Source organism: Streptomyces sp. CB02959 (genome assembly GCF_002803155.1).
In the GTDB taxonomy this organism is placed as follows: Bacteria; Actinomycetota; Actinomycetes; order Streptomycetales; family Streptomycetaceae; genus Streptomyces.
Window position 1 is genome coordinate 57,033 of sequence record NZ_NNBP01000011.1, and the last position, 114,514, is coordinate 171,546.

Consider the following 114,514-nt stretch of genomic DNA (forward strand, 5'->3'; position numbering starts at 1 on the left):
ACCCCCGGCCTCTTCCAGCTCTACACCCCCACCGACCGGGACCTCGCGGAGAGCTTCGTGCGCCGCGCCGAGGCGGCCGGATTCCAGGGCATCGTGGTGACCCTGGACACCTGGACCGTCGGCTGGCGCCCGCGCGACCTGGCCACCGCCAACTTCCCCCAGCTGCGCGGCCACTGCCTGGCCAACTACACCTCCGACCCGGTCTTCCGCTCCCGGCTCCGCAAGCCGCCGGAGGAGGACCCGGCCGCCGCCGTCGCTCTCTACGCCGGCGTCTTCGGCAACCCGCGACCTGGGACGACCTGCCCTGGCTGCGATCCCTGACCGACCTGCCGCTGCTCCTCAAGGGCCTCTGCCACCCGGAGGACGTCCGCCGGGCCAGGGACGGCGGCGTCGACGGCATCTACTGCTCCAACCACGGCGGCCGCCAGGCCAACGGCGGCCTCCCCGCCCTCGACGCGCTGCCCGGCGTGGTGTCCGCCGCCGACGGCCTGCCGGTGCTCTTCGACTCCGGCGTGCGCACCGGCACCGACGTGGTCAAGGCACTGGCCCTCGGCGCCACCGCCGTCGCGGTCGGCCGCCCGTACGCCTACGGACTGGCGCTGGGCGGCACCGACGGCGTGGTGCACGTCCTGCGCTCGCTGCTCGCCGAGGCCGACCTGCTGATGGCGGTGGACGGCTACCCGACCCTGGACTCCCTCGGACCGGAGGCACTGGTGCGCCTGTGAGCGCCCCGCCGGTCCGGGCCCGGGGGCCCGCGGCCGCCCGGCGGGCCCGCATCGGGACAAGTCCGGGCGGGCCGCGGCGGGCGGGCGTAAAGGCCGTCGGGAGCGGGAAGTGGTTAACGGCGAACCGTGCGGGTCGAGTTCGCGCCCACTTCGAAGGGGGTCTCTTGGCGGCAGCTGTGCCTTCGTCTCCGGAGCCGCTGTCTCTGGAACCGCGCCTGGAAACGCGACCGGCGTCGCTGCTGGGCGCGGGGCACCTCCTCCCCTCGCTCGTCGACGCACTGGGCTCGCCGCTGAACGTGGTCCTGCCCGACCAGATCGCCGAGAACGCCGCACGGTTCCGCGCCGCTTACGGCACCCACCGGCTCCGCGGCCAGGTCTTCTACGCGCACAAGGCGAACCGCTCCAGCGCGCTGCTGCGGCGGCTGGCGGCGACCGACGCGGCGGTGGACGTCGCCTCGCTGGGCGAGCTGCAACACGCCCTCGGCGCCGGCTTCGCCCCGGACCGGATCATGGCGACCGGGCCGAAGGACCGCGAGTTCCTGTGGCTCGCCGCCCGGGTCGGCGCCACCGTCAACGCCGACTCGGCCGCGGAACTGGACGAACTCGCGGCACTGGCGCGCACCCACCGACTCGCCCGTATACGCGTGCTGATGCGGCTGTCCGCTTTCGACGGGCCCGGCGTCCGGGTGCTGACCCGGCCCAGCCGCTTCGGCACTCCCGCCGGTGAGCTGGACGCCCTGCTGAAGACCGTCGAGCGGCACGCCGACGTCCTGGAGCTGACCGGCGTCGGCTACCACCTCGACACCACCAGCCCGGAGGAGAAGGCGCGCGCCCTGGAGGGCTGCGTCCGGGCCATGGACGCCTGCCGGAGCCGGGGCCTGCGGCCGCGGGCGGTGGACATCGGCGGCGGCTTCGGCGTCAACTACCTTGCGCACGCCGCGCAGTGGGAGCGCTACACCTCCGAACTGACCGCCGCCGTGCTCGGCCGCCGCCCCCCGCTCACCTGGCGCGGCCACAGCTACGGGCTCCGCAACGACGCGGGCACCCTGCGCGGGGCGCTCGGCCTCTACCCGGCCCACCGCCCGGTCGCCGGCGCCCGCTACCTCGACGAACTGCTGGCCCTGCCTGCCCCCTCGTTCGGCGGCCGCACGCTGGCCACCCTCCTGTTGGAGAACCTCTACGACCTGTACACCGAGCCGGGGCGGGCCCTGGTGGACCAGTGCGGGCTGGTGCTCGCCCGGGTGGTGGAGGTGCGCCGCACGGACAGCGGGGAGCCGCTGGTGCGCCTGGCGATGAAGGCCGACGACGCCGCGCTGGAGGAGCACGGGGTGCTGATGGACCCCGTCCTGCTCGGGCGGGACGGCACCCGTGCGGTCGCGGGCGACGGCCCGGCGGCCGGCGTCTATCTGGCGGGCAGCCTCTGCCTGGAGGCCGACCTGATCACCCGCCGGATGGTGTTCCTGCCCCGGCTGCCCCGCCCCGGCGAGCTGCTGGTCTTCGCCAACACCGCCGCCTACTGCATGGACTTCCGGACCAGCCGCGCACAGCACCAGCCCGTCGCACGCACGGTCGCCGCCTGGCAGGAGGAAGGTTCCTGGCGCTGGTGCCTCGACGAGCAGTACTGGCCGATCACACGTCCAGGGGGAGAGCCATGAGGTACGAGAGCATCACCGAGGCCATCGGGAACACCCCGCTGGTACGGATCGATCCGGCCGTGCACGGTCTGCACCACATCGACCTGTACGCCAAGCTGGAACTGCTCAACCCCTTCGGGTCGGTGAAGGACCGGGCCGCCTGGAACATGGCCCGGCCGGGACTTGCGGCCGCCGCGGAGCACGGCAGCCAGGTCGTGGAGCTCTCCAGCGGCAACACCGCCAAGGCGCTGGCGGTGATCGCGGGGATGCACGGCCTCCCGTTCAAGAGCGTGACCAACCGGATGCGCATACCCGAGATCAAGGACCTGCTCCTGCTGCTGGGCGCCGACATCGAGGAGCTGCCCGGGCAGAGCGAATGCCTGGACCCGACCAACACCGAGGACCCGCTCACCCTCTTCCACCGGGAGCTGTCCGAACCCGGCACCAGCTACCTCCACACCGACCAGTACTTCAACCCCCGCAACACCGAGGCGCACGCCACCGGCACCGGCCCGGAGATCCTCAAGGACCTGGACGGGCGGGCCCCCGACTTCTTCGTCGCCTGCGTCGGCACCGCCGGTTCGTCGACCGGGGTGGCCCGGGTGCTGCGCGAGCACGACCCCCGGGTCCAGGTCGTCGGCCTGGTCGCCGCCAAGTCCGACTTCATCCCCGGCATCCGCACCCTGGACGAGGTCCACGAGGTCGGCCTCTTCGACCCGGCGACCTACGACACGGTGGAGGCGGTCAGCTCCGACGAGGCCATCGAGGGCATGCTGACGCTGGCCCGCCGCTGCGGCATCCTGGCCGGCCCCACCGGCGGCGCCGCGTACTACGGCACGGTCCGCCATCTCCGTTCCCTGGACGAGCAGGTGACGGTTGATCAGGAAAGTGGGTCGCCGCGCCGCAGGTCGGCGGTGTTCATCGTCTGCGACCGGATCGAGAGCTATCTCGGCTACACCAGGCGCCGCCGCCCGGACCTGTTCCGCCAGCCGCCCCGCAGGAACGACCCGGCCGACCTGACGGACGCCGAGATCGCCGCGGCCCCGGCCGTGGAGACCCCGGACGCACAGAAGTGGATCGAGCGGGACCGCCCGCTCGTCGTCGACCTGCGCAGTCCGTTCGCGTACGCCGCACTGCACATCGAGGGGGCGATCAACATCGTGGACGAGCTCTTCGACGAACTGGTGCGGGGCGGGCTGCCGTTCAGCACCCGGCAGCCCGTGCTGCTGGTCTGTCCGGTCGGCGAGCAGTCCGCCCGCTACGCGGCACTGCTGACCCGGATGGGGCATCCCGACGTCCGCAGTCTCACCGGGGGCGTCATCGCCTGGCGGGACGCCGGCGCGCCGCTGGTCCGGGACTGACCGGGATGGCCCCGATCGCCGCGCACGGCCAGGGCGCCGCGCTCTTCACGGAGCTGGAGCCGTGGCAGCGCGCCCTGCGCGCCCAGTTCCCGATCATCACCGCCCACCCGGAGCTGGCCTATCTGGACAGCGGGGCCACCGGGCAGAAACCGCAGGCCGTACTGGACGCCGTACAGGACCAGTTGACGTCCGCGCACGCCAACGCCGGCCGCGGCTCCTACCCGTGGGCCAACGCCTCCACCGCGCTGGTCGCCGCCGTCCGCGACCGGGTCAGGGCCTTCCTCGGCGACCCGGAGCCGGAGCGTTCGGGGGTCCACTTCACCGGCGGGACCACCGAGGGGCTGCGCCTGATCGCCCGGGACTGGCTGCCCGAACACCTCGCGGACGGGGACGAGATCGTCGTCCCGTTCGCCGACCACGAGGCCAATCTGGCGCCGTGGCAGGAGGCGCAGCGCCTGCTGGACCGGCAGGGCGTGCGGATCCGGGTGCGGGAAATGCCGTACCAGTCCTCCTCCGGCGACTACGACCCCGCGGCGCTGGCCCGGCTCGTCGGCCCCCGCACCCGCTTCGTGGCCGCCACCCACGTGCACCACGTCTACGGCGGCAACATGAACGTCCATCTCCTCCGCCGGGCGGTCGGACCGGAGGTGCCGATCTGCCTGGACGCCGCGCAGAGCGTCGGCCACCTGCCGGTCTCGGTCGCCGAACTCGACGTGGACTTCGTGGTGTTCTCCGGCCACAAGGCGTTGGCGCTGCCCGGCTCCGGGGCGGTCTGGGCCCGGCAGGCCCGCGGCCCGCAGCTGCGGCCCGGAGGCTGGCAGGGCAGCCCCAACACCACCGGGATCGCGAGTCTGGCGGCGGCGCTGGACTGGCTGGACGCCGCGGGCACCGACCGGATCGCGCGCTGGACGGTCGCGCTCGCCGCCCGCCTCTCCGACGGCCTGCGTCACCTCGACGCCTACGAAGTCCTGGGCTGCCAGCGGAGTCTGGCCGCCGACTCGCCGGTCCAGCAGCGCTGCGGGATCGTCACCTTCCGGCACCGCGGCATCGGCGCCCGCGACCTCGGCTTCATCCTCTTCAGCCACGGCTTCATGGTGCGCACGGACGGCCACTGCCAGGCAGGTGCGGGGGAGCGGACCAGTTCCGTGCGGGTCAGTCTGCACGTCTACAACACCCCAGAGGAGATCGACCGGTTGCTCGCCGTGCTCGCTTCCCTGACATGACTGCCGCTACCTGCCCGTTCCGTACCGCCGGGTGCCCGTTCGTCGCCGAGCGGTGCGCCTCCGGTTGGATGCGAGGGGAGGGGTGCCGCCCCGCAGCAGTCGGAGGGGCGGGGCGCTCATGAACAACTCGACGCCAACGCGTTCCTGGTTGATCGGATTGATCGGCGTGCCCAGGTTGGCAGTCGCGCGTTCACACGGGTCGACGCATATCCACCCGATGGCTCTCAGATGTTGCGGCGCCCCACGTTCGTTCAACGCGGGTGTGCGACGCCGGAAGACACCGCGTGGTGCGCGGGGCCTTCCGGCGGATCCATGCGGATCAGGCACGGAGCAGGAGCCAACCCCCGAGGCCGTTGCACAGGTTCGCGTTGAAGGTGGTGATGCGGTAGCCGGCCGGCACAGGCGTGTTGGGGCAGATGGACAGGCCGACGCGGGGCAGTTGCTGGAACCACGAGCCGATGTTGCCGCAGCCGGCGTTGTTGTGGCCGGTGAGCACGTAGCCGGGCGGGATGGGCGAGCCCGCACAGGTCCACTGGCCGTCGCGGGCCAGTTGCAGGTACCAGGCGTCGATGCCGCTGCAGCCGACGGCGTTGTGGAGGGTGATCACGTAGCCAGGGGGGATCGGCGAGGTGGCGCAGGTCCAGATCCCGTCCTGCACGGGCTGCAGGTACCAGGCACCGGCACCGTTGCACCCGCTCGGCGCACGGCCGGTGATCACGTAACCCTCCGGTATGGGCGTGCCGGGGCAGACCCACCCGGGGGCCTGGGGCGCGGCGGTGACCGATCTCAGGGGTGCCGCACTGGCCATGCCGGCGGACGTGCCGGTGAGGGCGGCCACCAGCAGCGCGACCACCCCCACTGCCGCGGCGAGCCGGCTCCGGGCCGCCGACACCAATGAACGACCGAGCAGATGACGGTACTTGATGTTCACTTCACACCGGTCCAATCGCGGGTCCACGAGGCGCTGCACGATGGCCGTGCGGCGCTTGGGTTGCGGAGTTGAAGTGACCTTAGTGGGAAGCGATGCGGTGGGTTGTCACAGAAAGGGATTTGTCACCAGCCTGGCCGAAATCGGTATGAGGGAACGCCAGTTGCCGGTGGGGGCGTCCAGCTCTGCGCGGCCACCTGCTCCATCGCGGCGGACAGGGGGGCGCCGCCCTCGATCCGAGCGTGACCTGTGTCCGCAGTCGGCCCCGACTCCGCGCCCGGGCGCATCCTGCGCCTCGCTTTCGGGGAAGCCTGGAGAGTCTTTGTATCCTCTTTAATTATGTTTGGACGTGCTGTGCCCCTTCTGCGCTGCCTGCCTGTCGCCGGTTTCCTGCGGATCATGTCGTTGGTCCTCGCGGCGGCAGTCGTGTCGGTGTTGCTCGGCGGGTGTGCGGCGGACGGGGAACCCCGCAGCGCCGGACATGCCTCTGTCGCGTCCGCTCCGGTACGCCTGTGGCCCAGTAGTCCGCCGGCGCCGTGGCTGAGGCCGGACGAGTACGGCCGGGGGGATCTGTCACGTTCGCCGAGGCTGCCTCGGGTGCCGTCCGGGGACATTCGCAAACTGGGCGTGCTCCCCGTCGTCGAAGCGCAGATCGCCGAAGACAACCGCGTCAAACAGCCGTCCTACGACGAAGACGGGGTGAAGAAGATCAGCCGTTGCGCCGCTGAGCCGGGCCGGTGCCCGGTGCGGGCCCCCGAATACCAGGACCTGACGGGCGACGGGAAAGACGAGCTGATCATCGGCATCGACAACGCCTACGACCACTCCCTGACCGTGTGGGTTTACCGGCTCCAGGGCGGGGTGCCCACGCGAATCCTGGACACTGCCGGAAGGGTGCTGTCCTTGGAGGTGGCCAACGGCCATTTGATCATGCGCGAGCCCAGCTCTCCGGGATACGAGATGCGCACGGTATTCGCGTGGAACAGCCACCGGAAGACCATGGAGATCCAGGCGGTGGAATACGATCAGAAATCCTCCGCAGCCGCCCGGGAGCCAGCACGGTGAGGACCGCTTTCCCGCGAGCCCGTCTTCGGCCGCCCGCCTGGTCGGGGACGCTTCACTGGAAGTTCGCGGTCTTCATCGCCGCGATCTGCTGTCTGCTGGCCGTATCCCTCGGTGTCCTGGTGCACGTCCAGGTCAGCGCGGACAACGAGAGCAGGGCCCGTAGCGCTGCCCTGGCCTCGCTGGACGGCGTCGTGTCCGCGTACACGGCCGGCGAACCGTTGGGCCCCGGCGCTGCGGTGAATCCGCCGGACCTCCCCGCCGGCCTGCGCGAGATGGTGCTGACACGCCAGGAACGCGGCACTCAGCTCGCCGATGACCACGGTCACCCGACGATGTGGGCGGCTACCCCCGCCTCCGCGGGCAAGGTGCTGGCAGTGCGCCGGGACTACACCGGTCGAGCCGCCGCCCTCCGCACACTGGACCGGGCCATCGTCCTCTCCTCGGTCGCCGCGACCAGCATCACCTTGGTCGCCGGACTCATCGCCGTGTCCCGCCTCACCCGGCGACTGCGCCGCACTGCCCAGGTGGCTCGCCGGATCAGCACCGGCGATCTCGATGCGCGCGTGAACGATCCGCGCATCCTGCACGCCGACCGGACCGGGGACGAAGCGGTCGCCGTGGCTGCCGCGCTCGACGCGATGGCGGCCGCCGTGCAGGAAAGACTGCACAGCGAGCAACGCTTCACCGCCGACGTGGCCCACGAACTGCGGACCCCGATCGCCGGGCTGCTCATGGCATCCGAGCTGCTGGAGCCGGGACGCCCGACCGACATGGTGCGAGAACGCATCCAGAAGCTGCGCCAGTTGACCGAGGACCTGTTGGAGATATCCCGGCTCGATGCCCGGGTGGAGCGGGTCGAGCTCGGCACCCACAGGCTGGGGGAGTTGGCCGAGCGAGCGGCACGGGCCACGGGACAGGCGGTCGACATCCGTATCGTCCGGGACACGAGGGCGCGGACCGACCAGCGCAGGCTTGAGCGGGTACTGGGCAACCTCGTCGCCAACGCCCACAAACACGGCCGTCAGCCGGTGGCGCTGAGCGTCGACGGCCTGGTCGTCACCGTACGGGACCACGGTGACGGCTACCCCGATCACCTGCTCGACCACGGTCCTCAGCGTTTTCGGAGCCAGTCGAAGAACGGCGGGCGAGCCGGGCACGGCCTCGGTCTGACGATTGCGCTCGGCCAGGCACGTGTGCTTGGTGCCGCGTTGGAGTTCTCGAACGCGCCCGACGGCGGAGCCGTCGCCACGCTCCGTCTCCCTGCCGCGTCCCCCGCGGAGGAGGAGCTGTCGTGACACCGGGCCGGACCCGCGTCGGCGTCACCGGCGTCCGTACCATGAAGGGACGGCCCGGCGTCAGAAAAAGTCTGATTGACTCGATCAGCCAGCTCTTGATCTCGGTTCTGATGGTTTCACCGTGCACTGTGGGGTTCCTGTGACGCATCTGCTTCTTGTCGAGGACGACGAGGTGATCCGTGACTCGGCGCAGGCGGTCCTGGTGCGGTACGGCTACCACGTGTCCACGGCTCCGGACGGCCTCACCGGCCTGGAGATGTTCCGCGAGGAACACCCTGACCTGCTGCTGCTCGATGTGATGCTGCCCGATCTGGACGGCATCGGACTGTGCCGCCGCGTCCGGGAGACCAGCCTGGTCCCGATCCTGATGATGTCCGCCCGCGGTGACGGCCTGGACGTGGTGTCGGGACTGGAGGCGGGGGCCGATGACTACATCGTCAAGCCCGTCGAAAGCGCCGTGCTCGTCGCCCGTATCCGCGCCCTCCTGCGCCGGGCGAGCTTCCCGCCTCAGACGCCGCACACCGGGGAAGCCGGGCGACCGGGGAGTGCGGACGCCGGCGGCGTCCTCACCTTCGGTGACGTGGAGCTCGATCCCGGCGCCCTGGAAGTGCGCCGTGCCGGACAGACGGTCGACCTGACCCCGACCGAGCTGCGGCTGTTGCTGGAGTTCGCGGCAAATCCCGGGCTCGTGCTGGAGCGACGGGTGCTGTTGCGCAATGTCTGGGAGCACGCCTGGGACGGTGACAGCAGAGTGGTCGACCTGCATGTGCAGCGGCTGCGCGCGAAGATCGGCGCCGAACACATCGAAACGGTCCGCGGCTTCGGGTACAAGCTCCGCCGCTGACCTGCCGCATGCGGGGCGGCTGCCCAGGGGGAGCTCACTGCCTGCGGCCCAAGTCCGGTCGTGGGCAACGGCATCCGCGTCCGCCCAGGGCCCGGTACGGTCCGCTGCGGCCGTTGCCGCGCCGCCGGATGCGATATCGCCCACCACCTGGATACCGGCGGAGCCTGGCGCCCGCGCGGAAGGGGCCTTGTGCCCAGGAGACCGGAGCACCGAGCCTCGGCGCCGCCGAAGCGGGCGCTGCGGGCCCAGGCACCGGGCCCGATACACGATCTGAACAGAGTTGATACCGAGCCGAGTGGAAGGAGATACGCGGCCGCGGCGGAGAGGAGATGGTCCGTTGGGAGCCTGGCGGAGCCACCGATTCCCCTGCCGCCGATTCCCGAAGGCCCCTGATGAAGTTCGTGTCCAGACGAGCCGGAAGCCGAACGAAGCGCCGCAGCCGCAGCGTCCGCACCACAGCTTGGACAACCACTGCCGGGTTCGCTGCGATCGCGGTGGGAGGCTGTTTGCTCTACGCGAGGCTCGCCGGCGCTGACGAGTCACCCAACGTGGATGCCGCCCTCGGCGACGACCGCCCGGCCCGAACCGTCGCGGGCGCTCTCAACATCCTGTTGCTCGGCTCCGATTCACGCGCGGGAAAGAATGGGGATTACGGCCAGGACCTGGGCGGTGCGCGCTCCGACACCGCCATGCTGGTGCACCTCGCCAGGGGGCGCTCGAAGGCAGTGGTCGTCAGTGTCCCACGCGACACCATGGTGGACCGCCCCAACTGCCCGTTGCCAGGCGGTGGTTCCTCGCGGGCCGAAGGGCCCGTGATGTTCAACACCGCCTACACGGTGGGTGGTCTGATCTGTGCGGCCAAGACGGTCGAGCATCTCGCCGGTGTCCGCGTCGATCACGTCCTGGACGTCGACTTCACCGGCTTCAAGAAGGTGGTTGACGCCGTCGACGGCGTGCGCATCACCCTCGACAAGCCCCTCCACGACCCGTACAGCCACCTGGATCTGGACAGCGGCACCCAGCGCCTCAACGGGGAGCAGGCACTTGGCCTGGTGCGCACACGGCACGGTGTCGGTGACGGCAGCGACCTGGGACGGATTCGCCTTCAGCAGCAGTTCATGACCGCGCTGGTCACCGAGTTGAAGGACGCGTCCCTGCTCACCGACCCACTCAAGCTCTACAAGCTGGTCAATGCCGTGGCGGGCGCGATCACCGCCGACGAGCAACTGAACTCGCCCGGTGCGCTGTTGGCGCTCGCCCTCAGCCTGGGCAGGCTGAATCCCGGCGACATCGACTTCCGCACACTTCCCGTCGTCCCCTACCCGCGCGACCACGATCGAGTCGTCGCCAAGCAACCGGAAGCCGCCCTCCTGTGGCAGGCAGTACGCGACGACACCGCCCCACCCGCGCGGCAGGAGCAGGCACAGCATGGCTGACTCCCTTCAGGCACCGGCCCGCCACCCCCTCTCACACCGCCGCCCGCACACACCGTCCAGGGCCCGCCCGTACGTCCCCGGACTCGACGGACTGCGTGCCCTCGCGGTGACGGCCGTTGTGGTCTATCACGTCAACCCCGGATGGCTGCCGGGCGGCTTCCTCGGCGTTGACGTCTTCTTCGGCCTCAGCGGCTTCCTGATCACCGACCTGCTGCTTGCCGAACGGGAACAGTCCGGGCGCATCGATCTGCGCGGCTTCTGGCTGCGCCGGGCCCGGCGGCTGCTGCCCGCGCTGGCCGTCGTGCTGCTGGTGGCGACGGCCACGGCGGCCGTCGTCCGCCCCCGCCGGCTGTCATCGGCCCTCGACAGCCTGCTCTCTGTCGCGACCTTCACCAACAACTGGTGGCAGACAGCCACTGACGCCTCCTACTTCGCGAGCTTCGGGCCGCCCCCGCTGTTCCAGCATCTGTGGACCCTCAGCGTGGAGGAGCAGTTCTATCTGCTCTGGCCGCTGATGCTGCTCATCCTGATGTGGTGCGTCCGATGGCGCGGCGTCCATGTGGCCGCCGTGCTGGTCTGCGCCGCCGTCTCGATGGTCGCCATGGCCTGGCTGTACGAGCCGGGTGTGGACCCCTCCCGTGTCTACTTCGGCACCGACACCCATGTCTTCCCGCTGCTGATCGGCGCCGCTCTGGCCCTCCTGCGGCCCACCGCAACACTCGTTCCCGAACACCCGCGCTGGGCCGTGCGGCCGGTGGACATTGCCGGGGTTGCGGGCCTGGCCGTCCTGGCGACGATGGCGTGCACGCTCTCCGAGAGCGACGACGTCATGTACCCCGGCGGCTTCGCCGTTGCCGCCCTCGCGACCACGGCCGTGCTGCTCGCCTCCGTGCAACCGCTGGGACGGCTGGCTTCCGTGCTCGGTGTGCGGCCGTTGAGGTGGATCGGGGTGCGCAGCTACGGCATCTACCTGTGGCACCTGCCCCTCATCGCGCTAGCTACTCCCGACCGGATGACGCCCGCCGATGCCCCGGTGCACGCGATCGCCGCGGCCGTCGCGTCCGTCGGCCTGGCGGCACTCTCGTACCGCTGGGTGGAACAACCGATCCGCCGCTGGGGACAGCGCAATGCCGCACGCCCTGCGTCTGCCTGCGCCACCTCGGCGGCCGGGTCCCGAAGGACGGGCGCGTTCCTGGCCGGCGTCACCGTGGGCTGCGCCGCGACGCTCGCACTGGTAGCGGTCCACGCTTTCGCCACGACGTCCAACGAACCGGCTACCGGGGAGTTGCAGACACCGCCCAGTGCCCACGCGACGGCCCGACCCATGGCCCCGTCCGGACAGACACCTACCGCACCCGCACCGCCCCAGCATCCGGCGCCGTCCGGGAAGATCTCCGCGATCGGTGACTCGGTGATGGTCGCCGCGGCTCCCGCCCTCAAGCAGAAACTCCCGGGCATCACCGTCGACGCCGAGGTCAGCCGACAGTTGTCCGTCGCTCCCGAGCTGGTGAAAACCCTTCGCCGGCACGGCACTCTGGGGGACACGGTGATCATCGGTCTGGGCACCAACGGTACGGGAGGGAAGACCGCCCTTGAAGGCGCCATCAACGCGGCCGGACCGGGCAAACGGTTCGTCCTGGTCACTTCTCACGTTTCCCGCCCGTGGCAGAACTCGGTGAACCAGGCCATGGACGAGGTTGCGTCACACCACCGCAACGTCGTCGTCGCCGACTGGAACAAGGCCATCACCGGTCATGACAACCTGCTCACCGACGACGGCGTCCACCCCGATCCCGCCGGCGCTCGGGTCTACGCCGACACCGTCGCCCAGGCCCTGACCGCCTTCCCGGGCTGAGGTGCCACGGAGCTTCCGGACAGCGGCAGCGCCGCCTGACTGGTGTCGACGAGACGGTGCTCTCGCTGTCCGCGAAGGGACCCACGCACGGGGAGATGTCCGCGCACCCCCGAGGTCCACGGCGCCGGAATCCCCGACGTCCTACTCGTTGGGGGCGAGCGATCGCGTCGCCTCGGGGGCGTACCCGAACAGACCTGACGCCCCACCGGTGTGCACAAAGACGATCGGCACGTCGGGCTCGAACTCCGTGGCCGTGAGCAGGTGATGCGCCGCCTTCCCGGTGTAGACCGGATCGAGGACGACACCTTCCCTTCCCGCAATCGTGCGAAGTGCCTGCCAGACCCCTTCGGTCGGCTGACCGTAGCCCGCACCGAGCGTCCTGTCGGTGACCCGGACCTTCTCCATGGAAGGAGCCTCGATGCCGAGCACGTCCGCCGTCTGCGAAATCATCTGCGACAGATCCGCGCGGGAGGGCTCGGCCGCCGCCCGCACACACGGAAAGTCGAAGCTCCACGGCAGCTGAGAGCCGCCGACTGGCCGCTTCCCCGACCGGGAGGACTGGCCATCGCCCGCAACATCGCCCACACCCATGGCGGTTCGCTGACCGCCCACACCAGCCCCCAGGGCGGCGCCCGCCTGCTCCTCCGCCTGCCCACTCCCCAGTACAGGAACGATTCGATGCACACCTCCGCCCACCGATCGGTCCGCACCTGAAGGCAGGCTGGTTCGGTGGGGCGTCAGTCCCAGAAGCGTTGGTGGACCTCGTGGGCTTCGGCGAGGTCGACCGGGCCGATGACGATCACGACGCGGCGGTGTAGCGGGTGGATTGCCGACCGGTCCCAGCGGTCGGACAGCGATTCGACCGATGCTGGCGGTTTGCTGACGCCGGCACCCCTGCTGAGGCTGTGACCAGCAAGAACGACGTTCCTCTGGTGCCTCTTCGGAGTGAACGGGAAACCTTATGGCTAATGGAAACCGTTTCCACCTGTAGCCTCGTGGTCGACGATGTGGCGCGGGTGGGAACGGATGGAGTGGTGCGACCAGATGGGGCTGAGCATGGCCGTCGCGGAGTGGTGGGTGGAGCGTTGGGAGCGCCAGCAGCGGCGCTACGCCATCGACCGCGAGGAGCGGTTCACGGTGATCGCCGATGTCGTCGAGTACGTGACGGCCGGTCGGCGCAGGCCGCTGGTGGTCGATCTCGGCTGCGGGCCGGGCTCGCTCGCCGCCCGGCTCGCGGAGCGGCTGCCGCGGGCCGAGGTCGTCGGGGTGGACATGGACCCGCTGCTGCTGGAACTGGCCCGCACCCACCACTTCTCGGCCGCCCGCTACGTGGACGCCGTGATCGGCGCGGACGGTTGGGCCGAGGCGCTGGCGCTGGGCCGCCCGCTGGACGCCGCGGTCTCCACCACCGCGCTGCACTACCTCCCCGAGCCCGTACTGCGCCGCACCTACGCCCAACTCGCCGCCCTGCTGCGGCCCGGCGGCGCCCTGGTCAACGGCGACCACCTCCCGCAGTCCGGGGCCGTCGCCGGGGCGCTCGCCGCCCACGTCGGGCGCCGGCGCGCCGCGCGGCTGCAGGACGGCGCCCACGAGGACTGGGAGTCCTGGTGGGCGGCGGTGGTGGCGGAACCGGAGCTGGCCGAACCGCTCGCCGAGCGCCGCCGCCGGCTGAGCGTGCCCGCCGCCGGCGGTGGCGGCTGCGCGGACAACGGGCTGTCGGTGTCCGATCACAGCGCCCTGCTGCGCGAGGCCGGTTTCGGGCACGTCGTCCCGGTGTGGCAGTTCGGGGACAGCTGCGTACTGGTCGCGATCCGGTAGGCGGCGTCCGCGGCCGGCGGGTGCCCGCCGCGGACCGCCGACCGACGCCGCTCAGCCGGCGGCGACCGGTACCGCTTCCGCGGGGGCGCCGTCGGCCGCGTCCCTGGGGGTGTCCTTGCCGGTCACCGCGAGATAGCCGATGAGCAGGGCGATCGGCACGGTGAGGGCGAGGGTGACCGGTCCGGTGCCCCAGCCGAGGCCGCCGCGGGTGGCCGGGACGCCCATCCAGTCGGCGAAGGAGGCGCCGAGCGGGCGGGTCAGGATGTAGGCGCCCCAGAACGCGGCGACCGCGTTGAGGCCGAGGAACCGTCCGGAGAGCGCGGGCACCAGGATGAGCGCGCCGAAGACCAGGCCCGAGGTCAGGTAGCCCAGGCTCAGGGTGCCCGCGGTGAGGTCGCCGACGGCGGTGCCCAGGGCGAAGGTGGTGAGCACGGTCGCCCAGTAGAAGGTCTCCCGGCGCCGGGTGCGGACGCTGTGGATGGAGAGCGTGCCCTCGGAGGCGTACCAGGCGACGAGGATGACGGCCAGTGCCACGGAGAAGGCGAGGGTGGACACCAGGTACGGGACGCCGGCGATGACGTGGACGACGTCGGCGGCCATCGTCCCGAAGACGCTCACCATGACGATCGCCGACCAGTAGATCCCGGCCCGGTAGCGGGTCGAGCGGAACTGCGCCACCAGCGCGACGGCGAAGCACGTGAAGCCCAGGGCGCCGGCGGGTATCGGTCCGAGCGTCCGGCCCAGGTAGTCCGAGGCGGTCTCGCCCATGCCGGTGGTGAGGATCTTCACCACCCAGAACAGCGCCGTGACCTCGGGGACCTTGCTCAGGCCCGGAGTGGGGCCGCGGTATCGTCCTGGGGCCTCGTGGGCCGCCGCCGCGCCGCCCGGCTGTCCGATCGTCATGTTCCGCCCTTCCGGCGCACGGTTGCGCACGTTCCCTGACCAGCGAATGTCTACAGGACTGTAGACGGTCATGGCGAGTCGGAGGTTCACCCCCGCACCCCGTGGATTTTCCGGAACCGGCCGGACCCGTGCCCGGCGACCGCTTGCCGCGCCCCACGCGACGGTGAAACCAGGGGAAACTCTTGGTGTCCGGGACGTCGGAAGGATGTTCGGCGGCGCCGCGTCTGCCTAGCATGTGCGGCGGAGCGACCCCGGGTCCCTCCCGCCCGTCCGACACCGCTCCCCGTACGCCCCCAGGAGGACCCGTGCCACGATCCGGCCTGCGGCGACTGCGGTCGCCGCGCGTCTGGGGTCCCGGCGGCGCCGTGGTCGTGGCCGGAGCGATCACCGCGGGAACGCTGATCGCGGGCGCCGGACCGGACGCCGGGACCACCGCGGACGGCCTCCCGCACACCACCGTCGAGATCTCCTCGGGCGACTGCGGCCGCGGCTGGCAGCACCCCCGCCCCGGCACCCAGGTCTTCGACCTCCACAACAGCTCCAGCCGCGCGGCCGAGGTCTACCTGCGCGGCGCCGGCGGCGGTCCGGTCTACGGCGAGGTCGAGGGCATCGGCCCCGGCACCACCCGGCAGCTGCGGGTCCGCCTCGGCCCCGGCGCGTACGCCTTCACCTGCCTGCCCGACGACGCCAACGCGGTCACCGGGCCCACCGTCCGCATCGCCGGCACCGGCCCCGGCGGCCCGGCCGCCGCGCCGGTCACCCAGCACGACCTGATCGGCCCGGCGATCGACTACCAGAAGTGGGTCGCCGGCGGCCTCGACGACCTCGTCCGCCGGACCGACGCGCTGCGCACCGCCGTCACCGACGGCGACCTGGCCGCGGCCCGCACCGCCTGGCTGCCCGCCCACCTGACCTACGAGCGACTGGGCGCCGCCTACGGCGAGTTCGGCGACGCGGACAAGAAGATCAACGGGACCACGGCCGGGCTCGCGGACGGCGTCCATGATCCCGGCTTCATCGGCTTCCACCGCGTCGAGTACGGCCTGTGGCACGGCGAACCGGCCGCCGGGCTGCGCGTCCCGGCCACCGCGCTCGCCGCGGCGGTCCGGGCGCTGCGCGACGACTGGGCGCAGGCCCGGATGGACCCGGCGGCGCTCGGCCTGCGGGCCCACGAAATCCTGGAGAACACCGCGCAGTTCGAGCTGACCGGTCGCACCGACTACGGCAGCGGCAGCAATCTCGCCACCGCCCGCGCCAACCTCGACGGCACCCGTGCGGTGCTCGCCCGGCTGCGGCCCCTGCTCACCACCCGCGATCCGGAACTCCCCGCCCTGGACAGCGCGTTGGACCGCACCGGCCGGCTGCTCGACGGCTTCCGGCGGGACGGGCGCTGGACCCCTTTGGACGGCCTGAGCCGACCCGAACGGCAGCGGACCAACGCGGCGGTGGGCGACCTGGTGGAACGGCTGGCCTCGGTGGCCACCCTGTGCGATCCGCGGAGGACGGTGTGAACGACGCCCAGCACGGCGCCCGGCAGGGTGCCCAGTACGGCGGCAGCGGCGACGACGGGACGAACGGCGTCCGGCGGACCGGCGTCGCCCGGCGCGGGTTCCTGCGCGGCGCGGCACTGGCCGGTGCCGGACTCGCGGCCGGCGGCGCCGCGCCCGCCCGCACCCCCTCTGCCGACGGCCCCGGCCCGCAGCTCCCGCTGCCCGGCACCGGACCGCTCGGCGGCACCGCACCCGCCGTGCCCTTCCACGGACCGCACCAGGCGGCCGTCCTCACCCCGCCCCGCCGGGTCACCGCGTTCGTCGCCTTCGACGTCACCGCCGAGGGCCGCCGGGACCTGGCCGACCTGCTGCGCACCCTCACCGAACGGGCCCGCTTCCTCACCGGCGGAGGCGTCCCGGACCCGCTCGGCATCACCGGCCCGCCCGCCGACTCCGGCATCCTCGGGCCCCAACTCCCGCCCGGCGCCCTGGCGGTCACCGTCGGCGTCGGCGCGGCGCTCTTCGACGACCGGTTCGGGCTGCGCGCCCGCGCGCCCCGCCGCCTCACCGCCATGCCCGCCTTCCCCGACGACGACCTGCAACCGGACTGGTGCCACGGCGACCTGAGCCTCCAACTCTGCGCCGACGACACCGACACCGTGCTGCACGCACTGCGCGACCTCACCCGCCACACCCGCGGCGCCCTCCAGGTCCGCTGGCGGCTCGACGGCTTCGCCAGCCCGCCCCGCCCCACCGGCACGCCCCGCAACCTCTTCGGCTTCAAGGACGGCACCGCCAACCCCGACCCGGGATCGGCCCGCGAGATGAACGGCCTGGTGTGGGCCGGGCCGGGCACGGGAGAGCCGGACTGGGCGGTCGGCGGCAGCTACCAGGTCGTCCGCCTGATCCGGATGCTGGTGGAGTTCTGGGACCGGGTCTCGCTGACCGAGCAGGAGCGGATGTTCGGCCGCGCCCGGGAGACCGGCGCCCCGCTCGACGGCAACGACGAGCACGACACCCCCGACTACCCCGGCGACCCCAAGGGCGACGTCATCCCCCTGGACAGCCACATCCGCAAGGCCAACCCGCGCACCGCGGACACCGCCGACCAGCGGCTGCTGCGCCGCGCCTACAACTACGACCGCGGTATGGACGCCAACGGCAACCTCGACATGGGCCTGCTCTTCTGCTGCTACCAGCAGGACCTGGCCCGCCAGTTCGAGACCGTCCAGCGCCGGCTGGCGGGCGAGCCGCTGACCGACTACGTCAAGCCCTTCGGCGGCGGCTACTTCTTCGCGCTGCCGGGCGTACGGGACCGGGCCGACTGGTACGGCCGGGCCCTCCTGGCGCAGTAGTCCCGGCCCCTGCCGTCTGGCAGCCCGCCCACCGCTCGCGTAGAACGGAAGCACGAGCCACCCGCGAGCCCCAACGGTCAACAGACAGTCAAGCTTTGCCCTGGGATACCTGACCCGGTGTTCACCCACCCGCCATCATGGCTCTGCCCCGCCGCCGTACGCCCGGCAGAGCATCCGGCCGTACGGAGCAACCGCGAACCGCCCGGAGGATTGAGAACCAGATGGCCATCAGGGGAAAGACCCAAGCGATACGGATCGTAGGGGCCCTCACCGGCGCCGTGGCGCTCGCCGCACTGGGCGGGGGAGCCCCGGCCCTGGCGGCCGGCGGCCCGCACCCCGGACCCTCCGGAACCGCCACCCCCATCAAGCACGTGGTCGTCCTCTTCGACGAGAACATCTCGTTCGACCACTACTTCGCCACCTACCCCAAGGCCGCGAACACCGACGGGACGAAGTTCACCCCGTCCCCGAAGACCCCTCGGGACATCGACAACCTGCGCACCGCCGGGCTGCTCAAGCACAACCCGAACCAGTACCTCCCCAAGCGGCTCACCCCGCAGCAGGCCATGACCTGCGACCAGAACCACGAGTACGGCCCCGAGCAGTACGCCTACAACGGCGGCAAGGCCGACCAGTTCGTCCAGAACACCGACTCCGGCAAGTGCTCCGGCGGCCTCTTCGGCGAGCCCGGCCTGGTGATGGACTACTACGACGGCAACACCGTCACCGGCCTGTGGAACTACGCCCAGAACTACGCCCTCAACGACCGCTCCTTCGGCTCGGTCTACGGCCCCTCCACCCCGGGCGCCATCAACCTGGTCTCCGGCCAGACGCACGGCGTGATCTCCACCGACCCGGCCTCGGGCACCGAGAACCCCAAGCAGACCGCCAAGCCGGACGGTTACGCGGTCCAGTCGCCCGACGCCAAGGGCGTCGGCACGATGATCAACGACCCGGACCCGGCGTACGACGACTGCGCGAACAAGGACCACACCGGCAAGAGCGCGCTCGCCGCGATGCAGGGCCGCAACATCGGCGACCTGCTCAACGCCCGCAACGTCAGCTGGGGCTGGTTCCAGGGCGGCTTCCGGCCCAGCGCGGCGTGGGACGGCCAGCAGGGCCACTACGCCAAGTGCACCGGCACCACCCACGCCAACGTCGGGGGAGCGGCCGTCGTCGACTACAGCCCGCACCACGCCCCGTTCCAGTACTACAAGTCCACGGCCAACCCGCACCACCTGCCGCCCAAGAGCGTCGACGAGATCGGCCACGCCGGCCAGGCGAACCACAACTACGACCTGACCGACTTCGACGCGGCCCTGCGCGCGGGCAAGCTCCCGGCCGTCAGCTTCCTCAAGGCCCCCGCCTACCAGGACGGCCACGCCGGCAACTCCGACCCGATCGACGAGCAGCACTTCCTCGTCGACCAGATCAACCGCATCCAGCAGTCGCCCCAGTGGAAGGACACCGCCGTCGTCGTCGCCTACGACGACTCCGACGGCTGGTACGACCACGCCTTCGCCAAGCCGCGCAACGGCTCCAAGGACACCGGCGCCGGTTCCAACGGCAAGTCCACCGACGGCCCGGCCTGCCAGTCCGGCCCGGCGGCCGCCGGCGGCTACCAGGACCGCTGCGGCCCGGGCACCCGTCAGCCGCTGCTGGTCATCTCCCCGTACAGCAAGACCAACCACATCGACCACACCGCCACCGAGCAGACCTCGGTCATCAAGTTCATCGAGGACAACTGGCACATCGGCCGGATCGGCGACGCCTCCTTCGACGCCCGTGCCGGCGCGCTGACCACGATGTTCGACTTCCGGCACCCGAACGACAAGCAGGTACTGCTCAACGCCGACGGCTCGGTCAAGTCCGTCGGCCCGATCCGCCCGGTCAAGCCGGTCCGTACCAGCATCACCCCGGGCCCCGCGATGCAGAACACCGCGGCCGTCGACGACCGGTCCGGCTTCCCCGTCCTGCCCGTGGGCATCGCCGCGGCCGCGCTCGCGGCCGGCGCCACCGGCACCTTCTTCGCCCTCCGGCGCCGCAAGGAGCAGCACACGGCCTGAACCGGCCGACCCCCGGGCCCACCCCTTCGCGCCCGGCCGGACCACCGCCCCCATAGGGCGGCCCGGCCGGGCGCGGCAGTTGGGGACCGGGGCCTAGCCCCGTTCCGCGACCAGCAGGTTTGCGGCGAATCCCAGGAAGGCGAGGCCGCTGATCTGCTCCATGCGGCGCCGGAAGGCAGGGCGCCGGATCCGCTCGCCCAGGGCGGCGGCGGCCGCGGTGACGGCCCAGTACCACAGCGCCAGTTCGAGGACGTCGATCGCGGTGAGCAGCAGGGTCGGGCCGAACGCCGGGGTGTCGTGCGGGATGAACTGCGGGATCAGGCTCATATAGAAGATGCCGGCCTTGGGGTTGAGCAGATTGGTGCCGATCCCGGCCCGGAAGGCGGCCCGCCGCCCGTGCGCGGCCGTCCCCGCCGACGCTGCGGACGCCGGTACGGGGGTGGTGTCCGCGGCCGCGGCGTCCCCGGCCGCCCCGCTTCCCGCGCGCCGCCGGGCCTGCCACAGTGCCGAACCGCCCAGCCACACCAGGTAGAGGGCGCCGCCGATCCGCAGCACGTCGAAGGCGAGCCGGGACGCGGTCAGCACCGCCGTCAGGCCGACGGCGGTGGCCAGGCCCCACGCCAGACAGCCGGTCAGGATGCCGAGCGCGGCGGCCCGTCCGCCGGTCCGGCCGTGCGCCACGGAGGTGCGCAGCACGAGCATGGTGTCCAGTCCCGGTGTGACGTTGAGGAGCGCGGCGACACCGGCGAACCACAGGAGTGCGGTGAACATGTCATGCGTGAACATCCCGCGAGCCTAGGAGGTCGTCGTCGATCCGTCCCCGTGGTTGCCCCGCCACCCGTCGCCCCGGGTAGGGTCGCGCGACCGGAGGAGAACCGGACGGAGGGTGGATGTTGTGATCTGGGTGGGTCTGGTCGGCCTGGTGGTGGCGGCGTGCTGTGCGTTCCTGGCGCGTCTGGCGAACACCCGGGCCCGCGTGATGGAGCGCACCGAAACCGTCCCGGTCCAGGAACTCCGCGCCCTGCACGAGGCGGCCGCGACGGCGGCCGGCCCGGGGCACTTCCGCTACCGCTGCGAGGTGGTCGGCCAGGCCCGCCCGCACAAGGACGGCGTGCTCCGCTCCGAACTGGAGGGTCTGGAGTGCGTCTGGCACAGGCACAGGATCACCCGCAAGTACGAGGAGTCCTACCGGGACGGCAGCGGCAACCGCCGGCGCCGGACCCGCACCGAGGTGGTCTCCGAACACCGCAGCCCCACCGCGTTCTTCGTCGAGGACGCCACCGGCCGGATGGTGATCCGGCCCGGCGACGAGGACTTCATCGGCGCGGAGAAGGTCCTCGACCGGTTCGACCCGCACGCCCGTGACGGCAACCGCCTCACGATCGGCCCGCTCAGCCTCCACCTCGGCGGCGGCAGCGGCACCCTGGGCTACCGGCGGGAGGAGTGGATCGTCCGCCCCGGCAGCCGCTGCTACGTCCACGGCGAGGCCGGTGACGCCGGCGGTGGACTGGCCCTGGGCGCCCCCGCGGAAGGCGGCGTCTTCGTCCTCTCGGTCAAGTCCGAGGAGGAACTGCTGCGGGCCGAGAACAACCGGGTCCTCGGCTACGGCATCGGTTCCGGCCTCGCCGCTCTGGCCGGGCTGGTCCTCGTCGTCCTCGGCATCATCCGCTGAGACGGCCGCTCGCCGCGCCGCTCACAGTTCCCGGGCGGGCCAGTCCAGCAGCCGGGCGCCGATCACGGCGGTGTGCAGGGTGTACCGGTGTACCGGTGTACCGGATCGGCCGGATCCGCGCCGGTGAGCTGGTGCACCCGCGCCAGCCGATAGGTCAGCGCCCGCACGCTCAGCGACAGCCGCCGGGCCGCCTCCGCCGCTATGCACCCCGCGTCGAAATACACCGCCAGGGTCTCCAGCAGCGGCCCGGCCCCGCCCCGGGCCTCCCGCAGCGGCCCCAGCGTGCTGAGCACCAGGTCGGCCATGGCCTGCCGGTCCCGGGTGAGAACCGGGTAGACCAGCAGGTCGGCGGCGTACAGCACGGCGTCGCCGAGCCCCATCCGCTCGGCCGGCTCCAGCGCGTTGAGCGCCTCCTCGTAGGACTGGACGATGCCGCCGGCGCCGCCGTGCGTGCGGCCGACCGCCACCCGGCCCCCGCCGGTGGCGGTGTGCGCCTCCCGCGCGAAGCACGCCGGCACCTCCGCCGGATCGCCCGGCGCGATGCAGATCAGCCGGCCTTCCTTCGTGGTCAGCAGCGGCTGCCGGTCCCCGAACCGCCCCACCAGTGCCTGCTGCACCCGGCGGGCCACCGGGTCGGCCTCCGCGCAGGCCTCCGAGCCCTCGGCCACCGCGACCGCGTGGGCGTGCGAGAGCCGCAGCCCGAAACGTTCCGCCCGCTCCGCCAGCCGCCCCAGGTCGCTGCCCCCGTAGAGCAGGTCGTCGATGAACTCCCGCCGGGCGGCCTCCTCCTGGCGCACCGCGAGGTGCTGGGCGCGCTCGTAGCCGCCGGCCAGTGCGTCCACCGCCTGGGCCAGCGCGGCCAGTGCGCTGTCGGCCGTCGCCGACGCGGACCGTGGCCAGGCCGCCCGGGCGACCGCGAGGTGCGCATCGACCAGGGCCCGCAGGCTGTGCCCCTCCTCGGCGGCCCGTTCCCCGGCGGCGCGGCGCGCCTGGAGTTCGTCGCGATTCAGCCGCCGCCCGGTCCGTGCCACATCGGCGAGGACCCCCGCATACCCGGCCAGGAATTCCTCTGGCCGGAGGCGTATGCGCCGGGGGTGCGCACGTCGACGACGGTGAGCTCGGCCAGGCGCGTGCGGGCCTGGTCCGGGGTGAGTTCGGTGGCTGCGCTCATGGAGATCGTTCCGTTCTCGTGGGTGGTGCCCCCCCACAGGTAGAATACCCATAGGGGTATATCGAGGGGAGTTGCTGTGGAACTGGCGATGGCGGCCGAGGAACTGAAGAAGGTGGTCAACCGGCTGCGCCGGGCCCAGGGGCAGATCGCCGGGGTGATCAGGATGATCGAGGAGGGGCGGGACTGCGAGGAGGTGGTCACGCAGCTCGCGGCGGCCTCCCGCGCGCTGGACCGGGCGGGCTTCGCGATCATCGCCACCGGTCTGCAGCACTGTCTGACGGACGTGGACCCGGCCGCCCCCGAGGACCGCGAGCGGATGCGGGCCCGTCTGGAGAAACTGTTCCTCTCGCTGGCCTGAACGGAGGGTCTGGCCTGAACGGACGGTTCCGTACCCGGGCCCGGGGCGGGCGGGCTCCGGGGTGCCACCCGGCGCGCGGACCCGGTCGGGCACCATCAATGGGGTGGCCGCGGTGGCCACCGGGCGGCGCCGCGTGCCCGATCGGACGCCAACTGGAGGAAGCAGTGGCCGAGTCCCTGCGGAACACCGCGCGGCCCGGGCCGCTGCCCAACGGCCGGCACCACCTCAGCCGCGCGGAGGTGGTGGCGTCGCAGCGGAAGCGGATGCTGGCCGCGCTCGCCGAGGCGATGAAGGACAAGGGGTACGCGGGGACCTCGGTCGCCGAGGTCATCCGGCGCGCCGGCGTGTCGCGGGAGACGTTCTACCAGCAGTTCCGGTCCAAGGAGGACTGCTTCGTCCAGGCCCTCGACGCCGCCACCGACCAGCTGGCGGGCCTGCTGGAGACGGCCTGGCAGTCGGCGGACGGCTCCCCGGAGGCGACCCGGCCGGTCGCGCCGGAGGAGACCTTCCGCCGACTGCTGCGCCTCTATCTGCACACCCTGGCCGAACGGTCCGCCTTCGCGCGGCTGTTCCTCGTCGAGGTGTACGCCGCCGGGCCCGAGGCGATGGCCCGGCGCACGGCGTGGCAGGGACGGTTCGCGGACGCCATCGCCGAGATCTTCGGCGGGGGCGCGGCGGGCGGTGCGGACGAGCGGCGCTTCGACTGCGAGGCCCTGGTCGCGGCCGCGGCGCACCTGGTGACGATGCGTCTGGTCGCGGACGACGTGCAGGGCATCCGCGGGTTGGAGGAGCCGCTCGTCCGGCTCGCCGTACGGCTGCTCGGCTGAGCGGTCAGCCGGCCGCGGGGAGCCAGGCGGCGTTCCCCAGCTGGTTCCGCAGGGCGGCGGGGAGCAGGGGCGTGAGCAGTGTGCGGTAGCCGGCGACCTGCTGCCGGCTCTCGGCGAGGTTGTTCTTGAACAGCTCGCGGGGCGTCTTGCTCGGGATCGGCAGCCCCGGGCCGCAGATCGGGATCTTCGGTGCCTGGCGGTTGAGTTGGTCGCCCCCGCCGGAGACGGCGTGCGGGTCGATGGCGTAGCCGTGGTCGCCGGTCAGGTAGCCGACCACGCCGTTGGCGAAGCACGCCAGGTTCGTGATCACGTTCTCGGAGTAGCAGATGCCGTCGTTGGTGTTGCAGATCTCCTTGACCGTGAGGTCGCCGAAGCCGCGCGGTCCCTTCATGGTCATGCCCGGCAGGATCGTCGGCAGGTTGGTCTCGATACCGCCCGGGCCGCCGCCCGCGCCGGGCCGCCGGGGATCGCCGTAGAGCACCCCGTTGATCTGGTTGTGCGGCACGGCGTTGCTGCCGGAGAGGGCGGCCAGCTCGTCACCGGCGACGATGGCGCCCTGCGAGTAGCCGGCGATGGTGAGGTGACTGGCCCCGCAGGCGCCGTGGAACTCCTTTACCGCGCGGTCGAGTTTGGCGATGCCCTCGGCCACGGAGTCGTCCAGCGACACGGTGTCGCCCGGATACGGGGCGATCGACGCCGAGTAGTGGATCTTCGTGAAGCCCACGCCCTGCGGGAGCTTGGCGTTGCTGGCGTCGTAGACCACCGCATCGCGATCGAGGTGCCCGCCGACCTCGAAGAGCATGGTGTTCGGGCAGTCGGCCCGCGGCTGTGCCTGTGGGGCGGCCACGGCTTGCGGCATGCCCAGCCCCAGGACGGGCAGTGCGGCAAGTGCCGCGAGGAACGATTGTGCCTTTCGCATGTGCACCTCGGCTCCAATTGGCTTGGCTGGAACGGGAGTTCCGGCTCAGTGCGACGCCAAAGGTAGCGCTGGGCGAGGTTCTGCGAACAGCGACGTTCGTGAAAGTACGGTGTGCGCGCGGGGCGTGTTGTGGCGGTGCGGAGCGCGCCGGGGAGGTCTGCCGGGGGAGCCGAATGTGCGGAACCGCTGCTGGTGCCTGGTGGCCGGGAGTCGACGGACGGACTCTGGTTGTGAACGTCGTGCGATGCGGGGCGGGGCGGGAATTTCCGGAGCCGGAAGTTCCGGGCGGCGTGGAAGGCGACGGCGCGGGCCGGAGGTCCCGATCCGCGCCAATAGGCCCTCGGGTCGAGGTCGTTGGGGAGTCCCGGTGAGCGCCACGAGGCGCCGGGAGGGCGCGCGAGGGCGGCGACCAGCCCCGCCTCGGGCCGCCCGGCGCGCTGCCCGGTGGGGCTGTTGCCGCCGCACGCCCTCTGGGAGGATGCCGGCATACGGGAGTGCGGGGCGCGCCGGGGCCCGACCGAGCCCGGGGACCCTCGCCCGCGTGGCACGGTCCGGGGCGGCGGCCGATGCGTGATGCCTGATGCGCGACGCCGTGCTCCGCTTCGCTCCCGGCCGCTACCGCACCAACAGCGAACTCCTCGAACTCACCCCGTGGCTCATCCCGTTGGCCTGATCCCGCCGCCGTCCGCACCGGCTCGTCCGGATCGCCCGGTTGGTGGGCGCGGTGCGTCGTCCGGCGTGCGGGACCGCGGAGAGCGGCCCGTCACCCGCCGTCGCCGGGCGGTCCGGGCACCGGCCCGGGTACGCGGGTGAGGTGGAAGAAGAAGTCCGCGGGCTCGCCCTTCTTGTCCATCACGCACAGCAGCACGTCGTCGGTGAGCCGACGGAAGTGGTCGACGATGGGCAGCTGGTCGTAGACCATCGCCGTGGACTGCTTGCCGCGGAAGACCACCTCGCGCAATGTCGCGAGGCCCATCTCCTCGAACGAGAAGACCGCCCCCTGCTCGTCCCGGCACAGCAGGGGTTCCACGTGATCGGCGTCGGCGAACCGCTTGCCGTACCAGCGCATCTGCGCCAGCAGCGCGGCGTTCTCGCTGGTCCGCTCGAACCCGCCGCCCTGCCAGGTGCCGAGGAGGAGCGCGGTGTCGACCGGTTCGAGCCGGTCGAAGAGCGCGGCCAGCCGCGTGCCGTCGTACTCCCCTCCGGACGCGATGACGTCCAGGACTTCCTGTTCGATGCCCATGGGCGGGGCCTCCTTCGGCCGGCGGACGAACGGGGTGTGCCGGGTGCGCGCGGTGCCGCCCGGTCCGCCCGGCAGGGGACCGGAGACCGCCCGACCGGGCCGTACGGGGTCGAAGCGGTGGTACATCCGCGCATGCCAGAGCACCACCCGCTCCAACGCCACCGCGGAACCATACCCGGCCGCGGTGAGCGGAGCCAGGGCCCGCCGGCAGGCGTCGAGCGCCGCCTCGGCCCGCTCGTGCGCCTCCTGTTCGCTCAGGCCGAGGGCGAGGGCGTCGACCTTCCCCTCCTGCTGTTCCCGGTGGTGGCCGCGCAGATCGTTGAGCAGCCGGATGGTGATCGCGGCCTGGCGCAGCGCGCCGAGCAGTACGGGGAGGCGCCGGGGCAGACCCGGTTCGTCCATGAGGGCCCACAGGGCGGTGACCTGCTGTTCCACGCCGATGGTCCAGGCGCCGTGCGTCAGGTAGTCCGTCAGCCGGGGTGCCCCGCCACCGGCGGCCGTCCTTCGCGCCGCCGCGCGTTCGCGGTCCATGCCCCGCAGGGTCTGGTGCATGCTCTCCCGCCAGTGGGCGAGGAGTTCGGGCCTGCCGTGGTGGTGCAGGTCCGCGGCGATCTCCGCCAGTGCGCGGGTCATCGGATCGACGCTGTCGCTGCCGTTCTCGTGTCCGGCGAGGACCCGGTGCCAGGTCCGGACGCGGGCGTCCGTCGCGTCCGGACCGACGGAGTCCGATGCATTCCGGTCATCCGGTGCGTCCAGGACGTTGTCGATCGCCATCAGCCAGACCGTGAGCCGGGAGATCTGATAGCAGGTCTCCGAGGGCAGCCACGGGGTGAAGAAAGCGGTTTGAAGGCACATCACGGGGACGAGCGCGGTGCTCACGGGCAGCCCGAGCCCTTTGAGCCAGATCTCCAGCCGCGGCATGTTCTGCAAGGCGGCGGAGCATGTGTCCGCTATGGAAACGATCTCCCGGGGAGGATGGCAGGCAGGTCGCGAAGTGTCCACGCCGACAGGCTACGTCCGGCACCTCGCACCCCGCCCGGCATGTCCGTGACGCATGGACCCATGCGTACGCGGCGGAGGCGACGGCGGGACCGGCGGGGCCGGGACAGGCGAAACGGAACCCGGAGAAGCCGAAGCGAAACCAGGAGAAGCGGAGGCTCGATGCCGAACGGACACGCTCAACCCGCCTTATCGGACGCGCACTTGTCGTCGGCACTCCTGACGCGCATGCACCGCGCCGCCGACCTCGCCACCCGGCACATCCTCACCACCCAGCGGGACAACGGCTCCTGGCTCGCCGTCCCCGACCCCCGCATCACCGAGACCGCACTGTGCACCCTGGCCCTGGCGCGCTCACCGATCCCCGGTGCCGCCCGCGCCGCCGAGCGGGGCAGGGCGTGGCTCGCCACCGCCGCCCCGCAGCGCCACCATCCGGTGGCCCAGGCCGTGGAGACCGCACTGCTCTCCCTGGCCCTGGACACCGGTGAGGCCGTCGACGTCGGCCACCCCGCCTTCGCGGACCGGGCCTTCTCGGCCCGCGCCAGGCTCCTCCAGGTGGTCGCCCTGCACACCGCCCGACCGACCCGTGGCGGCGCCGGACCCGCCGCACTGCGCGCCAGGCTGGCCGCCGCCGTCGCCGCTCCGGAGCGGCTCAAACGCTGGACCCAGGTGGAACTCTGGTCCGCGCACGCCCTGGTGGAGATCCACTTCGGCGACCGGATGTCCGCCCGGCGCGCCGCCCGCATGATCGCCGACCAGCAGTCGCCGTCGGGTGACTTCTTCGCCAACCCGGTCACCACCGCACTGGCGGCGCTCGTGCTCCAGGCAGCCGCCCCCGGCACGGCCGCCACCCGGCGCTGCGCGGAGCACCTGCTCGCCGGTCAACTGCCCGACGGGACCTGGCGCTTCGTCACCAGTGATGTCTGGGACACCGCGCTGACCCTGCGGGTCTTCCAGGGTGCCGCGGCCTTCGACCACCACGGGTTACCGGCCGCCGTGGCGTTCCTGGCCGCGGCACAGAACCCGGACGGTGGATGGCCGTACCGCTCGGGCGTCGAGTCCGACAACGACACCACCGCGGCCGCCCTGATCGCCCTGGCCGGAGCAAGCGGCGCGCCCGGTACGGTGATCCGGGCCGGGCTGCGGCACCTGGCCGGGCAGCAGACGCCCGACGGGCTCTGGCGGACCTGGCAGTCCGCGGGCGACCCCCCGGTGGACGATGTGATCGCCCATGTCGTCACCGCGTTGGACCGCCACTCCGGCCGCCATCGGATACCGCTGGCCGCGGCGCGTGACTGGCTCACCGGGCGCCGCGCCGAACAGGGGCGTTGGCATGCCGGGTGGTACCAGGGCCCCGCGTACGCCACCGCCGAGGTGCTGCCGGCGCTCGACGCGGCAGCCCACGAGGGCGGCCACCCCGCGGCCCGGGCGCTGGCCGAAACCCGTAACCCCGACGGTGGTTGGCCCGTCGAGACGGGCGGCCCGAGCACCCCTGCCACCACCGGGCTGGCGCTCGCCGCCCTGGAACGCGGCGGTGTCCTCGACGACGCACACTGGCTTCCGGGGCTCGGATACCTCGTGGACACCCAGTGCGCGGACGGCACGTGGCCGGGGGTGCCGCTCATGTACGGCCCACGCCCGCTCCTGGCGCACTTCCCCACCCAGAACCATGCGCTCGCCGCCGAGGGGCTCTTCGCGGGTCTGCGCCGCCTCCACGCCGCTGCGGGCGCCGCCGCTCCCGCGCACGAGGCGGACTGACGTGCGCCCGGCCGCCAGGCGAAGCGGCATGGACAGGAGCGGTATGAGGAGGGCCCCCTTTGCTCCGGGGCGGGTGCCGCTGATGGGGCACGCCCTCGCCCTGCACCGTGACGGGCTGCGCTTCCTCTGCGAGCTGCGGAACCACGGCCCGGTGACGAGGATCTCCATCGGACCGCGACCGGTGCACGTCGTCAACACCCCGGAGATCATCCGGGAGTTGCTGACGGTGCAGGCCCGTGCCTTCGACAAGGGCGCGATGTTCGACGCCCTGCGCGTGCCGCTCGGCGACGGGCTGATCACCGCCGCCGGCGACCGCCACCTCAGCCACCGCAGGCTGGTGCAACCCGCCTTCCACCGCGACCGGATCGCCCGCTACGCGCACATCATGGCCGAACGGTCCCGGGCCCGGGCCGACGGCTGGGAGCCCGGCACCACGCGCGATCTGGTGCCGGAGATCCACCGTCTGACCCTCGACATCCTGCTGCGCACGCTCTTCGCCGACCCGCGGGACCCGGCCCTGAACGCCGCCGTCGAGGACTGGCTGTCCGTCAAATACCACTCGATGCGGCTGGCCCTCTCCCCGCTGCACGCCTGGGCCGAACGCCTTCCGCTGCTGCCGGGGTGGCGGCCGCCGGACGCCGGTCCGCTGCAACGCCTGGTCGACGTCCAGCGGCGGATCATCGGGACCTACCGTGCCGACGGGCGCGACCGCGGCGATCTGCTGTCGATGCTGCTGCTCGCGGGCGGACCGGAGGGCGGGCTGACCGACGCCGAGGTGACCGACGAACTGATCACCCTCTTCCTGGCCGGGACCGGCACCGTCAGCGCGTCCCTGGCCTGGGCGCTGCACGAGATCTCCCGCCGTCCCGCCGTCCAACGGCGGATCCACGACGAACTCGACACCGTCCTCGGCGGGCGGCCGCCCCGTTTCGAGGACCTGCCTTCGCTGGTCTACACGCGGCAGGTGCTGACCGAGGTGCTGCGGCTGTACCCGCCGTCGTGGCTGCTGATGCGCCGCGCGGTGCGGCCGGTCACGCTCGGCGGCGTCCGGCTCGCCCCGGGCGACGAGGTGTTCTTCAGCCCGTATGCCCTGCACCGCGATCCGCAGCTGTACGAGGACCCCGGGCGTTTCGCCCCCGACCGCTGGCCGGCCGACGCCGCCGCGAAGGCGCCGCGCCACACCTTCCTGCCGTTCGGAGCGGGCAGCCGGCTGTGCGTCGGCGAGGACTACGCCTGGACCGAACTGACCCTGGCGCTGGCCGCGTTCACCGCCCACCGCCGCCTGGAACCGGCCGGTTCCACGCCCGTACGGCCCCTGGTCGGCACCGTCCTGCGCCCGGACCGACTGCCCCTGACCGCACGGGCCCGCACCGCCTGACCTCCCCACCGCCACCCGCCCGCCCCTCTTCCCCGGCAGGAGCCGCAGATGCCCGCACCCGCCCCGCCGTCCGACGGCACCGCGCAGCCCCGCCTGGAGTCCGGGGAGCCCGGTCGGCTACGGGACCGGGTCGCCCTGGTGACCGGCGGCGCCTCCGGGATCGGCGCGGCGTGTGCCGCGCGCCTGGCCGCGGAGGGCGCGGTGGTGGTCGTCGCGGACCTCGACGAGGACGGTGCGCACCGGGTGGCCGGGCAGATCGCCGCGGCCGGCGGTACGGCCCTGCCCCGCCGGATGGACGTCACCGACCCGGACGGCGTCGCCCGGGTCGTCACGGACGCCGCCGCCCTGCGCGACGGCCTGCGGATCGCGGTCAACAGCGCCGGAGTCAACGGCCCGCTCGACCCACTGGCCGACCTCTCGCCCGCCGACTTCGACAGCGTGCTGAAGGTGAACCTGTACGGCGTCTTCCACGCGATGCGCGCCCAACTGCCCGCCATGGCCCCTGCCGGCGGCGTCATCGTCAACCTCGCCTCCGTGGCGGCGCATGCGGGCTTTCGCCGGCACGCCGCCTACGCCGCCGCCAAGCAGGGGGTCCTCGCCCTGACCCGGACCGCGGCCCGGGAGTACGCCGAGCACGGCATCCGGGTGCTGTCCGTGTCGCCGGGCATCGTCGACACCCCCATGGTCACCTCGCTGCCGCCCGGCGCCACCGACGGTCTGCTCTCCGCGATCCCTCTGGGGCGCACCGCCCGGCCCGCCGAAGTCGCCGCGTTCATCGCGTACCTGGTGTCCGACGACGCCTCGTACCTCACGGGCAGCGACCATGTGGTGGACGGCGGCTACCTGGCCAAGTAGCGCACCGGGAGGCCGGATCGCCGCTGCCCGCTAGACGGACGTCCGGAAGCGGTTCCGGTATGCGGTCGGTGTCGTGTCGAGCTTCCGGCGGAACGCGCGGACGAGGGTGTCGGTGGTGTTGAATCCGCAGGCGGACGCGATGCGTTCGAGGGTGTCGTCCGTGGATTCCAGTCGGTTGCGGGCGGCCTCCACCCGGGCCGCTTCGACGTAGGCGGCGGGCGTCATGCCGAGTTCGGTCTTGAAGATGCGGGTCAGCTGCCGTTCGCCGACCCGGGCGTGGGCGGCGAGAGCGGAGACGGTGAGGCTCTCGGCGATGTTGCGGGTGATGTGGTGGCGGAGCTCGTCCATCCGCCGGGTGGTCGAGACGGGTTCCATCGGGACGCTGAACTGGCTCTGTCCGCTGGGACGTTTGAGGTACATCACGAGCTGCCTGGCGACGCGCAGGGCGGCGGCCTCGCCGAAGTCCTCGGCCACCAGGGCGAGCGACAGGTCCAGGCAGGCGCTGATACCCGCGCCGGTCCACACGTCGCGGTCGCGGATGAAGATCGGATCGGCGTCGACCTCGATCGAGGGGTGTTCGGCGGCGAGTTGCTGCGCGGTCGACCAGTGGGTCGTGGCGCGTCGGCCGTCGAGGAGTCCGGCGGCGGCGAGGATGTGCGCTCCGACGCAGACGGAGGCGACGCGCCGGGTCCGCCCCGCGAGCGTCCTGACCCAGTCGACCACGGCGGGGTCGGTGCGGGCGCGGATGCGGCGTTCGCCGTCGACCTCGACCGAACCGGGAACCATCAGGGTGTCGATGCTCCTCTTGGACACCTCGTGGAAGGTGGTGTCGGGGAGGACGCGGACCCCGGCGAAGGTCGTGACGGGGTCCATGGTTTCGGCGGCCAGGGCGACGCGGTACCCCGCCGCGTCGTCCAACTCGCGTCGCAGCAGGGCGAACACCTCCGGCGGGCCGGTGACGTCCAGCAGGTCGACGCCGTCGAAGAGGACGACGACGATGAACCGTTCGGTGCTGCTCAAGGGGGCTCCGTCCGGCCGGCGACGGCAAGGGCGACGGCGATGCGAGGGGCGTGAGCGGAAGTGCGCGAGGGGAAGGGTGACGCCTCGCGGATGTCCGTATCTGCAGGTTACATGTCATTGCCGACATGTGCGGTGGCTCCTAGCGTGGGAGACGGCCACCGCGTGCTGGCCCTGACGAATCGACATGCAGCCCGAGGGGACACTTCCATGCCTACGACCACCCTGCGCGAACTCAACGGTCTCGACCAGACTCCGGCCTCGCTGGCCGACGCGACCCTGATCCTGGTCGACTACCAGAACACCTACACCCGCGGCGTGATGGAGCTGACGGGGTGGCGGCCCGCCCTGGACGCCGCCGCCGCGCTGCTGGCCGACGCCCGGGAGGCCGGCGCGAAGGTCATCCACGTGATCCACGACAGCGGGGAGGGGTCCGCGTACGACATCCGGGCCGAGATCGGCCAGATCCACCCCAGTGTGGCGCCCGTTGACGGTGAGCATGTCGTCGTGAAGGGCGCTCCCGACTCGTTCGTCGGCACCGATCTGGGGGAGCGCGTCGACGCCGCCGGCAACCAGGACGTCATCGTCGTCGGATTCATGACCCACATGTGCGTGACCTTCACCGCGCAGGGCGCCTTCCTGCGCGGCAACCGGCCCACCGTGGTCGCCGACGCCTGCGCGACCCGGCCCCTGCGGACGGCGGTCGCCGAACAGCCCGCCGACCAGATCCACCACGGTGCCCTCGCCACGATCGCCGACCTCTACGGGGTGGTCGTCCCCACGGCCGCGTCGTTGCGCTGAGCGCCGGCCCGGCGGGCGAGGCGGGAACGGGGCCCGCCGCACCCTCGTGCCGGTGCGGTGGGTCCCGCGCCGGCACGCCGGGCCGACGCGGTCTACCGCGGGCCGTCCGCCCGCCAGCGCAGGGTCATGTCGGGCAGCGACTCCATGTTGCGGCTGCCGTCGTTGGTGTCGACCACCGTGAAGCCGTGCCGTTCGTAGAACGCCCGCGCACCGGTGTTCTGTTGGAAGACGAACAGCGACACCTCGCCGGGGCTGTCCCGCTTGACCTCGTCGAGGAGCAGCGTCCCGATGCCCTGGCGCAGGACGTCCGGGCGGAGGTAGAGGTCGTGGAGCTCGCTGCCCTCGGCGGCGGCGTAGCCGACGATCTCGGTGCCGCGCACCGCGACCCACGTCCGGTACCGGGTCAGCACCAGGTCCCGGATCCACTGGGTCACCTCGTCGTGGTCGTGCTGCTGCGGAGGCAGGTACGGCATGGTCGCCGCCCGGGAGGCGAGGTGGATATGGGCGACCGGGGCCGCGTCCGCCGCCTCCGCGCGCCGGATCACGATCGTTCCGTCGAGAGTCATCGCAGGAACGTACCGCGGAGGGGGCGCGCCCGCCCGGCCGGGGCTCCTTCGCATGCCGGGGCGGGAGGTGTAAGTTAGGTTAGGCAAACCTAAGTAGCCCTCCCCGGTCGCCCCTGGAGAACCCGGATGCGTCTTTCCCGTGCCCGTGCTGGTACCCCGACCGCCGCCGAGCGTGTCTGCTCGATCCTGGCCGCCGCGCACTCCATGACGGTGGTGAGCGACGGGCACCACACCGAACTGCGGCGGCTCGACGGCACCGGCGCGATGGGCCACTTCCACCTGCACGCCCCGTGCCGGCGCGACGGCGGCCAGGCGGCCGGGCGCGTCCCGGTCCGGCTGGAACTCACCGACATCGCGCCCACGTCCGTGCGCGACCGCCTGCGGGCCCGCGTCACGGTGGCCGGGCTGCTGGCCGCCCCGTACCGCCCGGATTCCGGGAAGGGCACCTGCATGGAGTTCGGCCAAGCGGTCCTCGAAGACGCCGAGGGGCGCACCTACGTCACCTTCGAAGCCCTGGAGGCCGCGGAACCCCACCCCGTGGCGACGAGCGAGGCGGGCATGCTGACCCACCTCGTCGACCACCACGCCGAACTCGTGCCGCTGCTGCTGCGCCTCGTCCGCCCGCTGCCGGCAGCCGGCGTGCGGCGCGTGCTCCCGGTGCGGCTGGACCGCTACGGCCTGACCCTGCGACTCGAATACGCGCACGGCCACCGCGACGTCCGGCTGCCGTTCACCACACCGCTCACCCGCGTCGACCAGGCCGGCCCCCGGATCCACGCCCTCGCGGCCGCGGCGCGCCGCCTCTCGCACAGCGGCCACCTGCTGACCTGAGCCGCCCGAAGGCCCGGCTCAGAGGCGGTCGTCGGGGAGGTCCAGATAGCGCTGCCGCAGTGCGTCGAGCATCGGGTGCGCGGTGTCCAGCGGCACGTCGTCGACGGCGGCGAGGGGCCGCACGCCGATCGCCGTATTGGTGGCGAACGCGGCGCGAAATTCCGGGAGTTCCGTGCGCGGAACGGGGCGCCGCCGCCATGTGTGCACGGCTTGGAGCAGGCGCATGGTCACCCCCGGCAGCACCCGCGCCGCCGGCCAGACGACGCGATCCCGGGCGTCGATGAAGGCGACGTTCCACGTCGCGCCTTCGGCCAGCAGGCCGGTGTCCGGCTCGGTGAACAGCGCGTCGTCGAAGCCGGCCCGCTGCGCGGCCCGCCGGGCGGCCAACTGCCCGAAGAGTCCGACGTGTTTCACCTCGGGCAGCTCCCGCTGGTACGCGACGGTGGTGACCCGCAACGGTGACGACGCGTCCCCCACGGGACGGCAGGTGACCAGGAGGCGCGGCTCGGCGTCGGCCCCGGGCCGCGCCACCCCCAGTCCGGGGTCGAACGCCGTCACCCGCACGGCCAGCGAACCCGTCCGCCCGTCCACCGCCTGCGTGATCAGGTCGCGGATCCGCACGCGGTCCAGCGCCGCGTCGAACACGGTCCGGCAGTCGGCCTCCAGGCGGTCCAGGTGCAGTGACAGCCCCTTGACGCGCCCGTCGTCGACGCGCAGCGTGGTGAAGTGCCCGAAATTGGTGAGCGCCAGTGCCTTGAGCTCATCGACACCGACCGGTTCGCCGTTGAGGTAGTCCATCGGGTCAGTCTGGCATCGGCGCCGGGGGCGCGCGGCGACTGGGAGGCCAGGGCGATGTGCCGGGCGGCCTGACGTCTGGTCGGCCGCCGGAGGTCGTGGGCGTCGGCCGGCACCGTTCCGGAGTCCGGTCGGTGCAGGCGGGCGACGGCCCGCAGCAGAGTGGACTTCCCGCAGCCGGGGCCCACGATCGCGCGATGAGGCCGCCGACGCCGACCGCGATGCCGGCCAGGGCCACGGCGAGCGCGACGGCCCGTACGCGGCGCAGGTCCCCCCCGAGGCGGGCGGCCAGGTCGTCGGCGGAGCGCAGGAGTTGCAGCCGGTGGCCGGCAGCCAGGCGGAGCGACACCGTCACCACCGGCGCGAACCCCAACCACGTCACCGTGGCCCACGGCACGGCGTTCGTCCTCGCCGAGTCCGGCTCCGGCCCCGCCGGCCAGGACGAGCTGCACCGCTTCCGCGTCACCCGCTGAACCGCCGCGAAGCGGCGCGCCCGTTGCCGCCCCGCCACCAGGACGACGGGCGCGCCGCACCCCGCCAACGGCCGTTCCCCTTCACTAAAAACATGCATTCCGCACGTCCTCTCCATGACAGGCATGACTGTTTCACCCTTCGCCGGCGTGACAGCGTGGCTGCTGCCACCGCCCGAGGGGAGTGCGATGAACAAGGGGTACGCGGTCTTCTGCGATGCAGACCGGCAGTTCTACGACGCTCCGCACCGCGTCGCCGGCGATCCCGCCGGGCGCACCGCGCCGTACCCGGTGCTGAGCCGGGAACTGCCGGACGGCTGGCAGCGCCACCGCTCGGGCGACTGGCTGGCGTTCCGGCCGCTGGACCGCGAACTGCCCGCCCAGGGCTGGAAGATCCACGTCTCGGCCTGCCCGGACAACGCCGAACGGGTGCTGGCCGCGGTCTGGGACCACTGCGTCCCGCGCTCGGTGGCCTTCAAGTGCATACCGAGCCGCTACCTGCTGCACCAGCGCAACGCCAAGTACGCGGACCGCGGCGCCAGCGGCAAGTTCCTGACCGTGTACCCCGCCGACACGGAGGAGTGCCGGGTACTCGCCGAGGAGCTGTCCGCACTCCTCGCCGGGGAGCCGGGCCCGTACATCCTCAGCGACCTGCGCTGGGGCGCCGGCCCGGTCCACGTCCGCTACGGCGCCTTCACCGAGCGGTACTGCTACGACGAACACGGCGACCGGCGGCCGGCGATCGAGGACGCCCGGGGAAAGCTGGTCCCCGATCTCCGGGAGCCGGCCTTCCGGGTCCCGGACTGGGTTCCGCTCCCGGACTTCCTCGCACCGCACCTGGCCGCCCGCAACGCCACCACCGTCACCGACCTGCCCTACACCATCGAACGGGCCCTGCACTTCTCCAACGGCGGCGGCGTCTACGTCGCCCTCGACCGGCGCACCCAGCGGCGCGTGGTGCTCAAGGAAGCGCGGCCGCACGCCGGTCTGGCCGCGGACGAGGCGGACGCGGTCGCCCGGCTGGCGCGGGAGCGCGACGCCCTGCAACGGCTGTCCGGCCTGGCCTGCGCACCCGAAGTCCTCGACTGGTTCACCCTCGGCGAGCACACCTTCCTGGCGCTGGAGTACATCGAGGGCCGCCCCCTCAACACCTTCTTCGCCCGCCGCCACCCCCTGATCGAGAACGACCCCGGCCCCGCACGACTGGCCGACTACACCGCATGGGCGCTGCGGGTGCACCGCATGGTGTCGGACGCGGTCGAGGAGATCCACGCCCGCGGAGTCGTCTTCAACGACCTCCACCTGTTCAACATCATGCTCGCCGAGGACGAGTCGTCCGTGGTGCTGCTGGACTTCGAGGCGGCCTCGGTCGACGATCCGGACAGCCGCCAGACCGTCGCCAACCCCGGCTTCGTGGCGCCCGCCGACCGCCGGGGCCCGGACGTCGACCGCTACGCCCTCGCCTGTCTGCGACTGGCTCTCTTCCTGCCGCTGACCAGCCTGTGCGCCCTCGACCGGGGAAAGTCCGCGCATCTGGCCCGGATCGCCGCCGAACAGTTCCCGGTGCCGCGGGAGTTCCTGGCGGCGGCGGTCGCGGAGATCACCCGCGGCCGGCCGGCACCGGTGACGGCGGACCGGGACGCGTCCCGCACCGCAGCACCGAGCGCACCCGACGCCTACCTCCCGGTCCGCCTCGACGACTGGCCGCGCAGCCGGGACTCCATGGTCCGCGCCCTGCTGGCCTCGGCCACCCCCGAGCGCGAGGACCGGATCTTCCCCGGCGACATCGCGCAGTTCTCCGTCGCGGGCGGGGGGACGTGCGTCGCCTACGGAGCGGCGGGCGTGCTGTACGCCCTGCACGCGACCGGGGCCGAGCCCTTCCCGGCGGGCGAGGAATGGCTGCTGCGGCGCATGAAGAGCCCGGTGTCGGGCAGCCCGCTCGGCTTCTACGACGGCCTGTCCGGCGTGGCGTGGGTGCTCGACCGACTCGGCCACCGCGAACCGGCCCTGGACCTGGTCGACCTCCTCGCCGAACAGCCGTGGCAGGCGCTCGGCCCGGACCTGCACGGCGGACTGGCCGGCCTCGGCCTGGCGCTCGACGGACTGGCCGCGTCCACCGGCGAACGCGCCCTGCACGAACGGGCGTTGCGCTGCACGGAACTCGCCGTCCACCGGCTCCGGGCCGCCCACCCCACCGCCGGCCAGACGGCCCCGGCGCCCCGCGCCGGACTGCTGCACGGCGCCAGTGGCGTCGCGCTGCTCTGCCTGCGGATGTACGAACGCACCGGCGACACGGGCCTGCTGGACCTGGCCGCCGACGCCCTGCGCGGCGACCTCGACCACTGCGTGCGCAGCGCCGGCGGCACCCTCCAGGTCGACGAGGGCTGGCGCACCATGCCGTACCTCGGCGCCGGCAGCGTGGGCATCGGCATGGTCCTCGACGACTACCTCGCGCACCGCCCGGACGAGGAGTTCACCCGGGCGCGCAACGAGATCGTCCGGGCCGCGCAGGCCAAGTTCTACGCCCAACCGGGCCTGTTCCGGGGCGCGGCGGGAATGGTGCTGTACCTCAGCCGCACCACCGTCACCGGCCCCGGCACCGAACCGGCCGACCTCGGGCGGCAGATCGACTCGCTCTCCTGGGGCGCCGTCCCCTACCAGGGCCATCTGGCCTTCGCCGGGGAGCAGATGATGCGCCTCTCCATGGACCTGAGCACCGGCACCGCCGGATGCCTGCTCGCCCTGGGCAGTGCCCTGCACGACGCGCCCGTGCAGCTGCCCTTCCTCCCGCCGCTGCGGCGGCCCTGAAGCCGGCCCCGGTCACCCGGGACCGTTACCGAAGAGCACACCCGTCCCGTGACGAAAGGAAAACCGATGTCCCTTCTCGACCTCCAGACCCTCCAGACCCCCGAGCCCGAGACCACCGACGAGCTGCACACCGGCAGCCGCGCGAGCCTGCTGCTCTGCGGCGACAGCAGCCTGAGCGTGACCACCTGTAACTGACCTCCGGTCACCCCGGGGCGCACCGAACGCCCCGGGGTGACCGCCCGCACGACGGAGGTGACGTTCCCGCCATGCCCGCAGCCCCTCGTCGTTCCGCCGGGACCGCACCGGCCGCGCGACCCCGCGGCCACGGTGACGCCACCGCAGCCGTACTCCTCGGCGCACTCCGGCACAGCGCGACCGGAACCGTGGCGCTCTGCCTCTGCGCCCTGGCCGTCGCCGCCACCGCCCTCGCCCTGCCCGCCCAACTCGGCCACACCCTCGACCTGGTGCTGGTGGGCGCCCCGGCCGCGCCCGGCGCCCTCGCGCTGAGCGCCGCCCTGCTGGCCGCGGAGGTCCTCCTCGAAGCGCTGATCACCCACACCGGCGGCACCACCACCGCCCGCAGCACCGCCTGGCTGCGCCGCCGCGGCCTGGACCACCTGCTGTCCCTCGCGCCGCACCGGGCCGCCGACCGCTTCGCCCCCGGCGACCTGGTGACCCGCCTCACCGGCAACGCCGCGGAGGCCGGGACCGCGCCCGGCGCCGCGGCCGGGGGAGTGGCGGCCGTGCTCACCCCCCTCGGCGCCCTGCTCGCGCTGGCCCTCACCGACCCCTGGCTGGCCGCCGTGTTCGTCGCCGGACTCCCGCTGCTGGCCTGGCTGTTGCGGTCCTTCACCCGGGACTCCTCTGCCGCCGTGCGCCGCTACCAGCACGCGCAGGCCGAGCTCGCCGCCCGCCTCGTCGAGGCGCTCGGCGGGGCCCGGACCATCGCCGCCGCGGGAACCCTGCGGACCGAACACCGCCGGATCCTCGCCCCCCTGCCGCAACTCGGCGTACACGGACGGCAGATGTGGCGGGTCTACGGGAACGCCGTGGCCGGCAGCGCCTTCCTGGTCCCCCTGCTGACCACCGCGGTACTGGCCGTCGGCGGCATCCGGCTGGCCCACGGCGCCCTCACCGTCGGCGCACTCCTCGCCGCCACCCGCTACGCCACCCTCGCCGCCGGACTCGGCGGCGTGACCGGACAGCTCAACACCCTGGTGCGCGGCCGGTCCGCGGCCCGGCGCCTGGGCGAACTCCTCGCCCTGCCCGCACTCGCCACCGGCTCCCGCCCCCTGCCCGCCGACGGTCCCGGACGGCTCGAACTGCGTGCCGTCACCGTGATCCGCGACGGCGCACCCGCGTTGCGCGACGTGGACCTGGTGGTACCGGGCGGTACGACGATGGCGGTGGTCGGTGCCTCGGGCGCCGGCAAGTCCCTGCTGGCGGCCGTCGCGGGACGACTCGTCGAACCCGACGCCGGGTGCGTCCTGCTGGACGGCGTCCCCCTCGAAACGGTCGACCCGCGCCGGCTGCGCCGAGAGGTCGGCTACGCCTTCGAACGGCCCGCGCTGTTCGGCGACACCCTCGGCGAGGCCATCGGCTTCGGCCCCGACGGACCGGCCGACGAACGCGACGTGGCGGCCGCGGCCCGCGCTGCCGATGCGGACGCCTTCATCCGGCTGCTGCCCCACGGATACCGCACCCCGCCGGACCGGGCGCCGCTCTCCGGCGGCGAGCACCAACGCATCGGACTGGCCCGGGCGTTCGCCCGCGCCGGACGGCTGCTGGTCCTCGACGACGCCACCTCCGGCCTGGACACCGTCACCGAACACCGGGTCGGCCGGGCCCTGCTGCACGGCGTACGGCCGGGCACCCGGCTGCTGATCACCCACCGGGTCGCCACCGCGGCCCGCGCCGACCTGGTCGCCTGGATCGCGGACGGGCGGGTCCGGGCGGTCGCACCGCACGCCCGGCTCTGGCAGGACGCCGCATACCGGGCGGTCTTCGTCCCCGGCGCACCAGACGCCCCGGCCCCCGCGGCACCACGGGCCGCCCCGTGACGGCCCCCGTCCGCCGGCTGCTGCCCCGCGCCGTGCGCTTCCTACGGGCCCGGCCGCGGGCGCTCCTGGTGATGGCGGGCTGGTCCGTCCTGGAGTCCGGCCACACCTTCCTCAGCGGCTACGCCGTCGCGCACGCCCTCGACGCGGGCTTCCTGGCCGGCCGGACCGGTACCGGCCTGGCCTGGCTGGCCGTCGCCGCGGTGGCCGTCGTCCTCGGCGGGACCGCGGGCCGCGGCGTCTTCCGGGGGCTGGCCGAGCTGGTCGAGCCGCTGCGCGACCGGCTGGTGCACGGCGTGGTCACCGCCGCGCTGGGCCGGGCGGTGGCGGACCCGTCCCGCCCGGCCGACAGCGCCGTGGTCTCCCGCCTGACCAACCAGACCGAACTGGCCCGGGACAGCTTCGCCGGCCTGGTGCTGGTGGCCCGCTCCTTCGTCTTCACGCTCGCCGGCGCCCTGTTCGGGCTGCTCTCACTCGCCCCGGAACTCCTGCTCGTCGTCGTACCGCCGCTCCTGGCCGGACTGGCCCTCTTCCTGGCCACCCTCGTCCCGATGGCCCGCCACCAACGGGCCTTCCTGCACGCCGACGAGGCCCTGGCCGCGCAGCTCGGCGCGGTGGCCACCGGACTGCGCGACGTGGTCGCCTGCGGGGCCCAGGACCGGACGGCGGCCCGCACGTACGCCCTGATCGAGGCCGAGGCCCGGACGGCACGCCGCCTGGCGCGCTGGACGGCCGCCCGCAGCCTCGCGCTCGGCATCGCCGGCCAGTTGCCCGTACTCCTGCTGCTGGCCGCCGCCCCCTGGCTGCTGCGGCGGCACCTCACCACCGGGGACGTCGTGGGCGCCCTCACCTACCTGACCCAGGCGCTGCAACCCGCCCTCCAGACCGTGATGCAGGCCCTCGGCTCCGCCGGCACCAGACTCCTGGTGGTCCTCGAACGGCTCACCGGCGGGGCGCCGCCCGCCACGCCCCCAGCGCCACCGACCGTACGGGCGGCCCCGCCCGCCACCGGCCCCCGCGTGGAATTCCGCGCCACCACGTTCTCCTACGGCACCGGCGCCCAACCGGTCCTCCGCGACCTGGACCTCACCGTCGAACCGGGCGAACACCTCGTGGTCGTCGGACCGAGCGGAACCGGCAAGTCCACCCTCACCGGACTCGCCGCCGGCCTGCTCACCCCCACGTCCGGCGAGGTGCGCATCGCCGGCCGGGCGCCGTCCGCGCCCGCCGCCACCGGCCCCGACCCGCACCGCGTCCTCATCCCGCAACAGGCGTACGTGTTCACCGGCACGGTCCGCGAGAACCTGCTGTACCTCTGCCCCGACGGCGCGCCGCCCCAGGCGGTCCAGGCATCCCTGGACGCCGTCGGCCTGGGCCCGCTCGTGGACCGGCTGGGCGGCCCGGACGCCCCACTCGACCCGGCCGCGCTGTCCCAGGGAGAGCGCCAACTGCTCGCGCTGGGCCGGGCCCACCTCTCCCCGGCCCCGCTGGTCCTCCTCGACGAGGCCACCTGCCACCTCGACCCGGCCGCCGAGGAACGCGCCGAACGCGCCTTCCGCGACCGCCCCGGCACCCTCGTGGTCGTCGCGCACCGGATCAGCTCCGCCCGGCGGGCCGATCGCATCCTGGTCCTGGACGGCCCGCACACCGCCCTCGGCACGCACACCGAGCTCCTCCGGCGCTCACCGCTCTACCGCGACCTGGCCGGCGGATGGGATCCGCAGTGCCCGGAGCGGCCCCGGAGCGAGGCCGGCAGCCGTTGACGCGCGGACCGGGCGACCGGCGCCCTACACCCAGCCCGCCGCCTGGGAGATGCGGAGGGCGTCGACCCGGTTCCGGGCACCGGTCTTGCGGTTGATGGCCGCCATGTAATTGCGCACCGTCCCCTTGCTCAGATACAGCTCGCCCGCTATCTCCGGCACACCGGCCCCCTTCGCGAGCAGCCGCAGCACCGTCAACTCACGGGCGGTCAGCGGGATGTCGGCGGCGTGCAGCAGGTCGCGGGACAGTGAGTGGTCGAGGTAGCGCTCGCCCGCCGCGACCAGGCTCACCGCGTGCCGCAGGCGATCCGGTGACGCGTTCTTGTCCACGAACCCGCGGGCCTTCGCGGCCAGCGCCCGCTGCAGCACGCCCGGCCGGCAGGCGCTGGCGAGAACGAGCAGGGCGCAGTCCGGCCCGCCGGGCGGGGCGGCCGTCGGGATCGGGTCGACGCAGTCGCCGTCCACCACGCACACCTGCGGACGGAAGGACCGGGCCGCGCCGGACGCAGTGCTCCAGCAGGCGGCGACCGCCTCGATGTTCTCCTCGTCACGCAGCAGCGCGGCCAGCGCCGAGCGCAGCAGCCGTGTCTCATGAACCACCAGAACCCGGATCACCTGTATCCCTTCGGGCCGGCCGACTCTGGATGCACGGCTGCGATTCTCACCGGCCGGGCCCGACGCCGGGCAGATTCCGGCCTGTCTGACCTGAACAGGCGCTTCACCACCGTATTGACGCACTGCCCAATACATGCCGGACATGGCGGGATCGCACAATGTCCCCCAGGCCGCCCGCCGTGATCCATCCGCCCCGCAGCCCGGCCACCCGTCGTGGCCACCGCGCACGGCCGACCGACCGCCGCCGGGCCGCGGCGCCTCCGCGGCCGCCCGGCGACATTTCCGTAGGAACCGCACAGTGCCCCCGGCGGCCCACGCCACCGCCCGGCGACGCATTCCTGCCACCCTCACCCCATCGGGCGGCCATGGCGTCCAAGTGGCCGAACTTCGTCACCGCGTCGGAGCAACGCGGCGTGATCTTCCGGGCGCTGCTTCGTTGGCGCGGTGATCCCGGCACTCGACCGGGACCAGGACAGGAAGGAAGTTCCGTGATGGGTAAGGCAATGCGCGTGGCCGCTGGAACCGTCGGTGCCGGTGCGCTGCTGTTGTCGGTGGCAGGCACGGCCAACGCGGGCGGCGGCGACCGGTTCGACGAGCGCGTTCGCTGCGCACCCTCGTTCAGCTTCAGCCTGCTGCTCCCGCCGAGGGACGGTTGCCGCACGAACATCGGCATCGACGCCCGCAAGCGGATCGTCAAGGTCGTCCAGAGCGCCGGGGGCAGCATCTACGGCATCGACATTGACGGCCGAGGCGGTCGTCGCTGACACCAGCCCCGCACCCCGGAGCATGCCGCTCCGGGGTGCGGTCGTATCGGCCCCCGCCCTCACCGGGCCGGTCGCGGTGGCGGAAGCCGCACCCCGAAGCCGGTCAGCGCACGTGGGACCACAGGGCCGCCGTCAGCACCGCCGTCCACACCACGCCGATCGCGAGCGCGCCCACGACGGCCTTGGCGTCCGGAACGCGCAGCCCCCGCAGGACGCCCACCGAGCCGAAGGCGACGGTGCCCCCGCAGACCGTGCCGATCAGGAGCACCTCCCCGAAGCCGGGGTGCTCGCGGGCCAGGGTGTAGGCCAACGCGGCGACGAGAACGGTGGCGGCCGTTCCCAACAGGACGAAGAAGAGCCCGCCGAACAGCGGAGCAACGTCGATGGGCCGTTTGCCCTCCGTGCGCTCCACCGCCCGCTCCACCGGCGCGACGCCCCCGCCGTCGCCCCGAGGCCGCCACTGCCGAGCACCTCCTCCAGCCGGTAGCGTCCCGCGATCACACGCCCCGGCTCGGCTCGCCCCACCACTGAAGCCCCCCATCCGCCCGTCGAGTGCAGCCGCACAGTACGCCACACCCGCCGCGCGCATGGGGTTTCCTTCCCCCCTTGCCTCCGGACCGGTCGGCCGCCGCCGGCCGGGCGCACGGCACGGGGTGCGCCGGTCGGAGCCCAGGGCTCGGCGGCCGGGGCGTGCACCATCGTCCCGGCCCCTGGACGCGGACCCGCGTGCCGCGCCCCACCGGGCCGTATATAGGCTCACGGCCGTAACACGCCTGACGGGGGAGAAACACCAGAGTGGAGCAGTTGCGGCAGGACGATCCACCGCGGATCGGGGACTTCGTGACGTTGGCGCGCCTCGACGCGGGCGGCGGCCGGGGCGCACCCGAACGCCGCTACCTGGCTCGCAGCGCCGACGGCGGGCACACCGTCGTGGCGTGCCTGCCCGCACCCGGCAGCGACCGGGCGCGGTGGGCGGCCGAGGCACAGCAGGCGGCCCGCCTGACCCAGCCCGGGTTCTGGCCGGTCGCGCAGCTCGGGGGGACACCGGCCTTCCCCTGGTACACCAGCCCCTATCGGCCCGCGCTGCCGCTGCCGGCCGTGCTGGCCGCGTACGGCGGACCGCTGCCGGAACCGCTGGTCCGCACGCTCGGCGGCGCGCTGGCCGAAGCCCTGGCCTCGGCCCACGTCCTGGGCATCGTGCACGGCGGCGTGTGCCCGGCGGGCGTGCTGCTGACCGCCTGCGGGCCGCTCCTGGGCTGCTTCGGCGCGACCCGCGCCCAGCTCCTCGCCGAGACCTCGCCCGCACCGGACACCGGTCTGGAGACCGGCTGCCTCGCTCCCGAACGGGCCGCGGGCGGCCCCGCGGACCGCGCCGGCGACGTCTACGCCCTGGGCGCCGTGCTGGCGTACGCGGCGACGGGGCACACCGTGCCGGAGCGGGACGAGATCCCCGCCGGCCTGCGCGACCTCATCTCCGCGTGCCGCTCGCGCGACCCGCAGGGCCGACCCGAACCGGCAAGGGTGCTGGGGGAGTTGCTGCCGGGCGCGGCGTACGGCGGACTGGCCGGCGCCACCGAGCCGATGTCGCTGCCCGGCCGCGTCGTCGAGGCGCTGTCCCGTCAGTCGGCGGAGGTCCTCGCCGCCGCACTCCCCACCCACGAGCGCTGAGGCCATGATCTCCCCACTTCTGCACGACGATCCGCACACCGTCGGCCCGTTCCGGATCCTCGCCCGCCTCGGCGGGGGCGGCATGGGCACCGTCTACCTGGCCCGTTCGGCGGGTGGCCGCACGGTCGCGGTGAAGACGCTGCACACCCGCCTCGCCTCGGACACCACGCTGCGCACCCGGTTCCGGCTGGAGGCGGACGCGGCACGCGTCATCGGCTCCGAGCACGGCGCGGTGGTCGTCGACGCCGATCCCCAGGCGCCTACCCCGTGGCTGGCGACGGAGTACGTCCTCGGCCCGCCGCTCGATGCCGCCGTCGAGGCGGGCGGGCCGCTGCCGGAGCCGGCCGTCCGCGCCCTGGGCGCCGCGCTCGCCGCCGGGTTGGAGCAGCTCCACCGCTCGGAGGTGGTGCACCGCGACCTGAAGCCGTCCAACGTGCTGGTGACGGCGCAGGGCCCGCGGATCATCGACTTCGGCATCGCCCGGGCCTTCGGCGACGAGCACCTCACCAGCGTCGGCAGTGCCGTGGGAACACCGGCGTTCATGTCGCCCGAGCAGGCGGCGGGCCTGGAACACGCGGCGGCGGGCGATGTGTTCGCGCTGGCGGGGGTGCTGGTCTTCGCCGCCACCGGCGTCGGCCCGTTCGGCGGCGGGGCCCCCACCGACCTGCTGTACCGCGTCCGGTTCGGCGAACCGGAGCTCGGCCGGGTCCCCGAGGCGCTGCGCCCCCTGCTCGCCCGCTGCCTGGCCAAGGATCCCGCGCTCCGCCCGTCCACCGCCGAGCTGCGGACCGCACTGATCGGTGCCGGTCACGCCCCGGCCGCACCCGGCGACTTCGCGGAGCTGCTGCCCGACGGGGTGCTGCGGGAGATCGCCCGGCGCAGCGACGAGGTGTGGCGCGAGCCCCCGCACCGCCTGCCGCCGCCGGCGCCCACGGAGGCGCCGCGGGCCGAGCCGGCCGCCGCGCCGGGGGTCTCCCGGCGGCGGCTGCTGACCGTGGCCGGCGGCGCCCTCCTGGGGGGCGGGCTCCTCGGTGGCGGGGGCTGGGCCCTGTTCGGAGACTCCGGCGGCGGTGGGGACGACACCCCGAAGAAGGACGCCGTCGAGCGGCCGAAGCCGCCTGCCGTGGTGTGGAGCGCCGCCCTGTGGTGCCCGGAGTCCGGCGGCGAGGTGATGCCGGTGGGCCGCAACCTGGCCATGCGCGCTGGCATCGTGCTGTGCGGCGTCAACGCCGAATCGGGCAGCGCGATGTGGCAGGCGAACATCGAGGAGACCTACCGGTCGGCGACCGACGGGACCCGGATCTACGCCCTGCGCGGGGCCGAGGACGGGGCGTCGCTGGCGGTGTGCGAGGTCGCGCAGACCGACGGGCAACTGGGCAAGCCCCTGGTGGAACTGTCCGCGTTCGCCGGCAAGGAGAAGTTCAACCAACTGCTGTGCGTGGCCGACGGCGTCGCCTACCTGGTGGCCAAGGCCGCCTCCGGCGGGCGCTGGTACCTGGTCGCGGCCGACCTGGGCACGGCCAAGGAACGCTGGCGCAGCCCGGTGGACGGGCCGCAGGCCGAGGGCACCCCGCCCGCGCTGTGCGGCACCGTGGCGGGGTCCCGGGTGGTGCTGTGCGGCGGCCCGGCGCAGGGCTCGAAGTTCCTCCGGCTGTCCGTGCACGACAAGGCCGACGGCCGCCAACTGTGGCACCTGTCCGAGACGTTCGCGGGCGCACCCCCGACCCGGCTGGTCGTCGACGACCGCAACATCTACACGGGCGCGGAGAGCCTCACCGCCCGCCGCCTGTCCGACGGCGGGCTGGCGTGGCTCTTCGGCATGGGGCGGGACACCGGCGGCAGCGCGGGGGAGGAGCGCCGCTACGGCGCGCCCGTCGTCCAGGACGGCGTCGTCTACTGCACCGAGGCGGACCGCGGACTGCTCGCCGTCGACGCCCTCTCCGGCACGCTCAACTGGCAGGAGAAGGGGCTGTCCGGCAGGAAGACCCTGCGGGATGTGGCCGTGGCGGTCGGCAAGCGGTACGCCTACTGCGCCGACGACAAGGGCGTACGCGCCGTCGACCTCAAGGCCCACCAGGCCGTCTGGACCTACGAGGCCACCCCCGTCGTCCTGACCGCCGACGCCGAGACCAGCCACCTGTACGTCCGCCAGGAGAAGCGGACCGTCGCCCTCCCGCTCGCCTGACCCACCGCCCCTCACCATCCAGGAGACGACCACCCGTGAAACCCCTCGGCCAGGGAGACCCGCTGCGCCTGGGCCCCTACCGCCTCCACGGCGTCCTCGGCGAGGGCGGCATGGGCAAGGTGTACTTCGGCGTGGACGCCTCCGGACGCCCCGCCGCGGTGAAGGTCCTGCTGCCGGAACTCGCCCACGACGGGCACCTGGCCGAGCGTTTCCTCCGCGAGGCGCGGACCGCGCAGGCCGTGACCAGCGAGGGCGTCGCACGCGTCCTGGCAGCCGAGTTGGAGGGCGGCCGGCCGTGGATCGCCACCGAGTTCCTGGCCGGACCCACGCTGGACGACGCCGTCACCCGCTTCGGCCCGCTCGACGACGCCGCCGTGCGGGAGTTGGCGCGGTCACTGGCCCGCACGCTCCAGGACGTGCACGCCACGGGACTCGTCCACCGGGACGTGAAGCCTCCCAACGTCGTCCTCACCTCGGGCGGCCCCCGCCTGATCGACTTCGGCATCGCCCGCCCCGAACACGGCCTGACCCTCACCCGCACCGGACAGATCCCGGTCACCCCCGGCTACGGCGCGCCGGAACAGGTCCTCGGACAGCGCGTCGGACCGGCGGCCGACGTCTTCTCCCTCGGCGCCGTCCTCGCCTTCGCCGCGGCCGGCCGGCCGGCGTACACCGGCGCCGAGATCACGGCCGTCCTGTACGAGGTCGTACACGGCGAACCCGACCTGGCGGCCGTGCCCGAGGCCCTGCGGTACCTCCTCACGCCCTGCTTCGCCAAGGACCCGGCGGCCCGCCCGCAGCCCGGCCAGGTCGCCGACGCCGCGGCGCCCCCGAGGCAGCCCGGGAAGCTGTGGAAGTCGGGTCGGCTGGGGGACGAGATCCGGCAACGGGAGGCGGTGGCACGGCGCCTGACGTCCCAGTCGGCCGGTCCTCCGCCCGCCGCCGGGTCCGCCGCGCCCGGCGGCGGACCCGGCCTCACCCGGCGGCGGCTGCTGGTCGCCGCCGCGGGCGGCGGGGCGCTGCTGGCCGGGGCGGGCGGCACCGCCTGGTGGCTCAACCGCGCCGACCCCCCGCCCGACCCCTTCGACATCCCGCCCGCCGCCCAGGTGCAGGCCGCGTCGCTGGGCTCCGCCGCCGGCACCCCCACGCCGCTGTGGGGCCCCCTCCAGGACGTCGCCGACGCCGGGTCGCCGGCTCCGCTGCCGGTGCGCGACGTGGTGGTGTTCGGCGCCGCCGGCGGCGGCATCGCGGCACGCCGGGTCACCGACGGCCGGGAACGGTGGCGGGTCCGCGACGCCAAGGCCGCCGCCGGCTACCTCTCGATCGGGGACCGCCTGGTGGCCACCGCCGACGGCGGGGGAACACTGCGCACCTGGGTCGCCGCCACCGGATCGCCCCGGTGGACGGTGGACGCGCAGGCGGCCGCCCTGCTGGCCGCGGACGCCCACGCCGTCTACCTGCTCACCACCGACGGGCGGCTGCGCTGCGTCGGCACCGACGGGAAGGTGCGCTGGACCCGGCAGCCCCCGTTGGCGCTGTCCGGCGGTCACCCCGTCGCCGCGCTCGGCTCCGGCCACCTGGTGCTGTGCACGCAGACCGGCGACGTGGCCGCGGTCCGCGCCGACAACGGCGCCCGAGCCTGGGTCCGCAGGGGTCAGGCCGACGGAGCGCTGCGCCCCGCCGTCGACGGCGGCACCGTCTACCTCGGCGGCCGCACCCTGGTCGGGGTGGAAGTCGCCGGCGGCCGCCAACTGTGGTCCCTGGACCCGATACGCCCGCCCAGGCGCGGCGCCGGCGGCTGGGGACCGCCCACCGTGGCGGGCGGCGTGGTCTACGCGCTGGACTGCGACGCGATGCGCTCGGTGCACTCCGACGGCAGCCAGGCCACCGCCCCGGTGATGGTCGCCGGCGTCGTCCCGCCGTGGCTGCCCCCGGTCGTCCAGGGCAACGGCGCCTGGATCGTGGAGAGCGAGGAGACCGGAGTGACCGGTATGCCCCGCTCGGGAGAGGGCCACCCCCAGACGTACCCCCTCTCCGGCGGCCAACCCCGGTCCATCGCCGCCGGCGGCAACCGCCTCTTCGTCCTCAACCACGCGACACTGCTGGCGCTGCCGGTGTACTAGATGATCCGTTCCACGGGGCCGGTGAGCGTACGGGGTGAGCGGGCGGAGGGCGTCCAGCCCCTCTGGACCGGATCCGGTTGCCTCGGGGCGGTCGTCACCACCGCCGGTTCACGGTTGCCTTGCCGCCGGTCACCAGGCTTGCCGGTGGCACGTCGTCGGCCACGACCGCGCCGGCGGCGACCACGGCATCACGGCCGATGGTGACGCCGGGCAGGATGGTGGCACCGGCACCGATCCACACGTTCTCCGCGACGTCGATGGGCGCGCCGGTGAGGTACAGCCGCCGCTCCTCGGGATCGACCGGGTGGCCGCTGGTGATGAACGTGACCTTCGGGCCGATCATCACGCGTTCGCCGAGCCGGATGCCGGCGTAGTCCAGGAACGTGCAGTTCTGGTTGATGAACACGCGCTCGGCGAGGTCGAGATGGAGGCCGTGGTCCGTGTAGAAGGGCGGATAGATCGTGACCCGCGGCGGCAGCGGCTTGCCGAGGATCTGCTCGAACAGTTCCGCCTTGCCCGCCTTGTCCTCGAAGGGCAGGACGTTCAGGCGGGAGGTGAGCTCGGTGACCTCCCGGACCCTCTCGGCCATGGACTGGAACTCGGCGCTGTGGATGCGCATGAGACGGTCGCTGGACATGCCGCGATCCTTTCTGGTGTACCGGTGACCGGTAGGACTCGCTGGATGATCGATTGCAGCGGGCCCGCGGAGACGAGAAAGAGGGCGCCCAAGGTCGTTCTCTGACGAACAACCGGGACACCCTCGCGACGGCACTCTATGCGACGACCGACGACCTGCCGGCGGAACGTCCGGATCCGGCGCCGTGACGGCCGGCTGGGGGGATCGCCGCGGGTGCGGAACCGGCGCGATGTGAAGCCGGGGACGTACGAGGTCGGTTTCGTGGACGGCTCCTGGGCCACGGTGTTCATCGGGGCCCAGGGGTGGACGCGGTTCGAGCGGGCGTTCAGCCATCGACTGGGGCCCGCCGATCCCATCCCCTGATATTGCCCGCTTCCCGCCCCGCGGCTCCGGGCGGCCCGCGCCGTACGGCGGGCCGCCCGGAGCCGCGGCCTACGCTGCGGCGGGCTGGGGCTGCGGGGCGGTGAGGTGTCCGGTTCGGGCGAGGGCGGCGACCGCCGCGGCACAGGCCGTCCCGGTGGCCGTCAGGGCCGCCCAGGTCAGCCATGTGGCGTGCTGGCGCCCGGCGAAGTCCCAGAGCGCGCCCGTGCCGAGGTTGCCCAGGGTGATGCCCAGTCCGGAGACGGTGTTGTAGAGGCCGTAGTGGGTGGCGACCAGGCGGTTGCCGGACAGGGCGACGACCGTGTCCATCTCGAAGGGGTAGACGATCGCGGATCCGGCAGCGAGCAGGACCACGGCCAGCACCAGGGAGATGAGCACGGCGGTTGCGGAGCCGCGTGGGCTGAGGGCGAGCGGCACGAACGCGAGCCCCATCGCGGTCAGGCCGCGGACGAGGGCGTCACTGGGCTGCCAGCGGTCCTTGGCCCAACGGGTGAGCCGCAGTTGGCCCACCACGGCGACCGCGGCCGAGACGACGAACAGCCCACTGGTGACCGTGGTGCCCTTGGTTCCGAGGGCGTCGGTCGCGGCGAGCGGCAGGGCGAGGTAGACCTGGAAGGTCAGCACGTAGGAGCCGATCATCGCGGCGGAGAAGAGCAGGAACGGCCGGTTGGCCACGACGCTGCGCCACTGGGTGAGCACACTGTCCCGCCTGCTGTCCCGCCCGTGTGGGCGATGCGCCGGGAGCGCACGCCACTGCAGCAGGGTGAGGAGGGCGAAGATGCCGGCCGCGACCGTGCACACGAGCTGGAAGTCGGTGGCCAGCAGGGCGAGTCCGACGAGCGGGCCGAGCAGCATGCCGGCCTGGTAGTAGACGTTGAAGGTGGCGAAGGCGTCCACCCGGCGTTCGCCGGCTTCGGCGGCGAGGTAGGCGCGGACCGCCGGGTTGAACAGGGCGCCGGCGAACCCCGTCGCGGCGGAGGCCACGAGCAGGGTGGGCAGGTCGTCGACCCAGCCGAGCAGGCCGAAGCCCAGGGTGCGCAGCAGGCATCCGGCCATGATGGGGATCTTGTGGCCGAGGCGGTCGGCGAGGGTGCCGCCGATGAGGAACATGCCCTGCTGGGAGAAGTTGCGGACGCCGAGGACGAGGCCGACGGCCCAGGCGGCGAGGCCGAGGCCGTGGGACAGATGGGCGGCGAGGTACGGCATGAGCATGTAGAAGGCGAGGTTGATGGCGAACTGGTTGGCCATCAGCAGTCGCGCGGCGGGCGGGAAGGACCGGGTCTGCTGCCACAGGTGCTTCATCGGGCGGCTCCCACGAGGTCGTGGCCTTCGGGGCGGGCGAGGGGGGCGGTGACGCGCGTACAGCGGGTCCAGCGGGTGACGGTGCGCTCCCGGGGGTCGTCGATCTCGTCGGGGGCGTCGGCCGGCGGGCGCCCGAGCAGGTTGTTGCTGCGGCAGTAGGCGTTGTCGAAGACCGTGCCGACGTAGCGTTGCGGCCCGTCGGGGAAGACGGCGACGATCCGGTTCTCCGGGGGCAGCGTGCTGGCCAGCCAGCGGGCGACCAGCGCGACGGCTCCGACGCTCCAGCCGCCGGTGGCGTAGTGCTCGCGGGCCAGGCGGCGGGCCGCCCACACCGCTTCCGGGGCGGCCACCCAGTGGACCTCGTCGAAGAGGCCGTAGGCGACGTTGCGCGGGTGGATGCTGGAGCCGAGGCCGCGCATGAGGCGGGGGGCCGCGGGCTGACCGAAGATCGTCGAGCCGGTGGTGTCGACCCCGACGACGCGCAGGTGCGGGGAGTGCCCGCGCAGCACCGAGCCGATGCCGGCGGAGTGGCCGCCGGTGCCGACGGAGACGACGAGGGTGTCGATGCGGCCGAGCTGCGCGACGAGTTCGTGGGCCAGTGGGGCGTAGGCCGCGACGTTGTCGGGGTTGTTGTACTGGTCCGGGGACCAGGCGTCCGGGTGGGCGGCGAGGAGTTCCTCGACGCGCTGTCGGCGGGCCGCCTGCCAACCGCCGTCCCGGTGGGGCGCGGCAACCACGTCGACCTCGGTGCCGTGTGCGGCGAGCAGCCCGGTCATCAGCGGTTCCATGCCGGGGTCGGTCACCACGGTGACCGGATGGCCGTAGGCCGCGCCGGCCAGGGCCAGGCCGAGTCCCAGGGTGCCGGAGGTCGACTCGATGATGCGGGCGCCGGGTCGGAGCTGCGCTCGCTCCAGGGCGGCGCGGACCATGTGCAGGGCGGTGCGGTCCTTGATGCCGCCGGGGTTGTGGCCTTCGAGCTTGGCCCAGAAGCCGCGGCCCGCGGCGGTGAAGGGTTCCCCGATCCACAGGACGGGGGTGTCGCCGACCAGGCCGGCGGGGGTGTGCAGGGGGTGTCTGGCCTCGGCCGGGGACTGGGCCGGAGGAACGGGCGAAGTGGTGCGGAGCGGGTGGTTCATGGCGTGCTTCTCCTGCGGACGGCGCGGTGAGGGCAGCCGGCCGGTGGGTGAGGAAGGGAGCGGAGGCGATCGTTCGTCGTGCGGTCCGCCGGGAGTGGGGACCGCGCGGGGGCGATCAGTTCCGCCACACGCCGAGCAGGGCCCGCGTCGCTCCGCCCGGCACCGTTGTGGACCGCGCGCGGGCGGGGTGAGGCGCGGATGGTGGGATGCCCGGGTGGAGGCCGGCGGAGCCGGACGGCACGGCTGCGACGAGGGCCGACGCGGCCAGGTCGTCTTCACGCGATGCCTGGACGGTCGGCTGGTCCAGGGCGCAGCAATGGGTTTCCCGGTCGGGGGCGGGTGCACCGCGCCCGGGTGCGGTCCCCCGGTGCCCGTCCGCAACGAGTCGGTCGCCGGTGGCGGATGACGCGTACGACGGGAGGTCGGCGCGGAGGGCGGGGGCCGCGGTCGGGCCGTGTGCGCACCCCAGGATGTGCAGGAGCGTGGTCAGCAACACGACGGCCACCGCTCCGGCCCACGGACCGGAGCGGCTGCTTCGCGTCGGCGACTCAACCCGCATAGTCACGAAGCGTAATTCCGACGGTGCGTAAAGTGCTCGCCGGGAATGCCGCGCGGTGCGCCTGGGGTCGCCGGACGGGATGCCGGGGTTCCGCTGCTGCGAGGCCCTCCGGGGCGGTGTGGCCGGTCTCCGCGACGTCGGTATTCCGCATCGGTGATCACCGCATCGAGTGAACCCGGACATCCGTCGGGCCGGGCAACGGCCCGGCCGGACGCGGAGGGCCGCCCCCGTCCCTGTTCGTCGGCGCCCTCGCCGGCGGCCACGCGCTGCGGGAGTGGCCGTAGCCGCAGGGCCGCAGGGCCGCCCCGCGAGCGCGGGCGGCCCGTTGCGCGGTACCGGTTCAGTGCCTCGATGAGCCCCGGGTCAGTGCTGCAGGGCGTGCAGGGTGGCGTCGAGGTCGGTGGTGCGGGGCTGGTTGTGGGGGAGTTTGGCGAGGACGGCGGCCATACCGCAGGTGTTGGTTGCGGCGGAGAAGACCAGGCCGGTGCCGACGGCGGCGGACAGCCAGCGGGCGGGGCGCCAGCGGGTGCCGGCGGCGAGACCGAGGACGACGAGGGATCCGGCGGCGAGGCGGACCTGGCGTTCCATGGGCCAGACGGCCCGGGCGCCCTCGGGGCGGTGGAGCGGGTGGCCTTCGCCGGCCCAGGCGGTGGTGCCGCCGGTGAGGGTGCCGGCGGGGATGTCGGCGGCGGCGAGTTCGGTGCAGGCGGTGGCGGAGCGGTTGCCGCTGGCGCAGACCATGAGGAGTTCGCCGCGGGCGGCTGCGGCCTTGAGGGCCGGCAGGGCGGTGTGCAGGTGGTCGAGGGGGATGTTGTGGGCGCCGGGGAGGTGGCCGGTGGCGTATTCGCCGGGGGTGCGCACGTCGATGACGACGTAGGCGTCGAGACGGGCGGCGGCCTGGGAGGGGAGGAGGGCGGTGGGGGTGGTCATGTGCGGGATGGTCCTTCCGTGGTGACCCTGGGGTCGGGTGTCCGCACCCGGTATGATACCCCTAGGGGTATTTATGGAGGTTGACGATGGCATTGGAGATGGCGGCCGACGATCTGAAGTCGGTGCTGAACCGGCTGCGGCGGGCCCAGGGGCAGATCGCGGGAATCATCAAGATGATCGAGGAGGGCCGGGACTGCGAGGACGTGATCACGCAGCTCGCGGCGGTCTCCCGTGCGCTGGACCGGGCCGGTTTCGCGATCATCGCGACCGGCCTGCAGCACTGCATGGCCGAGGGCGGGCAGGCGACCGGCGACCGGGACGAGATGCGGGCCCGGCTGGAGAAGCTGTTCCTGTCCCTGGCCTGAGGGGGGCCGCCGTGTTCATGCGATCACGTCGATGAGCATGAACACGGCCACCGCCAGGAGCACGCCGGCGAACGCCTTCTGCAGGCTGCCGCCGGAGACCTTGGCCGCGAGGCGTTTGCCGTCCCAGGCGCCGAGGATCGCCGCCCCGGTGAACGGTCCGATCAGCGCCCAGTCGAGTCCGCCGCCGCTTCCCGCGCGGGCGATCAGTGCGGCGAGTGAGTTGACCGTGATGACGAGCAGACTGGTTCCCACCGCCCGCCGCATGGTCAGGCCCAGGACGCCCACCAGGGCCGGGACGGCGAGGAACCCTCCGCCGACGCCGAGGAAGCCGGTCACCGCGCCGAGGCCGGCGCCCGCCCCCGCCGCCTTGCCCGGCCGTATCCGCGCCGGTGGCCGGGCGGCGGCCGGACGGAACATGCGCGCCGCCGCCAGCGCGGCGATCACGGAGAACGCGACGGTCAGGACCGCTTCCGGCACGCGGCCGGCGGCTGCTCCCGTGAGATAGGCGGGGACGAAACCGGCTGCGGCGAACAGCGAACCGGTCTTCCAGGCGACATTCCCGTCCTGTGCGTGGGCGTACAGGGCGGTGGCGGAGGTGGCGGCCACGATGATCAGGCTGGCAGTGGTGGCCGCTGCCGGGGTGAAGCCGAGCAGGTAGATCAGGGCGGGCACGGCCAGGACGCTGCCGCCGCCTCCCAGGGCTCCGAGGGCGAGACCGATGACGGCCCCGGCGAGGACGGCGATGACGAGGGCGGTCACGCTATCCGACCGCTGTTCCCGCGTTCGACGCCGACCGGGTATCCGGCGGCGGCCCACGCGTTCATGCCGCCCCTGACGTCCACGGCCCGCTCGCCGCGCCGGCCGAGGAGTTCGGCCGCCTGCCGGGAGCGGTGTCCGCTGCGGCAGATCACCACCAGCGGCCTGCCCGCCGCCTCGGCGGGCAGGGCGCCGCCGGCGACGAGCCCGGACAGCGGGGCGTGCACCGCGCCGGGGGCGTGCCCGGCGTTCCATTCGGGCTTCTCGCGCACGTCGAGCAGGACCGCCGCCGGGGTGGCGCCGCTGACGCGGCTGCGGGCTTCTTCCACGGTGACGCGGGGCTGGTTTCGGCGGAAGCGGAACATGGCGCTCTGCCCTCTCCTTCTTCTGTGTCGTGCGGCGGGTGGGTCAGCCGGTGGTCAGGGGCAGGCCGGCATCGGCGGCGGCGTCGAAACCGTCGTCGACGGCGACGACGTCCCGGCCGGTCGCGTCCAGCAGGGACGCGGCGATCGCGGCGCGCATGCCGCCGGCGCAGTGCACCCACACCGTCCCGGGCGGCACTTCGCCGAGGCGGCCGTGGAGTTGGTGGAGGGGGATGTGCGCCGAGCCCTCGATCCAGCCCTGCGCGCGCTCGGAATCACGGCGGACGTCCAGGACCACCACGTCATCGGTGCCGCGTGCGGCGAGCCCGGCGAACGTGGAGCGGGGGAAGGAGGCGGGCTTCTCGCCCCGGGGGAGCCAGGCGTCGGGGCCACCGGTCGCGGCGGCGGCCGGGCGGTCGATGCCCACCCGCACGAGTTCGCGCTGGGCGGCCGCGAGCTGCTCGGCCGATTCGGCGAGCAGGGTGACCGGCTTGCCCCAGGGGATCATCCAGGCCAGGTAGGTGGCGATCTTGCCGTCCGCCTCGAAGTTGAACGAGCCCGCGACGTGCCCCTCGGCGAACGCGACGCGGCTGCGCAGGTCGACCACCCATTCGCCGGCCGCCAGGCGTGCGGCGATCTCGGCGGCGTCGGCGAGCGCGGGCGGGGTCAGGTCGACCGGGTCGGGGCCCGCCGCGTTGGCCGGGCCCATGTGCACGTAGTAGGCCGGTACGTCCTCCAACCCGGCCAGCAGGTCGGCGACGAAGGTGTCGACGTCGACGGTGAGTGCGGTGTTGGTGGCCTTCTCCTTGCCGATGGTGGTCCGGTCGCCCTCGGACTGGGCCGAGGAGCAGAAGCTGCCGAAGCCGTGGGTGGGCAGCACCGCCGTCTCGTCCGGCAGGCCGGCGGCCAGGCGGTGGGCGGAGGCGTGCTGGGCGCGGGCCAGGCGCTCGGTCAGCCGCGGCTCGACCAGGTCCGGCCGGCCTACCGTGCCGATCAGCAGCGACCCTCCGGTGAACACGGCCACCGGCCGGCCCGCCTCCCGCAGCACGTAGGAGGTGTGGTGCGGGGTGTGGCCCGGGGTCGCCAGCGCGGCCAGCGCCACCCGGCTGCCGGGGTCGATCTCCACGGTGTCGCCGTCGGCGACCGGTATGCGGGCGAACGAGACGTTCGCGTCGGCCGGTACGAGGTACTGGGCGCCGGTGATGCGGGCGAGTTCGAGGCCGCCGGTGACGTAGTCGTTGTGCACGTGGGTCTCCACCACGTGGGAGATCCGCACACCACGCCGGGCGGCTGCCGCCAGGACCTGGTCGATGTCGCGCGGCGGGTCCACCGCCACCGCGGCGTTCTCGCCGCCGGCCAGGTAGCTGCGGTTGCCGAGCCCTGCCAGCTCGATGGTGTCGACGAAGAACACGCGGACGCTCCTTTCGCGGGGGAAATTACCCCTGGGGGTATCTGTCACCACCGTAACACCAGTACCCCCGGGGGTATATTCCGTGGACGGGTCGCCATGCCCGGGTGGGCGTCCGGCGACTCCCGGATCCACCCGGGGCGCCTGCCGGGCTCCGGCGGCGACTTACGGGGCGCGGGTGGCCGACCGGGCGTGGGACGGCCACCAGTAGCCTGCGCGGATGACGCATTCCGCACCCGCAGATCCGGGTCAGTGGCGAGCATGTTCGCGCGGCTGTCGCGCACTGTGTCGCCACTCTTTCCGGCGCCCCCTCCACCCAGTGGCAGGCAGCCGCCGGCCAGCTGGAGTGGACGTGCTGGGAGACCCTGGAGCATCTCGCGGACGACCTGCTCACCTATGCGCTGCGCTTCGGGCTCGCGCACCCGGGCGGCGTCCCGCGCGTACCCCTGCGTACTTCCACCGATCGCCCCCGAGGGCCGGCCAACGTCATCTTCGGCGACCCGGCGGCGGGGCCGGAGGGCCTGCTGACCGTCGTCGAGGCGTGCGGCGGACTGCTGGCGACCGTCGTGGACAGCGCCGCGCCCACCGCGCTCGCCCCGCACGTCTTCGGCGCCTCCGACCCGGAAGGGTTCGCGGCCATGGGCGTCGTCGAGACCCTCGTGCACACCCACGACATCGCTCGCGGGCTGCAGCGCGACGGGGACCCACCGGAGGACCTGAGCAAGCGCGTACTCGCCCGGCTCTTCCCCGACGTGACCCTCGCGGACAGCGCCTCGTCCACGCTCCTGTGGGCTACCGGACGCCTCGAAACGCCCGCCCGTCCTCGCCGGAAGGACTGGCGCTGGTACGGAGCGCCGCGCGGGCGGCACTGACCCGCGCCCTCGGTGGGGAACGGCGTCCGGTGGCGTCGCCAGGACGGCGTGCGGGCGGGGTTCACGGTCTCGGCCGGGGCGGTCGCCCGTAACCCGCTCCGGCCGCCTCCTCGGGCGGTCGCGCGGTGGTGGTGCGGCGCGACCCGAGACGCTCGTCCCCGGGCGAGCACCCGGCCGTGTTCCACCTGTCGGTGGCCGAACAGGGCGCGGAACTCTATGCGTTCATGGTGCGGGGTACGGAGATCCAGCGCTCCGGCGCGATACCCGAGGCCCTGGACCCCGCCAGGCTGTTCCGCCCGGAGGACACCGGACCGGACTGTGAACTGCGCGTGCTGGAGGCCCTGCACACCGAACTCGGCCTCTCGCTTCCGCCTGCCGCCTCGACGGTCCCGGGGCTCATGGGGCCGGTTCGACGCGGGTGAGGTGGAGACCGATGCCGTAACCCGCGATGACCGTCAGGGTGTAGGCGTCGACGGGGACGCGGTCGGCGTCGTAGGCGATGCCGGTGATGGCCAGTGCGGGGTCGCCTGAGGACGCCCCGCACCGTTCGGCGTCCTCGGCGTCCAGCAGGGCGGGTTCGACGCGTTGCAGGCTTTCGGCGACCCGCCTTCGCGCCAGCGTCAGCGCGTCGACGAGGGTGGGGCCGGCCGCGAGGACATCGGCGGTGATGCGGTCGGCCACGGCCTGCGGGACGATGTCCGTCGCGATGCCGTAAGGGACGCCGTTGCGGAGCCTGGTGGCGCGGTAGCGGACCACGGGTGCGCCCACCGGGATCTTCAAGCGCGCGGCCAGGGCCTGGTCGGCACGGAGGGTGTCCTGGACGCGGGCGCGTTCGCGGACGTGGTGGGCCTCGTTGTCCAAGTCGTCGAGGAAGCCGGTGTAGACCGGCCCCGACCGGGGGGACAGCGGCTCGATGGGCAGGGGGTCGGCGACGTAGCTGCCCGAGCCGCGGCGGCTGACGACGTACCCGGTGTCGCGGAGTTCGCCCAGCGCCTGGCGAACGGTGCTGCGGCTGGCCGACATGGCCGCGGCGAGGTCGTCCTCGCTGGGCAGCCGCTGCCCGGGAGGGTGGTGCCCGGCCAGGATGCGGCTCTTGAGCGACATCGCGATACGCACGTACAACGGGCGGTCCGGCCCTGGGGGGCGTGCCACGGCGGGTTCCTCCTGCTAGCGGGTGCCGACCGCGGTCGCGTCGCAGTCCCTCATGGGCGGGTCTCCTGGAGTTCACGGGCGACGGCGGCCTTGGTCGCGGCAGGGGCGTAGGAGGCGCTCAGCGCGGTGATCTGGGCCTCCAGCAATGCCTGACGGGAGAAACCGTGCAGGTCATGAGCGGTCCGCAGCTCGTCGTTGAGGGTGGTCTGGAAGTAGGCGGGGTCGTCGGTGTTGAGCGTCACCGCCAGCCCCGCCCGGGCCAGTTCGCCCAGCACATGGCTCTCCGCGTCCTGCACGAGGCGGAGGGCGACATTGGAGGCGGGCGCCACCTCCAGGGGGATCCGCTGCTCGGCGAGGTGGGCGACGAGTGCCGGGTCGTCCAGGCAGCGGATGCCGTGCCCGACGCGATCCGCCTTGAGCGCCCGCAGGGCTCCCCAGATGCTCGCGGGACCGGCGGTCTCGCCGGCGTGCGGGAGTGAAGCCAGCCCGTTGGCCCTGGCCTTGGCGAACGAGGAGGCGAACAGCTCCGGCGGGAAACCGTGTTCCACGCCGCCCAGCCCCAGTCCGACCACCGCTTCGGGAGCGTCCGGGCCCAGCAGGAAGTCGACGGTGCGGTGGGAGTCGGGGGCCTCGGCATTGCGGACGATGTCGCAGATCCAGCCGATCTCCACCCCGTGCTCCGCGCGGGCCCGTCGACGTCCCTCGTCGAGCCCCGCGGCGTACTCCGCCAGCGCGATACCGCGGTGGTGGTGGCCCATGGGGGAGGTGGTCACCTCCGCGTAGCGGACGTTCTGCGCCGCCAGTTCGGCGGCGAGCGCGACGGTGGCGTCCGCGAAGTCCTCCGCGTTGCGCAGCACTCTCAGCCCCGTCATGAAGAGCCGGCCGAAGTCCTCGAAGCTGCCGAACCGGTACAGCCCGGTCAGCTCCTCGGCGCTCCGCGCCCCCAAGGTGACGTCGTTCCGCTCCGCCAGCGCGAACAGCGTCGCGGGCCGCAGCGAACCCTCCAGGTGCACATGCAGCTCCACCTTCGGCAGCCGCTGGATCCACTCGTCGATTCCCATGATCCCCCCATCTGTATGGCTCACCGTACAGATGATTTGTACGGTGAGCCATACAGATCGACGAGTGGCGGCGTTCCCGCCCGCACGGCGACAAGCATGGAGCGCCGGCGGTCAGGACCCTGCCGCCGAACGGAAGGGCGGGCGCGGCTCAGGTCCGGTAGGCGTAGTACGCGGCGCTCGGGTACGACGCGACCAGGCTGGCCACCGACCTGTTGTAGGTGTTGGTGGAGTGGTAGGTGACGTACGGCATGCCCTGCCGGCTGCGGTTGGTGACGATCATGGAGTGGTCCTTGGACCCGTCCCTGTCGAAGTCCAGCTGCAGTACGTCACCGATGTCCAACTGGTAGACGTTGGCGAGGCTGCTCGCCCGCTTGGAGGACAGGGCGAACCAGGAGAACTCGTTGACGCCGACGAAGGAGTCCGACTGGATCTCGGAGTTGCCGAACCACTTGTGGAAGTCCGTCGTGTAGCCGGGGACGTGCTGCCAACCGCCCGCCTTCAGTGCCTGGCTGACGAAGTTGGTGCAGTCCCCGCCGTCGCCGGCGCCGTTGAAGTCGGGGTAGTCCGGGTTGTATCTGCTCCAGTACGTCGTCGCGTAGGCCGCCATGGCGCGGTAGTCGTAGCCGGTGGCCGTGAAGTCCTTCGGGGCGGCCGGCGCGGGCCGGGTGGTGGCCGAGCGGGTCGCCGAGGGCGGGGTGTCGGAGGTGGTCGGCGCGGCGCCGAGCGGTTTGGCCACCTGGTTGACCGCGAGGTGGCCGCCGTCGGTGTCGCGGACCCCGGTCAGCTGCCAGTCACCCGTGCGGTCGGCCTGGAAGGTGAGTCGGTGGTGGGCCTGGAATCCGGTACTCCTGGGCTCGGTGCCCTTGGCCCCCTCGTACGCCAGGGTCGTGGTCTCGGTGACGTCGACCGTGGCCCGTCGCCCCGTCACCTCGGTGCGGTTCAGGGTGACTTCGGTACCGGCTCCGCTGTACTTCTCGCCGAGTTGGGCCAGGCGGGACTTGCGGGCGCGCAGTGCGTCGAGTGTCGAGCGCTCCTCGCGGGACTGCGTCGCGGACAGCCGCACCTTTCCGGTGAAGCGGGACGTCCGCCGCGGGGACGACTCCTGGTGCCCGCTCCGGGCGCCGTCGACCAGGGACTGCGTGCGGTCGGCGAAGACCGCATCGGCCAGGTGCTGGAATGCCGCCTTGGTGGCCGGGTCCACGGCCGGGTCGTCGGCGACCGCCGCGCTCGCGCTCCAGTTGGGGAGCCCGACGCCTGCGACCACTGAGGCTGCCGCCACCGCGATCACGGTGGCACGGCTCCGCCCGCGTCCTATTCTTCTCGATTTCAACGAAATTCCCCTCTATCTCGGTACACAGGCCGGACGGTCACATTTTTGCACGAGATGTGTGCATGTTGTGAAGGGGTGTGCGCGAGGGGAATCAGGCTGGTTCCGGGGTCACTTGGCGAGTCACTTGACGACCGTGGACCAGTCCGGTGACTGCGCCGGATCCAGCCCGCGCAGCCGCTGCAGCGTCTCGGGCCGCTGCGCGTCGAGCCAGTCGGCGAGCTCCTTGAAGGACACGCACCTGACGCCCTTCTTGGTGCAGGTGCCCTTGACCACCTTGTCGATGGCCTTCATGTAGATGCTGCCGTTCCAGTCCTCGAAGTGGTTGCCGATGAACAGCGGCGCCCGGCTGCCGTAGTAGACGCGGTTGAAGCCCGCCATGTAGGAGTCGACGGTCTGCTGCTCCCAGGTGGCGTACTTGGCCGGGTCGCCCTTGGTCTCGCCCTTGGACTGGTTGTAGAGGAAGTTGAAGTCCATCGACAGGCCCTGGTAGTTGCCGCCCGGGTACGGCAGCATCTGGAGCGGAAAGTCCCAGACGCCGTCCTTCTTGGCCGGCCATATCTGGAAGTCGCCGGGGGAGCTCGCGTCGTAGCGCCAGCCGTAGCTCTTCATGGCCTTGAGCAGGTTCGGCTGCCCCTCCAGGCAGGGGGCGCGCCCCCCGGTCACCTCCTTGCGGAAGTCGAACGGCAGGGCGGGAACGTCCCGATAGCCGGTGTTGGTCCGCCACTTCTCCACGAAGTCGTAGAACTGGTCGATCTCGCTCTTCCACTCCGCCACGCTCCAGTCACCGCCGCCCTTGGCGCCGCAGAAGTGGCCGTTGAAGTGGGTCCCGATCTCGTTGCCGTCCTGGTAGGCCGCGGCGAGCTGGGTCAGGGTGGTGCGGATGTGCTCGTCGGTGGGGTAGCTGATCGCGGCGGAGCCCACCGGGTGCCGGGGCGGGTGGTAGAGGTCCTGCTTGCTCTTGGGCAGCAGGTAGATGCCCGTGAGGAAGAAGGTCATGTGGGCGTCGTAGTCCTTGGCCAGCTCGCGGTAGTGCGAGAAGAGCCGCTCGTCGCCCTCCAGTGCGCCGTCCCAGGAGAAGACGACGAACTGCGGCGGCTGCTCGCCGGGTTTGAGCGGTTTCGCCGCCAACTGCTTCTTCTGCGGGCCGGTGTAGGAGGTCGATCCGTCGCCGAGGACCTTGGTCCTGCCGTCCCAGGCCGGCTCCTTGCTGGGCTGCGCCGGACTTCGGTCGGCCGACGTGCTCTTGCTGCCGGAGGACGCCACGGCATCGCCGTTGGGGTGGTCGAGCACCAGGTACCCCGCGACGGCCGAGCAGACGACGAGGGCGGCCGACGCGAGGACTGCGGAACGGGTGCGGACGGTGCGGCGGGGTGCGCGTGCCTTGCGGCGGCGACCTGGAGTCGACTTCATACGGGGCTCAAATCTGCGAGGGGGGTTCCAGTGCGGATGCGGTGCGGGTACGGGGTGGTCCGGCGGTCAGCGCGATGGGCTCATGAGGCTCGCCCAGATGCCGTAGGGAACGCTGTCGGCGGCGGTTCCGGCGAGCCCCTTCAGCGGCAGCGGTTCGAGGCTCTTGGCCAGGTCCATGCGGTAGACGACCACGGCGGTCGAGACGCTGCGGGCCGTGCCGACGTACCAGGCGGCGGTGTCGTCGCCGGTGGTGCCGGCCTTGCCGGACACCGCCGCCGTAGCGGGCGCGGCGCCCGGGTGGGCGGAGCGGAACGAGTCGGTGAGCGCCCGCGTCACCTCCTCGGCCACCTGAGGGGCGACCGCGCGGCCGGCCTCGGGGGAGTCCAGCCGCACGGCCGTGCCGTTCCGGGTGACGCGCTGCACGGAGTACGGCTCGACGTGCTGTCCAGCGGCGGCGAAGGTGGCGTAGCCGCCGGCCATGCGGATCGCACTCGGCGTGGAAGTGCCCAGGGACAGGGCGGGGACCTGGGGCCCCATGGTGGAGGGCAGCAGCCCGGCGGCCTGGGCCGTCTGCTTGACCTTGTCCAGTCCCGCGTCCATGCCCAGTTGCATGAAGGGGGTGTTCACCGAGTTGGCGAGCGCCTCGCGCAGCGTGATCCGGCCCCACGACTTCCGGCCGTCGTTGTGGGCGGCGACCTTCTTGCCGCCGCGGTCCCAGTAGGGGCCCTCCGGTGTGCTGACGGGCACGCCGTCGTCGCCGTCGTAGCGGGTCTGCGGGGTGACCTTCTCCCGGGGAGCGTCCCGTCGCTTGACGACGCCGTGTTCGAGGGCGGTGGCGTACACGAACGGCAGGAAGGCCGAACCGGCCGGTACCGTCGCGGCGTTGGACTCGTTGTAGCCCTGCTTCCGGTGGTCGGGGCCGCCGTAGACGGCGAGGATGCGGCCGTCGGTGGCCACCGACGCGATGCCGTAGTGGGCGGCGTCCGCGGTGTCCGGGTGGGTCTGCCGGGCCTTCTTGCGCGCCGCGGCCACCACGCCGTCGAGAGCCGCCTCCCGTTTGCGGTCGAAGGTGGTGTAGATCTGATAGCCGCCCAGGTCGAACTCCCTGGCCGGGATGTGCCCGGCCTTCTGGGCGTACTGGGAGGCGAGTTCGACGAGGTAGTCGGTCTGCTGGCCGGTGTCGTACAGCGGGTTCTGCTTGAGCGGCTCGGGGAAGACGCGGTACCCGGCCCGCTCGGACGGCGACAGCTTGCCGATCCGCACCATCCGGTCCAGGGTCCACTTCCAGCGCTCCACCGCCCGCTTGCGGTTGGCGGCGCCCAGTGTGGGGTCGTACAGGCCGGCGCCCTTGAGCAGCGAGGCCAGGAAGGCCGCCTGGCTCGCGTCGAGTTCGCTGACGTCCTTGCCGTAGTAGGCCTGCGCGGCGCGCTGGATGCCGTAGGTGCCGCGGCCGAACCAGCTGGTGTTGAGGTACCCTTCCAGGATCGCGTCCTTGCTCATCCGGTTGTCCAGTTTGAGCGCGATCATCGCCTCGGTGAACTTGCGGCCGAGGGTCTGGTCCTGGTTGAGGTAGACGTTCTTGACGTACTGCTGGGTGATGGTCGAGCCGCCCTGGGTGTCGCCTTGACCGACCGTGCGCCACAGGGCGCGGGTGAGGCCCTTGAACGAGACGCCGGGGTCGTCGTAGAAGTTCTCGTTCTCGGCCGCCAGCACGGCCCAGCGGACGTCCTCGGGTATCTCCTTCAGCGGCATCGCCTGCCGCTGGACCCATCCGGTGCGGGCCATGGGCGTGCCGTCGGACCAGAAGTACACGTTGTCCTGCTGGGTGGCGTACGCGTTGAGGTCCTTGGGTATGTCGGTGGCGGCGTAGGCGATGCCCAGGAACAGGCCGGTCAGCCCGACGGCCGTCGACGCGACGCCCAGCCACTGCCGCCAGGAGGGCGCCCAGCGGCGCCAACCGGTGCGGCCCGGACGCGGATAGCGCGGCCTGATCCGGCGGGCGTACGGCGACAGCCGCGCGACGAGGGCGCCAGGCAGCGCACCGATGCGTATTCGGTCGGAGGACGGCTGCGCGGCCTTGCGCGGGGCGGCCCGACCACCGGACTGCCCACCGGCCCGCCCACCGGACCGTTCCGGCAGCTGGGACGGCGCGGTCCCCTCGGACGCTGCGGGCGGTCGGAACCTCAGCCGTAACGTGCGCTCGGGGTCTGCGGGCGGAGCCGTCCGGACCTCGTCCCCTTCGCCGGTGAGGGGCTTTTGGGGCGTGATCCGTCGGCGGCCCGACGGCCTGTGGGTCTCATCCGGACCGCCCGGCTCCCGCCCAGTCGCTGTCACTCCGTCTTCCCTCCGCGCTACGCGGGTGACTCACACGGGGCGACGCAGCCGCCGCAGGCGCAACCGCCACCCCCCATCCCCCCCCAGCCACGCCGCAACCTTCACGACTTATACGAATCTATCAGTGGCCTTTTCGAAATCTCCTCGCAAAGCCCGAACATGGCATCACTTCAGACGGACCCGGCGGCCCCACCACCGTGTCCCCGCCTCCCACCAGCGGCGAGTGGCCCGTCAGAAGTGCCGGGTCAGCCAGTCGATCAGGAGGGTGTTGGCGCCTTCCGGGTCTTCGGGTCGGGTCCAGCGGCCGGTGTCGATCATCCGGCGTTCGAACTCCTCGAAGTACTGGAGCACGTTGTCGGTGAGCATCCGGTGGCAGATCGGGTCGTGGCGGGCGGCGATGAGCAGGGCCGGCACATCGGCCTTGGGGACGCTTCCGTCGGGGAACAGCGCGGTGTGCACCTCCCCGGTCTGGAAGTGCGCCACGTAGTTCCGTGGGCCGTAGAACCGGCCCCTCCCCAGGGCCGTCGCGCGCCCGGTACCGGCCCGCGGGCCAGGCATCCGGCATGCCTGGCCCGGGGGTTGAGCGGTAGGCCGGTGGCCCAGGGAGCCGGACGCGGTCGGGTAGGCGCACCGAGGGGCTGCCGGACGCGGAATCGTTCCGGTCCGGCAGCCCCTAGGGGAGGACATGGATCAGCTCGACAGTGCTGCTGCGCCCCTTTCCCGCATAGCGTCAACTGCCCTTGCTCCACCTCTACTCGGTGACTTCGATCCTGCCGTTGGGGGAGGCCGCCGCCGCGGCGGCGGTGGTGCCGGGTGCGGTGCTGCCATCGCGGCCCCCGGTCACCCGCTTCAGCATGCTCGCCAGGTCGACCCCCGCGACGGAGTCGAGGAGTTCCACGCCCTGGGCGACGTTGTTCGCGACGGTACGGGGCAGCTGGCCCGCGCCGTCGGTGGAGATGACGGTCAACTTGTCCACGGCGCCCAGTGGTTCGGACGCCTTGGCGACGACCTGCGGGAGGACCTCGACCAGCATCTGGAGGACGGCCGCGTCGCCGTAGCGGGCGAAGGCGTCGGCCTTCTTGTGCATCGCGTCGGCCTCCGCGGTTCCCTTTGAGGCCGCCGCGGCCTCGGTCTCGACCCGGATCTCGGCCTGCCTGAGGTAGAGCGTCCGCTCCGCGACCGCGATCTCCTCGGCGGCCTTCAGACGTGCCTGTTCCGACACCCGCTGGGCGTTCGCCTCGGCGATGTCCGCCTCCTGGCGGGCCCGAGCGGCCTCCGGGCGGCCCAGGTCCTCCAGGTAGGAGCCCTCGGTGGTGATGTCCTGGATCTGGTACGCGTCGAGGATCAGGCCCTGCCCGGACAGGCTGGCCTCCGCCTCCTCGGCGACCTGCCCGGCGAACGCGGCCCGGTCGCGGATGATGTCCTCGACCGACATCCGGCCGACGATCGCCCGCAGCGCACCCGACAGCACCTCCTGGGTGAACCTGACGATGCCGTCCTGCTGCTGGAGGAAGCGCTGCGCCGCGGCCCGTATCGCGTCCTCACTGCCGCCGACCTTGACGATCGCGACGCCGTCGAGGTTGGCCTTCACCCCGCGCAGCGTGACCGCGCCGCGCACCGCCATCGGCAGGTGCCGACTGGAGAGGTCCAGGGAGAAGCGCTGCTGGACGAACGGGACGACGAAGACGCCGCCTCCGACGACGACCTTCTGGCCGCTGTTGTCGACGCTGACCCGGCCGGTCTCCGGGTCGGTGGACTTCTGGCCGCGGCGGCCGGTGATGATGAATGCCTCGTTCGGCCCGGCGACCTTGTAGCGGGTGATCACTACCAGGGCGAGCAACACGACGAGGACGACGGCGCCCATGACGGCGACGATGGCTGAACTCATGACGAATCCCCCCTGCCTTCCTGGGGGTAGGCAGATCAAGATGATGGTTTGCGTTCCCGGTCCGGCGGGGTGCGCCGGGTCCGGGGGAGTGGGGCGGGTCCGGGCCCGCATCGGCGGTCGGGTCGGGCCCCGCCCCGGCTCAGCGTTCGACGGGACGGACCGACACCGAGGTGGACGAGAGCGATGCCTCGACCCAGATCTCGGCACCGCGGGCCACGGGATCGGCGCTCCGGGCCGCCAGCTTCACGGGATGCCCGGCGAGGCGCAGCAGCACCTCGCCGTACCCGTCGGCGGGGATCGCGGTGACCACCGACCCGGCGGTACCCACCAGGTCTTCCCGGCGTGGCGCGGAGCCGGTGCGGTCGCGCATCAGTGCCCGGCTGAACTTCCAGGTGGCGCCCCCGGCCGCGGCCCCCGCCGCCAGCCCGATGCCGATGGCAGGCCAGGCGCCGAGCCCGGTGCAGCCCCACACGATCGCGCCGGCGAACCCGAACATCGACAGGAAGCCGGCGATGACCGGCAGGGACAGCAGCCCGTCGAGCCCGTCCAGCACGCCGCCGAACAGCCCCTCCAGCACCCCGTCGAAGATCAGCGAGAGTGCGAGCACGGCGATCCTTCCGATACCGAGACCAAGACACCAGGCCATGCGCAGCCCTCCCGTACTCGCTCATTCCGCTCGAACGGGGATGGTCGTCACACGCGGCGGGGGCGCCGCACATTGCCGTATCCCGGCAATCTTTACGCGCTCTTGATGTACAGCAACGCGCGCCGACCGGCTTCGGCAGTTTTTTCCGTCTGCTCCCGACTTACCCCTTGACTCTGGGCGAAACGGGAGGAAACTGGTGTTTACCCAGAAAACCGAAGAGCCCCACCGTCGACAAAGACGTTTGTTGGCAGGCGACCCTTGAATGGCTCTGGTTAGGCCCCCGGAAGCCCCGCGAACCGGAGCCTCAGCGACGACTGAGGTAGATGGTGGCGATGAGGACTCCCGGGGACTGTGTTGTCCGGGGTGGTGTGGGGGGTGTGCGGCTGCTCCGCCGCCCGCGATGAGTCGATCTTCATCCTCATCCCCATCCTCATCTCCACCCCCACTCCGCTCCGCCCCCCTTCCCGTCCTGATCGCCGCATCGCGCCGAGTGTCGCGCTGACCCGCGACCTCGGCGCCTGGTTCGTGCGGGTCCAGGGTGGACGTCCCGCTCGGAGGCCGTACGCCCCGGGATCTTCGGGGCCGCCGGGCGTACCACCTCATCGTGTGTCCGCGGGCCTTGCGTGCCTCAATGACAATGCGGCGTGCGGGATTTGAGCTCTGGTCAGGTCGGGACCTTCGGCCCCGGGTTACCGTCCGGCGTCGCAGGACTCGTGGGCCTTGACCACGGTGAGGGTGATCGGCCGGTGCGAGAACGGGGTGCCGGCCTTGGGGTGCTGGTCGCAGACCTTCCAGCTGCCGGGCCACAGGACGTGGCGTCCGGCGCCCCGACCGTCCTTGAGGCGGACGGCGGTGTCGTATTTGAGCGCCTGGTAGGCGGCGACGAGTCCTTTGCCGCTGACGTCGGGCATGGTGTCGCCGTCGGCGTGTGCCGGACCGGCCGCGGCGAGGGCGGCCAGGGTGAGGGCTGTGGTGACGAAGGGTGCGAGGGGTGCCAGGCGCCCGCGGGGAGGGCGGAGGCGGGGGATGCGCGTTCTGGGCTTGATGTGTGCTGTGTTCTTGATGTCCGTGTTGTTCATGTCTGGAGAACGCGCGGTGGGGGTGGTGGTCACGACGGATCGTCAGGTGGCCGGGCGGGGTGAGGTGGGGGGTGTCGGTGGGGGCGCGTGGGGCCTGAGCTAGGGTCGTTATCCGTCCGTGACTATGCGACTACAGCGATGTAGACATCTTCAGATCGTCTGACTAAGGTATGCCTTCGCTAACTGAGGTAAGGCATACCGGCGCGGTTGTGCGGGCCGGAGAGGACGACTATGTGGGACGACGCGTTTCCGAGCTTCTTGATCGGGTTGAGGGAAGGTCTAGAAGCCGGACTCATCGTTTCGATCCTCGTGGCCACACTCGTCCGGGCCGGGGCCAAGTCCCGTCTCCCGCAGGTGTGGACCGGTGTACTGGCCGCGATCGCGCTCGCCATGAGCTTCGGCGCGGTGCTCACGTTCACCGCCGCCTCGCTCTCGGCCACCGCGCAGGAAGCGTTCGGCGGCACGTTGAGCGTCATCGCGGTCGCGTTCGTCACCGCGATGGTCTTCTGGATGCGGCGTTCCGCGCGCAGCCTCTCCGGTGAGATCAAGGAGAAGGTCACCGGGGCGCTCGCCATGGGCGCGGGCATGCTGGTCGTCACCTCCTTCCTGGCCGTGGGCCGGGAGGGGCTGGAGACCGCGCTGTTCCTGTGGACCACGGCGCGGGCGGCGGGCGAATCCGCCGGGCCGATGATCGGCGCCGGGATCGGCCTGGTCATCGCGGCGGGGCTCTGCTGGGGCCTCTACCGCCGGGTGCTCAAGATCAACCTCACCAAGTTCTTCACCGCGACCGGTGTCGTGCTCATCGTCATCGCCGCCGGTGTCCTGGGGTACGGCCTGCGGGACCTCCAGGAGGGCGGTGTCCTGCCCGGCAAGGCCGCGTTCGCCTTCGACCTCAGCCAGACCATCGACCCGAACGCCTGGTACACCACCCTGGTGCAGGGTGTCTTCAACCTGATGCCGGCCATGACATGGCTGCAGATCGGTGCGTACGTGGCGTACCTCGTCATCGTGATGACGCTGTTCGTCCGCGGGGTGCGGTCCGCCGCGAAGCCGGCCCCGGCGCCGCGTCCGGCCACGGAGAAGGCGGCGGCGGACAAGCCGGTCGAGGAGAAGCCGGTCGAGGACAAGCCGGTCGAGGAGAAGGCGGCGGACGAGGCTGTCGTCGAGAAGGCCGACGCTGCGCAGGGCGCTGCTGCGGAGGCCGGTGCGGCGGAGGACGGTTCGGCGGGCGGCGACGCCCCCGAGTCGGAGTCCGCGGTGGAGCCTGCGGAGGCGCCGGCCGGTGCGGGGCGGAAGCGGCCCGGCTGGCTGCTGCCGGTCGCCGTGGTGGCCGTGCCCGCCGTCGTCGCGGGCGGGATCGTCGCCTTCGGCAAGTCCAAGCCCGCCGGGGCACCGACCATCGCGGTGTCCGAGAAGGAGTGCGGCAAGGGCTTCACCGCGCCCAAGCCGGGGCGGCAGACCTTCCAGATGCAGAACACCGGCGACAAGACCTCCGAGGTGTACCTCGTCGACCCCTCGACCAACGCGGTCTACGGCGAGATCGAGGGCCTGGCCCCCGGCACCACCCGCGACCTGGTCGCCACCATCGCCGGCGGTTCGTACGCCTGGCGCTGTGTGCCCACCGGCGGCAAGGCGGTCACCTCGGCCGCCGTGCGGGTCAGCGGCGGAGGCGGCGCCAAGGCCGTCGTGCCGGTCGCCGAGGAGGACCTCGCCGGGCCGCTGCGCGCCTACAAGCAGTACGTCGACCGCGGCCTGGCCACGCTCACCGACCAGACCCAGAAGCTCAGCGACGACCTCGCGGGCGGCGACCTGGACGGCGCGCGGACCGACTGGCTCACCGCGCACCGCACGTACTCCTCGCTGGGCGCCGCCTACGGCACGTTCGAGGACTTCGACAAGAAGATCAACGGGCGGGCCGACGGGCTCCCGGGCGGTGTGCACGACAAGGACTTCAGCGGCTTCCACCGGATCGAGTACGGGCTGTGGCACGGTGCGTCCGCGGATGAGCTGAGCGGCCCGGCGCAGCAGCTGCACGACGCGGTGGTGGGGCTGCGGAAGGCGTTCCCCACCCAGGACTTCGACCCCGGTGACCTGCCGCTGCGGACCCACGAGATCCTGGAGAACACCCTCCAGTTCGAGCTGACCGGCGACACCGACCAGGGCAGCGGCACCAACCTCGCCACCGCCGACGCCAACCTCACCGGCACCCGGGAACTCCTCGACGTCCTGCGCCCGCTGATCGCCAAGCGCGAGCCGCAGCTGCTGGCGTCCATCGAGAGCGACATCGCCCGGATGCAGAAGCTCCTCGACGACGCGCACCACGACGGAACGTGGACGCCGGTCGAGAAGCTCGACGCCACCGCCCGGCAGCGGCTGAACGGGATCACCGGGCAGCTGCTGGAGCACCTGGCGCCGGTGCCGGACCTCCTGGAGATCCGGAAGTCCGCCTGACCCTCCCGAGGGCCGGGACGCCCGGACGCCCGCGCACACCGCGGGACGCACCGGGCGCCCCGCCCGACGGCCCCCGAACCATCCGCCCCACCCGCAGCTACACCGCACCACCCCATGCACGCTCCGAAGGGAACCACGAGATGTCCGCCGAAACGCCCGGCCCCCAGGGTCGCTGTCCCGCCGACCGGCGCTCGTTCGTGAAGACCGCGCTGGGCGCCGGCGCGGCCGGTGCGGTGCTGGCCGGCGGCGGCTTCGCGCTGAGCCAGAGCAACGCCGGTACGGCGCAGGCCGCCGACACCGCCGACGCCGGGAAGGTGCCGTTCCACGGCACCCATCAGGCGGGCATCCTCACCCCGCAGCCGGCCGCCGCCGCCTTCGTCTCGCTCAACGTCATCGCGGACAACCGCAAGGAACTCACCGACCTGCTGCGGACGATCACCGAACGCGCCCGCTTCCTGACCGCCGGCGGCGCCCCGCAGGACCTCGGCGTCGGTGCCCCGCCGTCCGACAACGGGATCCTCGGGCCGGTCGTCCCGGCCGACGCGCTGACCGTCACGGTCGGCGTGGGCGCCTCGCTCTTCGACGACCGCTACGGCCTGGCCAAGGCCAAGCCGCGCAAGCTCGTCCCGATGCGGACCTTCCCCAACGACAACCTCCAGGCCGCCGAGTGCCACGGCGACCTCTCGCTGCAGATCTGCGCCGAGCGCCAGGACACCGTGCTGCACGCGCTGCGCGACATCGCCCGGCACACCCGCGGCGGGATGCAGATCAAGTGGCGCATCGACGGCTTCCAGAACGCGCCCCGGCCCAGCGGCACCCAGCGCAACCTGCTCGGCTTCAAGGACGGCATAGCCAACCCCGACGTGAAGTCCGGGCGCGAGATGGAGCGCCTGGTCTGGGTCGGCGACGGCGACGGTGAGCCCGCCTGGACCACCGGCGGCAGCTACCAGGTCATCCGGGTCATCCGGATGCTGGTGGAGTTCTGGGACCGGGTCTCGCTGGCCGAGCAGGAGAAGATGTTCGGCCGCCGCAAGGACACCGGTGCCCCGCTGGACGGCGCGGGCGAGTTCGACGTGCCCGCGTACCACAAGGACCCGCACGGCACCGCGATCCCGCTCGACGCGCACATCCGGCTCGCCAACCCGCGGACCGCGAAGACCGACGACACCCGGATCCTGCGCCGCGGCTACAACTACGACCGGGGCGTCGACAACGTCGGCAACCTGGACATGGGGCTGGCCTTCTGCTGCTACCAGCAGGACGTCCGCCGCCAGTTCGAGGCCACCCAGGAGCGGCTGATCGACGAGCCGCTGGTGGACTACATCTCGCCGACCGGCGGCGGCTACTTCTTCGCGCTGCCGGGCGTGCGGGACGACTCGGACTGGCTCGGCCGGAGCCTGCTGGCCGCCGTCTGAGACCCCCGCCGCCCGACGTCCGCCGCCGACCCTCAGATCCGCAGGGTCAGCGGCGGATGCGTGCCGTTGAGGTAGTGGTCGCCGATGGCCCGGAGGCTGTGCGCGGCCGACCGCTGGGCGGTCAGCACGCGGGCGTTCCGCCAGAACCGGTCGAAGCCCGGATCGCCGGCGGTGGCGTCGGCGGTGGCGGTCAGCTCCAGGATGCGGGTGGTGATCTGCAGGGCCGACTGGCCGGTGACCGCCTCGGCCGCGGCGACCAGCACCGCGATGTCGGCGCGCTCGTTGACGCCCAGCTCCTGCCCCATCAACAGGCCTCGAGCCAACGCCTCGGTGGCCGGCTCCACGACGGCCGCGGCGGTGTGTGCGGCGGCGACCAGTTCGCCGTAGGCCAGCAGCAGGTAGGGGTCGCCGCCCGGCTGCTCGGCGTAGGGGGCCGGGAGGGCGTCGGCGGCCTGCCAGGTGCGGGGGGCGGCGCGGCTGAGGTCGCGGGCCTCGGCGAGCGCCCCTTCGGCGATGCCCAGCGCGACATGGACGAGGGCCAGCCGCAGGGCCAGCGGCGCGAGGGTGGCGTACGGGGTGATGTGCTGCTCGTCGTGGGAGGTGGTGCCGAGGATCCGCTCGGTCGGCACCGGCACGGCGTCGAAGGTGATGTTCCCGGCGCCGGTGAGGCGCTGGCCCAGGCGGTCGTGGGCCGGGTCGGTGGTGACGCCGGGGTGGGTCGGGTCGACCAGTGCGACCAGCCAGTCGCCGGTCTCCGCGCAGGCGGCGCCGACGACCAGGCGGTCGGCCACGGTGACGCCGGCGGCGAACGACCGGCGGCCGTGCAGGAGGTAGCCGGATCCGTGCGGGGTGAGGGTGAGGTCGGGGGCGGTGCCCGAGGTGGGCGGTTCGGCGTCGGCCGCCGGGTCGCCGGCGTCGCCGGCCAGCAGCCAGTGCTCGTCCGCCACCCGGCGTTCGAGCGCGTCGGCCTGGTGCGAGGTGCCGAAGAACCGGGCGCTCCAGGTGAGGGCGTAGTGGCGGGCGAGGAGTTCGCCGATGGAGCTGTCGGCGGCCGCGATCTCGCGGATGACCGCACAGGCGGTGCGCCAGTCGCTGCCGCCGCGGAGCGGGCCGGGCGGGGTGAGCAGGGCCGGCAGGCCGGCCTCGCGCAGCCGGGACAGCTCGTCGAAGGGCGGCTTCCCGGCCCGGTCGCGGATCAGTGCGTCGACGGCGAGGTCGTCGGCGAGTTCCCGGGTGACGCGCGGCCAGATCTCCTCCTCCGCAGGGGGGCCGGCGTGCGGCGGGGCGGCGGGGCGTGTTGCGGACCTCTTCGGCATGGCGCCGTTCACCGTCCTCGTCGGCTGGAACCGGGGCGGTGGCCGCCCCCGGTCGGGCTTACCCGGGCTTCACTTTCCTAGTTTTCCCACTGGATTAGTAGGGAATACGCATGATGCTGTCGAACTCCGGCTCCGGGCAAGGGCTGTTCAAGGGGTGGACGGAACGTGGTCGTATTTCGGACGTGCGTGCGCCCGCACGGTCCGCTACGGGTTCGTCCAGGAGGCCGGGTCGCGGGTCAGCGCCGAGACGCCGCTGGGGAGTTCGGCGGACGCCACATCGGCCAGCGAGACGCCGTCGAGGATCTGCCGGACGTTGGCCCGCAGCGCGATCCACAGCGGGAGCAGCGACTCGGCGGGGCCGGTGTACGACAACTCCGGCGGCCGTACGCCCCGTACGGACACCAGCGGACCGTCCACGACGCGGATCACATCGGCGATGCTGATGTCCTTCGGGGCCTTGGCGAGGCGGTAACCGCCGTTGCCGCCGCGCTGGCTGAGGACCAGACCGCCGCGCCGCATGTCGTTCAGGATGCCTTCGAGGAACTTGTGCGGGATGTCCTGGGCCTCGGCGATGGCCTCCGCCTTGAGCGGGCCCCCGTCCCGGGCGTGCGCGAGTTGCAGTGCGGCGCGCACCGCGTAGTCCGCTCTGGCTGAAATCCGCATGCCCGCATTATCCCCGAGCGGATCGGGGCGGGTACGCGGGGCGCTCCCGCACAGGGCACGCGCCGAGCACCTCACCACCGGAATCACACCGGCGCACCACCCTTGACGCAGCCCGGTGCCACCTCGACACTCAAGGGCGGGAACCCTAGTGAACGGGTGGGAAACCATGGGGCGCACAGAGCGGGACGGTGATTGCGCGGCACGCGCGGACCGGCCGCTTCCCCTCCTCACCTCCCGTCGCCACATCGATCTGCTGCGCGTCTGCAGCGCGGCCTAGTCCCCCCACGAGGCGCCGCCGGGCCGGTTCCCCGACGCCGCGCCACCCTCCCGGGCCCGGACCCCTGCCCGGCGCCACCGCGCGGACGCCCGTCCACGCCCGCCCGCGAACGCCGCCAGGTGCCCGCCCGCACGTCCACGCACCGGACCTCGCACCCAGGGACTCGTATGACCACCACCCCCGCCGCATCCGCCGGCGAGCCGTCCGCCACCGCCGCGACGGCCTTCCGGGGCCGCATCGGCTCCGACGTCCGCAGCGGCCACTACCCCGTCCCGCACCGCTACCGCCTGTACCTCTCCCCGTCGTGCCCGCACTGTCTGGGCATCGCCCTCACCCACAGCCTGCTCGACCTCGGCGACACCCTCCCGGTGACGCTGCTCCCCGCCGTCCCCGACACCCCGGACTGCGGATACGCCGCGCTGCGCCCCCTGTACGAGGCCAGCGCGCACCAGTACCGCGGACCGGCCACCGTCCCGGTGCTCAGCGACGACTGGACCGGACGGATCGTCAGCACCCACGCCCCCGACATCCTCCGCGACCTGGCCGAGCGGTTCGGCACCCGCGGTCCGGCCCTGTACCCGGCCGCCGACCGGGACGCCATCGACGCGCTCGCGCACCGCTGCGAGCAGGGCATCAACCAGGCCGCCCAGCTCGCCGGCCGCCTCGGCAGCGACCACTCCGGCTACGAGACCGCCCTGGACACCCTGCTCGGCACGCTCGCCTCACTGGAACGGCGACTGGCCGACCGCCCCTACCTGCTGGGACCCGAACTCACCGCCGCCGACGTGCAGTTGTGGGTGACCCTGGTCCAACTCGACACCGTCCACCGCTGGCACCTCGACGCCGCGGCCGTGCAGCGCATCGCCGGCCACCGCCGCCTGTGGTCCTACGCCCGCCGACTGGCCGCCCGGCCCGCCTTCGGCCGCCACCTCGACCTGGACGCCATCGCCCGCCGCCACCACGCCCGCTGCCAGGGCCGGGAGGCCGCCGGGGCGGCCGTCCAGATCGTCGACTGGACGACGGCACACACCCCGGGCCGGCACGTCAGCCCGGCCCCGCACTGACCGCCCGCCTCACGTCGCCACCCGCAGGGGCAGCGACTTCAGCCCGTTGATGAAGTTCGACACCAGCCGCTGTGGCGGTCCGGCGACCGCCACAGCGGGCAGCAGCGCGCAGGTCTCCTCGTAGAGCACCCGCAGCTGCAGCCGCGCCAGGTGCGCACCCAGGCAGACATGCGGACCGTCCCCGAACGAGACGTGCGGATTCGGGGTGCGGGCGAGGTCCAACCGGCCGGGCTCGGCGAACACCCGCTCGTCGTGGTTGGCCGAGCCGTGGAAGACCACGACCTTGTCACCGGCGCGGATCCGGCGGCCGGCCAACTCCGTGTCGGCCGCCGCGGTCCGGCGGAAGCTGAGCACCGGCGGATGCCAGCGCAGCAGTTCCTCCACAGCCGTGCCCACCGGCACCGCACCGGTGCGCAGCGCGGCGTAGGCGTCCGGGTGCCGGGCGAGCGCCAGCAGCCCGCCGGGGGCCGCGCTGCGCACGGTGTCGTTGCCCGCGATGGTCAGCAGGAAGAAGAACATCTCCAGCTCGGGCACGGCCAGTTCGCCGTCCGCGGCGAGCACCGTCAGCACGTCGTCCCCCGGATGCCGCCGCTTGTGCGCGGCCAACTCGCGGGCGAACGCGAACATGTCCTGGAGCATCGCCGGGGAGCGGGGGTCGGCGGGCCGGCCGTCCGCCCCGGTCACCGCCGGGCCGGCCTCGTCCGGGTCCTGGTAGCCGATGACCCGCCGGGTCCAGTCCAGCATCAGGCCGCGATCGCCGGGTGGCACGCCCAGCAGGTCGGCGAGGTTGAGCAGCGCGTAGTCGTCGGTGACGGCGCCGACGAGGTCGCACACCCCGTCGGCGGTTCGCGCGGCGCCCACCGCCGCGGTCAGCAGGGCGCGCGCCCGGTCCCGGACGGCGGTCTCGAAGCGGTCCACCCGGCGCGGGGTGAAGGCCCGGCTGACCAGGCGCCGCAGCCGGCCGTGGTCCGGGGGGTCCTGATTGAGCATCATCCGGCGGATGAACGGCAGATCGGCGGGGTCGGGGTCGCGGATCTGGGTGGCACCCAGGTGGGAGGAGAAGGTCCGCGCGTCCTTCAACACCCGGATGACGTCCCGGTGCCGGGTCACCGCCCAGAAGCCGGGACCGGCCGGCCACCCGAGCACCTCGGGCTCGTCCTGCCATGCCACCGGATGGTGGTCGCGCAGCAGGCGGTAGGCGTCGTGCGGCAGCCCTCCGGCGTAGCGGCGGGGATCGAAGACGTCGGGGACGTCCGGGATATCGGGGACGTCCGGGCCGCGCCGCGGTGTCGCGGCCTCGCCGGTGCGGTCTGTGGGGTCGGTGCGCTCGGTGTGGTCGGTCACCCGGCCGCCGATCCGTCGCCGGCGGAGCCGGTATCGCCGGTGGCCGCCCCCTCGGCGGTGTCCTCCGCCGCGCCGTGGCCGCGGAGGTCGGCCAGGGCGTACGGGAACGCCTCCCGGTCGTGGTCCGGCACGACCGGATCGCACGCCGACCGGTCGGCGAACCGTCCGTGCACCGCGCTGATCTTGTGCCGGCCCCCATCGTGCGGGGTGTGCGGGAGGACGAAGGAAGCCACGCGCTCTCCACCTGTGCTCCGGGCCGGACACCGCCGGCCTGCGGACGGACGACTCCGACCACCCTGACCGCCACCGCGGCGCCCCGCAAGAGCGCCGCACCCGACGGCGCCCGAGGTCGTCCCGCTGCTGCTGAACGTCCTGGCCCGCCGAAACCGGCCCGGCCGGGTCGCCGGCCGGCGCGGCTGGCGGTTCGACGACAACGCCTGCGGTTGGCTGGGCGAGTTGGGCCCGCGCGCCGGGGCCGCGGCGCCCGCGCTGCGCGGGATGCGCGATGGCCGGACGGAGTCGGGCGCACTGCGCGTGGCCGCCGCGGACGCGCTGTGGCGGATCACCGGGGACGCGGCCGGCGCGCTGCCCGTCCTCCGGCACTACGCCGACCCCGCCCCCGCCCCCGCCCCTGGTACCGAACGGGCCGCGGCGGACGACGCCGACGACGGCCTGCCGGCGAGGGCCCGGGACGCGCTCCGGCGCATCGAGCGTGCGGTGTCGGCAGCCCGGCCGGACGGTGGAGTCGGCAGTGTCCGGGGCGGGGCGGGGGAGTGAGCTGCGGGTGCGCCCCGGCGGCCGGGCGCACGTCGGCGGCGGTCACGGACGGCCGTCCCCGGTGTCGTGGGGCGCGTCCGGGCCGGGCCGGAGGAGGCCCGCCTCATGGGCCAGGAGCGCGGCCTGCACGCGGTTGTCCAGGCCGAGTCGGGTCAGGATGCGGTTGACCCGGCTCTTCACCGTGGCCTGGGACAGCTCCAGTTCCTCGCCGATCTGGAGGTTGGACCGGCCCCGGGCGACCAGGACGAGCACCTCCAGCTCCCGGGCGGTGAGGGTGTCGACGAGCCGGTCGGTGCCGCCGCGCGACGGCGGCGCGCCCGGCAGCAGCCCGGCGGGGAGCGCCGTGAAGGCGCCGATCAGCCGGTGGGTGACGCTCGGGGCGAGCATCGCCTCGCCCTCGGCCACCACCCGGATGGCGTGGGCGAGTTGGTCCGGCGGGCTGTTCTTGAGCAGGAATCCGCCGGCCCCGGCGCGCAGCGCCGCGTGGACGTACTCGTCCAGGTCGAAGGTGGTCAGGACCAGGACGCGGGGCGGCGGGCCGGGGTGCGGCCAGTCGGTGTGCAGCCGGCGGGTGGCCTCGACGCCGTTCATGCCGGGCATCCGGACGTCCATCACCACCACGTCCGGGCGCAGCTCGGCGGCGAGCGCGACCGCCTCCGCGCCGTCGGCGGCGGCACCGACGACCTCGAAGTCCGGGCGGCGGCCGATCACCGCGCACAGCGCGTCCCGGACCATCTCCTGATCGTCGGCGAGGAGCACGCGGACCGTCATACCGGGGCCTCCAGGGGAAGGGTGGCGGACAGCCGCCAACCGCCGTGCGGGTGCGGCCCGGTGCGTACCGCGCCGCCGAACGCGGCGACCCGTTCGCGGATCCCGAGCAGCCCCCGGCCGGAGCCGGGCGGCGGGCGGTGCCCGGCCGTGGGCGGCCCGTTCTCGACGGCGACGGTCAGCGCCGGCCCGTCGAGGCGCAGCGCGACCCGCACGTCCGTGGGGCCGGCGTGCTTGAGGACGTTGGTGAGGGCTTCCTGGACGATGCGGTAGGCCGAGACCTGGAGCGCGGGCGGCAGTTCGCCGAGGGTCTCGTCGAGCGCCGTGGTGACCCGGCAGCCGGCCGCCCCGGCCGCCGCGAAGAGCCGGTCGAGGTGGCGGAGGGACGGTTCCGGCGGCAGGCCGCTGCCGTCGTCCCGCTCCGGACCGGCCGCCAGCAGGCCGAGGATGCGCCGCATCTCGACGAGCGCGGTGTCGGCGGTCTCCGCGATTCGCGCCACGCCCCGCCGCCCGTCCGGCGGAGCGTCCGGGAGCACCTCCTCGGTGGCGCGTGCCTGGACGGCGATCGCGCTCACGTGGTGGGCGACCACGTCGTGCAGGTCGCGGGCGATCCGGGCCCGCTCGGCGACGACCGCCTGGCGGGCGTTGATCTCCCGCTCGGCGCGCAGCCGTTCGTTGGCGTCCCGCAGCCGCGCGTTGACGTCCTGCAGCTGCCCGTTGGCGTCGCCGAGCCGCAGGTTGAGGTCGCGGAGCCGGTCCGCCTGGCGCACGATCCGCCGCCGCCCGTACCCCACGAGCCAGGCGGCGCCGTAGAAGACGACGAAGGTGGTGGCGGTGACCGGCTCCACCGAACCGGCCTGCGGCGGCCCGGTCCGGCCGGTGAGCAGATCCGTCGTCACCGCCGTGAGCAGCGACAGCACCGTCCAGGGCAGACCGGCCCGCACCGGCGTGTGCCGGGCCACCGCGTACACCGCGAAGACCAGCAGATACGGACCCGGGATCTTGCCCGGCACCGGATCGACCACCTCGAAGGCGACGAACGCCGCGGTCATCGCGCACAGCACGGCCCGCGGCCGGCGGCGGCGCCAGACCAGCGGCACCGTCTGGAGCCCCCACAGCAGCACGCCGACCGGCCCCGGCGCCGGCTCCCGGGACAGCAGCGTCAGCACGTCGAACGCGGTCAGGCCGCCGCCGAGCGCGAGATCGGTCAGCCAGGGCCGCCGGGTGACGAGCCGGCGCCGGGCGCCGCGCAGGGCGGCCGTGGGATGCGTGTTCATAGCTGACGGCAAGGCTAACCAGCCGCACCGGCCGCGGTGATCGTGCCCGAGGAGGGAACGGGCCCGCCGCCGACGCAACCACGGTTGCGCGGGCCCGCCGGGGATCGGCATCCAGGACGACGCCACGGCCGCCCCCGCCTTCCTAGCGTCGAGACCTGACCGGAGCGCGCCACCCGCGCCACCTCGAAGGGACCGACGAACCACGTGAACACGACGAGTACCGCCGGGCGGACGGACCGCACCGGCCCCCGCCCACCGGCGGCCCGCGCCCGCTGGGCACTGCTGGCGCTGGGCACCGCGGCCCACCTCCTCGCCGACGGCGGCCGCTGGGACATCGCCGCCGCGGCCTGGATCTTCCCCGTCCTCCTGCTGCGGTTCGCCCGCACCGGCCGGGCCTGGTCCGGCGCCCTGTGGCTGTGGGCGGCCAACCTCGCGGCGGCGGCCTTCTGGCTCGCCGAGTCGGCGCTCGGCTTCAGCCCGGTCACCCTGGCGGGGGCGGCTGCGCTCGCCGCTCTGCTGACCCTGCCGTACCTCCTGGACCGGCTGCTCGTCGGCCGGTTGCGCCCCTGGGCGGCGCTGCTGGTGTTCCCCGCGGCGGTGGCCGGGGCGGAGTTCCTGATCACCCGGCTCTCCCCGTTCGGCACCGCCTACGGCTCGCAGGCGACCACCCAGTTCGGCGCGCTGCCGCTGCTGCAGCTCGTCTCGGTCACCGGCTCCTACGGGATCGGCTTCCTCATCGCCTGGTGCGCCGCGGTCGTCAACCTCCTCTGGGAGACCGCCTCGTGGCGCGCGGCCCGGCGCGCCGTGGCCACCTGCGCGGCGGTGCTGCTGGCCGTCGTCCTCGCCGGCGGGGCGCGGCTCGCCTTCTTCCCGCCGGACGGGCCGACGGTGCGGGTCGCCGCGGTCACCGCGGACGCGGCCCTGATCCGCGCCCAGAAGGCGGCGTACGCCCGGGGCACCGGCGGCCGGGCGGACCTCGTCGCCCACCCCCCGCCGGGTCTCCGCACGGCCCAGCGCGCCGTCCGGGACAGCCTGCTGGCCGCCACCCGGCGCGAGGCCGCGGCGGGCGCGAAGATCGTGGTCTGGCCCGAGCAGGCGGTGCGGGTGCCGGCCGCCGACGAGCCCGCGACCGTCGCGGCGGCCCAGGAGGAGGCCCGCCGCTCCCGGATCTACCTGGAGATCGGCCTCGGCGTCCACACCGCCCGGGCACCGGCCTACGGCCGCAACGAGACCCTGCTCATCGACCCCCGCGGCACCGTCCAGTGGACCTACCAGAAGGCCCACCCCATCCCCGGCTCGGAGACCTTCACCCCCGGCGACGGCCGGGTCCCGGTCGCCGCCACCCCGTACGGCCGGCTGGCCAACGTCATCTGCTACGACGCCGACTTCCCCGGCATGATGCGGGTCCCCGCCGACATCATGCTGGTCCCCTCGCACGACTGGCGGGAGTACGGGCGCACGCACACCCGCAAGGCCGCCCTCCGGGCCATCGAGGGCGGCTACGCGCTGGTCCGCCCGGACGGCGAGGGCGTCACGGCCGCCTTCGACAACCAGGGCCATGTCCTGGCCGCCACGGACTACTTCACCGCCGACCGGCAGGCCACCGTGGCCTACGTACCGGTGCGCGGCACCACCACGGTCTACGACCGGATCGGCGACACCTTCGCCTGGCTGTGCCTGGCGGCCGTCGGGGCGCTGCTCGTGACCGGCGCGGCAGCCGGTCGCCGACCGCCCACCGCGCCGACCGAACCGTGACAACCAGCCTCTCCGCTAAGTGAGTCGGGCATGCTGCGGGCCCGCCGACGCGCCGGACACGGTCACCTGGGCGGGGCGCAGCAGCCGGTCGCCCACCCGGAAGCCCTGGCGGACGACCTCGCTGCAGACCGCACGTTCGCCCGGTGCGCTCCGGTCGGCCGGCCCGGTCCGGTCGGGCGGGGTGTAGGCCACCGCCTCGTGGACGGTCGGGTCGAACGGCTCGCCCGCCGTGCCGAAGGACGTCAGGCCCAGGGACGCCAACTCCGTCTCCAGGAGTTCGGCGACGCGCCGGAAGCCGTCGGTCAGCTCGCCCTGCCCGGTGGCCTCGGCGATCGCGTCGAGCACCGGCAGCAGCCGTTCCAGCACGTTGACCACGGCGATCTGGCCGACCGCCAGCCGGTCGCGGTGGACCCGGCGCCGGTAGTTGTCGAACTCGGCCTTGAGCCGTTGCAGATCGGCCGTGCGCTCCCGCAGTTCGGCCGCCAGCCGTTCGGTGTCGGGTGCCCCGGTGCCGCGCCGGGTGGAGCCGGGGGGTGCGGTGCCGCGCCGGGCGGGGTGCGTCGCCGCACGGGAGGCATGGCGGTCCGGCCGCACCGGGTCGGGCTCCGGCCGGGGCGGCGGGGCCGGGCCCCGCTCCGGCCCGCTGCGCCCGACGAGTGCGAGCGGCGGGCGGGGGAGGCGACCGGTATCGGTCGGACCGTTCATCGTCCGCCGCCTTCCCGCTTGTCGTCGTCCACGATCTCCGCGTCGACCACTTCGTCCTCGGCCGGAGCCTGCTGGGCCCCGTGCCCGCCGCCGTCCGGACCGGCCGCGCTCTGGGCATCGGCGTACATGGCCTGCCCCAGCTTCTGGGAGACGGCCGCGAGCCGCTCCGAAGCGGTCCGGATCTCTGAGGTGTCCTCGCCCTTGAGCTTCTCCTTCAGCTCGCCGACGGCGGTCTCGACCTCGGTCCTGACGTCGGCGGGCACCTTGTCCTTGTTGTCCTGCAGGAACTTCTCGGTCTGGTAGACGAGTTGCTCGCCCTGGTTGCGGGTCTCGGCGGCCTCCCGCTTGCGGCGGTCGTCCTCGGCGTACTGCTCGGCGTCGCGCACCATCCGGTCGATGTCGTCCTTCGGCAGCGAGGAGCCGCCGGTGACGGTCATCTTCTGCTCCTTGCCGGTGCCCAGGTCCTTGGCGGTCACGTGCATGATGCCGTTGGCGTCGATGTCGAAGGAGACCTCGATCTGCGGGACGCCGCGCGGGGCCGGCGGCAGACCGGTCAGTTGGAACATCCCGAGCTTCTTGTTGTACGCCGCGATCTCCCGTTCGCCTTGGAAGACCTGGATCTGCACGGACGGCTGGTTGTCCTCGGCCGTGGTGAAGATCTCCGAGCGCTTGGTCGGGATGGTGGTGTTGCGCTCGATCAGCTTGGTCATGATGCCGCCCTTGGTCTCGATGCCGAGGGACAGCGGGGTGACGTCCAGTAGGAGGACGTCCTTGACCTCGCCCTTGAGGACACCGGCCTGGAGGCTGGCCCCGATGGCGACGACCTCGTCCGGGTTGACGCCCTTGTGCGGGTCCTTGCCGGTCAGTGATTTGACCAGTTCGGTCACGGCGGGCATCCGGGTCGAACCGCCGACCAGGATCACGTGGTCGATGTCGGCGACCTTGATCCCCGCGTCGTCGACCGCGTTGTGGAACGGCGCCTTGCAGCGCTCCAGCAGGTCCGCGGTCAGCTGCTCGAACTGGGCGCGGGTGAGCTTCTCGTCCAGGTGCAGCGGCCCTTCGGGCGAGGCGCTCAGGTACGGCAGGTTGATCGTGGTCTCGGTGGCCGCCGACAGCTCGATCTTGGCCTTCTCCGCGGCCTCGCGCAGCCGCTGGGTGGCCATCTTGTCCTGCGACAGGTCGATCCCGTACGCGTTCTTGAACTGCTTGGTCAGATGGTCGACGATCCGCTGGTCCCAGTCGTCGCCGCCCAGGTGGGTGTCGCCGTTGGTGGCCTTCACCTCGACGACGCCGTCGCCGATCTCCAGCAGGGAGACGTCGAAGGTGCCGCCGCCGAGGTCGAAGACCAGGATGGTCTGGTCGTTCTCCTTGTCCAGGCCGTACGCCAGGGCGGCGGCGGTCGGCTCGTTGACGATCCGCAGGACCTTCAGCCCGGCGATCTCCCCGGCCTCCTTGGTCGCGGTGCGCTGCGAGTCGTTGAAGTACGCCGGGACGGTGACGACCGCGTCGGTGACCTCCTCGCCCAGGTAGTTCTCGGCGTCCCGTTTGAGTTTCTGCAGCACCCGCGCGGAGATCTCCTGCGCGGTGTAGCGCTTGCCGTCGATGTCACCGCTCTCCGGGAAGTGCCATTGCGCGTCCCCCATGTGGCGCTTGACCGAGCGGCACGTGCGCTCGATGTTGGTCACGGCCTGGCGCTTGGCGATCTCGCCGACCAGGACGTCCCCGCCCTTGCCGAAGGCGACCACCGAGGGAGTGGTCCGGGCGCCCTCGGCATTGGCGATGACCGTCGGCTCACCGCCCTCCAGCACGCTGACCACCGAATTCGTCGTCCCGAGGTCGATACCGACTGCTCGTGCCATGGTCTTCTCCTCGTCTTGCGGCCCGATCCGGGGCGACGGTGTCGTCGAGGGCCGGTGCCCGTCGGGGCAGCGCCCGACCGCATCCCTCGCAACGCCTCTCACCTGCTGATACGGCGACCGAGCCGGCTACATCATCTGCATAGAACGTGCCCCGACACCTGTCAAGATGCACCTTTTGTTGTGAATATTCCCCATGGTGGGTGGGGGGCGCGACCGGACCCGCGGAATTCCGGCGCGGGGCCGCGGCGGCCGCTGTTACGGTCCGCCGCATGGCAGTACGCAGCAACTTCCTCTGACGACGTCCTCCGCCGAGCGCGGCGCACCGACGGCCGATCGGCCCGGTGCCGATCGCGCCTGCGCGTACGCGTCCCCGCGCCGGGCCGGCCCGCGGACGCTCGACCGTTTCGGACCTCCGTCAAGAGAAGAGACCGCTTTCCATGCCTGACCGGACCCCCTCCCACCGCCCGCTCGCCGACTGGTTCCGCGCGCACGCCGCAGAACTCACCACCCTCGACCCCCACGGCAACCTCGACGATCTGGAGCCGCTGCGGGAGATCGCGGGCGACGCCCGGGTCGTCGCCGTGGGCGAGGGCGCCCACTTCGTCACCGAGTTCTCGCTCGCCCGCCAACGCGTCCTGCGCTTCCTCGCCGAGCGCTGCGGATTCACCGTCCTCGCCTTCGAGTACGGCTTCAGCGAAGGCTTCGCCCTCGACCGGTGGCTGCGCGGCGAGGGCTCCGACGACGGCCTCGCGCAGGCGGGCCGGGCCGCGGCCGAGTGGGGCGCCGCGGACTTCATGCACTGGCTGCGCGACCACAACCGCACCAGCCGCCACCCCGTGCGCTTCGCCGGCCTCGACGTCCCCGAAGCCGGCGGGGCGCTGCGGCCCGCCCTGGACCCGGTCCGCGACTACCTGCACGACGTCGGCCCCGACGCGCTGCCGCTGCTCGACACGGCACTGGAGATCAGCGACCGGTTCCTCGCCGGCGCCGGCTCCGGCGCCGCGGCCGCACCCGCCTGGGCCCGCCTCGCACCGGCCGAGCAGGACGCACTGACCGCCACCCTCGCCCGGCTCCTGCTCCGCCTGCGCGCCGCGGAACCGCGGTACGCCGCCCGCGGCGGCCAGGAGCGCTACGACATCGCCCGGCGCCGGGTGGAGGGCGCCTGCCACACCGACGCCATGTTCCGGGCGATGCACGCCCTCCGGACCGGCCAGGGCGACAGCGCCGATCTCGCGATCCGTGAGATCTATCTGGCCGAGTCGGTGAGCTGGCACCTGGAGCGCAGCGCCCCGGGCACCCGCATCGTGCTCGCCGCGCACAACGGCCACATCCAGAAGACCCGGATCGCGTCCGGCGGGTCGTTCACCGTGGTCCCCATGGGGTACCACCTGGCCCGGACGCTCGGCACGGACTACCGCGCGGTGGCCGTGACCCACACCGCGGACCACGTCCCCGAGATGGTGCCGGACGAGCGGAGCCGCGTCGGCTTCACGGTCGCGGACACCCCGCTCGCGGCCCCGGCGCCCGGCAGCGTCGAGGCCGCCCTGATCGACGCCGGACTCGGGGACCGGATCAGCCTCACCGACCTCCGCCATCCGCCGCGCGACGCCGACGGGACGCCGCTGCCGAACGGCATCCGGTCGCAGAGCACCACCCTCGCCACCCCGGTGCCCGCGGCGTTCGACGCCGTCCTCGCCGTCCCCACGGTGACCCGGGACGCCTCGGTGCGCTTCTGACCCCACCGGCCCCGGGGCGGGCGGCGGCCCGGCCCCGGGGCCTCCGTCCGCCCCCGCCCGGCCACCGGTACGCGGCGCACCGGACCGGGGACGCATCCCGCATGACCCTCCACCTGGGAACCTCCGGCTGGCAGTACCGCGACTGGCGCGACGTCCTCTACCCGCCCGACGTGCCGCAGCGGCGCTGGCTGGAGGAGTACGCCCGGCACTTCGCCACCGTCGAGAGCAACGCCGCCTTCTACCGCCTGCCCGAGGCCGGCACCTTCGCCGACTGGCGGGACCGCACACCGCCCGACTTCGTCATGGCCGTCAAGGCCAGCCGCTACCTCACCCACATCAAACGGCTCCACGACCCGCAGGAACCGGTCCAACGCATGATGTCCCGCGCCGCGCACCTCCGCCCCCGGCTCGGCCCCGTCCTGCTCCAGCTGCCGCCCACGCTGCCTGCCGACGCCCCCCTCCTGGACACCTGCCTGGGCTGCTTCCCCGCCGGGACCCGGGTGGCCGTCGAGCCCCGCCACGACTCGTGGTGGACCGACGCGGTCCGCACCGTACTGGAGCGCCACGGCGCCGCCCTGTGCTGGGCGGACCGCGGATCCCGGCCCGTGACGCCCCTGTGGCGGACCGCCGACTGGGGGTACCTGCGCTTCCACGGCGGTGCCGCCGCACCCTGGCCGCGCTACGGAGGGCAGGCACTGGATGCCTGGGCGCGGCGGATCGCCGACGCCTGGCCCGACCGGGCCGACGTCTACGCGTACTTCAACAACGACCCGGGCGGGGCCGCCGTCCTCGACGCCACCCGCTTCGCCCGTGCGGCCGCCGCCGCGGGCCGCACGGTGACCCGAACGCCGCCGGGGCGGTAGTCCGCCGCCGGGCGGGCAGGGCCGCCCGGGACCCGCCTGCCGCACCCCGGGCGCCCCGCCGCCGGGCCGCCGGCGCCCACCGCGAAACGGGATCGCACGCCCTGGCCAACTCCGCGGGCCCGCCGGCACTTTGACCGCGGACCGGTGCGCCCGCGCCACCGCTCGAAAAGCCTTTCGCCCCGTGTGCTGATCGTTGATACGTTGCCGACGTGGCGAAACTCAACCAGATCATCGCCGTGGAGAAGGGCATCAAGTCCAAGTCCCACCAGGACCTGACGTCCGCTCACCACGGGCTCCAGAAGCCGGCGTTGCTGGCCGGTATCTCCCGTACGTACCAGCCCAAGGACGAGGAGGGCGAGCAGCTGCCGCCCGAGTCGACCCGGGTGCAGGTGCACGCCGAGGACGTGCTGCGGGACACGGCGCGCGCGCTGACCCGGCTGTTCGACGTGACCGCCACCAAGGACTGGGCCAACTGCACCGCGCGGGCCGACGTGACCGTCGAGGGGCGGACGCTGCTCCGCGACGTCCCGGTGTCGTACCTGCTGTTCCTGGAGAAGCAGCTCACCGACGTCAACACCTTCGTCCGGAAGCTGCCGGTGCTGGACGCCTCCGAGGCGTGGGTGCAGGACCCCTCCACGGACGCCTGGAAGACCGAGCCGGTGCGCACCGTGCGGACGAAGAAGGTGCCCCGCAACCACGTCAAGGCAGAGGCCACCGACAAGCATCCGGCGCAGGTCGACGTCTACTACGAGGACGTGCCGGTCGGTTACTGGACGACCGTGAAGTTCTCCGGCGCGCTGCCGGCGAAGCGGGTGAACGAACTCCTGGACCGGGTCGAGAAGCTCCAGCAGGCGGTGAAGTTCGCCCGTGAGGAGGCGAACGGGGCCGAGATCACCGATCAGCGGGTGGGCGAGGTCGTCTTCGGCTACCTGTTCGGGTAGCGTCTACAACTCCCCGGCGCCGCTGTGCGTCCGGGGTGCGCGAGGAGCGCAAGCTGACACTGAAGTTCGTCGTGACCAACGCGGTTCCAGTGGAGGTTCGAGTCCTCCCCGCGGCCTTCCGGGCCGCGGTGGCCCAACTCGGCAGAGGCAGACCGCGATCAATCTCAGACTCTCGCTCCAGTCTCAGCATCCGCCACCCATCGCCGGATCGACCGGGCCGGGCCCTGGTCGTCGGATGCCGGTTCAAGTCCGGCCCGTGCAGCTCGATGCGCGGTAGTTCAAAGGCAGAACACGACGACGTGATGACTGACCCGCGCCCTCAAGTGTGCCGGCGTGTGCAGTGGGGTGGCATCCGAGGGCTCGGGGGCAGGCTACGCCCCCGGGCCCGCTCCCGCTTCCGGCCCTGCTTCCGGCTTCGGCTTCCTTTCCCCGTGGTGCACGCGGTCATGGCGAAGCGGCGGGCCGCCCCGGAGCGGCCCGCCGCTTCGCCGGGTCGTGCGGGGGTCAGCCGATGACGAGTTCGCCCATCGAGCTCCAGCCGTCCGCACCGGGGATCGTGGTGCTCACGATCTCGGGCGTGCGGCGCAGCAGCGGGCGCATCGCCTCCATGCCGGCGCGGAAGTGGTCGGAGTTCACGTGCGCCTCGCCCGCGTCGTCCTTGAACGCCTCGACCAGGACGTAGGTGTTCGGGTCCTCAAGGCTGCGCGACCACTCGTACCAGAGGTTGCCCGGCTCGTCCCGGGTGGCGCGGGTGAACGCGCTGACCTTCTCGGGCCACTCCTCGACATGTTCGGGCTTCACCGGAAACTTCACAACGATAAAGATCATCCAAGCACCCTAAACCATTTGCCTCATCTCTCGCATTTCGCCCCCTGGGGATCGCCCAAGTGGGCATCCCGAACCAGGGGTTACCGGAGAGTAATTTGGCTGATCATGATCTCGTCCAGGGTGGGCGCGCCGCCCTACGCTCCCGATCACCGCACCGGACGGACGCCACCGTGGCGCCGCGGTCAGACCCCTGGAGCAGCGATGGCGCGATCCCGCCGTACCGCAGACCACCCCCTCGGCCGACGACGAAGGGCGTCAACCTCCTTATGCGCGGCGGTGGTTGCCGCGTCGCTCGCCGTGGCCGTGTCCGCCGGTCCCGCCGCGGCGGCCGCCCGGCACCGGCCCGCGGCCGCCGCCCCCGGCACCACCGCCCCCGCGTTCCGACTGGCCGACCTCCCGATGAAGGACGGCACCGTCCTCAAGGCCGACGTCTTCACGCCCGCCCCCGGCACCCCCGGCGCCGACCGGAACGGCCACTACCCCCTGGTCGTCCAGCCGGCCAGCTGGGGCCAGAACGACCTGGAGTACGTGGCCCAGGGCCGGCAACTGGCCGCCGACGGCTACGTCGCGGTCACCTACACGGTGCGCGGCTTCTGGGGCTCCGGCGGGCAGATCGACGTCGCGGGCCCCAAGGACGTGGCCGACATCTCCGCGGTGATCGACTGGTCGCTCGCCCACACCCCGGCCGACCGGAGCCGCGTCGGCATGGTGGGACTCTCCCTGGGCGGCGGCCTCACCCTGCTGGGCGCCGCCTCCGACCCGCGGGTCAAGGCGGTCGCCTCGCTCAGCGGCTGGGCCGACCTGGCCGACTCGCTCTACAGCGGGCAGACCCGCCACCTCCAGGCCGCCGGACTCCTCGCCGCCATCCAGGCACCGACCGGCCGCCGCAGCCCCGAGTTCGCCCGGATGCTGGCGGACCTCTTCGCCGACCGCGACCTGCCCCGCGTCGTCCAGTGGGCCCGCACCCGGTCCCCGGCCGCCTACGTGGACCGCATCAACGCCCACGGCACCGCCGTCTTCCTCGCCAACGCGTGGGGCGACAGCATCTTCAACCCCGGCCAGATGACCTCCTTCTACCAGCGGCTGACCGGGCCCAAGCGGCTCGAACTGCGCCCCGGGGACCACGCCACCCAGGAAGTGACCAGCCTGCTCGGGCTGCCGAACGCCACCTGGGCGAGCGCACGGCAGTGGCTCGACCACCACCTCAAGGGCGCCGGCGGCCCCGGCGGGCCGCGCCAGGGCGTGGAACTGGAGGTCCGGCCGGGCGGCGGGGAGGAGAACTACCCGAACTGGCAGGCCGTCAGTTCCCGGACCGACCACCTGCGGCTGGGCCGCCCCGATGCCCACGGCACCGGCACGCTCGGCGAACCGGCCGGGACCGGCGCGGCCGGCACCGGCTGGTGGCGGCCGGTGTCCGGCGGCACCGACTCGGGCGCCGACGGCGGCATCGCCGAGCTGTCCGGGCTGCTCGACCAGGTCGTCGGCCTGCCGCCGACCGTCGTCGTCCCGCTCCTGCCCCGGAGCGCCGCCGCGGTCTGGCAGTCGGCGCCGTACCCGACCGCCCGGCACCTCCGAGGCGCCGCGCGGCTGCACACCGCCGTCACCGCGTCCGCCCCGCAGGGCACCGCCTTCGCCTACCTCTACGACGTGAACGCCCTGGGCGTGGGCAAGCTGATCGCACACGCCCCGCAGAGCTGGTCCGGCAAGCGGCCCGGGCACGCCTTCCCGCTCGATGTCACGCTCTTCCCCACCGCGTACGACCTGCCCGCCGGGCACCGGCTCGCCCTGGTCCTGGACACCGCGGACCCGCTGTACGGCGGCAGCACCCCGCGGGGGAGCGGCGTCTCGTTCGGCTCGCCGGCGGACGGCCCCGCCGAGCTCGCGGTGCCGCTGCGGTGAGGGGCCTTGCCGCCCGCCCGCGGCGGCCCGGGCCGTTCGGCCCCCGCGCGGTGCCCACCGGCCCACTGGCCCCGCGCCGCGCGGACGCGCACGCTCGATAGCGCGGGGCGAGCGCTCCGCCATCGGACGTGTCGAGGGACAGCCATGGAGCCGGAGATCATCACCGCCGGGCTCGACGGCTCGGCGGAGGGCCTGGCGGCGGCACACTGGGCCGCCGACGAGGCACACCGGCGGGGAGCCGTGCTGCGGCTGCTGCACGCCTGGATCCTGCTGGCCGCCCAGGCGCCGGACACCGCCCCCGAGCGGGACCAGAACATCTACGCCCGCCGGGTCCTCCAGGAGGCCACGGACGCGGTCCGGGACCGCCATCCGCACCTGCGGATCATCGAGGACCTGGTGGGCGACGAGCCGGAACCGGCGCTGCTGCGGGCCTCGGCGGAGTCCCGGCTGCTGGTGCTGGGGTCGCGGGCCCTCTCGGCGTGGGAGAGCTTCGTCCTCGGCGACGTCAGCCTGAGCGTGGTGGCCCGGGCCGCGGGCCCGGTCGTCCTGGTGCGGGCCGGCGGGCCGGGCCCGCGGGACGGCACGCGACCGCCGACCCAGGAGCCGCCGGACGGCCCTGTGAAGGCCACCGGACCGCGGGTGGTGGCCGGGCTCGGCCTCGGCGGGCCCGCCGAGCACCTGCTGGCGTTCGCCTTCGACGCGGCGGCCGGCCGCGGGGTCCTGCTCCAGGTGGTGCACGGCCACCCGCTCCCCGTGCAGGTCTACACCCCGTGGGGCGTGGACCCGGACGCCGCGGGCGAGGTGACCGCCGCGACGGAACGCGAGCTGGACGACGTCCTCCGCCCGTGGCGCGTGCGGTTCCCGGGCGTACCGGTGCAGCGGACCGTGCTGCCGGACAGCCCGGCCCGGGCCGTCGTCGAGGCCGCCCCGGGAGCCGGGCTCCTGGTCGTCGGCCGCCGGCGGCACCATCGCCTGCCGGCGCCCCGGATCGGGGCCGTCGCCCATGCCGCCATCCACCATGTGGTCTGCCCCGTTGCCGTCGTTCCGCACGACTAGGGCCCCATGGGACGGGGGACCCGGCCCGGTGGATCAGCGGCGGACCGGCCCCGGACGGGCCGCGCGGCGGTGCGCCGTCGCGCTTCACGGGTCCGGTACGCCGTTCGGGCGCGCGACGCGGGATCATGAAGGCAGGAATCCGGGCGCATCCGTCCGGGACCGACAGATTGCCGTACATCCGGAGGTAGTGGCCCACCATGAGGCACCGCAGAGTGGCCGACCTGATGACCCCCAACGCCGTCACCGTCCAACGGGGCACCCTGTTCCGGGAGATCGCGCGGCTGCTCGACGAGTACGACATCACCGCCGTACCGGTCGTCGACGACGACGGGCGACCGGTGGGGGTGGTGTCCGAGGCCGATCTGCTGCGCCGGCAGCTCTCCAAGGCCGGGGCCGCCACCGCCGAGGCGATCATGACCAGCCCGGCCGTGGTGGCGCGGCCGGGCTGGAGTGTCGTCGAGGCGGCCCGGACGATGGAGCAGCGCAAGGTCAAGCGGCTGCCCGTGGTCGACGACAGCGGCCGGCTCATCGGCGTGATCAGCCGCAGTGACCTGGTCCAGCTGTTCCTGCGGCGTGACCGGGCGATCCAGGAGGAGATCCTGGAGGAGGTGCTGACCCGCACGCTCGGCGTCGCACCGTCCGCGGTCACCGTCGCCGTCACCGACGGCACCGTGACACTCATCGGCGCGCTGGAGCGCAGGAGCCTGGTCCCGATCGCGGTCCGGCTCTGCGAGAGCGTGGACGGGGTGATCGAGGTGATCGACCGACTCACCTTCGAACGGGACGACCTCTCCCTGGACGACGCCTCCAGGGACGACGCCGTCCAGGACCGCGGCGCACCGGACGGCATCGCCCGGTCCGGCCAGCCGGCGCCCGAACCGGGCTGACGGGGCCGCCCGCCCGGTGCCCCCGGACGGCCCACCGGGCCGGGCGGCGACCGGCGGCCGGAGGTGTACTTGACCCACAGCCACCCATCCGGAGAGCGAGGTCGGCCGCCGGTCGCCGCCGGCGGTCCGTGAACGAGGGGAGCGGGCCCGTGTCGCCACCGGACGCCACTGCCCTTCCGGCCCGGCCGGACCGGATGTTCGACCGTGCCGACGAGTGGACGGACCTCGTGGGCTTCGCCTGCGAGCCGAGCCCCGGGCCCACCCTCGCGCTGGTCTCGGGGCAGCGCAGGCAGGGCAAGACCTTCCTGCTGGAGGCGGTGAGCCAGGCCACCGGCGGCTTCTACTTCGACGGGCAGGCGGCGGCCGAGGCGGAATCCCTGCGCCGCCTGGCCGAGCGGCTCGCCGAGCACACCGGCACGGCGCGGCCGGCGCACTGGCACCGCTGGGACGAGGCGGCCGAGGCGCTGTTCGCGCTGGGCGACGAGCGGCCGGCACCGGTGATCCTCGACGACTTCCCCGAACTCGTCGGGCACAGCCCCGCGCTCCCCTCGGTCCTGCACTGCGCCTACCTCCGCATGCGCCAGGAGCGCCCGGACAACCGCACCCGCTTCATCCTCAGCGGCGCCAGCCCAGCCGTCATCCGCCGTCTCTTCGCCGGCCCGTCCTCGCTGCACGCGGTGGCCTCCCTGGAGGTGGCGGTACGGCCGTTCGGCTTCCGCAAGGCGGCCCGCTTCTGGGGCATCCGGGCGCCCCGGCTCGCGGTGCAGGTGCACGCCGTCGTCGGCGGCACCCCCGCCTACCGCGGCGACCTGGTCTGCGACGACGTGCCCGCCGGCCCGGACGACTTCGACGCCTGGGTGTGCCGGACCGTCCTCAACCCCCGGGTGCCGCTGTTCTGGGAGGCCCGCCACCTGCTGGAACAGGAGGGCGACTACGCCGACCGCGCCCTGTGCCACTCGGCGCTGGTCGCCATCGCCGGCGGCCGCTCCACCCCCGGCGGTATCGCCGACCGCCTCGGCGCCTCGCTGCACGACATCAGCCACGTCCTGGCCGTGATGCACAAGCACGGACTGCTGCACGGCGAACCCGACGCGTTCCGGCCGGGACTGACCCGCTACCGCATCGCCGAGCCGCTGCTGGCCTTCGAGCACGCCATCGCCTGGCCGCACCGCGCCGCACTGGAACAGGAGGAGCCGTCCGCCGTCTGGCGCCGGATCCGCCCGGATTTCGACGCCACGGTGGCCGCGCCGCACTTCGCCCAGCTCTGCCGGGACTGGGCCACCCGGTGCGCGGCCTGGGACACCTTCGGCGGCGAGGTGAGCACGGCGGTCCGCGGGACCGTCCCCGAGCCGGAGGGGAACACCCGGCTCGACGCGGAGGTGGTGGTCCGCGGTACGGCCGACGGACGGCCGGGGGTGCTGCTGTCGGTCGGGCTGGCCCGTTGGAACGAGGTGATGGACGCCCCGCACCTGGAGCGGCTGCGCCGGATCCTCGCCCTCCTCACCGCGTCCGGCGAGGACACCGCCCAGGCCGTGCCGGCCTGCTACAGCGGTGTCGGCTTCGGCCCGGAGCTGCGCGCCGCGGAGGCCAAGGGCGAGGTCCTGCTGATCGGCACCGACCGGCTCTACCACGGCGAGTGACCACCGCCCGCTGACGCTCCGTCAGCGGCCCGGGGCCCGTCCGGGTCGCGCCGGTGCGCCGACGGTGCCCAGCATGGAGGGAGCAGAAGCGTTCTGCGGCCCGTACGGGAGGTGACCCTGATGGATCTGCCCATCCGCCACCGGTCCGGCACCCTGGAGGAGCGCGGGCGGGGCTGGCCCGGGGCCATGGCCGAGTTCCAGGAGATCTTCGACCGGATGAACCACTTCCTGGAGTCCGCCTCGTCCACCCCGGCCCTGACCGGGACGATCGCCTTCGCCCCGCCGGCCGACCTGCACGAGACCGACACGGCCTACGTCGTCGAGTGCGAACTGCCGGGGATCGCCCGCGAGGACATCGACGTCGAGGTCGGCGAACACGAGGTGAGCATCACCGGGGAGCTCAAGGGGTGCGAGCGGGAGGGATCGCTGCGCCGCCGCGGTCGCCCCACCGGGAAGTTCGCGTACCGGGCGCTGCTGCCGGTGGACGTCAAGGCGGACGAGGTGACCGCCGCGCTCGCGAACGGTGTCCTCACGGTCACGGTCCCGAAGGCGCGGCCCGCCACGCCGCGGCACGTCGAGATCGAGGGCTGAACCGCCGGGGCGCGGTGCGGCGTCGCCGCCGACCGGTGACCGCGTACCGCGCCGCCGAGGTCCCGCCGCCAGGGCCGGCCGGCCGCCTTCCCCATGCGGTCCGCGGCCGGGTACGCACACTGGAAGGAGGCGGGACGCGCGCCCCGGCCGGGCGCGCGCACAGAGTCACGGCAGTGCAGGGAAGGGTGAGCGGCGATGCAGGCGCACAAGGGAGACGTACTGCGCTTCACCGGGCGCGCGGTGGGCCGTCCGGAGCACCGGGCCACGGTGGTCGAGGTGCTCGGGCCCAATGGCGAACCTCCGTACCGGGTGCGGTACGAGGACGGCCACGAGACGGAGATCTTCCCCGGACCGGGCTGCGTCCCCGAGAGTGCCACCGAGGGCCGGCCGGCGCGGTCCGACGCGCTCCGGCACGGGGCGTAGTTCCCATGGGACGGAAAGCGGCGGCCCGCCGCCGGCACCGGACGGCACGCGCCGGCTCCGGGCGCCCGGGTCGCAGTGGAAACCCGGCCCGTATCGACGAGCCGGGGCGGCCGGGCCGCACCGGGGAACCGGGCGGCACCGGCAGATCGGCCACCACGGGGATCTCGGATGCGGCCGGTGGCATCGACGCGTCGGCCGACGCGGCCCCCGGCGGCCGACTGCCGCCGCGCCAGGAGCCGAAGCCGAAGCGCCCGGTCCGCACGATCCGGGTGCCCGGCCTGTTCGGCTGAACCGGCGGCCCGGCTGCCGGAGTCGCCGGTCCCGGCCCGGGCGCGCAGCATGGAACCAGGCACGCGTTCCAGGCAGGCGTCCGCGTCATGCCTGGCCCGACATCCTCGTTTCGCGGAGGTGACCGCGATGAACATGCCCGCGCGACACCGGCCCGGCAGCCTCCTGGAGCAGGTTCTGCCGCCGTTGAACTGGGGCGAGCCGATCGCCTCGGAGTTCGACGACCTCTACGAGCGGATGGGCCGCCTGCTGGAGTCCGCCGGCGGCGGGGCCGCACTCGGCGCGCGGACCCACTGGGCGCCGCTGGCGGACCTGCACGAGACCGACAACGCCTACGTCATCGAGGCGGAACTGCCCGGGGTGCAGCGCGACGACATCGACGTCGAGATCGACAACCGGGAACTGCGCATCAGCGGCGAGCACAGGCAGTGCGAGCGGGAGGGCGTACTGCGCCGCACCACCCGCCGGACCGGCCAGTTCGAGTTCCGCGCGGCGCTGCCCGTCGACGTCAGGACCGATGAGGTCACGGCGAACCTGACGGACGGGGTGCTGACCGTGACCGTCCCCAAGGCGGAGGCCGCGACACCGCGCCACATCGAGATCACGGACTGACGCGGGGCACAGCCGTCCGGCAGTCACCGGACCGTCAGCCCAACCAGCTTGCAGCACAAGCCACTTGACGCGCCGCCTCCCTGCGGTCCGACCGCCCCCCCAGGTGTCGGTCGCCCCGGCACGGAGGCGCCGCGACGCCCGGACGACGCCCCGTACCCCGCGTACGGTCCCCGGTCGCTCGCCTGCTCCGCGCTGCACCACCTCGAAGACCCTGCTGGAGACCGGCGACACGCTTCCCGAGCCCGAGCCGCAGCGGGCGTGAGGACGGAAACCGGGTGCCGAGGCGACCGGATGACGGTCCGGCACCGCACGCCCGGCTCCCCGCCGCCGGGCTCAGGCCGCCGGGCTCAGGCCACCGGCGCGGCCCGGTGGCGGCCGGCGAGCGCCCGGGCGGCGAGTTCGAAGCGCAGCGCGCACTCGTGCCGGCCCTGGACCGGGCCGGCCGGATCGATGGCCGGTTCGAACGCCCGCTGCAGCACGACCACCAGGTCGTCGTGCTTGGCGGTGAAGTAGGCGAGGTTGCGGCGCCATTGGCGGTGCCGCGTCGGGGAGGCCGGCGCCCGGTGCAGGTGGTAGACCGCCGCCTCGGTGGCGTAGCGCAGGCGCAGGCCGCGCCGGGTGAGCCGGAAGCCCAGTTCGGCGTCCTCCAGCCCCCAGCCGACGAACGCCTCGTCGAAGCCGCCGGCGGCCACCAGATGGCTCCGCCGGACCGAGGCGTTGCACGCCCACAGGTAGTGCCAGGCGGTCTCCAGTCCGGCCAGTTCGCAGTCGAACGCCTCCAGCACCGGTTCCCGTTCGTCGCCCCGCACGACCGGCGGCAGGGCCTCGAAGCTGAACTCGTAGCGCAGCCGCTCCCGGTCGACCGGCCCGTCCCCCAACTGGAACCGCCGACCGACCACCATCAGATCGTCGCCCTGGGCATGGGCCCGGGCGTGCTCGGCGAGGAACGTCGGCGCCACCACCTGGTCCGCGTCGAGGAGCACGACGAGGTCGCCGCCCGCCTGTGCCAGTCCGAGGTTGCGGGCCCGGGCGCGGCCGGAGGCGGGGGAGCGCGGCTCGTACACGTAACAGAGGTCGAGACCGGCCGGGAGCGCGGCGACCATCCGGTCCGTGCCGTCGGCCGAGCCGTCGTCCACCACGATCACCTCGGCCGAGTGCTCCGCGTCGAGCGACTGACGGGCCAGGGACAGCAGGCACAACTCCAGCGCGTCCCGGGCGCGGTAGGCGGGGATGACGACACTGATCCTCATGCTCCGGTGGGCCTCATTCCTCGACGGGCGGCAGCCTGGTGAAGGAAATCCATGACCGATGCTTACCCGGAGTCATGGCGGCGCCCACGGCTTCGACGGTTCCGGGGGTGCGCTGATGGCTGCCGGGGTGCGTGGCGTGATGCGGGTGACGCGGGAAGTGAACCACTGGGTCAAGAAGAGGGTCAACGGCACTCTTCCGGGTGGGAGCCGACCCCGCCTTGACGCGAACGAATTCCGTGCGGTAGGGCGCCCGCACGGCGTGTCGCCCGCACACCTGAGGCCGGTGAGGCGCGGGTACGGTCCTGAGGCGCGCGCATGCGGCGACGGTCGCTCCACGAGGACGTCCGCCAAGGCCGGGCCCCGCGCCGCGCCGTCCCGCCGCCGCCCGAACGGCCCAGCGGAAACCGGCCCGAACACGGCCGAGAAGTCCGCCCCACGGATGAGGCGGACCTCAACCACCGTGCCCCGTGGGGCTATCGGCGCCGCTCCACCCGCGGCTCGTCCCACACCGGCTCCGGGGTCTCGCGGACCCTGCCGTCCTGCCCGAAGACCAGGTACCGGTCGAACGACCGGGCGAACCAGCGGTCGTGCGTGACCACCACCGCCGTTCCCTCGTACGCCTCCAGGCCCTTCTGCAGCGCCTCGGCCGACTCCAGGTCCAGGTTGTCCGTCGGCTCGTCCAGCAGCAGCGCGGTCGCCCCGCCGCTCTCCAGCAGCAGGATCTGGAACCGGGCCTGTTGCCCACCGGACAGCTTCTCGAACGGCTTGTCGCCGTGCCGGTCGAGCTCGTACCGGCGCAGTGCGCTCATCGCCGGCCCTCGGCTCTGCGCGTGCTCGGTCCAGAGGATGTCGACGAGCGTGCGCCCCAGCAGCTCCGGTCGCGCGTGGGTCTGCGCGAAGTGCCCCGGCACCACCCGGGCACCCAGCTTCCACTGGCCGGTGTGCGCGACCTCCTCGCCCGCCAGCAGCCGCAGGAAGTGCGACTTTCCCGACCCGTTGGAGCCCAGGACGGCGACCCGCTCCCCGTAGAAGATCTCCAGGTCGAACGGTTTCATCAGCCTGGTCAGCTCCAGCCGCTGACAGGTCATCGCCCGGACGCCGGTGCGGCCGCCCTTGAGCCGCATGGTGATCTTCTGCGGCCGCGGCGGCTCGGGCGGCGGGCCGATCTCCTCGAACTTCTGCAACCGCGTCTGCGCCGCGTGGTACCGCGACGCCATCTCGTCGCTGCGCGAGGCGTACTGCCGCATGTCGACCACGAGCCGCTTCAGCTGGGCGTGCTTCTCGTCCCACCGCCGCCGCAGTTCCTCGAACCGCTCGAACCGCTCCGCCCGCGCCTCGTGGTACGTCGCGAAGCCACTGCCGTGCACCCACACGTCGCTGCCCGCCGGTCCGGGCTCCACGCTCACGATCCGCTGCGTGGCGCGCGCCAGCAGCTCCCGGTCGTGCGAGACGAACAGCACCGTCTTGCGGGTCTCCCGCAACTGCACCTCAAGCCACTGCTTCCCGGGCACATCGAGGTAGTTGTCCGGCTCGTCGAGCAGCAGCACCTCGTCCGGCCCCCGGAGCAGCGCCTCCAGCACCAACCGCTTCTGCTCCCCGCCGGAGAGCGTCCGCACCGCCCGCCACTGCGCCTTCTCGTACGGGATCCCCAACGCGGACATCGTGCACATGTCCCAGACCGTCTCGGCCTCGTACCCGCGGGCCTCCGCCCAGTCGCTCAGTGCCTGGGCGTACTGCATCTGCGCGGTCTCGTCGTCCCGCTCCATGATGGCCAGTTCGGCCTCGTCGACGGCGTGGGCCGCGTGCCGGATGCGTTCCGGCGCCACCGAGACGAGCAGATCGCGCACGGTCCGCTCGTCGCGCACCGACCCGACGAACTGGGGCATCACCCCCAGGCCCCCGCTGACCGTCACCGACCCGCCGTGGGGCTTCAACTCGCCCGAGATCAGGCGCAACAGCGTGGTCTTTCCCGCGCCGTTCGCCCCGACGAGGGCGGTGACCGCCCCCTCGCCCACCCGGAAGGAAGCGTCGTCGAGCAGCACCCGGCCGTCCGGCAGGTAGTACTCCACGTGCGCGACTTCTACATGCCCCATGAATCGGCCCAAACTGAGAAATCGAGAAAACCAAAGAACATTGCACCGGACGCCGCGCGAGCACCGGCGTCCCCGCAGGCGTGGACGCGGCCCGCTTTGTCACTGTATCGGAAGGGGGAACAGCGCCCCGCGCGGCGAACTCCCGCTGCACTCTTCCCTGTACGGCGCCCTGTGGCCATGCGGATTTCCCCGCGGGACCGGATACCGGCCATCTCGCCGGCGGACCGGGAAGGCGGCCGGCGCTCGCCCTCCGCCCTTACCCGCCCTCGCCCGCGGGCTTCTCCCAGACGGACACGTGCCGGTGGCTCTCGCTCGTGAACGGTGCGCCCGCCCACCCGTCCCACCGCTCCCGCAACCGCAGCCCGGCGAGCTGCGCCATCAGATCGAGTTCCGCCGGCCAGACGTACCGGAAGGGGATCGACTCGTAGGTGCCGTGCCCGTCGACCACGTCGACGTAGTTCGAACTCATCGCCTGGGTGGCGACGTCGTAGACATCGAACGCCCACCGTGTCGGGCTGACGTGGAACGGTACGGCGTTCTGCCCCGGCGGGAGCTTCCGCAACTCGGGGACCATCACCTCGATGACGAAGCAACCGCCCGGCTCCAGGTGCGCCGCGACATTGCGGAAACAGGCGACCTGCGCCTGCTGGGACGTCAGATTCATGATCGTGTTGAAGACCAGGTAGGCGACGGAGAACGTCCCGTCCACCCGCGTGGTCGCGAAGTCGCCGATCGTCACGCCGATGCCGTCGCCACCCGGCTTGGCCCGCATCCGGGCGACCATCGCCCGCGACATGTCGATGCCGTGGACCGGGACGCCGCGGCCCGCCAACGGCAGTGCGATCCGCCCGGTCCCGATGCCCAGCTCCAGGGCCCGCCCCCGGTCGGCGAGCCGGGTCAGGACCTCGACGGCCGGATCCACCGCATCCGCCGCGAACATCTCCGCCGACGACTCGTCATAGGTCGCCGCGACGCTCTTCCCGAAGTAACCGTCCTCGTCGTCCATGGCCGGACGGTACTGCGCCTGGCACCCGCCCCGCCCGCCATTTTCCGCTCGACGGGAGCGAGTACGCCGACGATGACCGCCGCGGGCCGAGGTGACCGCACGGGCCGCGACGCCGAGTTCATCGGCGGCCCGGCGGGCGAAGGCCACGGCCCGCTCGTGATGCCGGGCCACCACGACCGCCTCCGTCACCTCCCGCACCGCGCACAGGGCCCACAGCTGCGTCCACGCCTGCGGCCCGGCCCCCACCAGCGCGGTGCGGACCGGTCCGGGCCGGGCCGCCGCGTCCACCGCCACGGCACCGATCGCCCCCGTCCGCCGCGGTCCCAGCTCGGCGCCGTGCACCACGGCCCGCAGGCGGCCGTCCGCCGTGCTCCAGACGGCGACCAGCTGCTCCGCGCCGACGAAGGTGTCGTAGGAGCGGAAGCCGAACAGCTGCCGGGACGGCAGATGGCCCGCGGTGACCACCAGGTCGCCGTCCCCGAGCCCGGCCCGGACCCGGGGCGGCGCCTCCAGGTCGCCGTGGTGCGCGGCCAGCAGCGCCGCACGCACGGCCCGGACCGCGGTCGGGGCGTCCAGATGGGCGCGGACATCGTCGTCGTCGAGCAGCAGCACGGACACCCGCGGATCCCTTCGCCGGGAGAGCACAGACGGTACGAGGACCACTGTGCCGGTCGGATGCCGTGCGGGCATCGGGCTTTCGCCCTACGCCCGCGTCCAGCCGCGTGCGCCCTGCGCGCTACGTCCGCGTCCTCCCGTCGGCGGCGGGTTCCCGGTCAGGCCCCCGCCGGGGTGACGTTGGTCGCGTCCAGCACGGTCCGCAGGGCGCGGGCGAGGTGGACGGCGTCGCCGACCGCCCAGACGTGTACGAAGAACAGGCGGGGTTTGTCCCTCAGGCCGTGGTTGTGGAGTTCGACGAGCTTGACACCGGCCTTCCGGAGCAGCCGCAGGACGCGTTGGACCTCGTCGGCGACCATGCAGCAGTCCGCGCTGAGCGCGGCCCGGCCGTTGCCCAGCGGCTGGAAGTTGAAGGCGCTGGTCGATCCCAGGCCGGGAGGCAGCAGCCGGTCTCCGTCGGAGATCTTCTCCCGGCGGACGAAGATGCACTTGTAGATCCCGTCGTCGCCGGATCCCTTGGCGCCCAAGGCGTGGTCGATCCCGTCGGTGTCCAGATCGTCGGGCTTGGCCTGGTCGGACGCCCTGGGGTGCGGGGCGCCGGTGCCCTCGAACGCGGCGTGGATGCCGCGTGCCAGGGCCACCGGATCCTGGCCGTGCCCGTGCACGTGGAGCCACCAGACGTCGGGCGTCTGCGACAGCAGGTGCTTGTGCAGCGCGGTCACGCCGATGCGGTGCTCCTGCAAGGTGTCGACGAAGCCCTGTAGTTCGTGTTCGGTCACCACCACGTCGCCCATCAGCAGGTTGCTGTGGTCGGTGTAGCGGACGAAGGAGATGTGCGAGCCCAGGGCGAGGGACGGTTTGACGTGGACGTGGTGGGAGAACACCCGGAGGTCCCGACGGGGGAACCCGCTGTGGTACATGACCTTGTGCTTCATGTCGCCGGGTCCGCCCAGGACCTTGGCCACCTCCTTCCAGTCGGAGAGGGTGGTGTGGACCGGCTTGATCAGCTTCTGTGCGGCGGGCGCGAGCGACTCGCCGGGCCGGGCGGCGGGACGGGCCCGAGCCGGGGTGGGCGCCGCGGCCAGCAGCGGGGCGAGGGCCGCTGCGGCCAGCACGCGCCGCCGCGGGGTTACCGCGAGCGAGTCGGTGATCTGCTGTCGGTCTCCAGCCATTACGTGAGCACCTCCACGACGACCATCACGAGGAAGTTGGAAGCATGACGGATCTGATGCCCCGTCAGCTCGTCATGAGGGGCCAGCTGGGCTAACACGATCATCGTGACGGGTGAGCGGGCGGGCGCAGGGCGGTCGGTGACGGCCCGTCGGACCAAGGGCCGGCGGCCGGCTTCTGGGAGGACCGGGCCGCGCTCCGCAGGTCGTTCAGGACCCGTCGGCCGGTCGGTCCCCGGCCTCCGCGAGCCGGCGCAGCAGCGGTTCCACTTCGACCAGCCGGCGGATCTCGTCCGGCCGGAGCGCGGTGAGGCGCCGGGCGAGCACCTGCGCCTCACCGCGGGCGACGTCCGCCAGTGTCGCGGTGCCCTGCTCGGTGAGCAGGACCCGGCTGGCGCGCCGGTCCTTCGGGTCGGCCTCCCGGCGCACCAGGCCCGCCGACTCCAGGCCGAGGACCGCGGCGGTGGCGGTCGGTTGGGAGCAGGGCACCCACTGCGCGATCTCCCCGATCCGGGACGGCCCGCGCTGGGTCAGCAGCGCCAGTACGGCGATATGGGTCAGCTGGATGCTGTCCGCCGTGGCGGACCTGCGCAGGCTCCGGGTGAGCCGGTGCAGCGAGATCACCAGTTGCAGTGCCGCGTCGTCACCGATCGTCATCGCCCACCCATCGCCTGCCGTACCGGATCCGGTCCGCGGCGGAATCCCTGCTCAGGGCCCGCCGTGGATCAAGAGAGCGTAATGGCGGGGGAGTACATCTCCAACCACAGGGCCAGGTCCAGCGTCCGTTCGAGGCCGCGTCGTGACGCCTGGGTGATCTGCGGTGCCTCGTGGTCCGCCGCGCGCTTGAGCCAGTCGCGGTCGACGAGGTCGAAGACCTGGTGCGAGGGGCGCGCCAGCAGGTCCTTGGCGTGCTCCTGGAGCGCGACCGCGTACTGCGGGTCCTGGGTGGAGGGGTACGGGCTCTTCACCCGGTCGTACACCGACCGGGGCAGCACGTCGGCGGTGGCCTCGCGCAGCAGGCTCTTCTCCCGTCCGTCGAAGGACTTCAGGGACCACGGGGCGTTGTAGACGTACTCGACGAGGCGGTGGTCGCAGAACGGGACCCGCACCTCCAGCCCGACGGCCATGCTCGCCCGGTCCTTGCGGTCCAGGAGGATCCGGACGAAGCGCGTCAGGTGCAGGTAGCAGATCTTCCGCATCCGGAACTCGAAGTCGCTCTCGCCGTCGAGCCGTTCGACGTCCCGGACGGCGCGGTCGTAGCCGTCCTGGATGTAGGTGCCGAGGTCGAGGGCGCCGGTGACGTCGGCGGTGAGGATGTTGCCGTCGTCGCCGAAGTCCTGGGTGAAGCGGACGAGCCAGGGGAAGGTGTCGGCGGTGCGGGCCGCCTCGTCGAAGAACTGCTTGTACCCGCCGAAGACCTCGTCGGCCGACTCGCCGGACAGCGCCACCGTCGAGTGCTCGCGGATCGCCTTGAACAGCAGGTACAGGGAGGCGTCCATGTCGCCCAGGCCCATCGGGAGGTCGCGGGCGCGCAGCATCTTGGCGCGGACGTCGAGGTCGGCCAGGGCGGTGGAGTCCAGCACGATGTCCTGGTGCTCGGTGCCGGCGAGCCGGGCGACGTCGTGCACGAAGGGCGTGTCGGGGGTGGCGCGCAGGTCGTCGGCGACGAAGTTCTCGGTCCGGCCGACGAAGTCGACGGCGAAGCTCCGCACCGTCTCGCCCACGTCGGCCAGCTGACGGGCCGCCAGTGCGGTCATCGCGGAGGAGTCCAGCCCGCCGGACAGCAGGGTGCAGCGCGGTACGTCGGAGACCAGCTGGCGGCGGACGATGTCGTCGAGCAGGGTCCGGACGTGGCCGATCGAGGTCTCGCGGTCGTCCTGGTGCGCCCGGGTCCGCAGCGACCAGTAGGTGTGCCGGCGCAGCCCGTCGGCGTCGACGGTGACCACCGTGCCCGGCTCGACCTCGCGCATGCCGTCCCACACGGCGTGCCCGGGCGTCTTGACGAAGGCGAACAGTTCGCGCAGGCCGTCCAGGCCGACCCGCCGCTCGGCGAGCGGGTTGGCGAGGATCGCCTTGGGCTCGGAGCCGAACAGTATGCCGTCGGCGGTGGGGTAGTAGTAGAACGGCTTGATGCCCATCCGGTCGCGGATCATCACCAGCCGTCGGCGCTGCTCGTCCCAGACGGCGAACGCGAACATCCCGTTGAGGCGTTCGGCGACCGCCTCGCCCCACTCCAGGTAGCCGCGCAGCACCACCTCGGTGTCCGAGTCGGTGGTGAAGCGGTGGCTTTTTCCGGCGAGTTCGTTGCGCAGTTCGCCGAAGTTGTAGGTCTCGCCGGAGTAGACGATGACGACCTGGCTGCCGTCGGGGCGCTCGGCGGTCATCGGCTGCCGTCCACCGGGCAGGTCGATGATCGCGAGGCGGCGGTGGCCGAGTGCGGCCGGACCCCGCACCCAGGTGCCGCGGTCGTCGGGGCCGCGGCAGGACATCGTCTCGGTCATCGCGTCCACGGTCTCCTGCTCGGAGCGCAGATCGCGGTCGAAGGAAATCCAGCCGGTGATGCCGCACATGCCATGTCCTCCTGCTCCGAACCCTGGGGCCGCCGGTGCCGCGGGTCGCGGGAGGCGCCGCGGCGGGCCGGGGATGCGGGAGGGCGGGCAACGCCGAAGATCGGTGGCCCGGCTCACTCCGCCAGAGTCAGTTGTATCGAGCACCTATGTAACGAGGGTGTGCCTGGGGAGCCCCTCGCGTCAACCGGGGCGTAACGGGAGAGGGGGCGTGCCGGGACGCGCCGCGGCGCGCGGGAGGCGCCGACGATCTCCCGTGAGGCGGATCCGACCTGCGGTTTCGAGGCGGGGGAGCGGCGCGGGCGGCCCGTGTGGAGGGCGGGGCGCCCTACGGGGACGAGGGAAAGGTTTTACCGGGAGGTGACGGAAGAGGGGCGGGCACCGGGCCGCGCCCGCCCGATGCCCGCTGCCCGCGTCAGATGCTCTTCCGCTTGGTCCGCCCGCTCACCGGCACGTCCAGGGCACGGGCGATACCCACCACGCCCTCGTCGAGACGCTGCAGGTGCCGCAGCACACGGAAGGTGACGGTGTGCGACGGCGGCACCGGGGAGCCGTCCGCGTCCAGCAGCGACGCGATGCTGGCGCCCGCCTCCACCTCGCCGTCGGCCGGCTCCTCCTTCACCCGGGCGGAGATCAGGTCGATGTTGCGCGCGATGCGCCGGCCGACGCGTTCCAGCCGGGGGTCGGCCGCCACCGAACGGCTGGACGGCAGGACTTCGGCCGTCGCCGCCAGCGACCGGGCGTGGTAGGCGCAGGTCTCCAGGAGCGCCACCAGATACCGCGCGGTCTGCCGGCGCACCCGCAGCGGGGTGATCGGATGCACCAGCGGCTGGGTGGAGCCGCGCAGGTCGTTCAGGGCGGTGTCCAGATCGCGCGCCAGGGTCAGCAGGTCCGCCGCCGGACCGCCGGAGAGCTGCGCCACCGCCGCCGACACCGCCTCCCGCAACCGGTCCAGGACGGCACCCAGGTGCTCGTCGGTCCGCCGGTCGGTGTGCACCGGCAGGACCAGCGCCGCGGCGATGATCCCGCACGCCGCGCCCAGCGCGGTCTCCTCGATGCGCAGCACCAGCGTCGCGACGCTGTAGGTGTTGAGGAGGGTGTAGAGCAGGCCGAGCATCGCGGTGACGAAGAACGACATCAGCGCGTACGACAGCGGCGCGGTGAAGAACATCCCGAAGACGCAGAGCAGCACCAGGGCGAACGCCGTCCAGGTGTGGTTGCCCACCAGCCCGGCCAGCGCCACACCGGCGACCACGCCGAGCACCGTGCCCAGCAGCCGGCGGTAGCCCTTGACCAGGACCTCGCCCGTGGAGGCGGTGTTCAGGAACACCACCCAGCAGGTCAGCACCGCCCAGTACCAGCGCTGGGTGGACAGGAACTCGCCGCCGACGATGGCCAGCGCGGAGCCCGCCGCGACCTGGAACGCGGCCCGGGTGGTGGGCCGCTGCAGGCCGGTGCGCTCGTCCTCCTCGCCCTCCTCGTCCTCCGCCACACCGACTATCGCCAGGTCCTCGGCGTCGAACTCCTCCCGCGAGCGGGTGGTGGCGGAGGTGTCGTCGGACTCGTCCTGCGGCCCGTCCAGCGCCAGTCGCAGACCCAGCACCGCGCGGGCGGCCTCACCGAGCGCGCGGAAGGCGTCCTGGACGGCCATCGAACCGCGCGGCAGGTCCTCCTCGTCGCGGTAGCCGAGCAGCCGGTTGCGTACGTGGGCCAGGGCGGTGCCGCGGTCCCCGGGCGCCCGGCGGGCCACCAGCAGCCCCAGCGCGTCGAGGTCCCGGCGGAGGGTGGCCACGGCGTCGCCCTCGGACTGCATGCGGTTCGCGGTGGCCGGTACCGGGGCGTGCGGCAGGTGCAGGGTGAGGGTGTCGGTGCGCTCCGCGCTGCGCGCGTTGAGCAGCGTCATCCCCAGGCGTTCGGCGGCGATCTCGGCGTCCGCGATCCGGCGCTGGAGCAGTGCGGCGGTGGCGGAGTCGCGGGTGCCCTCCTCCAGGCGGCCCTGGATCATCAGCGCCGTCTCGTGCAGCCGGGCGGTGTGCCGCCGCAGGTCGTCGAGGACGCCGTCCAACTCCTCGGGCCCGGTGTCCACCAGCTCCCGGTGGGTCGCCACCAGTTGGGCCAGGCGGGCCCGGAACGCCTCCCGCAGCCGGCTCAGGGTGCGTTCGGGGGTGTCGGGGAAGACCGCGAACCGGACCACCGCGCTGCACACGAACGCGACGGTCAGCGTCAGGAACAGCTCCGGCAGCGTTGGCGCGGTGGCGTGCACGAACAGCGAGAGGAAGTAGACCTGAAAGCCGATCAGGCCCAGTGCCGTTCCGCGGTCGCCGAACCGGCGGGCGTAGGCGGCACCGAAGATCAGCGCGATGAAGAACAGGTCGCCGGCGATGATCCGGTTGTGCAGCACCGCCCCCAGCCCCACCGCGGCCAGGGCCACCGGCAGGCCCAGGGCGAGGGTGACGGCCTGACCGCGCACCTCCTTCTCCCGGATGGCGAAGGTCGCGACCATCGCGGCCATGGCCCCCGCGACCAGGAGCGTGACGCCGGTGCCGAGCAGGGCCAGGACGACGAGGGTCAGCACGATCGCCCCCACCGTGCGTAGCCCGGCCATCAGCCGGAGCAGTCCCGGGTCCGACGCCGCGAAGCGGTTCCACGTGCCGGTAACGGTCCGTCGTATTGCTGCCTTCACGCTGCCGTACGCTCCCCATCTTTGGCATCGACCGAGGTCACGCGCCTCGGCCGGGCGCCCCCAGCATTGCACGAGGATCGTCGGAACGGCCGGTGAGTGTGCCGTCAGGTGGCTTCGTACGCGGCGCCCGCGACCGCGAGGTCCTCCCAGGCCATGCCGACGCTCTTGAAGAGGCGGGGGCGGTCCGGGGCCACGGTGGCGGCTCCGGCGGCCAGTCCGGCGAGCGTCACCAGCGCCTCCCGGGCGAGCCGGCCGCTCTCCAGCTCCGGGATGAGGTCGCCGGCTTCGCGGGCCGCGGCGGACCGGGACTCGACCACCACCGTGCTGCGCAGCACGGTGGTGCCGTCCACCTCGCGGCTGCCGCGCTCGTGGGAGCCGACCGCGGTCACCGTGGCGTGCGGCGGGAGCAGGGCGCCGTCGAACAGCGGGGTGCGGGCGGTGGTGCAGCAGGCGACCAGGTCGGCGCCGGCGACGGCGGAGGGCTCGCCGGCCCGCACGGTGAGCCCGGTGTCCCGGCGGGCCGCCGCGACGAACCGCTCGACGTTCGCGGGGGTGCGTCCCACCACCGTGACGTGGCTGAGCGGACGCACCGCGCGCAGCGCGTCCAGGTGGCCGCGGGCCTGCGGGCCGGTGCCGAACACCACCAGGCGGCCGGCCTCGGGAACGGCGAGCAGGTCGGCGGCGAGGGCGGACACCGCGGCGGTGCGCACGGTGGTGAGCGCGATGCCGTCGAGCAGCGCGAGCGGGGCGAGGGTCGGGGCGTCGAAGAGCAGGTACTGGCCCTGTACGCGGGGCAGTCCGGCGGCCGGGTTGTCGCGGGCGACGGTGGCGACCTTGACGCCCGCGTACCGGCTGCGGTGCGCGGGCATCAGCAGCAGCTGTCCGTGTTCGACGGGCACGATGGTGCGCGGCGGATCGGCTTCGGGGTCCGGCCCGTCGCGCAGTGCGGCGCGGAGTGCGTCGACGGCCGCGGCCATCGGCAGCGCGCGCAGCAGTTCGGTCTCGTCGATGGTCCGGGGCGGGTGGGGGACCGGGGGAGTGGCGCTCATACCGCCGAGTCTGCCCCGGTCGGCTGCCGGGATGCGTGAGCTTCGGCGCATCGGAGGTGCGGGGTCGCGGGAGGAGGGAGGAGCGGCCCGGCGGACCGCTCCTCCCTGTGGGTCAGCAGGCGCCCAGGTCCTGCCAGACCCCCGAGCCGCCGGTGGACGGGGCCTCGCCCTGGGTCCACCACCGGGCCTTCCAGGTGTGGCCGTTGGAGGAGACGGTGTCACCGCCGACGTAGACCGTCCCCGCGCTGTAGGGACTGGCGGCGCAGCTGCCGCCCGGGGGTGTGGTGGGCGGCGGGGTGGTCGGGGGTGTGGTGGGCGGGGTGGCGCCGGCGAACTTCACCGAGAACTTGGTGAAGTCCCAGGCACCCTGCGGGACGCTGCTGCAGGTGCCGGAGGTCCGGCCGTTGTTGTCCGGTGGGGTGCACTGCCGGTCCCGGTTCACGGACCAGTTGGTGAAGCGCGCCATGTGGTGGGAGGTGGCGAAGTCCAGCACGGTCTGGAAGTCCGCCTGGGTGAAGAACTCCCCGGTGTCGCTGCGCCCGTTCATCTGCGAGATGCCCTCGTGGGCGTAGGCGGTGGCCTCGTCCCAGCCGAAGGTGGACCGCAGTACGGCGTTGAAGTTGGTCAGTGCGGAGGTCTGGGCGGCGGCGCCGTTGAAGCCGCCGTCGAACGGCATGATGGAGAAGTTGTCCGGGACGAAGGACTGGGACTTGGCCTCGTTCAGCATCTGCTTGCCGAACCAGCCGGTGCCGTCGGCGGTCCCGGCGGTGGTGACGGAAAGGTAGAGGCCGGGGTTCTTCTGCTGGAGGATCTTGGCGGCGCCGATCTCGTTGTGGATGGCCGCGGTGTTCTCGTACTCCGGCTCCTCCAGGTCGAAGTCGAGTGCCTTGAGGCCGTACTTGTCGATGACCTGTTGGTAGGCGGCGGCGGTCGCCTCGGGCGTGCCGCATGCCTGGCCCAGCTTGGTGCCGTTGTAGCCGCCGATGGACGCGGAGACGTCGCCGCCCTTGGCGCGGATCGCGGAGATCACCCCGGTCACCGCGGTGTCCGAGGCCACCGGGTGGAGGCCGTCCCAGGTCGGCGAGCAGCCGCCGCCGTTGGGCGCGAGGATGAAGGCGAGTTGGAACGCCTTGAGGCCGGTGGCGTCCATCACCGCGCCGGCGTCCGGCGGGTCGTTGTCGAGCGGCATGAGGTAGGGCGCCGCCGCGTACCAGTTGGCGCCCAGGGCCGTGGGGGCCGGGGCGGTCGCCGCGGCGGAGGACTGCGGCGCGGTGCGGTGGCCGGTGGCGAGCGCCGTGCCGGCGGCGCCCAGCGCGAGTGCGGCCGTCGCGAGCGCGGCGGCGAGAGTTCTGACGTGACGAGGTGGCACTTGACCTCCACGAGCCGACGAGGGGGGTGGTCCAGACCAATTGCCCCACAGCGTGAACCTTCATCGTGGGCACGTCAACAGTTTGGACTGGACCAATGCGCGAAGTGCCGCCCGGGAACGGTCCCCGGGCGGCACGGACGCGCGGTGCGGCTCAGCTCGCCAGGTGGAAACCGGCTCCCACCCCGCCCTGCGCGTTCATCTCGTCGATGATGCTCAGGATCGGCGAACTGTGCTGGGCGCCCCAGGCGTTGCCGACCAGCGTCTGGCCGTTCACCACCGGCGAGCCGGAGTCGCCGCCGTCGGTCCATATCAGGTGGGTGAACCACATGTTGTGGGTGCCGAGCTTGATGCCGCAGGTCAGGCCGGTCCGGTGGCCCTGCTTGCACATCCGGGTCCCGTTGGCCGGCGGTGCCCCGATCGACGTGATGGTCACCCCGCCGACGGTGTTGGTGGGCGCCACCCGGCTCTCGTCCAGGCGGATCACCGCGAAGTCCAGGCCCTTGGGGCCGGTGTTGAGCAGGTTGTTGGGCGTGCTGACGTACGTCACGGTGCCGATGGACCCGGTCTTGAGGTCCGGGGTGCTGTTCTCCAGCGGGGCGGGCGCGGCGGCCGTCCCGACGGGCGAGGAGTCCAGGTAGACCTGCTCGCCCACCAGCTTGTTGCCCTGCTCGTCGATGAAGCAGTGGGCGTTGGTCAGGCCCACCAGATTGCCGGCCTGGTCGCGCCCGACCGCGGTGAGCGTGCAGACGTAGTAGCTCTTGTGCTCCTCCGGCGTCGGCTGCATCCGGAAGATGATGCCGCTGCCCCCGCCGACGGCCGTGCGCGTGGCGGTGCTCGCGCTTGCGGCCGGGGCCGCCGAGAGAGACAGGCTCGCCAGGAGGGCGGCGGCGCCGAGCGCGCGCAGAACGCGGAACATGCGATCACTCCCCGTGTGGTGCTCAGTGGTCGAAAGACTGACGCGCTCAGCTAACTGCCGGGGGAGCCGGCCGGATGGCCAATCATCCATTTTGGACTATGTGAGGTGCGTCACGTCCGCCGATGCTGACGAACAGTCAATGTCGTTGCGACGAGGCGGTGTTGGTCCGCCGGGCGGGGCCTTCCGGGCGGCGGTCGATCCGGCCGTTGGAGTGACGCGCCGTGGCTACTGTGTCCTCCATGTCTCGCATGCCCGTGCCGCTCCGCCGTGCCGCCGGTGCCCTCGTGCTCGTCGCACTGCCGCTCGCCGGCTGCTCCACGGCCGGGACCGCGCCCGCGCCCGCGCCCGCGCCCGGCCGCCCGACCGCGACGGAGACCGCCCGCCACGGCCTCCGACTGCCGCCCGCCGACGCCGTCTTCGACTACCAGATCGGCGGACCGTACCCCCCGGCCGACGACGTCACGGTGGTCTCCCGCGACCGCGCCGCACCACCCGCCCCCGGCCGCTACGGCATCTGCTACGTCAACGCCTTCCAAGGGCAGCCCGGCGCCGACGCCCGGCAGTGGTGGCGGCGACACCACCCCGATCTCCTCCTGCGCGACCGGGACGGCGAGCCGGTCGTCGACGAGGACTGGGACGAGCCGCTGCTCGACATCTCCACGCCCGCCAAGCGCACCGCCCTGCTGGGCGTGGTGGGACCCTGGATCGACGGCTGCGCCCAGGCCGGCTTCGACGCCGTCGAAGCGGACAACCTCGACTCCTACGAACGCTCCCACGACCTGCTCACCAAGGACGACGCCCGGGCCTTCGCCGCCCTCCTGACCCGCCGCGCCCACGACCGGGGACTGGCCGCCGCACAGAAGAACGCCGGCGACCTGCTCCCCGAACGCCACCGCACCGGCTTCGACTTCGCCGTCACCGAGGAATGCGCCCGCTACCGGGAGTGCTCCGACTACGCCGAGACCTACGACGACCGGGTCTTCGACATCGAGTACCGGCGCACGGACTTCGACACCGGCTGCCGCACCTGGGGCGCCCGGCTCTCCCTCACCCTGCGCGACCGCGACGTCGGCCGCCCCGGCGAGCACGGCTACGTCCGCCGCGCCTGCTGAAGCCCCGCACAACAGGGCCGGCGCCGCCCGCGCCGGGAACGCCGACCGGCGCGACGATCACCTAGACTCGCGAAAATGGCCAAGTACTTCGACGTCCACCCGGAAAACCCGCAGCGCCGCACCGTCACCACGGTCGCCGACGCCATCCGCTCCGGTGCGCTCATCGCCTACCCCACCGACTCCTGCTTCGCCCTGGGATGCCAGCTGGGCAGCCGGGACGGGATCGACCGCATCCGGTCGATCCGCAACCTCGACGACCGCCACCACTTCACCCTGGTGTGCCAGAACTTCGCGCAGCTGGGCCAGTTCGTACAGATCGACAACGACGTGTTCCGCGCGATCAAGGCGGCCACCCCCGGCCGCTACACCTTCATCCTCCCCGCGACGAAGGAGGTCCCGCGCCAGCTGCTCCACCCGAAGAAGAAGACCGTCGGCGTCCGGATCCCGGACCACACCGTCACCCAGGCACTCCTCGCCGAGCTGGGCGAACCGCTGCTCTCCAGCACCCTGCTGCTGCCCGACGAGGACGAGCCGCTGACCCAGGGCTGGGAGATCAAGGAACGCCTCGACCACGTGGTCGACGCGGTGGTCGACTCCGGCGACTGCGGCACCGAGCCCACCACGGTCGTCGACTTCTCGGAGGGCGGTGCCGAGATCGTGCGGCGCGGCGCCGGTGACCCGTCACGCTTCGAGTGACGGGCGGCGGAGCGATGGCGCGTACCCGCAACCGTGCGGCAGCGGTGCTCGCCGTGGCGCTGGCCCTCCAGGCGGGGGCGGCCGGAGCGGCACAGGCCCAGGCGGGCCCGGCGGCGAGCGCCCCCGCCGTGGCCCCGGCCGCCGCGATCAGGATCACCGAGGGGCAGGTCGGCGAGGTCGGGCCCGGCGGCACGCTCACCTACCCCGCCGTGACCAGCTGCCTGACGGTCACCGTCCGCCTGGCGGGCGGTGGGCTGGTCGGCGCGCACGCCAGTTTGTTCCAGGTGCCCGGGGAGTACCGGTCGGACCGGATCCTCGCCGCGGTCGCGCGGCGCGTCGGGACGCGGGCGGTACGCGCCGTGGAGGTGCGGGGCGCGGTCGGTGCCTGGCACCCCGGCTACTTCACCAGGGCGATCGAGAGCTATCCGGACGGCGCGCAGGTCCCGGTGCCCTCCCGGCCCGACCCCGACGGCCTGGCCCGGGCGGTGGCCGACGGGCTCGGCCAGCCGCGCGGCAAGGTCACCGTCCAGGACCTGCCCGACGGGGACCAGACGGTGAAGTGAACCACCGCACCGGACACTTCTTGAACGCGACAGGAATACGCCGGTGAATGCGCCCGGCGCCGCGTAACGGCACCAACTGCCCTTATGGGCACGTAACTTGATGGCGGGTTGGTGCCGCCACGCGGAACTCTGGTCATGACTCTTGACGCACCCTTCACGAAGCTGAAGCATGCGACGGCGGGAGCGCGCTCCCCACCCCCCACGTCTTCACTTCCTGAATCAGGAGAGTCGCCCATGACCCCTGCCTCCAAGGAATCCCCCACCCCCGGACAGCCCGCCGTCCGGCGCCGGTCCGTCCTCGGCGCCGCCGCCGCGGCCGCCGCGGCCCCCACCCTGCTCGGCCTCGCCGGGACGGCCGCCGCCGCACCGCGCAGGACCCCGCACGCCCTGCCCGGCGGCGGCGACCTGGGCCCCAACGTCCTGGTCTTCGACCCGTCCACCCCCGGCATCCAGGCGACGTTGGACGAGGTGTTCAAGAAGCAGGAGAAGGCGCAGTTCGACAGCGGGCGGTACGCCCTGCTGTTCAAACCGGGCACGTACCACGGCCTCAACGCCCAACTCGGTTTCTACACCTCGATAGCCGGCCTGGGGCTGTCACCCGACGACACCACCATCAACGGCGATGTCACCGTGGACGCCGGCTGGTTCGACGGCAACGCCACCCAGAACTTCTGGCGCTCCGCCGAGAACCTCGCCCTCGTCCCGGTCAGCGGCACCAACCGCTGGGCCGTCGCCCAGGCAGCCC

The 114,514-nt window shown here is 73.2% G+C and carries 100 protein-coding genes, 1 tRNA gene and 4 pseudogenes (2 of these 105 only partly in view); 54 read left to right on the forward strand and 51 right to left on the reverse strand.

Features of this window, described 5'->3' with window-relative positions; all coding sequences use genetic code 11:
• The 4 genes and pseudogenes from CG747_RS19115 to CG747_RS19130 form a co-directional block, all read left to right on the forward strand.
• Positions 1-725, forward strand: a pseudogene (locus CG747_RS19115) (alpha-hydroxy-acid oxidizing protein); it begins 438 nt to the left of the window's first position.
• A 176-nt stretch (positions 726-901) separates the two neighbouring features.
• Positions 902-2,380 (forward strand): alanine racemase, encoded by a 1,479-nt coding sequence (locus CG747_RS19120; RefSeq protein WP_100602984.1) that lies wholly within the window; start codon positions 902-904, stop codon positions 2,378-2,380.
• On the forward strand, positions 2,377-3,720 hold the full coding sequence (locus CG747_RS19125) for a pyridoxal-phosphate dependent enzyme (RefSeq protein ID WP_100602985.1): 1,344 nt from the start codon (positions 2,377-2,379) through the stop codon (positions 3,718-3,720). The genes CG747_RS19120 and CG747_RS19125 overlap by 4 nt, the downstream gene beginning before the upstream one ends.
• Before the next feature lie 5 nt (positions 3,721-3,725).
• The gene (locus CG747_RS19130) at positions 3,726-4,943 is read left to right on the forward strand and encodes an aminotransferase class V-fold PLP-dependent enzyme (protein WP_100602986.1); all 1,218 of its coding nucleotides are present in this window, start codon (positions 3,726-3,728) and stop codon (positions 4,941-4,943) included.
• Positions 4,944-5,262: 319 nt separating this feature from the next.
• Here CG747_RS19130 and CG747_RS19135 read toward each other — a convergent pair whose 3' ends face one another.
• Positions 5,263-5,874, reverse strand: coding sequence for a hypothetical protein (locus tag CG747_RS19135; protein WP_257980523.1), 612 nt, complete (start codon positions 5,872-5,874; stop codon positions 5,263-5,265).
• 594 nt (positions 5,875-6,468) lie between these two features.
• Here CG747_RS19135 and CG747_RS19140 point away from each other — a divergent pair.
• From CG747_RS19140 to CG747_RS19160, 5 genes are all read left to right on the forward strand, one after another.
• The gene (locus CG747_RS19140) at positions 6,469-6,936 is read left to right on the forward strand and encodes an FG-GAP repeat protein (protein WP_257980524.1); all 468 of its coding nucleotides are present in this window, start codon (positions 6,469-6,471) and stop codon (positions 6,934-6,936) included.
• The gene (locus CG747_RS19145; RefSeq protein WP_100602988.1) at positions 6,933-8,231 is read left to right on the forward strand and encodes a HAMP domain-containing sensor histidine kinase; all 1,299 of its coding nucleotides are present in this window, start codon (positions 6,933-6,935) and stop codon (positions 8,229-8,231) included. Before CG747_RS19140 ends, CG747_RS19145 begins: the two co-directional genes overlap by 4 nt.
• A 148-nt stretch (positions 8,232-8,379) precedes the next feature.
• On the forward strand, positions 8,380-9,075 hold the full coding sequence (cseB, locus tag CG747_RS19150) for a two-component system response regulator CseB (RefSeq protein WP_100603139.1): 696 nt from the start codon (positions 8,380-8,382) through the stop codon (positions 9,073-9,075).
• 548 nt (positions 9,076-9,623) lie between these two features.
• Positions 9,624-10,511: an LCP family protein gene (locus tag CG747_RS19155; RefSeq protein WP_219621486.1), complete on the forward strand. Its 888-nt coding sequence runs from the start codon at positions 9,624-9,626 to the stop codon at positions 10,509-10,511.
• Positions 10,504-12,366, forward strand: coding sequence for an acyltransferase family protein (locus CG747_RS19160; RefSeq protein ID WP_100602990.1), 1,863 nt, complete (start codon positions 10,504-10,506; stop codon positions 12,364-12,366). The genes CG747_RS19155 and CG747_RS19160 overlap by 8 nt, the downstream gene beginning before the upstream one ends.
• 141 nt (positions 12,367-12,507) lie before the next feature.
• Here CG747_RS19160 and CG747_RS19165 read toward each other — a convergent pair whose 3' ends face one another.
• Complete coding sequence (locus tag CG747_RS19165) at positions 12,508-12,957, reverse strand: pyridoxal-phosphate dependent enzyme (protein WP_100603140.1); 450 nt, start codon at positions 12,955-12,957, stop codon at positions 12,508-12,510.
• Positions 12,958-13,410: 453 nt separating this feature from the next.
• Here CG747_RS19165 and CG747_RS19170 point away from each other — a divergent pair, with 453 nt between their 5' ends.
• On the forward strand, positions 13,411-14,184 hold the full coding sequence (locus tag CG747_RS19170) for a trans-aconitate 2-methyltransferase (RefSeq protein WP_100603141.1): 774 nt from the start codon (positions 13,411-13,413) through the stop codon (positions 14,182-14,184).
• Between the two features lie 51 nt (positions 14,185-14,235).
• On the opposite strand, the gene CG747_RS19175 is transcribed toward CG747_RS19170, so the two are convergent.
• Positions 14,236-15,087, reverse strand: coding sequence for a hypothetical protein (locus tag CG747_RS19175; RefSeq protein ID WP_100602991.1), 852 nt, complete (start codon positions 15,085-15,087; stop codon positions 14,236-14,238).
• A gap of 305 nt (positions 15,088-15,392) precedes the next feature.
• On the opposite strand from CG747_RS19175, the gene CG747_RS19180 reads away from it, so the two are divergent.
• The 3 genes from CG747_RS19180 (at position 15,393) to CG747_RS19190 (ending at position 19,998) form a co-directional block, all read left to right on the forward strand.
• Positions 15,393-16,598, forward strand: coding sequence for an EfeM/EfeO family lipoprotein (locus tag CG747_RS19180; protein ID WP_100602992.1), 1,206 nt, complete (start codon positions 15,393-15,395; stop codon positions 16,596-16,598).
• A complete protein-coding gene (gene efeB / locus CG747_RS19185) occupies positions 16,595-17,932 on the forward strand; it encodes an iron uptake transporter deferrochelatase/peroxidase subunit (protein WP_100603142.1) in 1,338 nt (445 codons plus the stop codon). The genes CG747_RS19180 and efeB (CG747_RS19185) overlap by 4 nt, the downstream gene beginning before the upstream one ends.
• A gap of 221 nt (positions 17,933-18,153) precedes the next feature.
• Entirely contained in the window at positions 18,154-19,998 is a 1,845-nt protein-coding gene (locus tag CG747_RS19190; protein ID WP_100602993.1) for a phospholipase C, read from the forward strand.
• A gap of 93 nt (positions 19,999-20,091) precedes the next feature.
• Here the strand turns inward: CG747_RS19190 and CG747_RS19195 are convergent, their stop codons facing one another.
• A complete protein-coding gene (locus CG747_RS19195; RefSeq protein WP_257980526.1) occupies positions 20,092-20,784 on the reverse strand; it encodes a LysE family translocator in 693 nt (230 codons plus the stop codon).
• Positions 20,785-20,893: 109 nt separating this feature from the next.
• On the opposite strand from CG747_RS19195, the gene CG747_RS19200 reads away from it, so the two are divergent.
• A complete protein-coding gene (locus CG747_RS19200; RefSeq protein WP_100602994.1) occupies positions 20,894-21,670 on the forward strand; it encodes a GIDE domain-containing protein in 777 nt (258 codons plus the stop codon).
• A 21-nt stretch (positions 21,671-21,691) separates the two neighbouring features.
• Here CG747_RS19200 and CG747_RS19205 read toward each other — a convergent pair.
• A pseudogene (locus CG747_RS19205) lies at positions 21,692-22,755 on the reverse strand (PucR family transcriptional regulator).
• Positions 22,677-22,841: a hypothetical protein gene (locus CG747_RS51000; protein ID WP_374701794.1), complete on the reverse strand. Its 165-nt coding sequence runs from the start codon at positions 22,839-22,841 to the stop codon at positions 22,677-22,679. Before CG747_RS51000 ends, CG747_RS19205 begins: the two are co-directional and overlap by 79 nt.
• Positions 22,842-22,917: 76 nt before the next feature.
• Here CG747_RS51000 and CG747_RS19215 point away from each other — a divergent pair, with 76 nt between their 5' ends.
• Together CG747_RS19215 and CG747_RS19220 are read left to right on the forward strand one after the other, a co-directional pair.
• Entirely contained in the window at positions 22,918-23,199 is a 282-nt protein-coding gene (locus CG747_RS19215) for a metal-sensitive transcriptional regulator (protein ID WP_100602995.1), read from the forward strand.
• A 164-nt stretch (positions 23,200-23,363) separates the two neighbouring features.
• Positions 23,364-24,026, forward strand: a complete 663-nt coding sequence (locus CG747_RS19220) for a TetR/AcrR family transcriptional regulator (protein ID WP_219621488.1) — start codon at positions 23,364-23,366, stop codon at positions 24,024-24,026.
• Between the two features lie 4 nt (positions 24,027-24,030).
• On the opposite strand, the gene CG747_RS19225 is transcribed toward CG747_RS19220, so the two are convergent.
• Positions 24,031-24,945 (reverse strand): PE-PPE domain-containing protein, encoded by a 915-nt coding sequence (locus tag CG747_RS19225; RefSeq protein WP_100602997.1) that lies wholly within the window; start codon positions 24,943-24,945, stop codon positions 24,031-24,033.
• 763 nt (positions 24,946-25,708) lie between these two features.
• Entirely contained in the window at positions 25,709-27,109 is a 1,401-nt protein-coding gene (locus tag CG747_RS19230; RefSeq protein WP_257980552.1) for a DUF4334 domain-containing protein, read from the reverse strand.
• Between the two features lie 282 nt (positions 27,110-27,391).
• Between CG747_RS19230 and CG747_RS19235 the strand changes: the two genes are divergently transcribed.
• The 3 genes from CG747_RS19235 to CG747_RS19245 are packed head-to-tail and all read left to right on the forward strand — an operon-like array spanning position 27,392 to position 31,178.
• Complete coding sequence (locus tag CG747_RS19235) at positions 27,392-28,945, forward strand: prenyltransferase/squalene oxidase repeat-containing protein (protein WP_180985603.1); 1,554 nt, start codon at positions 27,392-27,394, stop codon at positions 28,943-28,945.
• A 43-nt stretch (positions 28,946-28,988) separates the two neighbouring features.
• Complete coding sequence (locus CG747_RS19240) at positions 28,989-30,323, forward strand: cytochrome P450 (protein ID WP_257980527.1); 1,335 nt, start codon at positions 28,989-28,991, stop codon at positions 30,321-30,323.
• Between the two features lie 48 nt (positions 30,324-30,371).
• Positions 30,372-31,178, forward strand: coding sequence for an SDR family NAD(P)-dependent oxidoreductase (locus CG747_RS19245; protein WP_107490315.1), 807 nt, complete (start codon positions 30,372-30,374; stop codon positions 31,176-31,178).
• A gap of 30 nt (positions 31,179-31,208) precedes the next feature.
• Here CG747_RS19245 and CG747_RS19250 read toward each other — a convergent pair whose 3' ends face one another.
• Entirely contained in the window at positions 31,209-32,198 is a 990-nt protein-coding gene (locus tag CG747_RS19250; protein WP_100603000.1) for a GlxA family transcriptional regulator, read from the reverse strand.
• A 207-nt stretch (positions 32,199-32,405) separates the two neighbouring features.
• Here CG747_RS19250 and CG747_RS19255 point away from each other — a divergent pair, with 207 nt between their 5' ends.
• Positions 32,406-32,996, forward strand: a complete 591-nt coding sequence (locus tag CG747_RS19255) for a cysteine hydrolase family protein (RefSeq protein WP_100603001.1) — start codon at positions 32,406-32,408, stop codon at positions 32,994-32,996.
• Between the two features lie 92 nt (positions 32,997-33,088).
• Here CG747_RS19255 and CG747_RS19260 read toward each other — a convergent pair whose 3' ends face one another.
• Positions 33,089-33,562 (reverse strand): GNAT family N-acetyltransferase, encoded by a 474-nt coding sequence (locus CG747_RS19260; protein ID WP_100603002.1) that lies wholly within the window; start codon positions 33,560-33,562, stop codon positions 33,089-33,091.
• Between the two features lie 126 nt (positions 33,563-33,688).
• On the opposite strand from CG747_RS19260, the gene CG747_RS19265 reads away from it, so the two are divergent.
• Positions 33,689-34,393 carry a DUF2470 domain-containing protein gene (locus CG747_RS19265; RefSeq protein WP_100603003.1) on the forward strand — a complete coding sequence of 235 codons (705 nt, stop codon included), beginning with the start codon at positions 33,689-33,691 and terminating at the stop codon, positions 34,391-34,393.
• Positions 34,394-34,411: 18 nt separating this feature from the next.
• On the opposite strand, the gene CG747_RS19270 is transcribed toward CG747_RS19265, so the two are convergent.
• The gene (locus tag CG747_RS19270; RefSeq protein ID WP_100603004.1) at positions 34,412-35,191 is read right to left on the reverse strand and encodes an aminotransferase class IV; all 780 of its coding nucleotides are present in this window, start codon (positions 35,189-35,191) and stop codon (positions 34,412-34,414) included.
• Positions 35,192-35,280: 89 nt separating this feature from the next.
• A pseudogene (locus CG747_RS51005) lies at positions 35,281-35,580 on the reverse strand (ATP-binding cassette domain-containing protein); the annotation flags it as partial.
• A 267-nt stretch (positions 35,581-35,847) separates the two neighbouring features.
• Here CG747_RS51005 and lanKC point away from each other — a divergent pair.
• The 4 genes from lanKC to CG747_RS19300 all read left to right on the forward strand — a co-directional run bounded on the left by lanKC (position 35,848) and on the right by CG747_RS19300 (position 42,286).
• A complete protein-coding gene (lanKC, locus tag CG747_RS19285; protein ID WP_100603005.1) occupies positions 35,848-38,466 on the forward strand; it encodes a class III lanthionine synthetase LanKC in 2,619 nt (872 codons plus the stop codon).
• A gap of 66 nt (positions 38,467-38,532) precedes the next feature.
• A complete protein-coding gene (locus CG747_RS19290) occupies positions 38,533-38,661 on the forward strand; it encodes a SapB/AmfS family lanthipeptide (RefSeq protein WP_100603006.1) in 129 nt (42 codons plus the stop codon).
• Positions 38,662-38,732: 71 nt separating this feature from the next.
• Positions 38,733-40,526, forward strand: coding sequence for an ABC transporter ATP-binding protein (locus CG747_RS19295; RefSeq protein ID WP_100603007.1), 1,794 nt, complete (start codon positions 38,733-38,735; stop codon positions 40,524-40,526).
• A 71-nt stretch (positions 40,527-40,597) separates the two neighbouring features.
• The gene (locus tag CG747_RS19300; protein WP_100603146.1) at positions 40,598-42,286 is read left to right on the forward strand and encodes an ABC transporter ATP-binding protein; all 1,689 of its coding nucleotides are present in this window, start codon (positions 40,598-40,600) and stop codon (positions 42,284-42,286) included.
• A gap of 24 nt (positions 42,287-42,310) precedes the next feature.
• Here CG747_RS19300 and CG747_RS19305 read toward each other — a convergent pair whose 3' ends face one another.
• Positions 42,311-42,898, reverse strand: a complete 588-nt coding sequence (locus CG747_RS19305; RefSeq protein WP_100603008.1) for a response regulator transcription factor — start codon at positions 42,896-42,898, stop codon at positions 42,311-42,313.
• Between the two features lie 365 nt (positions 42,899-43,263).
• On the opposite strand from CG747_RS19305, the gene CG747_RS19310 reads away from it, so the two are divergent.
• Positions 43,264-43,662 (forward strand): hypothetical protein, encoded by a 399-nt coding sequence (locus CG747_RS19310; protein ID WP_257980528.1) that lies wholly within the window; start codon positions 43,264-43,266, stop codon positions 43,660-43,662.
• Positions 43,663-43,765: 103 nt separating this feature from the next.
• Here CG747_RS19310 and CG747_RS19315 read toward each other — a convergent pair whose 3' ends face one another.
• Complete coding sequence (locus CG747_RS19315) at positions 43,766-44,074, reverse strand: hypothetical protein (RefSeq protein WP_100603010.1); 309 nt, start codon at positions 44,072-44,074, stop codon at positions 43,766-43,768.
• Between the two features lie 383 nt (positions 44,075-44,457).
• Between CG747_RS19315 and CG747_RS19320 the strand changes: the two genes are divergently transcribed.
• From CG747_RS19320 to CG747_RS19330, 3 genes are read left to right on the forward strand one after another with little or no spacing between them, the layout of a single operon-like run.
• Positions 44,458-45,330: a serine/threonine protein kinase gene (locus CG747_RS19320; RefSeq protein ID WP_100603011.1), complete on the forward strand. Its 873-nt coding sequence runs from the start codon at positions 44,458-44,460 to the stop codon at positions 45,328-45,330.
• A gap of 4 nt (positions 45,331-45,334) precedes the next feature.
• Positions 45,335-47,515 carry a protein kinase gene (locus tag CG747_RS19325; protein ID WP_100603012.1) on the forward strand — a complete coding sequence of 727 codons (2,181 nt, stop codon included), beginning with the start codon at positions 45,335-45,337 and terminating at the stop codon, positions 47,513-47,515.
• Between the two features lie 35 nt (positions 47,516-47,550).
• Positions 47,551-49,638 carry a protein kinase gene (locus tag CG747_RS19330; protein ID WP_100603013.1) on the forward strand — a complete coding sequence of 696 codons (2,088 nt, stop codon included), beginning with the start codon at positions 47,551-47,553 and terminating at the stop codon, positions 49,636-49,638.
• Between the two features lie 94 nt (positions 49,639-49,732).
• On the opposite strand, the gene CG747_RS19335 is transcribed toward CG747_RS19330, so the two are convergent.
• Positions 49,733-50,275, reverse strand: coding sequence for a DapH/DapD/GlmU-related protein (locus CG747_RS19335; protein WP_180985604.1), 543 nt, complete (start codon positions 50,273-50,275; stop codon positions 49,733-49,735).
• A gap of 213 nt (positions 50,276-50,488) precedes the next feature.
• On the opposite strand from CG747_RS19335, the gene CG747_RS48090 reads away from it, so the two are divergent.
• A complete protein-coding gene (locus tag CG747_RS48090) occupies positions 50,489-50,638 on the forward strand; it encodes a hypothetical protein (RefSeq protein WP_180985605.1) in 150 nt (49 codons plus the stop codon).
• 69 nt (positions 50,639-50,707) lie between these two features.
• Here CG747_RS48090 and CG747_RS19340 read toward each other — a convergent pair whose 3' ends face one another.
• The 4 genes from CG747_RS19340 to CG747_RS19355 all read right to left on the reverse strand — a co-directional run bounded on the left by CG747_RS19340 (position 50,708) and on the right by CG747_RS19355 (position 54,583).
• Complete coding sequence (locus CG747_RS19340; protein WP_100603014.1) at positions 50,708-51,958, reverse strand: MFS transporter; 1,251 nt, start codon at positions 51,956-51,958, stop codon at positions 50,708-50,710.
• A complete protein-coding gene (locus CG747_RS19345; protein ID WP_100603015.1) occupies positions 51,955-53,094 on the reverse strand; it encodes a PLP-dependent cysteine synthase family protein in 1,140 nt (379 codons plus the stop codon). Before CG747_RS19345 ends, CG747_RS19340 begins: the two co-directional genes overlap by 4 nt.
• 115 nt (positions 53,095-53,209) lie before the next feature.
• Complete coding sequence (locus tag CG747_RS19350) at positions 53,210-53,590, reverse strand: hypothetical protein (protein ID WP_146022105.1); 381 nt, start codon at positions 53,588-53,590, stop codon at positions 53,210-53,212.
• A 426-nt stretch (positions 53,591-54,016) separates the two neighbouring features.
• Positions 54,017-54,583, reverse strand: a complete 567-nt coding sequence (locus tag CG747_RS19355; RefSeq protein WP_100603017.1) for a rhodanese-like domain-containing protein — start codon at positions 54,581-54,583, stop codon at positions 54,017-54,019.
• A gap of 86 nt (positions 54,584-54,669) precedes the next feature.
• Between CG747_RS19355 and CG747_RS19360 the strand changes: the two genes are divergently transcribed.
• Positions 54,670-54,948 carry a metal-sensitive transcriptional regulator gene (locus CG747_RS19360; RefSeq protein WP_100603018.1) on the forward strand — a complete coding sequence of 93 codons (279 nt, stop codon included), beginning with the start codon at positions 54,670-54,672 and terminating at the stop codon, positions 54,946-54,948.
• Between the two features lie 15 nt (positions 54,949-54,963).
• Here the strand turns inward: CG747_RS19360 and CG747_RS19365 are convergent, their stop codons facing one another.
• From CG747_RS19365 to CG747_RS19375, 3 genes are read right to left on the reverse strand one after another with little or no spacing between them, the layout of a single operon-like run.
• Positions 54,964-55,707: a sulfite exporter TauE/SafE family protein gene (locus CG747_RS19365; protein ID WP_100603019.1), complete on the reverse strand. Its 744-nt coding sequence runs from the start codon at positions 55,705-55,707 to the stop codon at positions 54,964-54,966.
• Entirely contained in the window at positions 55,704-56,069 is a 366-nt protein-coding gene (locus tag CG747_RS19370; protein WP_100603020.1) for a rhodanese-like domain-containing protein, read from the reverse strand. Before CG747_RS19370 ends, CG747_RS19365 begins: the two co-directional genes overlap by 4 nt.
• Positions 56,070-56,112: 43 nt before the next feature.
• The gene (locus CG747_RS19375; protein WP_100603021.1) at positions 56,113-57,477 is read right to left on the reverse strand and encodes an MBL fold metallo-hydrolase; all 1,365 of its coding nucleotides are present in this window, start codon (positions 57,475-57,477) and stop codon (positions 56,113-56,115) included.
• A 239-nt stretch (positions 57,478-57,716) separates the two neighbouring features.
• Between CG747_RS19375 and CG747_RS19380 the strand changes: the two genes are divergently transcribed.
• Both CG747_RS19380 and CG747_RS19385 read left to right on the forward strand, forming a co-directional pair.
• Positions 57,717-58,346, forward strand: a complete 630-nt coding sequence (locus CG747_RS19380; protein ID WP_257980553.1) for a maleylpyruvate isomerase N-terminal domain-containing protein — start codon at positions 57,717-57,719, stop codon at positions 58,344-58,346.
• Positions 58,347-58,522: 176 nt separating this feature from the next.
• On the forward strand, positions 58,523-58,768 hold the full coding sequence (locus CG747_RS19385; RefSeq protein WP_374701789.1) for a hypothetical protein: 246 nt from the start codon (positions 58,523-58,525) through the stop codon (positions 58,766-58,768).
• Here CG747_RS19385 and CG747_RS19390 read toward each other — a convergent pair.
• The 9 genes from CG747_RS19390 to CG747_RS19430 form a co-directional block, all read right to left on the reverse strand.
• Positions 58,743-59,498, reverse strand: coding sequence for a GntR family transcriptional regulator (locus tag CG747_RS19390; RefSeq protein ID WP_146022106.1), 756 nt, complete (start codon positions 59,496-59,498; stop codon positions 58,743-58,745). The two genes, CG747_RS19385 and CG747_RS19390, sit on opposite strands and share 26 nt — an antisense overlap.
• A 50-nt stretch (positions 59,499-59,548) precedes the next feature.
• On the reverse strand, positions 59,549-60,559 hold the full coding sequence (add, locus tag CG747_RS19395; RefSeq protein WP_100603024.1) for an adenosine deaminase: 1,011 nt from the start codon (positions 60,557-60,559) through the stop codon (positions 59,549-59,551).
• 148 nt (positions 60,560-60,707) lie between these two features.
• Entirely contained in the window at positions 60,708-61,838 is a 1,131-nt protein-coding gene (locus tag CG747_RS19400) for an amidase domain-containing protein (RefSeq protein ID WP_257980529.1), read from the reverse strand.
• Positions 61,839-62,009: 171 nt separating this feature from the next.
• Positions 62,010-63,299, reverse strand: coding sequence for a hypothetical protein (locus tag CG747_RS19405; protein ID WP_100603025.1), 1,290 nt, complete (start codon positions 63,297-63,299; stop codon positions 62,010-62,012).
• Between the two features lie 66 nt (positions 63,300-63,365).
• Positions 63,366-65,633, reverse strand: coding sequence for a transglycosylase domain-containing protein (locus CG747_RS19410; protein ID WP_374701790.1), 2,268 nt, complete (start codon positions 65,631-65,633; stop codon positions 63,366-63,368).
• Positions 65,634-65,864: 231 nt separating this feature from the next.
• The gene (locus tag CG747_RS19415; RefSeq protein WP_180985607.1) at positions 65,865-66,116 is read right to left on the reverse strand and encodes a hypothetical protein; all 252 of its coding nucleotides are present in this window, start codon (positions 66,114-66,116) and stop codon (positions 65,865-65,867) included.
• A 268-nt stretch (positions 66,117-66,384) separates the two neighbouring features.
• Entirely contained in the window at positions 66,385-67,521 is a 1,137-nt protein-coding gene (locus tag CG747_RS19420; RefSeq protein WP_100603026.1) for an SPFH domain-containing protein, read from the reverse strand.
• A 139-nt stretch (positions 67,522-67,660) separates the two neighbouring features.
• Positions 67,661-68,167: a hypothetical protein gene (locus tag CG747_RS19425; RefSeq protein ID WP_100603027.1), complete on the reverse strand. Its 507-nt coding sequence runs from the start codon at positions 68,165-68,167 to the stop codon at positions 67,661-67,663.
• Positions 68,168-68,856: 689 nt separating this feature from the next.
• Positions 68,857-69,246 carry a PASTA domain-containing protein gene (locus CG747_RS19430; RefSeq protein WP_257980530.1) on the reverse strand — a complete coding sequence of 130 codons (390 nt, stop codon included), beginning with the start codon at positions 69,244-69,246 and terminating at the stop codon, positions 68,857-68,859.
• 231 nt (positions 69,247-69,477) lie between these two features.
• On the opposite strand from CG747_RS19430, the gene efeU reads away from it, so the two are divergent.
• Together efeU and efeB (CG747_RS19440) are read left to right on the forward strand one after the other, a co-directional pair.
• Positions 69,478-71,697 carry an iron uptake transporter permease EfeU gene (gene efeU / locus CG747_RS19435; protein WP_100603028.1) on the forward strand — a complete coding sequence of 740 codons (2,220 nt, stop codon included), beginning with the start codon at positions 69,478-69,480 and terminating at the stop codon, positions 71,695-71,697.
• A gap of 140 nt (positions 71,698-71,837) precedes the next feature.
• Positions 71,838-73,112: an iron uptake transporter deferrochelatase/peroxidase subunit gene (gene efeB / locus CG747_RS19440; protein WP_100603029.1), complete on the forward strand. Its 1,275-nt coding sequence runs from the start codon at positions 71,838-71,840 to the stop codon at positions 73,110-73,112.
• Between the two features lie 32 nt (positions 73,113-73,144).
• Here efeB (CG747_RS19440) and CG747_RS19445 read toward each other — a convergent pair whose 3' ends face one another.
• Both CG747_RS19445 and CG747_RS19450 read right to left on the reverse strand, forming a co-directional pair.
• Positions 73,145-74,428, reverse strand: a complete 1,284-nt coding sequence (locus CG747_RS19445; RefSeq protein ID WP_100603151.1) for an acyl-CoA dehydrogenase — start codon at positions 74,426-74,428, stop codon at positions 73,145-73,147.
• A 204-nt stretch (positions 74,429-74,632) separates the two neighbouring features.
• Positions 74,633-75,091: an Rrf2 family transcriptional regulator gene (locus tag CG747_RS19450; RefSeq protein ID WP_100603030.1), complete on the reverse strand. Its 459-nt coding sequence runs from the start codon at positions 75,089-75,091 to the stop codon at positions 74,633-74,635.
• A gap of 444 nt (positions 75,092-75,535) precedes the next feature.
• Between CG747_RS19450 and CG747_RS19455 the strand changes: the two genes are divergently transcribed.
• Complete coding sequence (locus CG747_RS19455; RefSeq protein ID WP_100603031.1) at positions 75,536-76,432, forward strand: glutathione S-transferase C-terminal domain-containing protein; 897 nt, start codon at positions 75,536-75,538, stop codon at positions 76,430-76,432.
• Between the two features lie 9 nt (positions 76,433-76,441).
• On the opposite strand, the gene CG747_RS19460 is transcribed toward CG747_RS19455, so the two are convergent.
• Positions 76,442-77,692 carry a cytochrome P450 gene (locus CG747_RS19460; RefSeq protein WP_100603152.1) on the reverse strand — a complete coding sequence of 417 codons (1,251 nt, stop codon included), beginning with the start codon at positions 77,690-77,692 and terminating at the stop codon, positions 76,442-76,444.
• A gap of 80 nt (positions 77,693-77,772) precedes the next feature.
• Positions 77,773-78,009 carry a hypothetical protein gene (locus CG747_RS48095; RefSeq protein WP_180985608.1) on the reverse strand — a complete coding sequence of 79 codons (237 nt, stop codon included), beginning with the start codon at positions 78,007-78,009 and terminating at the stop codon, positions 77,773-77,775.
• A gap of 223 nt (positions 78,010-78,232) precedes the next feature.
• Here CG747_RS48095 and CG747_RS19470 point away from each other — a divergent pair, with 223 nt between their 5' ends.
• The gene (locus tag CG747_RS19470) at positions 78,233-78,553 is read left to right on the forward strand and encodes a hypothetical protein (protein WP_146022107.1); all 321 of its coding nucleotides are present in this window, start codon (positions 78,233-78,235) and stop codon (positions 78,551-78,553) included.
• 42 nt (positions 78,554-78,595) lie between these two features.
• Here the strand turns inward: CG747_RS19470 and CG747_RS19475 are convergent, their stop codons facing one another.
• Together CG747_RS19475 and CG747_RS19480 are read right to left on the reverse strand one after the other, a co-directional pair.
• Entirely contained in the window at positions 78,596-79,324 is a 729-nt protein-coding gene (locus CG747_RS19475; protein ID WP_100603033.1) for a response regulator transcription factor, read from the reverse strand.
• Positions 79,321-80,598, reverse strand: a complete 1,278-nt coding sequence (locus CG747_RS19480) for a sensor histidine kinase (protein ID WP_100603034.1) — start codon at positions 80,596-80,598, stop codon at positions 79,321-79,323. Before CG747_RS19480 ends, CG747_RS19475 begins: the two co-directional genes overlap by 4 nt.
• A gap of 204 nt (positions 80,599-80,802) precedes the next feature.
• Between CG747_RS19480 and CG747_RS19485 the strand changes: the two genes are divergently transcribed.
• Positions 80,803-82,353, forward strand: coding sequence for a nitrilase-related carbon-nitrogen hydrolase (locus tag CG747_RS19485; protein ID WP_100603035.1), 1,551 nt, complete (start codon positions 80,803-80,805; stop codon positions 82,351-82,353).
• Between the two features lie 15 nt (positions 82,354-82,368).
• On the opposite strand, the gene grpE is transcribed toward CG747_RS19485, so the two are convergent.
• Positions 82,369-83,058 carry a nucleotide exchange factor GrpE gene (gene grpE / locus CG747_RS19490; protein WP_180985609.1) on the reverse strand — a complete coding sequence of 230 codons (690 nt, stop codon included), beginning with the start codon at positions 83,056-83,058 and terminating at the stop codon, positions 82,369-82,371.
• A complete protein-coding gene (dnaK, locus tag CG747_RS19495) occupies positions 83,055-84,917 on the reverse strand; it encodes a molecular chaperone DnaK (RefSeq protein ID WP_100603036.1) in 1,863 nt (620 codons plus the stop codon). The genes grpE and dnaK overlap by 4 nt, the downstream gene beginning before the upstream one ends.
• 437 nt (positions 84,918-85,354) lie before the next feature.
• On the opposite strand from dnaK, the gene CG747_RS19500 reads away from it, so the two are divergent.
• The 4 genes from CG747_RS19500 to CG747_RS48100 all read left to right on the forward strand — a co-directional run bounded on the left by CG747_RS19500 (position 85,355) and on the right by CG747_RS48100 (position 88,573).
• Complete coding sequence (locus CG747_RS19500; RefSeq protein WP_100603037.1) at positions 85,355-86,653, forward strand: erythromycin esterase family protein; 1,299 nt, start codon at positions 85,355-85,357, stop codon at positions 86,651-86,653.
• Between the two features lie 101 nt (positions 86,654-86,754).
• On the forward strand, positions 86,755-87,516 hold the full coding sequence (locus CG747_RS19505; RefSeq protein WP_100603038.1) for a DUF72 domain-containing protein: 762 nt from the start codon (positions 86,755-86,757) through the stop codon (positions 87,514-87,516).
• Between the two features lie 209 nt (positions 87,517-87,725).
• The gene (locus tag CG747_RS19510) at positions 87,726-88,457 is read left to right on the forward strand and encodes a hypothetical protein (protein ID WP_100603039.1); all 732 of its coding nucleotides are present in this window, start codon (positions 87,726-87,728) and stop codon (positions 88,455-88,457) included.
• 18 nt (positions 88,458-88,475) lie between these two features.
• Positions 88,476-88,573: transfer RNA gene (locus tag CG747_RS48100), tRNA-OTHER, on the forward strand.
• A 388-nt stretch (positions 88,574-88,961) separates the two neighbouring features.
• On the opposite strand, the gene CG747_RS19520 is transcribed toward CG747_RS48100, so the two are convergent.
• On the reverse strand, positions 88,962-89,285 hold the full coding sequence (locus CG747_RS19520) for a putative quinol monooxygenase (RefSeq protein WP_100603040.1): 324 nt from the start codon (positions 89,283-89,285) through the stop codon (positions 88,962-88,964).
• A 201-nt stretch (positions 89,286-89,486) separates the two neighbouring features.
• Between CG747_RS19520 and CG747_RS19525 the strand changes: the two genes are divergently transcribed.
• From CG747_RS19525 to CG747_RS19560, 8 genes are all read left to right on the forward strand, one after another.
• Positions 89,487-91,184, forward strand: coding sequence for a CocE/NonD family hydrolase (locus CG747_RS19525; RefSeq protein ID WP_100603041.1), 1,698 nt, complete (start codon positions 89,487-89,489; stop codon positions 91,182-91,184).
• Positions 91,185-91,328: 144 nt separating this feature from the next.
• Positions 91,329-92,240 (forward strand): universal stress protein, encoded by a 912-nt coding sequence (locus CG747_RS19530; protein WP_100603042.1) that lies wholly within the window; start codon positions 91,329-91,331, stop codon positions 92,238-92,240.
• 197 nt (positions 92,241-92,437) lie between these two features.
• The gene (locus CG747_RS19535; protein ID WP_257980531.1) at positions 92,438-93,127 is read left to right on the forward strand and encodes a CBS domain-containing protein; all 690 of its coding nucleotides are present in this window, start codon (positions 92,438-92,440) and stop codon (positions 93,125-93,127) included.
• 149 nt (positions 93,128-93,276) lie between these two features.
• Complete coding sequence (locus CG747_RS19540; protein WP_100603044.1) at positions 93,277-94,767, forward strand: ATP-binding protein; 1,491 nt, start codon at positions 93,277-93,279, stop codon at positions 94,765-94,767.
• Positions 94,768-94,887: 120 nt separating this feature from the next.
• Entirely contained in the window at positions 94,888-95,358 is a 471-nt protein-coding gene (locus tag CG747_RS19545) for an Hsp20/alpha crystallin family protein (RefSeq protein ID WP_100603155.1), read from the forward strand.
• 195 nt (positions 95,359-95,553) lie between these two features.
• A complete protein-coding gene (locus tag CG747_RS19550; protein WP_100603045.1) occupies positions 95,554-95,781 on the forward strand; it encodes a DUF1918 domain-containing protein in 228 nt (75 codons plus the stop codon).
• 5 nt (positions 95,782-95,786) lie between these two features.
• Positions 95,787-96,071 (forward strand): hypothetical protein, encoded by a 285-nt coding sequence (locus CG747_RS19555; protein WP_100603046.1) that lies wholly within the window; start codon positions 95,787-95,789, stop codon positions 96,069-96,071.
• A gap of 127 nt (positions 96,072-96,198) precedes the next feature.
• The gene (locus CG747_RS19560; protein WP_100603047.1) at positions 96,199-96,681 is read left to right on the forward strand and encodes an Hsp20/alpha crystallin family protein; all 483 of its coding nucleotides are present in this window, start codon (positions 96,199-96,201) and stop codon (positions 96,679-96,681) included.
• Between the two features lie 347 nt (positions 96,682-97,028).
• Here CG747_RS19560 and CG747_RS19565 read toward each other — a convergent pair whose 3' ends face one another.
• The 11 genes and pseudogenes from CG747_RS19565 to CG747_RS19610 all read right to left on the reverse strand — a co-directional run bounded on the left by CG747_RS19565 (position 97,029) and on the right by CG747_RS19610 (position 111,398).
• On the reverse strand, positions 97,029-97,931 hold the full coding sequence (locus tag CG747_RS19565; protein WP_100603048.1) for a glycosyltransferase family 2 protein: 903 nt from the start codon (positions 97,929-97,931) through the stop codon (positions 97,029-97,031).
• Positions 97,932-98,404: 473 nt separating this feature from the next.
• Positions 98,405-100,024: an ABC-F family ATP-binding cassette domain-containing protein gene (locus CG747_RS19570; RefSeq protein WP_100603049.1), complete on the reverse strand. Its 1,620-nt coding sequence runs from the start codon at positions 100,022-100,024 to the stop codon at positions 98,405-98,407.
• 256 nt (positions 100,025-100,280) lie between these two features.
• Positions 100,281-101,030, reverse strand: coding sequence for a class I SAM-dependent methyltransferase (locus tag CG747_RS48820; protein WP_219621491.1), 750 nt, complete (start codon positions 101,028-101,030; stop codon positions 100,281-100,283).
• Positions 101,031-101,126: 96 nt separating this feature from the next.
• A pseudogene (locus CG747_RS48825) lies at positions 101,127-101,720 on the reverse strand (hypothetical protein); the annotation flags it as partial.
• Between the two features lie 83 nt (positions 101,721-101,803).
• Positions 101,804-102,817, reverse strand: coding sequence for a DUF1259 domain-containing protein (locus CG747_RS19580; RefSeq protein ID WP_100603051.1), 1,014 nt, complete (start codon positions 102,815-102,817; stop codon positions 101,804-101,806).
• A gap of 207 nt (positions 102,818-103,024) precedes the next feature.
• Positions 103,025-103,471: a MarR family winged helix-turn-helix transcriptional regulator gene (locus CG747_RS19585; RefSeq protein ID WP_100603052.1), complete on the reverse strand. Its 447-nt coding sequence runs from the start codon at positions 103,469-103,471 to the stop codon at positions 103,025-103,027.
• A 68-nt stretch (positions 103,472-103,539) separates the two neighbouring features.
• Positions 103,540-105,384, reverse strand: coding sequence for an asparagine synthase (glutamine-hydrolyzing) (gene asnB / locus CG747_RS19590; RefSeq protein WP_100603053.1), 1,845 nt, complete (start codon positions 105,382-105,384; stop codon positions 103,540-103,542).
• Positions 105,385-105,796: 412 nt separating this feature from the next.
• Positions 105,797-107,986, reverse strand: a complete 2,190-nt coding sequence (locus tag CG747_RS19595; protein WP_257980555.1) for an FUSC family protein — start codon at positions 107,984-107,986, stop codon at positions 105,797-105,799.
• A 182-nt stretch (positions 107,987-108,168) separates the two neighbouring features.
• Positions 108,169-109,113 carry an ornithine cyclodeaminase family protein gene (locus tag CG747_RS19600; RefSeq protein WP_100603055.1) on the reverse strand — a complete coding sequence of 315 codons (945 nt, stop codon included), beginning with the start codon at positions 109,111-109,113 and terminating at the stop codon, positions 108,169-108,171.
• Positions 109,114-109,225: 112 nt separating this feature from the next.
• Positions 109,226-110,482 (reverse strand): chitinase, encoded by a 1,257-nt coding sequence (locus CG747_RS19605; protein WP_100603056.1) that lies wholly within the window; start codon positions 110,480-110,482, stop codon positions 109,226-109,228.
• A gap of 151 nt (positions 110,483-110,633) precedes the next feature.
• Positions 110,634-111,398: a trypsin-like peptidase domain-containing protein gene (locus CG747_RS19610; RefSeq protein ID WP_107490316.1), complete on the reverse strand. Its 765-nt coding sequence runs from the start codon at positions 111,396-111,398 to the stop codon at positions 110,634-110,636.
• A gap of 248 nt (positions 111,399-111,646) precedes the next feature.
• Here CG747_RS19610 and CG747_RS19615 point away from each other — a divergent pair, with 248 nt between their 5' ends.
• From CG747_RS19615 to CG747_RS19630, 4 genes are all read left to right on the forward strand, one after another.
• A complete protein-coding gene (locus CG747_RS19615; RefSeq protein ID WP_100603057.1) occupies positions 111,647-112,510 on the forward strand; it encodes an endo alpha-1,4 polygalactosaminidase in 864 nt (287 codons plus the stop codon).
• A 75-nt stretch (positions 112,511-112,585) separates the two neighbouring features.
• The gene (locus tag CG747_RS19620) at positions 112,586-113,206 is read left to right on the forward strand and encodes an L-threonylcarbamoyladenylate synthase (protein WP_100603058.1); all 621 of its coding nucleotides are present in this window, start codon (positions 112,586-112,588) and stop codon (positions 113,204-113,206) included.
• A 14-nt stretch (positions 113,207-113,220) separates the two neighbouring features.
• Positions 113,221-113,769, forward strand: coding sequence for a hypothetical protein (locus CG747_RS19625; protein WP_100603059.1), 549 nt, complete (start codon positions 113,221-113,223; stop codon positions 113,767-113,769).
• Positions 113,770-114,003: 234 nt separating this feature from the next.
• Positions 114,004-114,514: the beginning of a coagulation factor 5/8 type domain-containing protein gene (locus CG747_RS19630; protein WP_100603060.1), read on the forward strand. 1,289 nt of this gene lie beyond the right edge of the window; only the first 511 of its 1,800 coding nucleotides appear in the window; the start codon lies at positions 114,004-114,006; the stop codon falls past the right edge of the window.

Bases quoted from the DNA above. Each gene is read 5' to 3' on its own strand.
- CG747_RS19125 (WP_100602985.1), top strand. From the start codon at position 2,377: ATGAGGTACGAGAGCATCACCGAGGCCATCGGGAACACCCCGCTGGTA.
- CG747_RS19130 (WP_100602986.1), top strand. From the start codon at position 3,726: ATGGCCCCGATCGCCGCGCACGGCCAGGGCGCCGCGCTCTTCACGGAG.
- CG747_RS19160 (WP_100602990.1), top strand. From the start codon at position 10,504: ATGGCTGACTCCCTTCAGGCACCGGCCCGCCACCCCCTCTCACACCGC.
- CG747_RS19165 (WP_100603140.1), bottom strand. From the start codon at position 12,957: ATGGGTGTGGGCGATGTTGCGGGCGATGGCCAGTCCTCCCGGTCGGGG.
- CG747_RS19170 (WP_100603141.1), top strand. From the start codon at position 13,411: ATGGGGCTGAGCATGGCCGTCGCGGAGTGGTGGGTGGAGCGTTGGGAG.
- CG747_RS19175 (WP_100602991.1), bottom strand. From the start codon at position 15,087: ATGACGATCGGACAGCCGGGCGGCGCGGCGGCGGCCCACGAGGCCCCA.
- CG747_RS19190 (WP_100602993.1), top strand. From the start codon at position 18,154: ATGGCCATCAGGGGAAAGACCCAAGCGATACGGATCGTAGGGGCCCTC.
- CG747_RS19195 (WP_257980526.1), bottom strand. From the start codon at position 20,784: ATGTTCACGCATGACATGTTCACCGCACTCCTGTGGTTCGCCGGTGTC.
- CG747_RS51000 (WP_374701794.1), bottom strand. From the start codon at position 22,841: ATGAGCGCAGCCACCGAACTCACCCCGGACCAGGCCCGCACGCGCCTG.
- CG747_RS19225 (WP_100602997.1), bottom strand. From the start codon at position 24,945: ATGCGAAAGGCACAATCGTTCCTCGCGGCACTTGCCGCACTGCCCGTC.
- CG747_RS19230 (WP_257980552.1), bottom strand. From the start codon at position 27,109: ATGCCGCGGCTGGAGATCTGGCTCAAAGGGCTCGGGCTGCCCGTGAGC.
- CG747_RS19240 (WP_257980527.1), top strand. From the start codon at position 28,989: ATGAGGAGGGCCCCCTTTGCTCCGGGGCGGGTGCCGCTGATGGGGCAC.
- CG747_RS19245 (WP_107490315.1), top strand. From the start codon at position 30,372: ATGCCCGCACCCGCCCCGCCGTCCGACGGCACCGCGCAGCCCCGCCTG.
- CG747_RS19255 (WP_100603001.1), top strand. From the start codon at position 32,406: ATGCCTACGACCACCCTGCGCGAACTCAACGGTCTCGACCAGACTCCG.
- CG747_RS19260 (WP_100603002.1), bottom strand. From the start codon at position 33,562: ATGACTCTCGACGGAACGATCGTGATCCGGCGCGCGGAGGCGGCGGAC.
- CG747_RS19265 (WP_100603003.1), top strand. From the start codon at position 33,689: ATGCGTCTTTCCCGTGCCCGTGCTGGTACCCCGACCGCCGCCGAGCGT.
- CG747_RS19270 (WP_100603004.1), bottom strand. From the start codon at position 35,191: ATGGACTACCTCAACGGCGAACCGGTCGGTGTCGATGAGCTCAAGGCA.
- lanKC (WP_100603005.1), top strand. From the start codon at position 35,848: ATGAACAAGGGGTACGCGGTCTTCTGCGATGCAGACCGGCAGTTCTAC.
- CG747_RS19290 (WP_100603006.1), top strand. From the start codon at position 38,533: ATGTCCCTTCTCGACCTCCAGACCCTCCAGACCCCCGAGCCCGAGACC.
- CG747_RS19295 (WP_100603007.1), top strand. From the start codon at position 38,733: ATGCCCGCAGCCCCTCGTCGTTCCGCCGGGACCGCACCGGCCGCGCGA.
- CG747_RS19300 (WP_100603146.1), top strand. From the start codon at position 40,598: ATGGCGGGCTGGTCCGTCCTGGAGTCCGGCCACACCTTCCTCAGCGGC.
- CG747_RS19310 (WP_257980528.1), top strand. From the start codon at position 43,264: ATGGCGTCCAAGTGGCCGAACTTCGTCACCGCGTCGGAGCAACGCGGC.
- CG747_RS19325 (WP_100603012.1), top strand. From the start codon at position 45,335: ATGATCTCCCCACTTCTGCACGACGATCCGCACACCGTCGGCCCGTTC.
- CG747_RS19335 (WP_180985604.1), bottom strand. From the start codon at position 50,275: ATGTCCAGCGACCGTCTCATGCGCATCCACAGCGCCGAGTTCCAGTCC.
- CG747_RS19340 (WP_100603014.1), bottom strand. From the start codon at position 51,958: ATGAAGCACCTGTGGCAGCAGACCCGGTCCTTCCCGCCCGCCGCGCGA.
- CG747_RS19345 (WP_100603015.1), bottom strand. From the start codon at position 53,094: ATGAACCACCCGCTCCGCACCACTTCGCCCGTTCCTCCGGCCCAGTCC.
- CG747_RS19355 (WP_100603017.1), bottom strand. From the start codon at position 54,583: ATGACCACCCCCACCGCCCTCCTCCCCTCCCAGGCCGCCGCCCGTCTC.
- CG747_RS19360 (WP_100603018.1), top strand. From the start codon at position 54,670: ATGGCATTGGAGATGGCGGCCGACGATCTGAAGTCGGTGCTGAACCGG.
- CG747_RS19370 (WP_100603020.1), bottom strand. From the start codon at position 56,069: ATGTTCCGCTTCCGCCGAAACCAGCCCCGCGTCACCGTGGAAGAAGCC.
- add (WP_100603024.1), bottom strand. From the start codon at position 60,559: ATGGGAATCGACGAGTGGATCCAGCGGCTGCCGAAGGTGGAGCTGCAT.
- CG747_RS19405 (WP_100603025.1), bottom strand. From the start codon at position 63,299: ATGAAGTCGACTCCAGGTCGCCGCCGCAAGGCACGCGCACCCCGCCGC.
- CG747_RS19420 (WP_100603026.1), bottom strand. From the start codon at position 67,521: ATGAGTTCAGCCATCGTCGCCGTCATGGGCGCCGTCGTCCTCGTCGTG.
- CG747_RS19425 (WP_100603027.1), bottom strand. From the start codon at position 68,167: ATGGCCTGGTGTCTTGGTCTCGGTATCGGAAGGATCGCCGTGCTCGCA.
- CG747_RS19430 (WP_257980530.1), bottom strand. From the start codon at position 69,246: ATGAACAACACGGACATCAAGAACACAGCACACATCAAGCCCAGAACG.
- efeU (WP_100603028.1), top strand. From the start codon at position 69,478: ATGTGGGACGACGCGTTTCCGAGCTTCTTGATCGGGTTGAGGGAAGGT.
- efeB (WP_100603029.1), top strand. From the start codon at position 71,838: ATGTCCGCCGAAACGCCCGGCCCCCAGGGTCGCTGTCCCGCCGACCGG.
- CG747_RS19445 (WP_100603151.1), bottom strand. From the start codon at position 74,428: ATGCCGAAGAGGTCCGCAACACGCCCCGCCGCCCCGCCGCACGCCGGC.
- CG747_RS19450 (WP_100603030.1), bottom strand. From the start codon at position 75,091: ATGCGGATTTCAGCCAGAGCGGACTACGCGGTGCGCGCCGCACTGCAA.
- CG747_RS19455 (WP_100603031.1), top strand. From the start codon at position 75,536: ATGACCACCACCCCCGCCGCATCCGCCGGCGAGCCGTCCGCCACCGCC.
- CG747_RS19475 (WP_100603033.1), bottom strand. From the start codon at position 79,324: ATGACGGTCCGCGTGCTCCTCGCCGACGATCAGGAGATGGTCCGGGAC.
- CG747_RS19480 (WP_100603034.1), bottom strand. From the start codon at position 80,598: ATGAACACGCATCCCACGGCCGCCCTGCGCGGCGCCCGGCGCCGGCTC.
- grpE (WP_180985609.1), bottom strand. From the start codon at position 83,058: ATGAACGGTCCGACCGATACCGGTCGCCTCCCCCGCCCGCCGCTCGCA.
- dnaK (WP_100603036.1), bottom strand. From the start codon at position 84,917: ATGGCACGAGCAGTCGGTATCGACCTCGGGACGACGAATTCGGTGGTC.
- CG747_RS19500 (WP_100603037.1), top strand. From the start codon at position 85,355: ATGCCTGACCGGACCCCCTCCCACCGCCCGCTCGCCGACTGGTTCCGC.
- CG747_RS19505 (WP_100603038.1), top strand. From the start codon at position 86,755: ATGACCCTCCACCTGGGAACCTCCGGCTGGCAGTACCGCGACTGGCGC.
- CG747_RS19520 (WP_100603040.1), bottom strand. From the start codon at position 89,285: ATGATCTTTATCGTTGTGAAGTTTCCGGTGAAGCCCGAACATGTCGAG.
- CG747_RS19525 (WP_100603041.1), top strand. From the start codon at position 89,487: ATGGCGCGATCCCGCCGTACCGCAGACCACCCCCTCGGCCGACGACGA.
- CG747_RS19530 (WP_100603042.1), top strand. From the start codon at position 91,329: ATGGAGCCGGAGATCATCACCGCCGGGCTCGACGGCTCGGCGGAGGGC.
- CG747_RS19535 (WP_257980531.1), top strand. From the start codon at position 92,438: ATGAGGCACCGCAGAGTGGCCGACCTGATGACCCCCAACGCCGTCACC.
- CG747_RS19545 (WP_100603155.1), top strand. From the start codon at position 94,888: ATGGATCTGCCCATCCGCCACCGGTCCGGCACCCTGGAGGAGCGCGGG.
- CG747_RS19550 (WP_100603045.1), top strand. From the start codon at position 95,554: ATGCAGGCGCACAAGGGAGACGTACTGCGCTTCACCGGGCGCGCGGTG.
- CG747_RS19555 (WP_100603046.1), top strand. From the start codon at position 95,787: ATGGGACGGAAAGCGGCGGCCCGCCGCCGGCACCGGACGGCACGCGCC.
- CG747_RS19560 (WP_100603047.1), top strand. From the start codon at position 96,199: ATGAACATGCCCGCGCGACACCGGCCCGGCAGCCTCCTGGAGCAGGTT.
- CG747_RS19565 (WP_100603048.1), bottom strand. From the start codon at position 97,931: ATGAGGATCAGTGTCGTCATCCCCGCCTACCGCGCCCGGGACGCGCTG.
- CG747_RS19570 (WP_100603049.1), bottom strand. From the start codon at position 100,024: ATGGGGCATGTAGAAGTCGCGCACGTGGAGTACTACCTGCCGGACGGC.
- CG747_RS48820 (WP_219621491.1), bottom strand. From the start codon at position 101,030: ATGGACGACGAGGACGGTTACTTCGGGAAGAGCGTCGCGGCGACCTAT.
- CG747_RS19580 (WP_100603051.1), bottom strand. From the start codon at position 102,817: ATGGCTGGAGACCGACAGCAGATCACCGACTCGCTCGCGGTAACCCCG.
- CG747_RS19585 (WP_100603052.1), bottom strand. From the start codon at position 103,471: ATGACGATCGGTGACGACGCGGCACTGCAACTGGTGATCTCGCTGCAC.
- asnB (WP_100603053.1), bottom strand. From the start codon at position 105,384: ATGTGCGGCATCACCGGCTGGATTTCCTTCGACCGCGATCTGCGCTCC.
- CG747_RS19595 (WP_257980555.1), bottom strand. From the start codon at position 107,986: ATGGCCGGGCTACGCACGGTGGGGGCGATCGTGCTGACCCTCGTCGTC.
- CG747_RS19600 (WP_100603055.1), bottom strand. From the start codon at position 109,113: ATGAGCGCCACTCCCCCGGTCCCCCACCCGCCCCGGACCATCGACGAG.
- CG747_RS19610 (WP_107490316.1), bottom strand. From the start codon at position 111,398: ATGTTCCGCGTTCTGCGCGCGCTCGGCGCCGCCGCCCTCCTGGCGAGC.
- CG747_RS19615 (WP_100603057.1), top strand. From the start codon at position 111,647: ATGCCCGTGCCGCTCCGCCGTGCCGCCGGTGCCCTCGTGCTCGTCGCA.
- CG747_RS19620 (WP_100603058.1), top strand. From the start codon at position 112,586: ATGGCCAAGTACTTCGACGTCCACCCGGAAAACCCGCAGCGCCGCACC.
- CG747_RS19625 (WP_100603059.1), top strand. From the start codon at position 113,221: ATGGCGCGTACCCGCAACCGTGCGGCAGCGGTGCTCGCCGTGGCGCTG.